Origin of the sequence: Allobosea robiniae (assembly GCF_900102525.1) — a bacterium.
In the GTDB taxonomy this organism is placed as follows: Bacteria; Pseudomonadota; Alphaproteobacteria; order Rhizobiales; family Beijerinckiaceae; genus Allobosea; species Allobosea robiniae.
This window is the reverse complement of the sequence record NZ_FNBZ01000001.1, coordinates 789,684-899,827: the sequence shown is the minus strand read 5'-3', so window position 1 is coordinate 899,827 and position 110,144 is coordinate 789,684. Positions and strand designations below refer to the sequence as shown.

Sequence of the window (110,144 nt, the reverse complement as noted above, 5' to 3'; positions counted from 1 at the left end):
GTGACGCCACCGACGGTGAACAGGAAGATGAAGCCCATCGCCCAGAGCATCGGCGCGGTGAAGCGGATCGAGCCGCCCCACATCGTCGCGATCCAGGAGAAGATCTTGATGCCTGTCGGCACCGCGATCACCATCGTCGCGAACACGAAATAGCGCTGCGTGTTGAGCGACAGACCGGCCGTGTACATGTGGTGAGCCCACACGATGAAGCCGACGACGCCGATCGCGACCATGGCGTAGGCCATGCCGAGATAGCCGAAGATCGGCTTCTTCGAGAAGGTCGAGACGATGTGGCTGACGATGCCGAAGGCCGGCAGGATCATGATGTACACTTCGGGGTGACCGAAGAACCAGAACAGATGCTGGTACAGGATCGGGTCGCCGCCGCCGGCCGGGTCGAAGAAGGTCGTGCCGAAATTGCGGTCCGTCAGCAGCATGGTGATGGCGCCCGCCAGGACCGGCAGCGACAGCAGCAGCAGGAAGGCCGTGACCAGCACGCCCCAGGCGAACAGCGGCATGCGGTGCATGGTCATGCCGGGCGCGCGCATGTTCAGGATCGTGGTGATGAAGTTGATTGCGCCGAGGATCGACGAGGCGCCGGCCAGGTGGAGCGAGAGAATGCCGAAATCGACCGACGGACCGGGGTGGCCGGTCGTGGAGAACGGCGGATAGACCGTCCAGCCCGTGCCGACACCATGCGCGCCCGGCGCGCCCTCCATGAACATCGAGATGATCATCAGGATGAAGGCGGCGACCAGCAGCCAGAACGAAACGTTGTTCATCCGCGGGAAGGCCATGTCCGGTGCGCCGATCATCAGCGGCACGAACCAGTTGCCGAAGCCGCCGATGACGGCGGGCATGACCATGAAGAAGATCATGATCAGGCCGTGGCCGGTGACGAAGACGTTGTAGCTCTGGCCGTTGGCGAAGATCTGCAGGCCGGGCTGCTGCAGCTCGATGCGCATCATGATCGAGAGGAACCCGCCAACGAGCCCCGCCATGATCGAGAAGATCAGGTAGAGCGTGCCGATGTCCTTGTGGTTGGTCGACAGGAGCCACCGGCGCCATCCGGTCGGATGGTCGTGATGGGCCTCGTCATGGCCGTGAGCGTGAGCCGCTGTTGCCATCGTTCTTCTCCTCGGCGACTTACTTGGACGCGGCAGCGAACTTGCTGCCCGCGTCTTCGGCATTTGCGAATTTCTGCTTCGCTTCCGCGAGCCAGGCGGCATAGCGCTCCTGGCTGACGACGCGGAACGCGATCGGCATATAGGCGTGGTTCTGGCCGCAGATGAACGAGCACTGGCCGTAATAGATGCCTTCGCGCTCGGCCTTGAACCAGGTTTCGTTCAGGCGGCCGGGAATGGCGTCGATCTTGATGCCGAAGGACGGAACCGTGAACTTGTGGATGACGTCGGCGCCGGTGACCTGGACGCGGACGGTCTTGCCGATCGGCACGATCGCTTCGTTGTCGACGGCGAGCAGGCGCGGGGCCTCGGCGGCGGCGATCTTGTTGCTGGCGATCGCCTCGGCGCGGGCCTTCTCGTCCAGCATCAGCGAATCGAAGCCGAAATTGCCGCCGTCCTGCACGTATTCATAGGACCAGTACCACTGCTTGCCGGTGACCTTCAGGGTCATGTCGGCCTTCGGGATTTCGAGCTGGAGCTTGAGGAGGCGGAAGGAGGGAATCGCGATGACGACGAGGATGAGGACCGGAATCACGGTCCAGCACACTTCGAGCAGGGCGTTGTGCGTCGTCTTGGACGGGACCGGGTTCGCCTTCTCGTTGAACCGGAAAACGACATAGATCATCAGCGCCAGCACGAAGAGCGTGACGATGGTGATGATGATGTTCAGCCAGTCATGGAACCAGTGGATGAATTCGGCGACGGGCGTGACCGCGCCCTGCAGGTTCATCTGCCAGTCGGTGGGCATGCCGGTGCCGGCAAGCGCCGGGACGCTCGCCAGCGCGGCGGCGGCAAGGGCCGTGACGGCCGCTGTTGCAAAGGTCCTGCTCAGAAAACGCATCGATCCCACATGCTCCTCAATCGACCTGCATGGGAGCCGACCGGCTTCGGTCCCTGTTGCGGCTCCATGCATGAAGGGGCGACCGCGAAGTCGCCTCATTCTTCGAGATTGCGATAAATCAAAGATCACGCTTGCGCCAGAGGGACAATGAAGACTGCCCCCAACGGCCGTGCGGCATAATCGCACGAGGCCTTGACCTTGGCTGCGAACCGCCATCGCGCCTTGACAGGACCGGACCTCCATGGTCCCAACGCGGTTTATGGTGAGAGACGGCAGGATTCTTTGGCGCGGTCGGCGTTTTGCCTGAATTCTGCGCTTCAGCTGCGGTTTCTGAGTCCGGTTTGGAAGGGATGGCAGGGATGATGAGGATCATCGGGGCGGCAGGCGCGCTGGCGCTGGCGCTCATGGGGACGAGCCTCGCCGCCGGCTCCGCTTTCGCGCAGGGCGCAGTGCGTTCGACACATGGCGACTGGCAGATGCGCTGCGAGGTGCCGCCGGGCGCCAAGGCCGAGCAATGCGCGCTCGTCCAGAACGTCGCGGCCGAGGACCGGCCGAATCTCACGCTCCTCGTCATCGTGCTGAAGACGGCGGATCAGAAAAGCCGGCTCCTGCGCGTCGTCGCGCCGCTCGGCGTGCTCCTGCCCTCGGGGCTTGGCCTCAAGATCGACGACAAGGATATCGGCCGCGCCGGCTTTGTGCGCTGCCTGACCACCGGTTGCGTGGCGGAGGTCGTCATGGACGATACCCTGCTCGGCCAGCTCAAGGGCGGCAAGAGCGCGACTTTCATCGTATTCCAGACGCCGGAGGAGGGGGTGGGTGTGCCCATTTCCCTCAATGGCTTCGGCCCGGGTGTGGAGGCGCTGCCGTGATCGATCAAACTCTTCGCCAGGGCCGCTGGCTCGCCCTGCCGCTGCTCTGCCTCGGCCTGGCCGGCTGCGGTTCGTCGTCGTCGGGGCAGCCGGGCGCGATGCAGACGTTCGGCAACATCGTCATGTTCCAGTCCGCGACGCGGCCGGCCCCGGACCCGCTGCCGACGGACGACAATCAGGACCAGCAACTGGTCTGCCCGGAGGTCATCGTCTCCGAAGGTGGGGCCGCGATCCGCGCCCAGTCCGGACAGGATTCGAGCGGCCTGCGCTACCAGGTCTCGATCACCAACGTCGCGCGCGAATGCAATGCGACCGGCAACGGCACCTTCCGGCTCAAGGTCGGCGTCGAGGGACGCGTGCTGCTCGGCCCGGCCGGCAGCCCGGGCAGCTACGGCGCCACGCTGACCACCACCGTGATGCGCGGGACCACCGTCCTCGGCAAGCGCAGCGCGCGTGTCGGCGGCACGGTCCCGTCCGGCCAGGGCGGCGTCGATTTCACCCATGTCGAGGAAGGCATCATGGTGCCGGCCGGCCAGGGCGACGTCGATATCTTCGTCAGCCTTGGCGGTGGCGGGCCTGCTGCGCCGTCGCGCAAGCGCCGCCGGTAAAGCCGGTTTTGCCGTGAAAGACGACGGCGCGCCGATTGACTAAGACGGCGCGTCTTGTATCTGTGCCGAAGCCGCATATCCCCGCGGGAGAGACCGGACCCGTCAGGGCCCGGCGCCGAAGGCGCAACCGCCCCGGAAACGCTCAGGCAAAAGGGCCGCTGGGGATTTGGCGCTCTGGAAAGCGGCGGACAGCGATGTCCGCCCACCGAAGGGTGTAACTCGTCCGGCTTTGCGGCCGGCGGGGAAATCTCTCAGGTCCCAAGACAGAGGGGGCGCGTCCCGGACACTATCGTCCGGGGCTTGCGCTCGATTCTGGAAGGGGCATGCTATGGCTGCCGAGGCCACTACCGATACCGCCGGCGCGGCTGCGCCGCTGAAGACCCCGCTCCATTCGCGCCATGTCGCACTGGGGGCCCGCATGGTGCCTTTCGCCGGTTACGACATGCCGGTGCAGTATCCGAGCGGCATCCTGACCGAGCATAACTGGACGCGCGAGAAGGCCGGGCTCTTCGACGTCTCGCATATGGGCCAGTGCTTCCTGATCGGCCCCGATCACGAGACGACGGCCAAGGCGCTGGAAGCGCTGATTCCCGCCGATATCGTCAATCTTGCCCCTGGCAAGCAGCGCTATTCGCAGCTCCTCAACGAGGAGGGCGGCATCCTCGACGACCTGATGGTGACGCGCTCGATCGATCCCGACGAGGACGGCGCGCTCTATGTCGTCGTCAACGCCGCCTGCAAGGATACCGACTATCCCCATATCGAGGCGCGCCTGCCGTCCAATGTGAAGCTGGTCCGTGCCGAGCATCGCGGCCTGATCGCCCTGCAGGGGCCGGGCGCGGCGGCCGCACTTGCCGCGATCGCGCCTGAAGCCGCTGAGATGGGCTTCATGACCTCGCGCACCATGAAGGTCGCCGGCATCAAGGCCAATGTCAGCCGCTCCGGCTATACCGGCGAGGACGGCTACGAGATTTCCGCCGCCGCCGACAGGATCGGCGAGATCTGGGACACGCTGCTGCTTGACGGTAACGTCAAGCCGATCGGTTTGGGCGCCCGCGATTCGCTGCGCCTCGAAGCGGGCCTGTGCCTCTATGGCCATGACATCGATACCACGACCTCGCCGATCGAGGCCGCGCTCAACTGGTCGATCCAGAAGCGCCGCCGCGAGGAGGGCGGTTTCCCCGGCGCGGCGCGCGTCCAGCGTGAATTGGCCGAGGGCGTCTCGCGCATCCGCGTCGGCCTGAAGCCTGAAGGCCGCGCGCCGGCTCGCGAGGGCACCGAGATCGCGACGCCCGAGGGCGAGGTGATCGGGGTCGTGACCTCGGGCGGCTTCGGCCCGACGCTCAACGGCCCCTGCGCCATGGGCTATGTCGCCAAGGCCCATTCGGCGCCGGGTACGCAGCTCAACCTGATCGTGCGCGGCAAGCCGCTGCCGGCCGTCGTGGCGACGATGCCCTTCGTGCCGAACGGCTACAAGCGCTGAACCTTTTCCCAGACAACTGACGCCAGGAGGAAACCATGGCCGAGACCCGTTACAGCAAGGACCACGAATATATCCGCATCGAGGGGGACGTCGGCACCGTCGGCATCTCCGACTACGCGCAAGGCCAGCTCGGCGACGTCGTCTTCGTCGAGCTCCCGACCGTGGGCAAGGCGCTGGCCAAGGGTGGCGAAGCCGCCGTGGTCGAGAGCGTCAAGGCCGCTTCCGAGGTCTACGCCCCGGTCTCCGGCGAGGTCGTCGAGGTCAATGGCGAGCTTGAAGCCGCGCCCGGCACCGTCAACGAGGATCCGGCCGGCAAGGGCTGGTTCCTCAAGATCAGGATCAAGGACGCCGGCGAGCTCGACGCCCTGATGAACGAGGCCGAGTACCAGAACTACGTCAAGACGCTCTGACGACGCGTCATCCCGCACGCGCTGCGGCACGGAAGTGCTGCTGCGCTGATGCGGGACCGTCATCCGGACAAGGCGCCTTCTCGTCGCACGGTCCCGTGTCTGCGCAGCGGCATTTCATGCCGCGGCGCGCACGGGATGACACCCCGAAACGGAATCACCCCATGCGCTATCTCCCGCTCACCGATACCGACCGCGAGGACATGCTCGCGCGGATCGGCGTCTCCGATGTCGACGCGCTGTTCAGCGACGTGCCGGCCGGCAAGCTGCTGAAGGCCCCGGTCGATCTGCCCCGCGCCAAGGGGGAGCTCGAGGTCGAGCGCATCCTCGGCAGGATGGCCGGCAAGAACACTGCCGCCTCGGCCGTGCCCTTCTTCGTCGGCGCCGGCGCCTACAAGCACCATGTCCCGGCGACGGTGGATCACCTGATCCAGCGCTCGGAATTCCTGACCAGCTACACGCCCTATCAGCCCGAGATCGCGCAGGGCACGCTGCAATATCTCTTCGAGTTCCAGACCCAGGTCGCCGCGCTGACCGGCATGGAGGTCGCCAACGCCTCGATGTATGACGGCTCGACCGGCACCGGCGAGGCCGTGCTGATGGCGCATCGCGTCACCAAGCGCCGCAAGGCCGTGCTCTCCGGCGGCCTGCACCCGCATTACACCGCGGTCGTCGAGACCCTCTCCGAGATGGCCAGTGACGAGGTCGTCGTCCTGAAGCCCGACGTTTCGGCCCAAGAGGATATCCTTTCCCAGATCGACGACAGCACCTCCTGCGTCGTCGTCCAGTCGCCGGACGTCTTCGGCAACCTGCGCGACCTCAAGCCGATCGCCGAGAAGGCCCATGCCCATGGTGCCCTGCTGATCGCGGTCTTCACCGAAGTCGTCTCGCTCGGCGCCGTCGTGCCGCCGGGCGCGCAGGACGCCGATATCGTCGTCGGCGAGGGCCAGTCGATCGGCAATGCGCTGAACTTCGGCGGCCCCTATGTCGGCCTCTTCGCCGCCAAGTCGAAATATATCCGCCAGATGCCGGGCCGGCTCTGCGGCGAGACGGTCGATTCGACCGGCCAGCGCGGCTTCGTGCTGACGCTCTCGACCCGCGAGCAGCATATTCGCCGCGACAAGGCGACCTCGAACATCTGCACCAATTCCGGCCTCTGCGTGCTGGCCTTCACCATCCACATGACGCTGCTGGGCCAGACCGGCCTTGCCCGCCTCGCCGAGGTGAACCACGCCAATGCCGTGAAGCTCGCCGACGCGCTCGCGGGCGTCGAAGGCGTGACCGTGCTCAACGACAGCTTCTTCAACGAATTCACCGTGAAGCTGAAGAAGCCCGCCGCCGAGGTCGTCGAGGTTCTCGCCGCCAAGGGCATCCTGGCCGGCGTCCCCGTCTCGCGGCTCCTGCCCAAGGCCGGGCTGGACGACCTGCTGATCATCGCCTCGACCGAGGTGAATACCGATGAAGACCGGGCGGCCCTCGTGGCAGCGCTCGTGGAGGTGCTGTGATGCTGAACCGTCAGGGACGTCCCACCCAGGCCGGCGAGGCCTCGCATGAAGAGCATCTCACCTTCACCGGCAACAAGGCTCTGCAGCAGATCGAGCCGCTGATCTTCGAGATCGGCCATCACGAGGCGACCGGCGTCGACATCGACAAGCCGGCGCCGTTCAAGTCGCGTCTCGGCAAGCATGCCCGCCAGGGCGAGATCGGCCTGCCCGGTCTCTCCGAGCCCGAGACGATGCGCCACTATGTGCGTCTCAGCCAGAAGAACTACGGTATCGATACCGGGCTCTTCCCGCTCGGCTCCTGCACGATGAAGCACAATGCCCGCCTCAACGAGAAGGTGGCGCGGCTTCCGGGCTTCTCCGACGTGCACCCGCTCCAGCCGACCTCGAGCGTGCCCGGCGCGCTCGAACTGATGCTGGAGCTCGCCCGCTACCTGATGACGCTGACCGGCATGCCGGCCGTGGCGCTGTCACCGAAGGCCGGCGCCCATGGCGAGGCCTGCGGCATGATGGCGATCAAGGCTGCCATCGCGGCGAAGGGCGAGGGCGCGACCCGCAACGTCGTGCTCGTCCCCGAATCGGCCCACGGCACCAATCCGGCGACGGCGGCCCTGATCGGCTTCTCGGTGAAGGCGGTTCCGGCCCGTCCGGACGGCACTGTCGCGGTCGAGGACGTCAAGGCCCTGCTCGGGCCGGACATCGCTGCGATCATGCTGACCAATCCGAACACCTGCGGCATCTTCGAGCCGCAGATCGTCGAGATCGCCGCGGCGATGCATGAGGCCGGTGCCTATTTCTACTGCGACGGCGCCAACTTCAACGCCATCGTCGGCAAGGCTCGGCCCGGTGATCTCGGCGTCGACGCGATGCATATCAACCTGCACAAGACCTTCTCGACGCCCCATGGCGGCGGCGGTCCCGGTGCCGGCCCGGTCGTGCTCTCCGAGCGTCTGGCGCCCTTCGCGCCGGTGCCCTTCATCCATGTCGAGAACGGCAAGCCGCATCTGGTCGAGTCGCGCGGTGAGGCGCCGGCGGGCAACAAGCCCTTCGGCCGGATGACCGCCTTCCATGGCCAAATGGGCATGTATGTCCGCGCGCTCGCCTACATGCTGAGCCACGGCTCGGACGGCATGCGCCAGGCTTCCGAGGATGCGGTGCTGAACGCGAACTATATCCGCGCCGGCCTTGCCGACCTGATGTCGCTGCCCTTCCCGGACCATCCCTCGATGCACGAGGTACTGTTCGACGACGAATGGCTGAAGGGCTCGGGCGTCTCGACGCTCGATTTCGCCAAGGCGATGATCGACGAGGGCTACCACCCGATGACGGTGTATTTCCCGCTCGTCGTCCATGGCGCCATGCTGATCGAGCCGACCGAGTCGGAATCGAAAGCGGCGCTCGACCTCTTCATCGCGACGCTGCGCGACCTCGCCATCGCGGCCAAGGGCAACGACAAGGAGCGCTTCACCAGCGCCCCGCACCACGCCCCGATCCGCCGCCTCGACGAGACCCGCGCCGCCCGCTCGCCGGTGCTGAAATGGGAAAAGCCGACTCCGGCCCAGGCGGCGGAGTAAGGCGCCTCCCGCCATGCTGACGGCATTCGTCAGCATGGTGAAGGATGCTGATCGCTTCTTAAGCATTCCTTGACCATGTCGCGGAATGATCCCCCGGTGCCGCTCTCTGCGGCCCGGGGGTTTTCATGTCTGCGCGTCCCTCCATCCTCGCTCTTGCGGCTGCGGCTCTGCTGGCCTCGACGGCGCTCGTGCGTGCCAACGAGCCAAGCTACGGCCCCAACACCTATGACCGCACGCTCGAGGCGCTGATCGCCCATGAGGACGTCGCCAATCGCGGCGGCTGGCCCAAGGTGCCGGCGAGCGTCACTGCGCTGAAGCCGGATTCGCAAGGGCCGGATGTCACTGTTCTGAAGCAGCGTCTGCTCGCCAGCGGCGATCTCGCATCCGAGGCCATCGCCGGCGATATCTATGACGCCAACGTGACCGAGGCGGTGAAGCGCTTCCAGCGTCGGCACGGCCTGTCGGATCTCGGCACGGTCGGACGCCTGACCCTGAAGGCGATGAACACGCCGGTCGAATCGCGCCTGAACCAGCTCACCGCGACGCTGGAGCGGCTCAAGGGCAACGGCTTCAATTTCGCCAGCCGCTATGTCGTGGTGAACATCCCCGGCGCTAGCGTCGAGGCGGTCGAGAACGGCACGGTCGCCCAGCGCCATCTCGCCATCGTCGGTCGCCCGGACCGGCCCTCGCCGGTCATCCAGGCCAATATCACCTCGGTGAACCTCAATCCCTACTGGACGGCGCCGATGTCGATCGTGAAGGCCGACATCATCCCGCATATGCGCAAGGATCCGGGCTTCATCGCCAAGTCGAACATGAAATTGCTCGGCGCCGAGAACAAGGAAATCGACCCGGCGAGCGTCAACTGGGCGACGCTGAAGAGCCCCTATTTCTACGTCCGGCAGGAGCCGGGGCCGACCAACTCTCTCGGCCAGCTCAAGATCGACATGCCCAACAGCGAAGCTGTCTACATGCACGACACGCCGAAGAAGACGCTGTTCCGGAACGACGTGCGCTTCAACTCCTCCGGCTGCGCCCGCATCGAGGGCGTCCGCGACCTCGCCGCCTGGCTGCTGGAAGGCTCGGAATGGAACCGCCAGTCGATCGAGGACGAGATTGCCAAGGGCGAGCGCAAGAACATTACGCTGAAGAAGTCGGTCCCGGTCGCATGGGTCTATCTCACCGGCTGGCAGGGCGCCGACGGCCAGGTCCAGTTCCGCGACGACATCTATGGATTGGATACGCCGCAAGGCATCGTCACCTCGACGATCCAGGCCCGCAAGCCGAAGCCGAAGGCGGCGGTGATCCCGCCGGCAAGGCCTGTGGCGGCGCCAATAGCAGCCTCGGGCAATCCGCCGGCAGCGACGGCGACCGCCAGCAACTGAGCGCGCTCAGGGGCGCTTCAGGATCGCCATCACCGCGTCGATCGCCGCCGCACGCGCCTTCGGGTCGCTGCCGATCGTGACCATGCCGTCTGGCCGCTGCGAATAGGCCGCCTTGCGCTCGCGCAGTTTCAGGCTCGGATGGTCGAAATCATGATAGGCGCCGGGAAAGCCGACGAAGCGCGCCCCGCCGCCGTGGGCGAGCTCCTCGCAAGGTGCGGCTGGCGTCCAGTCGTCGGCAAGACCCTGGAAGATCGCGGTATCGGTCTGCGCCTGCCAGCCGCGCTTCAGGATGATGCGGCAGCCGGGATAGAAGGCGATGACATGGCGCAGGCGCTTGGCCTCAGGCACGCCCGCGACGCGCAAAGCCGTCGAGCCGCCATTTGACCAGCCGATCAGCGCGATGGGCTGCCTGGCGGCGAAATCCTGTTTCTCCAGCCAGTCGATGGCGGCGAAGGCATCGCGCGCACGGCCTGCCGGCGTCAGCGCGCGCTCGCGGTCGTTGCATAGAGCCTTGATGCCGCGCGGCCCGAAGCTGTCGACGAGAAGCACGGCATAGCCGGCGCGGTTGAGGCGCTCCGACCAGTCGCTCTCGCGGATATTGACCTCGCCCGAGCGCCTGTAGAGCCCGGCGCAGCCATGCAGGCCGACGACGACCGGGAAAGGGCCTGCTCCCGCCGGCCGCGCCAGCCAGCCGACGAGATCGCCTGCGTCCCGCGACGGGAAGCTGACCTTCTCGAAGGCGCTCGCAGGGCCTGCTGCCGCAGCGACGGAGACGATCGCGATGAGCACACGGGCAAGGCGGCCGATCATCTCGAAACTCCTGGGGTCGCTGATGCTCGGCAGATGGCGGTGGCGGCCCGCATCCCGCATCGGGATTCGGGCAGGAGAGGGGCAAAGAAAAACGCCGCGTCCTTGCGGGCGCGGCGTCGATCGATTGAGCAATCGGCTTAAGGCTCAGTTGAGCTTGGCCTTGACCTCGGTCAGCCCTGCCGTGAAGGCGGCTTCACCAGCCTTGCCGGCCATCTGGCCGCGCAGGATGGTCTCGGCGGCCTTGGTGGCGGCCTCCGCAGCCGCGGCGCGAACCTCGGCCTCGGCCTGGCTCTCGGCCTGGGCGATCTTCTCCTCGGCCGCCTTGGTGCGGCGCGCGACGAAGTCGGCAAGCTTGGCTTCGGCTTCCGCCGCGAGACGCTTGGCCTCGCTATTGGCGGAAGAGACGATCTCGGCAGCTTCGGCCTCGGCGGCCTTGCGCTTGGCATCGTATTCGGCGAGCAGCTTCTCGGCCTCCTGACGCAGACGGCGGGCTTCCGCCAGCTCCTGCGCGACCTTCTCGCCACGCGAGTCGAGCGCCTTCACGATCGCGCCCGGCACGCCGAACTTGACCAGGATGGCAAGGAAGATGACGAGCGCGACGCCGACCCAGAAAGTATCCATTTGAACTCTCCTCAGCCGTGCGTCAGGGCCTGGTCGACAGCCGCCGACGCCTCGCTGGCGCTGGGGGCCTGACCGGTCAGCTTGGCGACGATGGCGACGGCGATGTCGCTGCCGAGATCGCGCACGTTGCCCATCGCCTTGGTCTTGGTCTTGGCGATGGTCGCCTCGGCCTGCGCCATCTTGGCGGCAAGCTCGGCCTCGGTAGCGTGACGCTGGGCGTCGCTCGCCTTGGCGCCGGCCTCGCGCGCCGTCTGGGCGATGCCCTGGGCGTTCTTGCGCGCTTCAGCGAGGGCCTTCTCATAGGCCTGCGCCATGTCCTCGGCCTTGGCCTGCATCTGCGTGGCCTGGTCGAGATCCCGGCCGATCGTCTCGGCGCGCTCTTCCAGGATGGAGCCGAGGCGCGGCAGCGCGACCTTGGACATCAGCCAGTAGAGAGCGGCGAAGGTGACGGCGAGCCAGAACAGGTTGCTGGCGAAGTGCGCGGGGTCGAAGGGCGGGAAGGAAGCCTTCTCGCCGCTCAGGCCCGGAGTGGCAGCCTGCGCCGCACCCGCCGCCAGAGTGGCGAACGAGCCGACAGCCAGAAGCCATCCTTGTCGCGCGAACCCTGAAGATCGAACCGGCATAGCGTGCCTTTCAGCGCTTAAGATACGGAACCGTCGCGCGTCGGCCGGAATGGCCCGAACGCGCGACGAGAAAGCGGTCGACGAAAGCGTCAGACCACGAAGAGCAGCACGAGCGCGACGACGAACGCGAAGATGCCCAGACCTTCGGCGAGCGCCGCGCCGATGAACGCGCGCGGGAACTGGCCGTCGGCGGCCGACGGGTTGCGCAGAGCGCCCGAGAGGAAGTTGCCGAAGATGGTGCCGACGCCGATGGCGGCGAGGCCCATGCCGAGCGAGGCGAGGCCGGCGCCGATGAACTTGGCTGCAACAGGATCCATGGTGTTTCTCCAGTGTGGAAGGTTTTGACGGGTGGGATGAACTCTCGCGAGCGCTGCCCCTGGCCTCAGTGGCCGGGGTGCAGCGCGTCGTTGAGATAGACGCAGGTCAGGATCGCGAAGACATAGGCCTGCAGGATGCCGACGATGACCTCGAGCGCCGTCAGCGCAACCGCCAGCAGCAGCGGCAGCGGCGCGATGGCGTAGTTCAGCGCAGCACCGGAGCCCAGCAGCACGACGACGAAGCCGCCGAAGACCTTGAGCGCGATATGGCCGGCGAGCATGTTGCCGAACAGACGAAGCGAGAGCGAAACCGGGCGCGACAGGAAGGAGACTGCCTCGATCAGCACCATGAAGGGCAGGAGCCAGCCGGGCACGCCCGACGGCACGAACAGGCCGAAGAAATGGCTGCCATGCTTCACGACGCCGTAGACCACCACAATCGTCATGACGAGCAGCGCCAGGGCGGCGGTGACGATGATCTGGCTGGTGACGGTGAAGGAGCCGGGCAGCAGGCCGAGCAGATTGCTCGCCAGCACGAACATGAACAGCGAGAACACGAACGGGAAGAATTTCAGGCCGTCCTTGCCCATCACGCCCGTCATCGTCGATGCGACGAATTCATAAGCCATCTCGGCGAGCGACTGCAGGCGGCCGGGGACGACCGCACGCTGGCTCGAGCCATAGATCATGATGGCGGAAACGACGGCGAGCACGATCACCATCCACAGCGAGGTGTTGGTGAAGGAGAGGTCGATGCCGAACGGCTTCAGCTCCACGATCGGAGCGATGTGGAATTGGTGGATCGGATCGATTCCGCCGCCGGCCGCCATGGTCTCGTTCCTCGTCGCGCGGCCTGGATGGCCGCCTTTCGATCAATTGTCCTTCGGACCGCCCTTCGACCCGGAGGTCGGACGCGAACCGAGCCGATAGACGGATCTGAAGCCCGCGATGGTTCCGATCACCATGAAGGCGATCAGCAGGAACGGAGAGGTTCCCAGCCACCGGTCGCCGAGGTACCCGATCAGGGCGCCTGCGATGATGCCACCTGCGAGATCCGTCGCGGCGCGAAAGCCTGAAGACATCGCGCCCGCAAGCGCCTTGTCCTCTCCAACCGGGCTCGCGCCCGGCTTTTCGTTCTCTTCCGCCCGCTTGATTGCGGTCTTCAGGGAACCCAGTCTTGCGCGCAACTCCGAGTCTGAGGCGTTTGGGTCGGGTTCGGACATGGTCTTGGCCTCCGTCTTGATCGCGTTTACGTCGCGATCCCGCGAAAAACCACTATAACCACGACCAAACCCGCGCATCGAGCCGTCGTCAGCACGGCCTCCTTTATTGGCAGCCCCCGGCGCTGTCAAGACAGGGGGATAATGTCTAACGCATTGGAATATATATAAATTCTGGCAAAGTGCGACAATCTCGCCGCATTGCGGGAGCGAATGTGGCATTTTTTCAGCGGCGTCGGCGGGTTTTCCCAAGGCGTTCGTGAGCAAAGCAGCACAACAGCCAGGCCGTCATTCTCGGGCGAAGCGGAGCGCAGCCCCGAGAATCTCGGGACGAGAGACCATAGGAGCCTCCTTCGGCCTGAGATGCTCGGGTCAGGCCCGAGCATGACGGCGCATCTCGCTTTTACCCGGCCTCGCGGATGCGCTCTGCCGTCGCGAGGTCGACCGATACCATCTGGCTCACCCCGCGTTCCGCCATGGTCACCCCGAAGAGGCGCTCCATCCGCGCCATGGTGATCGGATTGTGCGTGATCAAGATGAAGCGGGTTTCGGTATTGCGGGCCATGTCGACGAGCAGGTCGCAGTAGCGCTCGACATTGGCGTCGTCGAGCGGCGCGTCGACCTCGTCGAGCACGCAGATCGGCGAGGGATTGGTCAGGAACACCGCGAAGATCAGCGCGGTCGCGGTCAGCGCCTGCTCGCCGCCGGAGAGCAGCGTCATCACCTGCGGCTTCTTGCCGGGTGGCCGCGCGAAGATCTCCAGCCCGGCATCGAGGGGGTCTTCCGAATCCACCAGCCTGAGCTCGGCCTCGCCGCCGCCGAACAGCACGCCGAACAGCCGCTGGAAATGGCCGTTGACGATATCGAAGGCAGCGATCAATCGCTCGCGGCCTTCGCGGTTCAGCGCCCCGATCGCCTGCCGCAGGCGACGGATCGCCTCGGTCAGGTCGTCGCGCTCACCGGCAAGCCCTTCGCGCTTGACCTTCACCTCGGTCAGTTCGTCCTCGGCGCGCAGGTTGACCGCGCCGAGCCGTTCGCGCTCGCCCTTGAGATTGGCAAGCCGCCGCTCGACCGCTTCCGGCTCCGGCAGCGGATCGCCCGACTTGATGCCGGCGATCGATTGCAACCCGTCGAGACCGGTATCGAGACCATCCTCGATCTGCCTGATGATGTCGGCGACGCGCTGGCGGGTGGCCTCGAGCCGCGCTTCGGCCGAGGCCCGGCGTTCGCGGGCGCTGGACAGGCCTTCGAGCGCGATCCGTGCCTGCCGGTCGGCCTCCGCCAGCGCGGTTTCGCCGGCGGCGAGCCTGTCGGCCGCCTCCCGGCGCGCTGCCTCGGCCTGCTCGATCTCGGCGACGAGGCGTCTCCGTTCGGTCAGGAAGGTGTCGGGCGCTTCGAGAAGTGTCTTCTGCTCGGCGCTCGCGGCGTCGATTCGCCGCCGCGTCTCCTCGGCGCTTTGCAGGCTGGCGGCGGTGCGCTGTTTCCAGGCGCGAACGTCGGCCGCGATGGCCTCGCGGCGTCGGGTCCGCAAGTCCGCTTCGCGGGCCAGCGTCTGGACGCGGGCGCGAGCATCGGAGGCGGTGGCGCGGGCTTCGCCAAGCAGCACGCGAGCCTTGAGCAGGGTGTTTTCCAGTTCGGCGGAGGCGGGCAGGGCGGAAAGCCCCGTCTCCTGAGCGGCGACCTGCTGCTCGGCTTCGGACACCGCCTGGCCGAGGCGTTTAATCGCCTCAGTCAGCGTCGAGCGCTTGACCAGCGTTTCTGCCGCCTTGCGCTCGGCAGCGGTCAATTGCTCGCGGGCCTGGTCGACGCCTCGCCGTGCTTGCCGTGCCGCTTCGATCGCTGCGGTTTCGGCCTGCGCGGCCTGTCGCGCCTCTGCACTCACGGCTTCCAGCGCCTGGCGTGCGGCCTCAGCCGCTTCCCGTGCAGCCTTGGCCCCGCGTTCCAGATCGGCGAGGCGGTTCTTCTCGGAGAGCCGTCGTGCCGCGGGCGAGGGGGCGTCGGCTGCGCTGGTGAAGCCGTCCCAGCGCCAGAGATCGCCTGCCTTTGATACGAGTATCTGCCCCTGCCTCAACGCCCGCCGCAGAGCCTCGCCCTGATCGGGCGTGACGACGCCGATCTGCGCCAGCCGCCGCCACAGCGCCGCGGGCGCCTTGACATGGGCCAGCAGCGGCTCGGCACCCGCAGGCAGGGCGGGGTCGTCCTGGCCTTCACCGGTATCGTCCCAATGCGCGGGGGCGGTCGCCTCGGTCGAGGCGTCGAGATCGTCGCCAAGCGCGGCGCCGAGCGCGACCTCATAGCCCTTGGCGACGCTGACCGCTTCGAGGACCGCCGGCCAGCGATCGCCGGCCGCAGGCGCCAGCAGCTTGCGCAGCGTGCCGATCTCGGTATCGAGGCGCTGCGCTCGGCGCTCGGCCTCGGCGAGGGGGCCTCGCTGTTCAGCTTCACGCTCGCGTGTCGAGGTGACGGCGCCGCGCGCCGCAATGACATCCGCATCGGCGGATTTCAGCGCCTTTTCGGCCGCGATCAGCGCCTCGCGCAGCTTGTCGAGCAGCGTCTTCGCATCGGAGGCATCGAGGGTTTCCAGCTCGCGGCGCAGCTTGTCGCGTTCGGCCCCGGCCCGATCTTGCCGTTCACGAGCCTCGCGCAGCGATCGTTCCAGGGCGCCGCGTCGTGCGGCGAGATCGGCCAATGCGCTCTGCGCAGTAACCTGCTCGGCTTCGGCTGCAGCGAGCGCGGCCTCTGCCGCGCGTTGCGCCGCCGCTGCAGCTTCGGCGCCCGATCCGGCGTCATCGCCTTCCAGGCCGAGCGCGGCATCCTCTTCCGCCAGCCGGGCGAGACTGTCGGAAGCATCGCGGCCGATGCTCTCCTGCCGCGACAGGTCAGCCTGCAATTCGGCGAGGCGCTTGCCGAGTTCCTCAGTGCGCTGGCGGGCACGCCTGTTCTCGGCTTCGAGCTCGTCCAGCCCGCGCTTCAACCGGACCAGAGCGGCGGCGGCCGTCGCCTCGCCCTCGCGCAAGGCCGGCAATTCGTGCGCGGCGATGGCCTGTCGCTTGGCGGCCTCGGCCTGGAGCCCGGTCTGGTCGGCAACGCCGCGCACCGCTTCTTCCAGCACATGCGTGGCCTGCGCCTCCTGGGCGCGGGCGTCGTGCAGGGCGATGACGGCGAGCGTCGCCTCGGCCCGGCGGATATCGGAAGCGAGGCTGCGATAGCGCCCGGCCTGCCGTGCCTGACGCTGCAGGGCGTCGATCTGCCCGTCGATCTCGCCGAGCACGTCTTCCAGCCGGGTCAGATTGTCTTCCGCGCCGCGCAAGCGCAGCTCCGCCTCGTGGCGGCGGCTGTGCAGGCCGGCGATGCCGGCGGCGTCCTCAAGGATGCGCCGGCGCGATTGCGGCTTGGCCGAGATGATCTCGCTGATCTGGCCTTGCCGGACGAGGGCCGGCGAGCGCGCGCCGGTCGCGGCATCAGCGAAGAGGAGCTGGACGTCCTTGGCCCGCACCTCCTTGCCGTTGATGCGGTAGGTCGAGCCTTCCTCGCGCTCGATCCGGCGCGTGACTTCGAGCACATCGGCTTCGTTGAAGGCGGCCGGCGCCTTGCGGTCGCTGTTGTCGAGGGTGAGCGAGACCTCGGCCATGTTGCGGGCCGGGCGCTCGCCCGAGCCGCCGAAGATGACGTCGTCCATCCCCGAGCCGCGCATGTTCTTGAACGAGCTTTCGCCCATCACCCAGCGCAGGGCTTCGACGAGATTGGACTTGCCGCAGCCGTTCGGACCGACGACGCCGGTCAGCCCGGGCTCGATCAGGAACTCGGTCGGCTCGACGAAGGTCTTGAAACCGGCGAGCTTGAGGCGCGTCAGATGCATGGGCGCGCCGCTATTCTTCCTTCTCCCGTCGGGGGAGAAGGTGTCTGCGTAGCAGACGGATGAGGGGCGGTTCGCGCTGCCCGGCCCGTGCTTCCCTCATCCGTCAGCGCTTCGCGCTGCCACCTTCTCCCCCGAGGGGAGAAGGAATCGCGCGCGAAAACGCTCCGCTCAATTGCCGAGGAGCGGCTCCAGGATCTTGTCGAATTCGGCGATCGTGAGCGCACCGGATCGCTTCTGCCCATTGATGAAAAAGGTCGGCGTCGAATCCACGCCAGCCTTGGCCCCACCATCCTTCACCACCGTGACGGCGTCATAGATGTCCTGGCGTTTCAAGCAGGCTTCAAAGGATTCCTGTGTGAAACCGGCCTGTTTCACCAGCGATGAGAGGGCATCGACCGGCTTGTCGGTGAAAGCCCAGTTGCGCTGCTGCGCGAAGAGCAGGTCCGTCATCGGGACATACTTGTCGTTGCCGTTGCAGCGGGCGAGCATGAAACCGGCCGTCGCCAGCGGATCGAGCGGGAATTCGCGCAGCGTGAAGCGCACCTTGCCGGTGTCGATGTATTTCTTCTTCAGCTCCGGCCAGGTCGTCTCGTGGAAATGCGCGCAATGCGAGCAGGTCATCGAGGCATATTCGACGATGGTGACCTTGGCATCGGCCGGGCCGAGCCAGACGTCCCCGAGGGGGCCGGCATCGGGCAGCTTGGTCTGGGCCCGCGCGGCGTTACCACCGGCGAGCGCGGCAGCGGCGATGCCGGCTGCGCCGGTCAGGAGCTGTCGCCTGTTCGTCATCGTGAAAGATCCTCGGAAGGTCAAAGTCGCTTGGAGCTATAGTGGTCAGTGCGATTGTGGCAAGAGCGCATCCTGCCGCGCACCGCGCTGCTCACGAAGCCGTGTCATCGCCTCGCGTTTTCGCGTTGAGCGCCACCGCCCGGCCGAGCCGGGCCAGCGCCTCGCGCAGGCCCTCGTCAGCGACGCCGGCAACCTGAGCCTCGACGCGAGCAGCAGTCGCTCCGTCCAGCTTGGGCACCGGCTTCGACTTGACGGGCGCCGCGACCGGCCCCTGCTTGAGTACGAGCTTGCCGACGGCGCGCCAGCCGAGATGGGTGTTGACGCGCTCGACCAGCAACGGCCCGAGCTGCTGCATCTCCAGTGCGAAGGCGCTTTCGACCCGCACCACCATGGTCGCCGGCTCGGAAGCCTCGCCCGGTGCCGGGCGGCGGCGTGGCCAGTCGATCTTGAGCGGGCGCGAGCGCGCCGCCAGGCGCTCGCCTGCGATCTCCGGCCAGAGCGAGACGATGGCGCGTCCCGCGAAGCCCTGCGCGGCGAGCGCGGGCGCGATGCAGTCGTCGATCAGCTCTGCGAGGGGTTTGGCGGACATGGCTTTATTGTGGGCGCGGGGACGGTCGCCTGCAAGCGGTGCATGAAGCCGCTTGCGGTCACCCATGGCTGCGCTACATCCGGGTCATGACCCCCGAGGCCCGCGCCGCCGATCTTCTCACCTGGTACGACCGCCATCGCCGCGCGCTGCCCTGGCGTGCGGTTGCGGGCGAACGGCCCGATCCCTATCGCGTCTGGGCCTCCGAGATCATGCTGCAGCAGACCACGGTCACGGCGGTGAAGCCCTATTACGAGCGCTTCATGGCCCGCTTCCCGACAGTGCAGGCTCTCGCCGAGGCGCCTTCGGAAGAGGTCATGCAGGCCTGGGCCGGGCTCGGCTATTATTCGCGCGCCCGCAATCTCCATGCCTGCGCCCAGGCGGTGATGGAGAACCATCTCGGACGTTTCCCGGATACGGAGGAGGGCTTGCGCGCCCTGCCGGGCATCGGCGCCTACACGGCCGGCGCCGTCGCGGCGATCGCCTTCGACCGGCCGGCTGCCGCGGTCGACGGCAATGTCGAGCGCGTGATGACCCGTCTCTTCGCGATCGCGGACGAATTGCCCGGCGCCCGGTCCTTGATTCGCGAGAAGGTTCTGGCGTTGCTGCCGCACGATCGGCCGGGCGATTTCGCCCAGGCGCTCATGGATCTCGGCGCCACGATCTGCACGCCGCGCAGTCCGGCCTGCGGCCTCTGCCCCTGGCGCGAGCCGTGCCAAGCCAGGATTGCCGGCATGCAGGAGAGTTTCCCGCGCAAGGCGCCGAAGAAGGCCGGAGTGACGCGCTACGGCGCGGCCTTCGTGCTGGCGCGTGCGGATGGCGCGATCCTGCTGCGCACGAGACCGGCCAAGGGCCTCCTCGGCGGCATGGCCGAGGTGCCGACCAGCGAATGGCGGGCCGATTACGAACTCGACGGCGCCGCGCAGGACGCGCCATTGCCGCTGAGCTGGACCCAGGTCGTGGAACCGGTCCGCCATGTCTTCACGCATTTCCCGCTGGAGCTCACGGTCTTCACCGGCAGCGTTCCCGAGCGCACGCAGGCCCCGGCCGGGATGCGTTTCACCAAGTTGGCGAACCTCGCCGGCGAGCCGCTGCCGAGCCTGATGCTGAAGGTCGTCGAGCGCGCCGGGCTCTATAGCTCGAAGACGCGATAGGTCATCGTCGGCAGTTCGACGGACCATTTGAAATAGCCCTTCGAATAGATCTTGCCGCGGTTCGGCGGCCAGGGATCGTGGATGCGCAGCGTCGTGCCGGTGCCGTCAGGATTGCCGTCACCGCGCATGCCGACGATGACGATCATATGGCCGGGGCTGCCGCGACCGGCCGTGTACTCGTCGACACGCCAGAGCATGTCGAACATCAGCGGCCCGCGGGCCACCGCCTGCCTGAGCTGCTCGACCGACCAGGACTGCGGCGCGTTGCAGCGCAGTCCATGGATGCGGCCATAGCGCTGGCCGGTCACGATCGCCTGGTCGCTTTCGGAGGAGTTCAGCAGCCCTCCATCGGAGGCGATCATGTCCGGCGGCGTCCTGGCGATGATGATCGGCACCGTCGATTTCTTCATCATCGCGGTCGAGGTCGCCCAGCAGGTCGTGTTGGTCGGCTGCGCGATGAAGGGAACATTGTGCAGGATCGGCGCGAAGGCCTCGGTATCGTAGAGGCAGGCCTGGGTCGCCGGCCCGGCCTGGCCATCCTCGACCAGCCAGTTGTTGCGCTGGAAGGCAAGAACCGCGTTGTGGGTCATGGTGCCGAACTGGCCATCGGGCACAAGCTTCGGGATCGGCTTCAGTTTCGCGTTCAGCGCTTCCTGAAGCGTCTTGACCTCGGGTCCGCGGGACCCGTTCTTGAGGATCGTCGCCATGCTGCCGCCCTCGCTGTCCTATGTTCAGGATGCGCGCGCCGATGGCGAACGCGCATCCTTCGAACATATGACGATAGGGCAGGGGGCGCGAGGCCGGCGGTTCAGGCCGCCGCCATCTGCGCCCTGATCTCGCCGCGCAGCGCGTCGAGCACGGTCAGCCCGCCCTGGCGCTCGACATGCCAGAAGGTCCAGCCGTTGCAGGCTGGCAGGCCTTGCGCCAGCGCACCGACCTTGTGGATCGAGCCCACGGCCGGGCCGAGGATCAGCGTGCCGTCGGCGCGGATCACGGCCTTGTGGCGGCGCTTCTCGTCATGGACGGTCTCGCCGGCCTTCACCAGCCCGGCCTCGACCAGGCTGAGGAACGGCACGCGCGGCTCGCTGCGCTTGGAGGGCGCGGTCGAAAACGCTTCCGGCGCCAGCGGCGTCACCGCCGCGATGCGCTCGCGCGCTGCCTTGGCATAGACCGGGTCGCGCTCGAGGCCGATGAAATGGCGGCCCAGAGCCTTAGCGACGGCGCCGGTCGTGCCCGTGCCGAAGAACGGATCGAGGATGACGTCGCCGGGATTGGAGGCCGAGAGCAGCACGCGGGCAAGCAGCGCCTCCGGCTTCTGCGTCGGATGCACCTTGGCGCCGTTGTCGTCCTTCAGGCGCTCGTCGCCGGTGCAGAGCGGCAGATACCAGTCCGAGCGCATCTGAAGGTCGTCATTGCCGCCCTTCAGCGCCTCGTAATGGAAGGTGTATTTGGACGCTTCGCCGCGCGCCGCCCAGATCAGCGTCTCATGCGCGTTGGTGAAGCGCCGGCCGCGGAAATTCGGCATCGGATTGGCCTTGCGCCAGACGATGTCGTTCAGCATCCAGAAGCCCAGATCCTGCAACGTCGCGCCGACGCGGAAGATGTTGTGGTAGCTGCCGATCACCCACAGCGCCCCGTCCGGCTTCAGCACGCGCCGCGCGGCCGCAAGCCAGTCGCGGGTGAAACGGTCGTAATCGGAGAAGGAGGCGAACTTGTCCCAGTCGTCGTCGACGGCATCGACGAGGCTGTCGTCGGGCCGGCGCAGATCGCCGCCGAGCTGGAGGTTATAGGGGGGGTCGGCAAAGATGAGATCGACGCTTGCCGGTGGCAGTGCGTTCATCGCCGCGACGCAGTCGCCCACGAGAATCTGATCGAGCGGCAGCTCCCGCGGAGCGCCGATATGTTCGGGAAGGCCCTTGGCCTTCATCCGAGCCCCCAGTGCAGGCCGTCCGGTACGCGAAACCTGAATCCGGACGGGAGCACTGGCGGTCCCGGTACGCAAAACACCCATGACACCAAGACCGTTACGCAACTTCAACGAGGGCGATCTTGGTCGGACAGGGTAAAGGTCGGGTTTCCGCTTTGAAAAAAATGCGTCCCATTCTGGGGCTGCAATTTTTGCCTAGGCCGTTGGCAATGAAGGGTAATTCGTAAACGGCGGTTAACGTCTCAGGCTGCCGTAAGGGCAGCTTGCGAGGGCGTTCGGTGAGGTCCGGGAGCCGTGTTTCCCGTCATGGTCGGGCTTGTCCCGGCCATCCACGTCTTCCTTCAGCAAGGGCGGTGTTCAAGACGTGGATGCTCGCCACAAGGGCGAGCATGACGGAGTGAAATACGGCCGAGCTCACGGAGGTCGGACAGAGGCTTCCTCCCCACCGGGGAACGACGCGCGAGGCCGCGGCCTACCGGAACCACACGCCCTTCACCGGCGCGAAGGAATAGCGGTGTTCCGGGCAGGGGCCGTGCGCGGTGATTGCCTTGCGATGCTGCGGCGTCGCATAGCCGACATGGCTGGAGAAGCCATAAGCCGGATAGCGCTTGCACAGCCGCGCCATCATCCGGTCGCGCGTCACCTTGGCGATGATCGACGCTGCCGCGATCGAGGCGATCTGCCCGTCGCCCTGGATGATCGCCTCGCAGGAACAGGCGAATTGCGGCGGGTCGTTGCCGTCGACCAGGATATGGAGCGGTGCCAGCGGCAGGCCGGCCACGGCCCGGCGCATCGCCTGCAGCGTCGCCTGGCGGATGTTGATGGCGTCGATTTCGACGGCCGTCACGCTGGCGACGGAGACGGCCAGCGCCCGTTCCATGATTTCGCCGAAGAGTTCTTCGCGGATCGCAGCTGAGAGCTTCTTCGAATCATCGAGTCCATCAGGCACGCGCTCGGGATCGAGGATCACGGCGGCCGCGACGACCGGGCCGGCCAGCGGCCCACGTCCGACCTCGTCGATGCCGGCCAGCGGCCAGCGGCCGTTGGCAATGGCGGATGTCTCGCGGTTGAAATCGGCGGGCATGGCGGGGTTATGCAGCAGAGCACAGCGCGGGGCCAGAGCCGTCTTTTCCTCGCCTCACGCAATCGCGTTTGATCGTCATGGTCGGGCTTGTCCCGACCATCGACGTCTTCCTTCCTACAATGCGGCGTCCAAGGCGTGGATGCTCGCCACAAGGGCGAGCATGACGGCGAGAGCAGCCGCCCAACGCCTCAGAACAAACTCAACTGCGCCTTCTCCTTCTCCGGCTTCACGAAGAGGTCGGTCCGCAGTCGGCGCCGAGTCGTGTTGAAGCCGATGCGTTCGGCCGCCATCTCGAAGCGCCGTCCGATCATCCAGGCATAGGGGCCGGAGCCGACCATGCGCTGGCCCCATTGCGAATCGTAGTCCTTGCCGCCGCGCGTCGAGCGGATCAGCGACATCACATGCCGGAGCTTGTCGGGATGATGCGTCAGCAGCCATTCCTGCACGATGTCGCGCACTTCGAGCGGCAGCCTGAGCAGGACATAGCCGGCTGCCTCGGCGCCTGCCGCCTTGGCAGCGTCGAGGATGCGCTCGATCTCGTGCTCGTTGATCGCCGGGACGATCGGCGCGACCAGCACCGTGACCGGGATGCCGGCCTCGGAGAGCTTGCGGATCGTCTCCAGCCGCTTGGCTGGCGAGGCGGCGCGCGGCTCCATGCCGCGTGCGGTCTTCGGGTCGAGCGTCGTCACCGAGAGCGCGACCTTGACCAGTCCCTTCTCCGCCATCGGCGCGAGGATATCGATGTCGCGCTGGACCAGCGCCGATTTGGTGACGATGCCGACGGGGTGATTGAACTTTGCCAGCACCTCCAGGATCTGGCGCATGATCCGGAGCTTCCTTTCGATCGGCTGGTAGGCGTCGGTATTGGTGCCGATTGCGATCGTCCGCGGCTGATAGGAGGGGGAGGAGAGCTCCTTTTCCAGCAGCACCGCCGCATCGGGCTTCGCGGTCAGCTTGCTTTCGAAATCGAGCCCCGGCGACAGGCCGAGATAGGCATGGGTCGGCCGGGCGAAGCAGTAGACGCAGCCATGCTCGCAGCCGCGATAGGGATTGATCGAACGGTCGAAGGAGATATCGGGCGAGTCGTTGCGCGTGATGATGGTGCGCGCCTTCTCATAGGCGATCTCGGTCGAGAACGGCGGGAGTTCCTCCAGCGAACCCCAGCCGTCGTCCTCGGCGACGCGCTGCTCTGCCTCGCAGCGGCCGCCGGGATTGATCGTGGCACCACGCCCGCGCCGCCTGTCGGGGTCGATGCGATGGCCGACATAAGCCATCGGATCGGCGGGCGCGACGACCGGCGCCGAGACGCTCGGCTCCCGGTCCTGGCGCCGAAGGGGCTGGGCCGCCGGGAAGGGCCGTGAGGTGGGTCTGGCCTGGGGCATGGTTTTCGAACCGCGTCACGCGCCGGGAATCGACGCCTTCTGGTCGCATGTAGAGTGAACATAACAAGAACAAATATCAAGGGCGGGATTGTGACATGCTGCGTTGCGGCATAGAATTTCGCTTATGCTCACGGCCGTGATCCGCAGCGATGGTTCCCAGCAGGCGCTTGCCGCGACCCTGGCTGTCCTGATTCCAGCGGTCGCGGAGGGTTTTCTCGGCCATGCGGTGCTCGTCGACACGGTCGGCGCGCCCGAGACCGAGCGCGCTGCGGACGCCACCGGCGCCCGCTATCTCCGCGCGAGCCATGAGCAAGCCTGGCGAGAAGGCGCAGCCCATGCACGGGGAGACCGCCTCGTCCTGTTCGAATCCGGCGATGTGCCGCAGGCTCATTGGGTCCAGGCGGTGGAGCGCCATCTGCTGGTCGCGGCGGCAAAGCCGGCCCTGATTCCCCTGGAAGGGGCGTTTGCCTCCTTGCGCGAACGGCTCATGTTCTCGCTGCCCGGCCGCGGGCTCGCGGCGGGGCTTGTCATGCCCAAGGCGGTCGCGCTGACCGGTCGTCTCGACCGGGCGCCGGTGCGGCTGCCGGTCCTGCGGGAGTGGGCGGGCTAGCTGCCTAGAGGGATGTTGCGCCGCCGAAGGCGATATGCCTGAAGCGCATGGCAGAAGGAATTTCGTGTGGGAACTTGTGCGCTGCAGCATAAGTTCATATGTAGACGGTTGCCTGAAGCACCTCCCTCAGACATCGAAAGGAGAGATCCATGCTGGAACGGCACGATTCCTGTTCTGCGCTCGAAGCGGAGCGCGACGAGGACAAGCGCGAGGAACAACGGGAGGACGAAGATACGTTCTCGCCTCGCGAACATCAGGAAGGATTCTGGAGCTAGCCTCTCCACGAAAACCAAGCGGAGGGCTGGATGCAGCCCTCCGCACGGCATTCTCAGGAAGTCGCGGGCCCGTTCGGGCCCGATTTGTTTTGGATGCCCGGTCGGAACGACCAGCCAGCGGGACGAGGCGGTGGTAACCGCCCGCGACCCCGGCGTCTCCGGCGCCGTTGAGAGGCGCTACACCTGATTCCGGAACGTGTCGCAGCTCTGCATCGAGCCTGACTGGAAGCCGGTGGTGAACCACTTCATGCGCTGCGCCGAGGAGCCGTGCGTGAAGGAATCGGGCACGACCGTGCCTTGCGCCGCCTTCTGCAGCTTGTCGTCGCCGATGGCGGAGGCGGTGCGCATCGCCTGGTCGATATCGCCCTGGTCGATACGGCCCATCGCCTGGACGTTATGCGCCCAGACGCCGGCGAAGCAGTCTGCCTGCAGTTCGATTCGTACCGAGATCGCGTTCGCGTCGCGCTCGGAGGAGCGCTCGCGGATCTGGTTGGCCTTGGGCAGGATGCCGAGCAGGTTCTGGATGTGATGGCCGACCTCGTGGCCGATCACATAGGCATAGGCGAAATCGCCGCCGCCGCCGAGCTTGCGCTGCATTTCCTGGAAGAAGGAGGTGTCGAGATAGACCTTCTTGTCGACTGGGCAATAGAACGGCCCCATCGCCGATTGCGCGGTGCCGCAGCCCGAGCGGTCGACGCCGGAGAACAGGACCAGCCGTGGCGGCTGGTAGCGGGTATTGGCCTGCTGCGGCAAAAGCTTCGACCAGATGTCCTCGTTCTGCGCCAGAACGGCCGAGACGAAGCGACCCATCTGGTCCTCCGGCGGGCCGGAGGAGCGGCGCGTTTCCTGCGTCTGCTCGCGCCCGCCGATGCCGCCGATCAGTTCGGCGCCGCCGATGAGCAGGCGCGGATCAATACCGAGCGCCCAGCCGAGCAGGCCGAGCACCACCATCGTGCCGATGCCGACGCCGCCGCGCCCGCCGGGCATGCCGGCGAAGCCGCCGCCACCACTGCCGCGCCTGTCCTCGAGATTATCGGACTGGCGGTAATCTTCCCATTGCATGAAGGCATCCCCGGCGAAGTTCCCCCGCAATCTCGCCGGGAGATGCGGGGAACTCAAGTCGTCTTTGCAAACCGCTCCTGAACGCAACCTGACCGCGGGGGTTCCACTCAGTGGTAGCCGCTGTCGATCCTAACCTTGCCACGGAAGGTCCAGTATACGAAGGCGGTGTAGAACAGGATCGTCGGCAGGAGGAAGCTGACGCCGATCAGCACGAAGATATGCGAGCTCGGCGCCGCTGCCGTGTCCCAGATCGTCAGGTCGGGCGGCACCAGATAGGGATAGTTCGAGACCGCGAGCCCCAGAAAGCACAGGACGAAGATCGCGATCGTGAGGGCGAAAGGCGTGAACTCATGCGCGCCGTGCAGCCGCTTCCAGGCGAAGTAGCCGCAGATCGCGGTCAGCACCGGAAGCGGCCAGAGCAGCATCAGGTTGGACGGCGTGAACCAGCGCGCGGAGATGCGCGGATGCGCATACGGCGTCCAGAGTGAAACCAGCACCGCAAAGGCGAGCAGGCCCAGCAGCAGTGCCTTCGCCTGCCGGCGCGCCCGGTCCGCCACCGGCCCCTCCGTCTTGTAGACCAGCCAGGTCGCGCCGAGCGTGGCATAGCCGATGACGACGCCGATGCCGCACATCACCGTGAACGGCGTCAGCCAGTCGAAGGGGCCACCCGCGAACTGCTTGTCGACGACCTTCACGCCCTGGAGCAATCCGCCGAGGATCAGCCCCTGCGCGAAGGCGGCGAGCGTCGAGCCTGCCCAGAAGGCGAGGTCCCAGACCTTGTGATGGGGCTTGGCCACCCAGCGGAACTCGAAAGCGACGCCACGGAAGATCAGCGCCAGCAGCATCAGGATCACCGGGATGTAGAAGGCCGGCATGATGATGGCATAGGCATAGGGGAAGGCGACCCAGAGCCCGGCGCCGCCGAGCACCAGCCAGGTCTCGTTGCCGTCCCAGAACGGCGCGACCGAATTCATCATCTGGTCGCGCTCGCCCTCGTCCTTCGTCGTCGGGAACAGGATGGCAATGCCGAGGTCGAAGCCATCGAGGATGACGTAGAGCATTACGGCGGTGCCGATCACGCCGGCCCAGATCACGGGGAGATACCATTCCATAATAGCTCTCCTCAGTTCGCCGGCTGGATCTTGTCGTCGCCGGGATGGCCGTCGCCGAAGATCGCCGCGGCGGGCGCCTGTGCCGCCTTCAGCGTCCGCTTCGATGGCTGCTCGGGCGGGTCCTCATGGCTGATCTCGTCCGGTCCCTTGTCGATCAGGCGATTGATCAGGAGGATGCCGGCCGTGAACACCACGCAGTAGACGAAGACGAACAGCCCCAGCGAGATCGCGACCTCGAGAGTCGTGATCGGCGAGACCGCGTCCTTCGAGCGCAGGACGCCGGTGGCGAGCCAGGGCTGGCGACCGACCTCGGTGACGAACCAGCCGGAGAGGATGGCGACGAACCCGGCCGGCCAGCTGTACTGGGCGAGCCAGAGCCATCTGCGCGATTCGAAGATGGTGCCGCGCTTCCAGAGCCAGGCGCCGACCCAGCCGAACAGGATCATCAGGGTGCCGATGCCGACCATGATGCGGAAGGCAAAGAAGGGGATGAGCACCGGCGGCCGGTCCTCGACCTTGAAATCCTTCAGGCTCGGGAACAGCGCATCCATGCTGCCATGCGTCAGCAGGCTGGCGACGCCGGGGATCGAGATTTCGAACCGGTTGAGCTCGGCTTTCTCGTCGGGCCAGGCGAAGAGGACGAGCGCGCCGGGCTTGGCCGAATCCCAGTGCGCCTCGATCGCGGCGAGCTTGGCCGGCTGGTAGATCGCGGTCTGCTTGCCGTGGAAATCGCCGATCAGCGCCTGCAGCGGCGCGGTCAGTGCGATCATCAGGATCGCCATGCGCACCATCGTCTTGGCCGATTCGGTGCGGTGTCCGGCGAGGAGATGGCGCGCCCCGGTCGCCAGCACGACAAAGGCGGTGGTGAGATAGGCCGCCGTCATCATATGCGCGAAGCGCAAGGGGAAGGTCGGATTGAAGACGATCTTCATCCAGTCGACGGGGTAGGCGATGCCGTCGCGGACCTCGTGCCCGACGGGATACTGCATCCAGCTATTGGCCGAGAGGATCCAGAAGCCGGACATCGCCGTGCCACCGGCGACGATCGCCGCCGAGAGGAAATGCAGCCAGGGCGGCACCCGCTTCCAGCCGAACAGCATCACGCCGAGGAAAGAAGCCTCGAGGAAGAACGCAGTGAGTACCTCATAGCCCAGCAGCGGACCGACGATATTGCCAACCGCGACAGAGAAGCGGCTCCAGTTCGTGCCGATCTGATAGGACAGCACGATGCCGGAGACGACGCCCATCGCGAAGGAGACGGCGAATATCTTGGTCCAGAACCGGGCGAGCAGGTGGAATTTCGGGTCGCCCGTCTTCAACCACAGCCCGAGCAGTGTCGCAATATAGGCGGAAAGCCCGATCGTGAAGGCCGGGAAGACGATGTGGAACGAGATGGTGAAGGCGAACTGGATGCGCGAAAGCAGAAAAGCATCGATGACCATCGCAGAACTCCGTCTGGCCAGGTCACGCCGGTGCCGGGCCTCGCCCGTTCGGGCGTGTCTGGATGTGATCTAATGCAAGCCTGCCTCGTGCCGCGCCTGCGCGCAACGTCGCTGCGTCAATTCTTCCCGTCGAGCGCCGCCTTCAGCGCGCGCAGGTCGCGCCAGGCGAGCCGCTTCTGCAGCGGCTGCCGCAACAGATAGGCCGGGTGCAGCGTCGCGATTGCCGGGATGCGCCGCGCCCCGGTGTCGTATTCCACCCATTTGCCGCGCGAGCGCAGGATCCCGGTGAACCCGAGCAGCCCTTGCGCGGAGGGGCCGCCGACGCAGACCAGGATGTCGGGATCGGCGAGCTCGATCTGGCGCTGGATGAAGGGCAGGCAGATCGCCACTTCCTGTGGCGTCGGCGTGCGGTTGCCCGGCGGGCGCCATGGCAGCATGTTGGCGATATAGACGTCGTCCTTCCGGCTCAGCCCGATCGCGGCCAGCATGCGGTCGAGCAACTGCCCGGAGCGCCCGACGAAGGGCAGGCCGATGCGGTCCTCGTCGGCACCGGGCGCTTCGCCGACCATCATCACCCGGCCCTGCGGATTGCCGTCGGCGAAGACCAGGTTCTTGGCGGTGGCCTTCAGCACGCAGCCTTCGAAACCGGCCAGCGCGGCCTTCAGCTCATCGAGCGTGCGCGCTTCGCGAGCGAGCGCCTTGGCGCTGACCGTGGCGTCGTCCGGTGCCGTTGCCGCAGCCGCCATCGGCCGTGCCGGTGCGGCAGGGCGGCCGGGTAGCGGGCGCAGGCGCGGCTGCCCGTCGCCGCGCTCGCCGGCAGGAGCGGGGTCGGCAAAATGGTTGCGCGGCGCTTCGTCGAGCGCCTCGGTCACGCCCATCTCGGCGTACCAGCTCAAAAGCTCGTAAGGATCGGGCGCGTCGGGGCTGACTGCATCGGACAGGCTCATCGCTGCATCCTATACCTTGCAAACCCTCTCTGCGAGCCGACGCAGTTGCAAAATGGAACGCACGCTTGGATAGAGGGGTTCCAGACTGGACGAAAGCCGGCATTGAACGACCCGGTGAAATAGTTCATATATAAACTATCATGCGGCGCATGCTGCTGAGGCGGAGGGCAGGATGGATCTGAAGGAAGCGCAGAGCGAACCGCGCGAGAGCATGGACTATGACGTCGTCATCGTCGGTGCCGGCCCTGCGGGGCTGGCGGCTGCGATCCGGCTGAAGCAGCTCGATGAGTCCATCTCGGTCGTGGTGGTCGAGAAGGGCGCCGAGGTCGGCGCCCATATCCTCTCCGGTGCCGTCATCGATCCCATCGGCCTCGACCGGCTCGTGCCGGACTGGCGCGACGATCCAGAGCGCCCCCTGACCACCGAGGTCAAGGAAGACATCTTCTATTTCCTGACCGAGCCGAACGGTATCCGCCTGCCGAATTTCGGCATGCCCTCGCTGATGAACAATCACGGCAATTTCGTCGGCTCGCTCGGGCTCGTCGCGAAGTTCCTGGGCGCGCGGGCCGAGGCGCTCGGCGTCGAGATCTATCCGGGCTTCGCCGCCGCCGAGCTGCTCTTCAACGAGGATAGCTCGGTCGCCGGCATCGCCACGGGCGATATGGGCATCGCCAAGGACGGAACGGTTTCTGACCGCTTCACCCGGGGCATGGAGCTGCGCGGCCGCTACACGCTGCTGGGCGAGGGCGCGCGCGGCTCGCTCTCCAAGATCGCGATCAAGCGGTTTGCATTGGATGAAGGCCGCGAGCCCCAGAAATACGGCATCGGCCTGAAGGAGCTCTGGCAGGTCAAGCCGGAGAAGTTCCACAAGGGCCGCGTCCAGCACTCCTTCGGCTGGCCGCTCGACAACAGCACCGGCGGCGGCTCCTTCCTCTACCATTTCGACGACAATCTGGTTTCGGTCGGCTTCGTCGTCCATCTCAACTACCAGAACCCGACGCTCTCGCCCTTTGACGAGTTCCAGCGCTTCAAGACCCATCCGCTGATCCGCGACACCTTCGAGGGCGCTAAGCGCATCGCCTATGGCTCGCGCGCCATCACCGAGGGCGGCTGGCAGTCGGTGCCGAAGCTGACCTTCCCGGGCGGCGCGCTGATTGGCTGCGCGGCCGGCTTCGTCAACGTTCCCCGCATCAAGGGCAGCCACAACGCCATCCTGTCGGGCATGCTCGCGGCTGAGAAGCTGGTGCCGGCATTGCAGGCCGGGCGGCAGCATGACGAGGTCGCCGAGATCGAGACGAGCTGGCGCGACAGCGCCATCGGCAAGGACCTGAAGCGCGTCCGCAACGTCAAGCCGCTCTGGTCCAAGTTCGGCACCTTGCTCGGCATCGGGCTCGGCGGCATCGATATGTGGCTGAACCAGCTCTTCGGCTGGTCGCCCTTCGGCACGCTGAAGCACGGCAAGCCGGATTTCGCGACGCTGAAGCCGCTCGCCGAGGTCACGCCGATCAGCTATCCGAAGCCGGACGGCAAGATCTCCTTCGACAAGCTCTCCTCGGTCTTCCTCTCCTCGACCAATCACGAGGAAGACCAGCCGGCTCATCTCAAGCTGGCGGATCCATCGGTTCCGATCACGCAGAACCTGCCGCTCTATGGCGAGCCGGCCAGGCTCTATTGCCCGGCGGGCGTCTATGAGGTCGTCTACGAGAACGCCGAGACGAAGACCAATCCGCGCTTCGTGATCAACGCGCAGAACTGCGTCCACTGTAAGACCTGCGACATCAAGGACCCCGCCCAGAACATCACCTGGACGGTCCCGGAAGGCGGCGGCGGGCCGGGCTACGCGAATATGTGATCGCGGGGCGATTCGCTGTCCGATGAATCAAAAAGGGCGCGCCGGCCGGCGCGCCCTTTGTCGTAAGGCCAGGAGGCCGATCAGCCCTTGCGGACGATCTTGGCGACCGGCTTGGTCTCGTCCTTGGCGCAGCCGGCGACGAAGCCGCCGAGGAGTGCGATGGCGGCAATGCTCAGAATGATCTTCTTCATTGGAACAGTCCCAGTGGAATCGCTGCGAAAGCTGCAGACGGACAAGCTATAGGCCCGATATCCCTGCGTGATGATCGCCGTTTTCGGCTTTCGGCCGCTTGGTCAGGCAGATTTCCGGGAGTGTTGCGCGGCTGCTACGAAAGAGCCGCATTCGGGAGGGGGCCGGCTTGCCCGTCCGCCCGGAAACCGCCATCTTGGCAGCCTACGCGAAGCGATCACGGTCCGCTGGAAGAGTGCGCCCCGAGATGGTGAGGCTGCGGACCGAGGGAGAATGGCAGTCGTGACATTATTGAAGAAGGTGCGTGCCTCCGGCACGGCTGCTGCGTTGTCGCTTTTGATGTTCCTGCCAGCCGTGGCCGCTGCCCAGGGCGCAACGCAGCCGCGTACGGCTGACACGCTCGAGCCGGGCGACAGCCTGGAAGGCAACTACCTCGCCGCGATCGTCGCCGGTGCATCCCGCGATCTCGGTGCGGCCTCCGTCTATCTGCGCGAGGCGATCAAGGAAGACCCGCAGAACAACGACCTGACCGAGCGCGCCTTCGTCGCCTTCCTGGCCGACGGTGCCATGCCGGATGCCTTCCGGGCGGCCGACAAATTGATCCAGCAGGATCCGAGCAATGGCCTCGCCCAGCTCGTCATCGGCATCCGCTCGATCAAGCAGAAGAGCTACCGGACGGCGCGCAATCATCTCCAGCGCGGGGGCAGGGGGCGCGCGGCCGACATCACCGCGACGCTGCTCACAGCCTGGTCCTATCTCGGCTCCGGCAATTCCCGCCGGGCGATCGAGACGCTGGAGCGCCTGAAGGGCGAGGCGTCCTACAATCTTTTCCGCGACTATCATGCCGGGCTCATTCTCGATGCCGCCGGCCGCAAGGGCGAAGCCGAGAAGCGGCTGAAATCCGCCTATGACGCCGAGAAGACCACGCTCCGGCTGGTCGATCTCTGGGCGCGCTTCCAGGCCCGCAACGGCGATTTCAACGGTGCGGCCGAAACCTACGCCGCCTTCGACCGCCTGCTGCCGAATCATCCGATCATCCGCGAGGGCATGGCGCTCGTCGGCAAGAAGGATGCGCCGCCGCGTCAGATCACGACGCCGCAGCAGGGCGCGGCCGAGGTGCTCTATGGCCTCGCCAGCGCCGGCAACCGCCAGGGCGACGAAGCCGCCGCGCTGCTCTACCTGCGCATGGCGATCTATCTCGACCCCGGCCACGACCTCGCGATCCTGACGCTCGGCGACATTCTGGAGCGTGCGCGCCAGCCGGAGGATGCCGTCGCCGTCTACGACAAGATGCCGGCCTCCTCGCCGCTGCGTCCGAATGCCGAGATCCAGGCCGGGCTGGCGCTGGAAAACCTCGGCAAGCCCGAAGAGGCGGTGAAGCATCTCGACAAGGTCATTGCCGAGCGGCCGGACGATGTCGACGCGCTCTCGGCGCTCGGCAACATCTATCGCTCGCGCAAGAAATTCGCGGAAGCCGCGGCGGCCTATGATAAGGCCATCGACAAGCTCGCCTCGCCCGGCCGCGCCAACTGGGATCTGTTCTATTTCCGAGGCATCGCCCGCGAGCGCATCAACCGCTGGCCCGAGGCCGAGGCCGATCTGCGCAAGGCGCTCGAACTCCTGCCCGATCCGCTCGGCCGCGAGCGGGCGCTGGTGCTGAACTATCTCGGCTATTCGCTGGTCGACAAGCATCTCAAGCTCGACGAGGCGCTCGACATGCTGCGCCGCGCCGTCGAGCTCCGCCCGCGCGACGGCTACATCATCGATTCGCTCGGCTGGGCCTATTATCGCCTCGGCCGCTATGACGATGCCTCGCGCGAGATCGAGCGCGCTGCGGAACTGCGCCCGTCCGATCCGGTCATCAACGATCATCTCGGCGACGTCTACTGGCGCACCGGCCGCCAGCTCGAGGCGAAGTTCCAGTGGAACCACGCCCGCGACCTCAAGCCCGAGCCTGAGGACCTGGAGAAGATCCTGCGCAAGATCGAGCGCGGGATGGAGGATCCTTCGGCCAATGCGGTCGAGGAGACCAAGAAGGACGGCGGCTGACGCTTCCGCGTCGCCGGCCTGACGCCGTGGCCCCACCGCTGACGACGCGCGCCCGCGCCAAGGTCAATCTCGACCTGCGCGTGCTCGGCCGACGCGCCGACGGCTATCACGAGCTGGAAAGCCTCGTCGCCTTCGCCGGCGTCGGCGACACGCTGTCGCTCGATCCCGGCGCTGACCTCTCTCTGACGCTCGCAGGGCCTCGGTCTAAAGGACTCGCGGCCGATGACGGCAATCTCGTCCTGCGCGCCGCCCGCTCGCTTGCGGCGGCACGCCCCGGCCTGCGCCTGGGGCGCTTCCATCTCGTCAAGCGCCTGCCGGTCGCCTCGGGAATCGGGGGCGGCTCGGCCGATGCGGCTGCGGCGTTGCGCCTGCTCGCGCGCCTGAACGGCATCGCTCCGGGCGATCCGATCCTGCGGGAGGTCGCGACGCAGGTCGGGGCCGACGTATCGGTCTGTCTCGATTCGCGCGCGCGGCTGATGGCCGGCATCGGCGAAAAGCTCGGCCCGGTGCTCAGGCTGCCGCCGCTTTTCGGCGTGCTGGTCAATCCCGGCGTGGGGGTCGAGACGGTGGGCGTATTCCGGGCGCTTGGTCTCAAGGCGGGTGAGGTGACGTCGGAAGCGCGCGCGCAGAATCTTGCGGCCCCGGCATCGGCCGCGGATCTGCTGGGCTATCTGGCGACCACGAGCAATGATCTCGCAGCACCGGCGCAGCGGGGTGCGCCGGTGATCGGCGAGGCCCTGGACCGGCTCGCGGCGTTGCCCGGTTGCCGGCTGGCGCGCATGTCGGGCTCGGGCGCGACCTGCTTCGCGCTGTTCGACGATTGCGCATCGAGCGCTGCCGCTGCCAAGGCGTTGCAGCGCGAGCGGCCGGGCTGGTGGGTCAAGCCGACGCTGCTGAGCTAAAGCGGTGGGGCCGCTCCACCGTCATTGCGCTCCTCGCAGTGACGGTGGTGCGTCAGCTCAATGCGCCCGCGCCACGCAGAAATCGACGGCGGCGTTGAGCGCCTGCTTCATCGGCGAGGCCGGGAACAGGCCGAGGGCGTCCTTGGCCATGCGCGCATAATGCTCGGCGCGGGCGATCGTGTCGTCGAGCGCCTTGTGCCGGCGCATGATCGCCTGTGCTTCCTCCAGATCGCCGTCGCGGATCTCGCCGTCCTGTAGCGTGCGCTTCCAGAAGGCACGTTCGGCCTCGTCGCCGCGGCGGAAGGAGAGCACGACGGGCAGGGTGATCTTGCCCTCGCGGAAATCGTCGCCGGTGTTCTTGCCGAGCTTGGCGGCGACGCCGCCATAGTCGAGCGCGTCGTCGATGAGCTGGAAGGCGATGCCGAGATTGAGGCCGTAGCTGCGGCAGGCGGCGGCATCGGCCTTGGGGGAGCCGGCGATCACCGGCCCGACCTCGCAGGCGGCGGCGAAGAGCTCGGCCGTCTTGCCGCGGATCACCGCCAGATATTCGTCCTCGGTCGTTTCCGTGTTCTTGGCGACGGAGAGCTGGAGAACCTCACCCTCCGCGATCACGGAGGCGGCGGTGGAGAGAATGTCGAGCGCCCTGAGCGAGCCGACCTCGACCATCATCTTGAAGGCCTGGCCGAGCAGGAAATCGCCGACCAGAACGCTTGCCTCGTTGCCCCAGAGCATGCGGGCGGCGAGCTTGCCGCGGCGCATGTCGCTCTCGTCGACGACGTCGTCATGGAGCAGCGTGGCCGTATGCATGAACTCGACGGAGGCCGCGAGCTTGACGTGGCCATCGCCGACATAGCCGCAGAGGTCGGCCATCGCGAGCGTCAGCATCGGCCGCAGCCGTTTGCCACCCGACGAGATCAGGTGGTTGGCGACCTCCGGGATCATCGTCACGTCGGAGCCGGTGCGCGACAGGATCATCGCGTTGACGCGGGCCATGTCCTCGCGCGTCAGCGCGACCAGCGGCTCGATGCTGGCCTGATTCGATTCCCGTTCCTCAAGGGAGACGACGACACCCACTGGAGACACTCCGGAGTCAGATACCCGCGCCGGGCGGCGCGCTTGTGCCATGCCACAACCGTCGCATGGGACGCCAGCCCCTGCAAACCGGCGTGACGCCGCACCTTTGCGTGAACGGGAGCCCGAAAGCCGACGGCTCTTGCACAAACCCGGGTGCTTGGGCTCCATGGAGCCATGCACGAACTCCTGCGCACCAACGACCTTATCCTGCTCGGCGCCGTCGAGGCCCTGCTGGCATCGGCCAATCTCGACTGCCTGATCGCAGATCAGCATATCAGTTCGCTCGAGGGCATGATCGGAGCCTTCCCCCGTCGCCTGCTGGTGCGCGATGCCGATCGCAGGCGTGCGCGGGCTTTGCTGGTCGAGGCCGGCTACGGATCAGAATTGCGTGATGAGTGAGATCGAACCGGGCGCGGCACTGGGCGAGATCGTCGAGGATCGTTTGCTCGATGGCCGGCTGAGGCTGCTCCAGCCGCGCAAGGGCCACCGCGCCGGCAGCGATGCGGTCCTGCTTGCAGCGGCGCTGCCGGATCTGGGTGGCGGCGCGTTGCTGGATATCGGGGCCGGCGTCGGCACGGTCGGCCTCGCCGCGGCGCTGGCCCAGCCGGAATTGCAGGTCACGCTGCTCGAGCGCGATCCGGAGCTTGCCGCGCTGGCCGCGCGCAATGCCGGGCTCAACGAGATGGCGGGGCGCGTGACGGCCGTGGCCGGGGATGTCACGGCACGGGCCGGGATCCTCTCCGAGCTAGGTCTGGCACCCGCCTCCTTCGACGCGGTCGCGATGAACCCGCCCTTCTATCCCCCGGGCGGCAGCCGGGCCTCGCCTGTCCCGAACCGCAAGGCCGCCCATGTCGCCGAAGGAGCGCTCGCGCCCTGGCTGCGGACGGCCCGGCGCCTGCTTCGGCCGAGTGGATATCTCGCGCTTATTCATCGGGTCGAGGCGCTGCCCGAAGTTCTGGCCGGCCTCGAAACCGGTTTCGGCGCGGTCGCGGTTCGCCCGGTCCATGCCTTTGCCGACAAGCCGGCGATCCGCATCATCGTCACGGCCGTGCTGAACAGCAGAAAGCCGGCAGCGTTGCTGCCGGCTTTCGTGATCAATGGCGCTGATGGCAGGCTGACACCCTTGAGCGACGCGGTCCATCGCGGCCGTGGGCGCCTTACGCCCGATTACCAGTAATAGCGCGGCCCGTAGAATCGCCGCGGAGCATAATAGGCCGGCGGGCCATAGAAACGCGGCGGGCCGTAATAGCGCCGCGGCCCGTAATAGCGGGGGCCGTAATAGCGCGGCCGGCCGTAATAGCGGCGCGGACCGTAATAATACTGCGCCTGCTGCACCATGCCTTCGCTCGAGACCGAGGGCGCGGCCGCAATCGGGGCTGCCGCAATCGGGGCTGCCGAAGCGGGGGTAGCGGCGATGCCGGCTACGCCCAGCGCGCCAGCGGTCGCCATGGTGACGATCAGTGTCCGAAACATGAAAACCTCCATGAGATGGCGCCGGCAGTCCCTGCCGTCGGATGAAAACGCCGTCCTTGCGTTGAATGTTAGGGCCTCGAACCTGAACGGCACGGAATCGCGTCGTTCAGCTTGCCTTCAGCCAACAGCCACATTGCGGCCATTCTTGGGAGCCGCTCAGCGGCAGATGCGCACCGGGCGAACCACCCAGCGCCAGCCGTTCCAGACGCGGCGGTCGGACCAGAAGCAGCGCGGGCGCCGGTATCGGCGCAGGCCGTAATACTGGGCCTGCTCGACGAGGCTTTGCCCGGCTTGCGCCGATTGCCCGGCCGCGGCAGCGACAGGCGCGGCCGCAACCGGGGAGGCGGTGAGAGCAACTCCGCCCATAGAGCCCGCCAGCGCGGCAGCAAGAAGCGTTGTCCGGAACATCCTGGCCTCCATCGCGCCGCCGGCTCAGGCGGGGCCAACCCGTGATCCCCGAGGCGGATGGCGGGCCTTGTTGCACGGACGGCGCGAAACCGCGCCGTCCGCCCGTCTTCAGATATGTGCGCCCGCCTCAGCGGCGGCAGACGCGTACGGCCCGCCTGATCCAGCGATGGCCGTTCCAGATACGGCGGGACTCGGTCCAGCAGCGCGGACGGTAATGGCGGCGCGGCCCGTAATGCGGGCGGCCGCGATGCCAGGCCTGCTGGACGAGACCGGTTTCGGCGCCGGAAGCCAGCGCCGTGCCGGCGGAAATCGGCGCCGCCGAGGCCGGGGCGGTGCTCATGGCGGCACCGAGCAAGGTCGCAGCGCCGAAAGCGGCGGCAATGATGCGGGTTGTCAACATGGGCTTACTCCTTGGTTATGCGGCCGCCGGCCCGTCATCAAATGCTCGCCCCGAACATCGCGAGCCGTGCGGTTGGGATTGTCGATATCAGACCCGATATGAACGAAACCTGTCCGCTTTCGGTTCCGGCTCATGCTTGACCATGACTGGCCCGAACCCTAATCACCGCACCATTCCCTTGTTATCGGAAGGTTGCTGGCACTTGTCCGCCCCCGCGCCACTCTCGCACTCCACCATCCCGGCTTCTTCCCCGGCGATGGATCCGACCCGCTCCTTCCAGGGGCTGCTGCTGACGTTGCAGCGCTTCTGGGCCGAGCGAGGTTGCGTGGTGTTGCAGCCCTACGACATGGAGGTCGGTGCCGGCACCTTCCACCCGGCGACGACCTTGCGCGCGCTCGGGCCGAAGCCGTGGCGGGCGGCCTATGTCCAGCCTTCGCGCCGCCCCAAGGACGGCCGCTACGGCGAGAACCCCAACCGCCTCCAGCATTACTATCAGTTCCAGGTCATCCTGAAGCCGTCGCCGCCGGATCTTCAGCAGCTCTATCTCGACTCGCTCAAGGCCATCGGCGTCGATCTCGGCCTGCATGACGTCCGCTTCGTCGAGGACGACTGGGAGAGCCCGACCTTGGGCGCCTGGGGCCTCGGCTGGGAATGCTGGTGCGACGGCATGGAAGTCAGCCAGTTCACTTACTTTCAGCAGGTCGCGGGCGTGGAATGCGCGCCCGTCGCGGGCGAACTGACCTATGGGCTCGAACGCCTGGCGATGTATGTCCAGGGCGTCGAGAACGTCTACGATCTCAACTTCAACGGTCTCGATGGCGAGGACCGCATCTCCTATGGCGACGTCTTCCTGCAGGCCGAGCAGGAATACTCCCGGCATAATTTCGAGCATGCCAATACCGAGATGCTGTTCCGGCACTTCACCGATGCCGAGATCGAGTGCAAGGCCCTGCTCGCCGCCGGCGAACCGGCCGCTGGCGCCAACCAGCCCCGCCACGAACTCGCCCTGCCGGCTTATGACCAGTGCATCAAGGCGAGCCACATCTTCAACCTGCTCGATGCGCGCGGCGTGATCTCGGTCACCGAGCGGCAGAGCTACATCCTGCGCGTGCGCGAGCTCTCCAAGGCCTGCGGTGCGGCCTGGCTGAAGACCGCCGGCGGGGGAGCCATCTGATGCCCGATCTTCTGCTTGAACTGTTTTCGGAAGAGATTCCCGCGCGCATGCAGCGCAAGGCTGCCGATGATCTGAAGAAACTCGTCACCGATGCGCTGGTCGAGCGCGGCCTCGTCTACGAGGGCGCGAAGGCCTTCGCGACGCCGCGCCGGCTCGCGCTGCACATTGCCGGCCTCCCCGTTCGTGGCCGCGACGTGCGTGAGGAGCGCAAGGGTCCGCGCGTCGGCGCGCCCGACGCCGCCGTGCAGGGCTTCCTCAAGGCAGCGGGTCTGAATTCGCTCGACCAGGCGACGATCGTCAGCGATCCGAAGAAGGGCGACTCCTACGTCGCCATCATCGAGAAGCCCGGCCAGGAAACCGTCGCGGCCATCGCCGAGATCGTCCCTGCGGTGATCCGGTCCTTCCCCTGGCCGAAATCGATGCGCTGGGGCAAGGCCTCGGCTGCGGGGGCGAGCCTCCGCTGGGTGCGCCCGCTGCATTCGATCCTCTGCACCTTCGGCGCCGAGACCGAAGACACCGAGATCGTGCCCTTCGAAGTCGACGGCATCGTCTCCGGCAACGTGACCTATGGCCACCGCTTCCACGCGCCTGCACCTATCACGGTGAAGCGCCTGGAGGACTATGTCGCCTCGCTTGAGAAGGCGAAGGTCGTGCTCGATGCCGACCGCCGCAAGGAGATCATCCTCACAGACGCCCGCAACCTCGCCTTCGCGCAGGGTCTCGACCTCGTCGAGGACGAGGGCTTGCTGGAGGAGGTTGCCGGCCTCGTCGAATGGCCGGTCGTGCTGATGGGTTCCTTCGAGGAACGCTTCCTCGACATTCCCGGCGAGGCGATCCGCGCCACGATCCGCGCCAACCAGAAATGCTTCGTGCTGCGCGATCCGGCGACCGGCGATCTCGCCAATCGCTTCATCCTGGTCTCGAACCTCGTCGCCAGCGATGGTGGCGTGGCGATCACCGCCGGCAATGGCCGCGTCGTGCGTGCGCGCCTCTCGGACGCCGCCTATTTCTGGCAGACCGATCGCGGCTCGCTGCCGGACCTCGACACCTTCAGGGACAGCGCTGAAAAGCTCGGCCTCGATCTCGCCAAGCCGCTCGACCAGCGCATGGCCAAGCTCGACAAGCTCGGCGTCGTCTTCCACGCCAAGCTCGGCACGCAGGGCGAGCGCGTCCAGCGCATCGCGGCTCTGGCCAGGGAACTGGCCCCGATCGTCGGCGCCGACCCGGACAAGGCCGAACGTGCCGCCAGGCTCGCCAAGGCCGATCTGCCGACCGAGATGGTCGGCGAGTTCCCGGAACTGCAGGGCCTGATGGGCCGGAAATATGCCGAGCTGCAGGGCGAGGATGTTTCGGTCGCGGCCGCGGTCGAGGAGCACTACAAGCCGGTCGGCCCGTCCGATCGCGTTCCTAACGATCCGGTTTCGGTGGCCGTGGCATTGGCCGACAAGCTCGACACGCTCGTCGGCTTCTGGGCCATCGACGAGAAGCCGACCGGCAGCAAGGACCCCTATGCGCTGCGTCGCGCGGCGCTGGGTGTGATCCGGCTGGTGGTCGAGAATGGGGTGCGGCTGGGGCTGACGCAGGTCGCCAACGATGCCGACCTCCTCTCTTTCTTCCACGACCGCTTGAAGGTCATGCTCCGCGACCAGGGCGCGCGGCATGATCTCGTCGACGCCGTGCTGGGCGAAGGCGCTTCGGCCAACGACGACCTCCTCCTCATCACCCGTCGCGTCGCCGCGCTCGGCCGTTTCCTCGATACCGAGGACGGCAAAAACCTACTCGCCGGCTACAAGCGCGCCGCCAATATCCTCAAGGCCGAGGAGAAGAAGGACGGGGAGGGCGCCTTCGCCGCTGCTCCGGACCTGCATCTGATCGCCGAGGCCGGCCTGATCGAGGAGAAGGCGCTTGCCGTTGCGCTGGCGCAGGCGACGCCGAAGGCCGAGGCCGCCGTCACCGCCGAGGATTACGAGGGCGCCATGGCCGCGCTCGCCGAAATCCGCCCGGCGGTGGATGCCTTCTTCGACAAGGTCACGGTCAACGATCCCGATCCGGCCCTGCGGGCCAACCGCCTGAAGCTGCTCAACCAGCTCCGCCAGGCAACGCGCGCGGTCGCGGATTTCGACCGCATCGCCGGCTGAGCCGAGCGCAGGAACTGCGGAAAACCCCTGTCCCACCCGGGAGAGGGGTTTTCTGTTTGCGGCTCCCGCGTTCCTTCGAAAGCCCCTTTCGCCGGCAAACCCGCCTCCGGAACCAATCCCCGCCCTGCGACGTTCTCTCGCCGGGGCTGACAAGCCGCGAATGCGTCGCGGCTGGGCTCCGGGGGGCCGGCTACCGGCCGAGATAAAGGGCTGCAAGCATGTCCATTCTGATTTCGCTGCTGATCACCGTTCTCGTCATCGGCCTCGTGCTCTACCTCGTGCGGATGCTGCCGCTCGACGGGCAGATCAAGAACGTCGTGCAGATCATCGTGATCGTGATCGGCATCATCTCGCTGCTGCGCTATCTCGCTGTTTTCTAAGGCGATTGACGGCGCCACTGCGCTGGTTCAGACTTCATGAGGTCCAGAAGGCCCCGGACGATCCCGTCCCGGGGCCTTCTTCCGTTTTCAGGGCGTGACCGCGATGAATGCGCCGAACCGCAACGGCCATATCAGGCTGACCTCCCATCCCGAGCCGGGCGGGGCTGCCACGCGCTTCCCGATCAAGTGGGGCGCTCCCAACGCCGCCGAGCGTGGGCCCATCATCGCCTCGACCACCAATCTGGCCGACCGCAACGTCATCGGCGCCCATGGCGGCTCTTATTCGGTCTATCGGGCGCTGGCGATCTCGGCCCGCGCCATGAACCCTCAGCAGCGCCCGGACCTGACCAACACCTATCCGACGGCGGAAATCCTGCCCCAGCCGCAATGGGCCGACCCGAAGAGGATCGTCTCGCTCGATCCCTTCGGCCACACGGTCGCGCAGGATTTCGGCAAGCTGATCGGCGAGGGCATCGATATCCGGCCGTCGATCGCGATCACCAAGGCCAGGCTCAACCTGCCCGAGATCCTCGCCGCGATGGGCGCCCATCGCCTCGCTGCGGACGGGCATATCCTGCACGCCTCCGGCGATATCAGCGTCACCAAGATCGCGGTCGATCCGGTCTGGTACCTGCCGGGCATCGCCGAACGGTTCGGCACCACCGAGAGCGAATTGCGCCGCACACTCTTCGAGCAGACCGGCGGCATGTATCCCGAGCTTGTGACGCGGCCGGACCTCAAGGTCTTCCTGCCGCCGATCGGCTCGATCACGGCCTATGTCATGGGCGAGGCTTCGCGGCTTGCCGATCCGAAGGCGCGCATCGCCTGCCGGGTCCATGACGAGTGCAACGGCTCGGACGTCTTCGGCTCGGACATCTGCACCTGCCGGCCCTATCTCACGCATGGCATCGAGGAATGCGTGAAGGAGGCCCAGAGCGGCGGCGTCGGCCTGATCGTCTACAACCGCAAGGAGGGGCGGGCGCTCGGCGAGGTCACGAAATTCCTCGTCTACAACGCCCGCAAGCGCCAGGAGGGCGGCGATTCCGCCGCGACCTATTTCGAGCGCACCGAATGCGTCGCCGGCGTCCAGGATGCCCGCTTCCAGCAGCTCATGCCGGACGTGCTGCACTGGCTCGGCGTCACCCATATCGACCGGCTGATGTCGATGTCGAACATGAAATACGACGCCATGGTCGAGAGCGGCATCACCATCGGCGAGCGCGTCGCGATCCCGCCCGAGCTGGTCCCGCCCGATGCCTCCGTCGAGATCGAGGCCAAGAAGGCCGCGGGATACTACTCGCCCGACGGCGCGCCTGGCGACAACGCCCTGAAGTCCACGGTCGGCCGCGACCTCGACAAGTTCTGATTCCGCCACGCCAACCGAGTTGACGATGCCCGACCGCGATCCCGAGGCGTTCCGCGCCCTGTTGAAACCCGCTGCCGTGCGTGAGCGTGCGCAGGAGATGCTGGAGCTCGGCCTTGCCGGTCAGCTTCTTCATTTCAGCGTCCATCCGGATCGGCTCGAAACCTGCGCGGATTATGTGCTGGAGACGATCCGCGCGAATTATCCGACGCTCGACATCCCCTTCCATGCGCGCTGGCGCCATTTCACCGTCGATGGCGAGGATCGCTGGCAGAAGCTCGACCGGGAGGCGAACTTCGCAAACCATGCCGCGCGCGGCCGCGCCGCCTATGATCTCGCCGTCGTCAGTGTCCTGCTCGATGCCGGCGCCGGCCCGGACTGGCGCTATCGCGATGCCGCGACGGGCCGCGAGATCGGCCGCTCCGAGGGGCTGGCGCTCGCCTCGCTCGACATGTTCGCCGCAGGGCTGTTCTCCAGCGATCCAGCCGATCCCTTGCGGGCCGATGCGGCCGGGCTGAAGCGCCTCGATGCGGCCGCGCTGGCGCACGGCTTCCAGGCCGGGCCGGGCAATCCGCTGCTCGCGCTCGAAGGCCGCGCGGCGCTGCTCAACCGCCTCGGCGAGGAGTTGGAACGGCAGGGTCTGTCGCGGCCGGGCGCGTTGTTCGATCGCTTCGCCAAGGCTGCCGATACCGGGACGCTGCGAGCCCCGCATATGCTGGGCGAGGTGCTCGGCACTTTCGGCGGCATCTGGCCGTCGCGGCTGACGGTCGCTGGCGTCGCGCTCGGCGACACCTGGCGCCATCCCCTGATCGCGCCGGGAAAGCCGACGGAGGGCGTCGTGCCTTTCCACAAGCTTTCGCAATGGCTGACCTATTCGCTGATCGAGCCGCTGGAATGGGCCGGCATCGCCGTGGTCGACATCGACGAGATGACCGGCCTGCCGGAGTACCGCAATGGCGGGCTCTTCCTCGACAGCGGCGTCATCGCGCTGAAACATGAGGCGGACCGGACGAAGGCGCATGAGGTCTCGTCGCCGCTCGTGGTCGAATGGCGAGCGCTGACCGTCGCCCTGCTCGACGAGGTCGCGGCGCTGATCCGTCAGCGTCTCGGGCGCTCGCGCGAAGAACTTCCGCTCGCCAAGGTGCTCGAAGGCGGGACCTGGGCCGCCGGGCGCCGGATCGCGCGCGAAAAGCGTGTGGATGGCGGGCCGCCCTTGACCATCGTCAGCGATGGCACGGTATTTTGAGGGTAAGCCAAGGTCCGAGAGATAGAGGGGTAACCGGCGTATGACTTCGAGCCAGGACGGCGTCACCGTCGTCGACCACCCGCTGGTCCAGCACAAGCTCACGCTGATGCGCGAGAAGGATCGCTCCACCAAGAGCTTCCGCCAGCTCCTCAACGAGATCGGCATGCTGCTCTGCTACGAGGTGACGCGCGACCTGCCGACCGAACTGATCGAGATCGAGACGCCGCTGCAGAAGTCGATGCAGCCGGTCATTGCCGGCAAGAAGCTGGTCTTCGCGCCGATCCTGCGCGCCGGCGTCGGCTTCCTCGACGGCATGCTGGAGCTCGTCCCGGCTGCCCGCGTCGCCCATATCGGGCTCTATCGCGACCCCGACACGCTCCAGGCCGTCGAATATTACTTCAAGGCGCCCTCCGATATCGCCGATCGCATGATCGTGGTGATGGACCCGATGCTGGCGACGGCGAATTCCGCCGTAGCGGCGGTCGAGCGCCTGAAGGAGCGCGGCGCCCGGGATCTGCGCTTCATGTGTTTGCTGGCTGCGCCGGAGGGCATCGCGCGCCTGCGCGGCGCCCATCCCGATGTCCGGATCTGGACGGCGGCCATCGACGAGCGGCTCAACGACCACGGCTATATCGTCCCCGGTCTGGGTGATGCCGGCGACCGCATGTTCGGCACGCGCTGAGCCCGTCCCGACACGAAGCGGCCCGCCCCGTTTCCGGAGCGGGCCTGGCCTGAAGGACGGACGGCCTGGGGTTGAAACCGCCCGTCATTCGGATCGTGAGCGGTATTATTCGATGATCTGCACGATGCGGCGCGTCTGCGGCTCGACGATCACCGTGCGGTCGTTCACGACCGTGTAGCGATAGTTCGAGGCGTTCGGCGCATAGTCGGCCGGCAGCTGGTGGTAGACGACGCCCTGCTGCGGCAGCACCGTGCCGACCGCGACCGGCTCGGCATAGGTGTAGGAGGGGACGCGCTGCTCCACCACATAGGTGCGGAACTTCGGCTCGGCTGCATCACCGATGATCGCGCCGACCACGGCGCCGCCGACACCGCCGACCACCGCACCGACCGGGCCACCGACAACGGCGCCGCCGACTGCGCCGGTCGCGGCCCCGCTGGTCGCACCGCCGACCGCGCCGCCCGAGGGCTGGCTCTGGGCAAAGGCAACCGCCGGGGTGATGGTCAGGGCGGCAACAAGAGCAAGTTTCTTGAACATGGTATGTCTCCTTTCGAAGCGAACCTTCGGCGAGGACAACCGCAACGTGCTCGATCAGTTCCCGGAAAGCGGGTCACGAGATGTTAACGTTCGGAAACCGGAAGCAGAAAGAGCTTCAGGAACAGAGGCTTGCCTGGTCATGACAAAGGCGTGCTCCGGCGCCCGAGGGACGCTGCCGGGCCTGAAACGCAAACGGCGGGCCCGAAGGCCCGCCGCATGATCATTGGCGTCTCGCGTCCGTTTACTGCTTCGACGCGGCCGAGAGCGCAGGCGTCAGCTTGTCGGCGTCGCGTTTGATCAGGGCGGCGAAACCGGCCGGCGTCCGCTCCTCGGCGGTCGGCAGCACGGCGCCGAGGTCGAGCAGGCGCTTCTTGGTGCCTTCGTCGTTGAGGGCCTTGTCGAGCGCATCGACCAGCTTGTCCACGGCCTCCTTCGGCATGCCCTTCGGGCCGGCGATGCCGTTCCAGGCCTCGATCTGGTAGTCGGGCAGGCCGGCTTCCTTGGTGGTGGGCACGTCGGGCAGCGCCGGCGAGCGCTGGGCCGAGGCGATGGCATAGGCCTTGATGGTTCCGGCCTTGACCTGCTCGGAGACCGAGACGATCTGGTCGCACATGAAGTCGATCTGGCCGGAGACGAGGTCGTTCAGCGCCGGGCCGGTGCCGCGATAGGCGACGGCGTTGATCTTCGGCGTGCCGAGAATGCCCTTGAGCAGGGTGCAAGTCGTCCAGGAGACCGAGCCGAGGCCGGCATGGGCTTCGTTGAACTTGTCAGGGTTGGCCTTGACGGCGGCGACGAAGGCCTTGAGGTCGGGCGCTTCGAGATTCTTGCGCGCGACGATCAGGATCGGCGTGCCGCCGGCGAGCCCGATCGTCTGCATGCCGTTGATCGGGTCGTATTTCAGGCCGGGATAGGTGGCGGGGGCCGCTGAGAAGGTGCCCAGATGCCCCATCGCGATGGTGTAGCCGTCCGGTGCTGCGGTGACGGCGCGGGTGATGCCGGTCGTGCCGCCGGCGCCGGCGACGTTCTCGATCACGATCTGCTGGCCGAGCGTCTTCGACATGTGGTCGGCGACGACGCGGGCGATGATGTCGGTCGGGCCGCCGGCCGCGAAGGGCACGATCATGGTGATCGGCTTCGTCGGATAACCCTGCGCCTGCGCGGCGCCGGCGAAGGCCAGCGTGGCGGCGGCGGCAAGGCCGAGAGCGAGCTTCTTCATGCGTATTCCTCCCTGGAGATTGCGTGAAATGAAACTGGAGGGGGGCCGCCGGGGCGGCAACCCCGTCATTCGGTGAAGACCTCGTCGCGCTTCTTCGAGATCGCGGGCAAGAGCGCGATGGCGAGCACGATCGCGGCAACGATGAGCAGCCCCAGCGAGATCGGCCGGTTCTGATAGTCGATGAAGGTGTAGAAGGAGCCGCGCGAGATGATCAGCGCCTGCCGGAGCTTCTCCTCCATCAGCTTGCCCAGCACGAAGCCGAGCAGCATCGGTGCCGGCTCGAAGCCGAGCTTGATCAGCGCGTAGCCGAACAGGCCGAACAGCGCCGTGAAGGCGACGTCGGCCGGCTGGTTGTTCACCGAATAGATGCCGATGCAGCAGAAGATCAGGATCGCCGGGAACATCAGCCGATAGGGCACCTGCAGCAGCTTCACCCAGAGGCCGACCAGCGGCAGGTTGATGACGAGCAGCATCAGGTTGCCGATCCACATCGAGGCGATCATGCCCCAGAACAGCTCCGGGTTCTTGGTCATGACCTGCGGGCCGGGGATGATGCCGTGAATCGTCATCGCGCCGACCATCAGCGCCATCACCGCATTCGGCGGAATGCCGAGCGTGAGCAACGGGATAAAGGCGGTCTGCGCGCCGGCGTTGTTGGCCGATTCCGGCCCCGCCACGCCCTCGATCGCGCCCTTGCCGAAGCGGGACGGGTCGTCGGCGATCTTCTTTTCGACCGTGTAGCTGGCGAAGGGGCCGAGCACCGCGCCATTGCCCGGCAGGATGCCGAGGATGGCGCCGATGCCGGTGCCACGCAGCACCGGGTTGATCGATTGCTTGATGTCGCTCCAGTTCGGCAGCAGCCGGCCGATCTTGGCGCGGACGACGTCGCGCGCTTCGGGGGTTTCGAGGTTGCGCAGCACTTCCGCGAAACCGAAGACGCCCATGCCGAGCACGGCGACGTCAATGCCGTCCGAGAGCGAAGCGATGCCGAAGGTCAGGCGTTCCTGCCCGGTCTCGAGGTCGGTGCCGACCGTCGACAGGAGCAGGCCGAGCGCGATCATGCAGAAGGCCTTCAGGATCGAACCGCGTGCCAGAACCACGGCAAAGCACAGGCCCATCACCATCAGCGAGAAATATTCGGCAGGCCCGAACAGCAGCGCCAGCCGCGTCAGCGGCGCGCCGAGCGCTGCAATGACCATGGTGGCGACGGTGCCGGCGAAGAAGGAGCCGAGGGCGGCCGTGCCGAGCGCGATGCCGGCCCGGCCCTGCTTGGCCATCTGGTGGCCGTCGAGCGTGGTGACCACGGCGGTCGCTTCGCCGGGAATGTTCACGAGGATCGCCGTGGTCGATCCGCCATATTGCGCGCCGTAATAGATGCCCGCGAGCATGATCAGCGCGCCGGTCGGGTCGAGGCCGAAGGTGATCGGCAGCAGCATGGCGATGGTCGCGGTCGGGCCGACGCCGGGCAGCACCCCGATCAACGTCCCGACAAGGCAGCCGGTGAAGCAGAGCAGGATATTCTGGAACGTGAAGGCGACGCCGAAACCGACCGCCAGATGAGACATCATTTCAGCCATGGCGTCAGATTCCAAGCAGCCAGGGGGCGAGGGGAATTGGCAGTCCCAGCCCATATTTGAACAGCAGCGCGCAGCCGAACGTCATCACGGCCGCGAAGATCACCAGCTCCTTCAGGCTGCGGTCGCTCGCCGCCATGCCCGAGAACAGCACGACCAGCGGCCCGGCGATGACGAGGCCGAGCGAAGGCACATGGATCGGCCCGAGATCGAAACCGCGGATCGCCAGCGCGAAAAGGACGGTCCCGCCGAGGACGTGAACGACGGCGCGCCACGACCAGGGCGTCAGGGCCTCGCCGTGATAGCGCAGCGAGCTCAGCGCCAGAATCACGCCCAACGCGCCGCAGATCGTGGCGATGGATTTCGGCAGCATGCCCGCCCCGATCTGCCGCAGGCTGCCCATGGGCAGATCCCAGGCCATGAACACGGCCACGCAGGCGAACACGATCATGAACACCCCTGCCCACATGTCCTGCGTCGATCTTACGCGCAGACCCTGTGCCCGCTCTATCTGGTTCAAACTCATGAGGCTCCTCCGATTGGCGACCCGGTGCGGGCGGTTCGTTTCTGCGGTTTCGGTGCCACGAAGGGCAGGACGTGGCGTTCGTCGAGCAGCGTCACGCTCTCCCTGAGGATCGCGAGGAAGTCGTCGCGGGAGGGCAGCTTCTGCTGCGGACGCCAGGAGACGCCGACGAGCGCGCCCGGCGGCGGTGGATCGAGCATCGCGCCGCGCAGGCGCCGCATCGTCACGCCGGGGAAGGATAAGCGCGAGACCCAGTCCGGAGCCAGCGCCATGCCGAGCCCGGCCGCGACCGCCGACATCATCGCCGGCTTCTCGGTCGCCTCGATGGTGACGTTGGGAACCGCGCCGACGCTCTCGAAATAGGCCATGACCAGATCGTAGGCGTAAGGCCGGATGCGCTTGGACGGCACGACGAAGGGCTCGCCGACGAGATCGAGCATGGTCAGGTGCTCGCGCGCGGCAAGCGGATGGTTCTCGTTCAGCACCACGATCGGGCGCTCGACCCGCAGGATCTCGAAGGCGCAGTCGGTCGGCTTGCGGGGCGGGCGAGTGAGCGCGAGGTCGAGCTTGCCGGCCTCCAGCATCTGGACGAGCGCGGCCGTCATCGCCTCGACGAACTTGATCTCGATGCCGGGGAAGCGGGCGCGGAAGGCCATCAGCGCCTCCGGCACGAAGCTCGACGAGGCCGCGTCGATCGCGCCGACGCGCAGCACCTTGCCCGAAGCGAGCGAGGCCTCGCGCACGGCACGCGAGGCATGCTCCATCTTGACCAGGATGCCCTTGGCCTCCTCGAGCATGATCAGCCCGGCGCGGGTCATCGCGACCTGCCGGGTCGTACGCGTCAGCAGGGCGACGCCGAGTTCGTCTTCGAGGGCGCTGATCTGCCGCGACAGCGCGGGCGGCGCGACGCCGAGCCGCTCGGCTGCCCGGCCGAAGTGCAGCTCTTCCGCCACCGCGATGAAACATCGCAGCTGCCGCACATCCATGAGCCGTCCCCTGTCCCGTGTATCGCTTGCCGCGATATCTCTATCGGTGGCCGTCGCCAATAGCGGTTCCGACCAAGGTGTCGATCCTACAGAAATTCATAATCTTTTGACAACAAAGCCTTTCGGCTGAGTGCCGTCAGGGCGCTCGGCTGATGAGAGGCCCGGAAAAGATATGCGGGATCAGGCGGTTGGGGCGGGTCTGGCCTGGGCGATGCGCGCGATGCGGCCATCGATCAGGGCGAGCCCGACGAAGATCGCAGCCATGCCGGCGAAATGGCGCGGCAGCAATTCCTCTCCCAGGAGGCCGGAGCCGAGCAGGATGGCGCTGACAGGGATCAGAAAGGTGACGAGCATGACGTTGCTCGGCCCGGCCGTGCGCATGATCCGGAAGAACAGGAGATAGGCGAGCGCCGTCGAGATCAGCGCCAGTCCGACGAGGGCGAGAAGCGCCTGCTGCGACGGTACCGGCAGCGTCCAGGGCGGATGCATCACGAAGACGATCGGGATCATCATCAATGTCGAGGCCGAAAGCTGACCGGTGGCGGCGACCAGCGGCGACACGCCCCTGAAACGCCGGCCGAGCAGGCCGGAAAAGGCATAGGAGACCGCGGCGAGGATGCAGGCGAGCTGCGCCGCCAGATTGGAGCCGAGGCCGCTGAGCGCATCAGGCCCCATCAGGATGGCGACGCCGATGAGGCCGGCCAGCACGCCGCCGAGCTTCAGTCCCGTCGCCTTCTCGTTGCCGAAGCAATGCATCACCAGCACTGCGAAGATCGGCGTGGTCGCGTTCAGGATCGAGGCCAGACCACTCGCGATCTGCTGCTGGCCCCAGAGGAACAGGCTGAACGGGATCAGGTTGTTGAGGATGCCCATCCCGAAGAAGGCGAGCCAGAGTTCGCGCCCGACCGCCATCGACTGGCCTGCGATTCGCACGACCAGAAGCAGCGCCAGCGCCGCGAGGCCGACGCGCACCTGCACCACGGCGAAGGGCGGCCATTCCGCCACGGTCAGCTTGTTGAAGAAGAACGAGCCGCCCCACAGGATCGACAGGACGATCAGCAGGAACCATTCGAACGGGCCCATGCGCAGCGCGGGAGCGGAGGTCGGCGGTGTCATGGCGGAAGCTCTGCTCGCTGGCCGGGTCATCCCGCGTCAGTAGGCGGCCGGGCAAGGCCCGGCCACCCGGATTCTGCGCGCTCAGGCAGCTTCGGCGTCGCGCGCCTCCCACATCGCCTGGAAGGCCGGCCGCGCCTGGCAGGCTTCGAGCCAGGCCTTCACGCGTGGATTGGCATCGAAGAGCTGCGTCGCCGGCTTGGCGTAGCGGATCACCTCCGCAACGTTGATGTCGGCGACGGTGAAGCGGTTGCCCATCACATAACCGCCATTCTCGGCCAGCGTCTGGTCGAGCACGCCGAACGGACCGGGCAGGGCGGCGAGCGCGGCCTCGACCAGCTCAGGCTTGCGCTTCTCCGGCGGATAGGCGGCGAGGTGGAACTGCAGGTTGAGCGCATGGCTCTCGCATTCGGTCGCGGCCCAGAGCGACCACATCACGGCCAGCCCTTCCTCCTGCGCGTCCTTCGGAGCGAGCGGGCCGCCATGCTTGCGGGCGAGATAGAGGTTGATCGCCAGCGATTCGTGCAGCTTGAAGCCGTTGTCGTCGATGCTCGGGATATGGCCGTTCGGGTTGATCTTTAGGAAATCGGCGCTGCGGGTGTGCAGCGGCACGCCCGGCGCCTTCGGATCGGGCAGGCGATAGGCCTGGATCACCGGCACATGGTTGAAGGGCAGGCCGAGCTCGTTGGCGAGCCAGATGACGCGCGTCGCGCGCGAGCGGTAACAGCCATAGATGGTCAGGGACATCGGCGGAATCCAGCGAGAGAGGGCGGACGACGACGAGGCCGACTGAAAGCGCCGGTTCGTCACCTGTGACAATAGGCCGGGCAGGCCGCATCGGCCAATGCCAATGATCGGCCCGCGAGCGAGGTAAAAACCGTTTGACGCGGGCGCTTTGCGGGTGCATTGGCCTCGTGCCTCCGGCCCCTGCGGCCGGCTGCTCACAGGAAACCCCGACCCGATGCCAAGCGACAGTCCCAGCCGACAGTCGAAGCCGTCCGCCGCCGCCTCGCGCGCCTGACCGGGTCCCCCGGCTCGCCTGCGATCCGGCCACGACGGCCCGATCGCAAGGAATAGAGCCATGAACGATACCGCCGCCACGACGGACCTCCTTGCCGTGACGCTGGCCCAGACGCTGGCGCAGGAACACGTCGCCGACATCGTCGAGACGTTGAACGACCAGGACGACGCGACCATCGCGCATGTCCTGGCCGAACTGCCGTTCGAACGTGCCGTCGAGGTGCTCGACCAACCCGAGCTCACCGCCGCCGCCGAGGCGGTGGCGCTGCTGCCCGACCAGCGCGCCGGTGCGCTGCTCTCCGCCATGTCGGCGGACCGGGCGGCCGACGTCTTCCAGGAGTTCGACGAGGAGACGCGCGCGCGCGTCAGCGGGCGTCTCGATCGCCAGACCCGCTCCGATCTCAAGAAGCTGCTGGCCTATCCCGAGCACAGCGCCGGCTCGATCATGACGACCGAGTTCGTCAGCGTGCCCTCGAACTGGACGGTGCAGCAGACGCTCGACCATATCCGCCGCGTCGAGCGCTCGCGCGAGACGGTCTACGCGATCTACGTGCTCGATTCCGTGACGCGCAAGCTGGTGCGCGCGGTCTCGCTCAGGCGCCTGATCAGCGGTGATCCGGAGGCGCCGGTCGAGTCGGTCGTGCCGGCGCACAAGCCGATCTGCGTCACTCCGGAAATCGATCGCGAGGAGGTGGCGCGCCTCATCACCAAATACGACCTGCTGTCGGTGCCTGTCGTCGACGCGGAGGAGCAGCTCATCGGCATCGTCACCTTCGACGACGTCATCGACGCGATGATCGCCGAGACGACCGAGGACGTGCAGAAGCTCGGCGGCATGGAGGCGCTGGACCAGCCCTATAACGAGATCGGCTTCGTCGCGATGATCCGCAAGCGCGCCGGCTGGCTCTCGATCCTGCTGGTCGGCGAGATGCTGACCGCATCCGTCATGCAGTTCTTCGAGGGCGAGCTCGAGAAGGCGATCGTGCTGACGCTGTTCATCCCGCTGATCATGAGTTCGGGCGGCAATTCCGGCTCGCAGGCAACTTCGCTGATCATCCGGGCGCTGGCGCTGCGCGAGGTCACGCTGAAGGACTGGTGGCGGATCGCACTGCGCGAATTGCCGACCGGCCTCACGCTCGGCAGCATCCTCGGCGTGATCGGCGTCGCCCGGATCGTCGCGTGGCAATGGCTCGGCTTCTACGATTACGGGCCGCACTGGATGCTGATCGCCGCAACGGTCGGCGGCGCGCTCGTCGGCATTGTTACCTTCGGCTCGCTCGCCGGCTCGATGCTGCCTTTCGCGCTGAAGCGGCTCGGCTTCGATCCCGCCAGCGCCTCGGCGCCCTTCGTCGCGACGTTGGTCGATGTCACCGGTCTCGTGATCTATTTCGGCGTGGCGGCGCTCATCCTGACCGGGACGCTGCTTTGACCAAATGAAAAAGCCCGGGACATCGGTCCCGGGCTTTTTAGTGTCTATGTCGCCGTTCGATCAGCTCGCCAGCACGCGCTGCGGCGGGAAGGTGATCTCGACCAGCGTGCCTTCTTTCTTGACGCTGGTGATCGCCATCGCCGCGCGGTTCGCCTCGACCAGCGCCTTGGTCAGCGGCAGGCCAAGGCCCGTGCCGCCGGCACGCCGCGTCGTCGGCACCTGGCGGAAGGGTTCGAGCGCGAGGCGGAGTTCGTCGTCGTCCATGCCGATGCCGGTGTCGCGGACCCTGAGGATCGCTTCGCCCTGGTCGCCGAGCGCGGTCGAGATGATGACCTGCCCGCCGGCATCGGTGAACTTCACCGCGTTCGAGAGCAGGTTGATCGCGATCTGCCGGATCGAGCGCTCGTCGGCGACGACCGGCGGCAGCTTCGGTGACAGCCCCGAGCGCAGCACGACGCGGCCGCGTTGCGCCTCCGGCTGAAGCAGCGACACCGTCGACAGGGCGATCTCGTTCAGGTTGACGCTGACGAAGTCGAGATCGAGCTTGCCGGCTTCGATCTTGGCGAGGTCGAGCAGGTCGTTGACCAGGCTGATGACGTAGCCGCCTGACTGGTGGATGTCGCGCAGATATTCCTTGTAGCGCTCGTTGGCGATCGGCCCGAAGCGCTCTTCCGCCATCACCTCGGCGAAGCCGATGATGGCATTGAGCGGCGTGCGGATCTCGTGGCTGATCTTGGCGAGCACGTCGGATTTCTGCGCGCTCGCCATCTCCGCCGCCTTGCGGGCCTCGACCAGCTCGCCCTCGGTCTTCTTCCAGGCGGTGATGTCGCGCAGCACGGCGCAGAAGCGGGGCTCATTGCCATGGGCGATCTGGCCCATCGTCATGAACAGCGGGATCTTGCCGCCCTGGCGCACGCGGCCCTGCACCTCGCGCCCGTCATTCAAGACGGACGCGACGCCGCCGCCCTTGAGCCCTTCGAGATAGTCGAGGGCGGGAGCATGGCTCTCGCTGGCGAAGAGCAGGGTGAACAATTCGCCGGTGACCTCGCGCTGGTCGTAACCGAACAGCGCCTCGGCCGCCTTGTTCAGCGACAGGATGCGGCCGCGATCGTCGACGGTGACGACGCCGTCGGTCGCGGTGTCGAGCATGGCGGTGAGCTCGCCGATGCGGGCATCGCGCGCATCGGCATCGAGCCGGAGCGCCTCGACCCGGGCCGCCGATTCGGCTTCCTCCGCCGCGAATTCGGCCGCAAGCTCGGCTTCCTCCGCTTCTTCCGGCGTCAGGACCGGCACGTCGCTGCCATCGCCGTTGGGATGGCGGAAGGCCATCAGCGTGGCGGGCTCGTCCTGCCAGCTCACGCTCGACAGCACGGCGTCGACGCTGACGAGATGGCCGAGCCGGTCGAGCAGCGTCATCGTGCCGCCATCGGCGCGGGCGGCTTCCTTGATCAGGCGGCTGACCTTGCCGCCGGCCTTCAGGTCGGCGAGATCGGCATAATCCAGCAGCTCGAGCAGCGTGCGGTTGGCATAGAGCGCCTCGTCGCCGCGATTGACGAGAACGGCGATCGGCAGCCGGTCGAGCACGTCGGCGTGGGAATTGCGGTGGCGCGCCGGGGCGGAAGCCGCTTCGGCCTCCGCGGCCGGTTTCGCCGCCGGGGTCTCTTCCTTGTCCTTGACCTGCAATGGCGCGACCGGGGGCAGGCGCGGCGTGCTCGGCTCGTCATCGCCGGCCAGTCGCGCGCCCAGTGCCTTGGCGATCTCGCGGAAGGCGTTGCGCTCGGCCGAGCTCAGATGCGCCTTCGACGGTTCGAGCACCGGTCTGATCGCGGTCAGATGCCCGTTGCGCAGCGGCACGATCTTGCCGGGCAGACGCTCGGGCTCTGGTGCAGCGGGCGCTTCGGAAGCAGGCTCTGCCGCAGCATCGTCCTGCGGCTGGTCCAAATCGATCGAGGCGGCGGCTTCGTCTGCCTCCTCCTCGCGGTCGTCCTCTGGCAGATTCGAAAGATCGTCCGCCTCGGACATGCTGACCGCCGGGACTTCCTCGCCGGCCGAAGTGGCCGCGATCAAGTCGTCGGTGACAGGCAATGCGGCTGGAGCATCCTCCATTGCGGCAAGGTCGGCCGCAGGTTGCGCATCGTCGTCCTGAATGGCTTCGGCGGTCGCGCCATCCTGTTCCGCCTCGACCTGTGCGTCCGCTGCCGCGGTATTCGCCGCGGGGATCGGGAACGGGCAGCGCTCGTTGAGCCGGGCGATGCCGAAGCCGCGGAAGCCCGCGAGCTGGCGCCCGGCATCGAGCACCGGCACGCCCGAGAGCTCGACCGGCGCGGCCTCGCCAGGCGAATCGGTGCGCCACAGCAGGCCATGGCCGCTCCAGGTCGCGGGATTGGCGAAACGTTCGATCAGGCCGCCATCGCTGTCGGCGAAGACGGAGCCGAGCAGGTCATGCCAGCGCTGGCCGATCAGCCTGGCCGCAGCCGCCTGCCCGGTCAGAGTGGCGATATTGTCGGAGAGCTTGGTCAGCCTGCCGTCGCGATCACTCTGCCAGAGGAAGCGGACCATGGCCGGCCTGGCGGGCGCAGGGGCCTCGCCCTGAGGTGCAGCCGGGGCGGGGGCGGCGACCGGCGCAGCTTCGGCGGGGGCGGCCTGCGGAACGGCGACGCCGAGTCGGCGCAGCTCGGAGGCTTGCACGGCGATGGCCAGAACGGAGCGCCCGTCGGGTAGCGAAACCAGCTTGCTGCCGCAGGTGACGGGAACTGCGGCGAAGCTTGCGGTCAGGCGCAGGCGCTCTAGCCGGATGCCATTGGCGGAGGCCATGCCGCCGGCCAGCAGGTTCAGGCGCTGCCGGGTCGGTGCCGGCAGGCTCGTCTGCCCGCCGAGCAGCGCTTGTGCAGCAGCGTTGGCGAAATGCGGCTTCTCGGCAGCCGGATCCCACAGCAGCAGGGCGCCGCCGGCTGCAAAGGCTGCAAGGGCTGCGTCTTCAGCCGCTGCCATGCTCCACCTCGCCCAGTCCTCTCCGGCCTCGCTCATGCCTGCCTGCTCGTTCGATCCGCGCCCGTTATGCCTAACAAAGCCTTAATAGACCCCAAACGGCGGCAAATCCATGGAACCGAAGATCGCTCTCCCGCTTCTCATGGAAACAGCGTTAACATGGCGGCCGTCACCAATTGTCACGCTGTTGTCATTGCGGCGCAACAATGATATTGCAGTGCACAATGATCTAGGGATGGATCACCACACGACAGGAGGATTCGATGAACGGCAAGCTGCCTTATGAAGTGCCCACAGAAATGCGCGAGTTCGCCGAGCGCAGCGTCGAGCAGGCCCGCAAGGCGTTTGACGGCTTCATGGGCGCTGCCCACAAGGCTGTGGACAATGCCCATGGCTCAGCCGAGAACGCCCGCGCCAACACGCAGGACGCGACCCGCAAGGCCATCGCCTATGCAGAGAACAATGTCGCGGCCGCGTTCGATTTCGCCCAGAAGCTGGTGAAGTCGAAGGATCTCACCGAGGTGATGCAGCACCAGTCGGACTTCCTGAAGTCGCAGGTCGCCGCCTTCCAGAACCAGATCAAGGATCTCGGCACCGCCGCGCAGGATGCCGCGACCAAGGCCGCCGAGACCGTCAGCAAGGCGACCAAGGGCCGCTGAGGCCTGCTGATTCGGCGCCGGATGGCGCCGATACCGCTTTTCGGCCGGACCGCGTGGGTCCGGCCTTCGCCGTTTGCCGCTGAAGGAGAGCCGCCATGGTCAAGCCTGCTCCGACCCGGACCAAGTCCAAGGTCCCGGTCAGCCTGTCCCCGGTGAAGGCGCTGACGCCTGCACCGGCCGCGACGCCGCCCGCTGCCGCGCAGGCCGAGAGGCCGAAGGTTGCCACTCCCGCGCAACCTGCCGTCACCGCTGCTCCGGCCAAGCCCGAGCCCGTCAAGGTCACCGCTCCCGCGCCGTCGCCGGTCGCAGCGGCCAAGCCTGCTCCCGTGGCCAAGCCGGCTCCTCTGGCCAAGCCCGCCGTCGCGAGTGCCCTGAAGAAAGCGGCGCCGGTCAAGATTCGCGTCGAGAAGCCTGTCGCGAAGGTCGCGGGGCCGAAGGTTGCCGCGAAGGCCATCAAGCCTGCCGCAGCGGTGTCCAAGGCTGTAGCTGCCGAAGTGAAGCCGGCGCTCGTCAAGCCAGCAGTCGCTGAGACGGCATCCGCCAAGCCCATCGTCGCCAAGTCGGCGCCTGTCGCGGTCGCCCCTGTCGCCCCGGTCGCAAAGCCGGCGGAGCCCGCTCCCGCGCCGGCTGCCAAGGCGCCGCCGCAGCCCGCTTCGCTGCCCTTGCCGCGCCCGCCCGAAGCGGCTGCCGTCGTCACCGCGACTGCGATGAGCCAGGCCTTGACCATGGCACGCGCCTTCGGAGCCCTGCAGGCCCGCATGCTCGACCATGCCTGCGCCGAGCTGGAGGCGACGCTGGGCGACGCACAGACGCTGGCGCGCAGCAACAGCGCCTCGGAGGCGATCGCGTTACAGGCCAAGGCGGTGCGCCGCAGCTACGAATCCTATGCCGAGCACCTGAAGGAGCTCGCCCGGACCGCCAACGCGGCCCTGCGCAAGGATTGATCCAGCGGCCGGATTCGGCGCGCGCCATCGCTGCGCCGAATTTCCGGAGCCGGAGTTGAATTACGCGGTTGCAAAAGCCGAGACTCGGCACTAGGGTCCGCGCCGCTGACGACCCCGCCGCGGCGGCCGGTCGCGAAGCCCTCGGTACGGGCAGCCATAGCTCAGTTGGTTAGAGCGCTAGATTGTGGATCTAGAGGTCCCCCGTTCAAGCCGGGGTGGCTGTACCATTCTCCTTCCGGACATCGTCGGAATTCCGCCTCGCCTGACGGGTTGCCGGCTACCGGCCGCTCCTCTTGAAGCGGCCTCTGCTCTTCGCCATATCTTGTTCAAGCGGAAGGGTTCGCCTTTCGCCCGCGGGGTGCTGCCGGCGGCGGGTCCCGATGTCTGTGAGGCGCCTTTCGAGGGCCTGGAGCGATGACGCGTACGCCTAGCCTGTCTCACCCGTTCCTGCTCGGCTTCGACGATATCGAGCGTGCGCTCGATCGCGTCGCCAAGGGCGCGAGCGAGGGGTACCCGCCCTACAATATTGAGCGGCTGACCCGGACGGAGGACGAGCCCGATCGCCTGCGCATCACGCTGGCCGTCGCGGGCTTCGCCCGGGAGCAGCTCGAGATCACGCTGGAGGAGAACCAGCTCACGATCCGTGGCCGCCAGGGCGACGACAAGAATCGCCAGTTTCTGCACCGCGGCATCGCCGCCCGTCAGTTCCAGCGCAGCTTCCTGCTGGCCGACGGCATGCAGGTTCTCGGCGCCGATCTGTCGAACGGCCTGCTGGCGATTGATCTCGTCAGACCGGAACCGGAACGGCTCATCCGGCGTATCGATATCATGAGCCGGGAGTAGAGGACGGAGACCCGTCCAGCTTTTGAAGGATGCGTCAGCGGTTTTCGCATCTGTTCATAATTGAAGGCGCAGTATCAGAACCGCATTCGCACTGCTCTGAAGGAGGGCGCGATGAAACAGGACAGCAATCTTATCCAGACCAACCCGCTGACCCCCGCGGAATTCGCCGCGCTCGGTGCTGGCGAGGTCGCCTATATCAAGTCGATGAGCTCGGACGAGCTGATGCGGATTTTCCCGCAGGCGCCGAAGATCGAATCCGGCTTGCAGCTCTTCACCCTGCTCTCGGCCGACGGTGCTCCGATCCTCGTCACGGATTCGCGCGAGGCCGCCACGGCCAATGCCTGGGAGCACGATCTGAGGATGGTCAGCGTCCACTGACGCCGGTCATTCCGATCTTCAGGGCGCGGTCGCCATCCCGGCGACCGCCGACTGCAATCTCACGATATCGTCCGGCGTGGACAGGCGGTGATCGCCATCCTTGATCAGCGTCAGCACGACCGGGTCGCCGCTGAGATGCTCGACCAGCTTCAGCGCCTGGCGCCAGGGCACGTCGGGATCGCGCATGCCCTGCAGGATATGCACGGGGCAGCCGGCCTTGATCTCGCCGCCGAACATTAGGTGCCGGCGCCCGTCCTCGATCAGGGCGCGGGTGATCGGCGTCGGATCGGGGGAGTATTCCGAAGGCCGCAGCCAGACGCCCTCGTCGAGGATCGTCCGGCGGATGGAATCGGGCATCTGCGCCCACATCAGGTCCTCGGAGAAATCCACCGCAGGTGCGATCAGGACGAGCCCGGAAGGCTGCAGGGGTGTGCCGAACAGGCGGCGTGCCGCGAGCAGCGCGATCCAGCCGCCCATCGACGAGCCCACCAGGATCGGGCGCTGACGACACTGGCTTTCGATCGCGGCAACCGCATCGTCGAGCCAGTCCGACAGGGTGAAGCTGCCGAAATCGCCATCGCTCTCGCCGTGGCCGCCATAGTCGAAGCGCAGGCAGGCCCGGCCGTTGGTGCGGGCCCACTCCGCCAGAGCCTCGGCCTTGGTCGCACGCATGTCGGAGCGGAAGCCGCCGAGCCAGACGATCGGGGCGCCGGTTCCCTCCTGCAGGAGATAGGCGAGGCGGCGCTTTGTGGGGTCGTCTCCGACCTCGAGCCATTGCGGCGGCTGGCGCTCCAAGGCAAATCTCCTGTGACGAATCATCCGGCCGCGGCGATTAAAGGCTGCGGCTAGCAATCGATAGGGGCATATTCGCCCTCGTTTACGAAAGTCCAGACCGAGAGCGAATGTCCTTCAAGCCGGGTGCCCACCTTTCACTGCCTTCGACCGAAACGCATCCACTGGCGGGGCGGACGATCCTGCAGATCATTCCCGAGCTGGAAGCGGGCGGGGCCGAGCGCACCGCCGTCGATATCGCCAAGGGGCTGACAGATGCCGGCGCACGTGCGCTGGTCGCGACCGAAGGCGGGCGCCTCGTGGCCGAGTTGCAGGCCAAGGGCGGGGTCTGGCTGCCGTTCCCGGCGGCCTCGAAGAACCCGGTCGCGATGCTCCTCAACATCCGCAAGCTCGCACTGCTCTGCAAGCAGGAAGGGGTGGAGCTGATCCACGCCCGCTCCCGCGCCCCGGCCTGGGTCGCGTTGGGTGCGGCGAGGTTGCTGAAACTGCCCTTCGTCACCACCTATCACGGCTCCTACAACAGCCGCTCGGCGGTGAAGACGCTCTATAATTCGGTGATGGCGCGCGGCGACGTGGTCATCGCCAACTCCGCCTATACGGCCGGCCTGATCTTGGCGAAGCATCCGGTGGCCGGCGACCGCGTCAGGGTCGTCAATCGCGGTACCAATTTCTCCGCCTTCGCGCCGGCCGCGGTCGGGGCGGAACGGGTCCAGGCGCTGCGCAACGCCTGGGGCGTCGAACCGCATCAGCGCATCGTGCTGCTGCCCGGTCGCCTCACCAACTGGAAGGGCCAGCGCGTCCTGATCGAGGCCGCGCGCCTGATGCGCGACGGCGGGGACACCGATACGGCCTTCATCCTCGCCGGCGATGCGCAGGGGAGGGACGGCTACGTCAAGGAACTCGATGCGCTGATCGCCAAGGCCGGTCTCGAGGGCCGTGTGAAGCGTGTCGGCCACTGCAGCGACATGCCAGCGGCGATGCTCTCGGCGGCGGTCGTCGCGGTGCCCTCGACGGACCCCGAAGCCTTCGGTCGCGTTGCGGTCGAAGCGCAGGCGATGGGCACACCCGTCGTGGTCTCAGATCTCGGCGCGGTGCCCGAGACGGTTCTGGCACCGCCGCAGGCTCAGCCTGGCGAACGAACCGGCTGGCGCGTGCCTCCGGGTGATGCTCCGGCTCTCGCGGCCGGCCTGAAAGAGGCGCTGGCGCTCCGGCCATCCGCCAGGGATGCGCTGGCGCGACGCGCGCGGGTGCATGTCGAGCGGCATTTCTCGCTGGAGGCGATGGTCTCCGAGACGCTCGACGTCTACTGCGCGCTGCTCGGGGGCTAAGCCGGCGGGAATGCCCGCCATCGCGGTGTCATGCATTGACAACGCGCATCATTGTGCAATGTGTCTGCAACAACGGCGCGAAGCGCGCCAGATACAGGAGAATACCCCATTCGTCGTCCGTACCGCGCTGCCCCGACCCCGACCAAGGAAGGTCCCCGCTCGAACCGCGACATTCGCGGAGTGCGTGATGTTCAGCTCATCGACGATACCGGCGCCAACCGTGGCGTGGTCTCGTTCTTCGATGCGCTGAAGCTCGCCGAGGATGCCGGTCTCGACCTTGTCGAGATCGCCCCGAACTCCGTTCCGCCGGTCTGCAAGATCCTCGATTACGGTCGCTTCCGCTTTCTCGAGCAGAAGAAGGCCTCGGAGGCGCGCAAGAAGCAGCGCACCATCGAGATCAAGGAAATCAAGCTGCGTCCCGGCATCGACACGCATGACTACGACGTCAAGATGAAGGCCATGCACGGCTTCTTCGAGGAAGGCGACAAGGTGAAGGTCACCCTGCGCTTCCGCGGCCGCGAGATGGCGCATCAGGATCTCGGCGTGAAGGTGCTCGAGCGCGTCAAGGTCGATACTGCCGAGGTTGCCAAGGTCGAGAGCGACTGGCAGCTCGAAGGCCGCCAGATGGTGATGGTGCTCGCGCCGCGCTGAGGCGCAAGCGATCGCTTCTCAGGCGAGATGCAGAAAAAGGGCGCCTCGGGCGCCCTTTTTCATGTCGGCTTGCTCAGAAGGCCGTCGAGCATCGCGTCGAAGGCGTCGGTCGCGCTTTTCAGGGCCGCCTCCGGCTCCGGCGCATGCGCGATCCACTGCGCCGCATGCTGGGTCGCACCGAAGATCAGGCGCGCCACGGCCTCGGGATCGAGCGGCGCCAGTACGCCCTCGGTGACGAGCTCGTCCAGACCCCGGGTCATCATCCGGATGCAGTCGTTCTGGATCGGCCAGCTCCAGGGGTCGCCGAGCACGGCCGGGCCGTCGCGCAACGTGATACGCTGGATTTCCGGCTCCAGCGCCATGGCGAGATAGGCGGCGCATTCGTCGCGGAAGCCGGTCCAGCGATCCTCGGCCCTGGCCGAGACCGCGCGCAGCCTGACCGTCATCTCCGCATCGATCTGGTCGAGCACGGCGGCGAACAGGCCCTTCTTGTCGCCGAAATGGTGATAGAGCGCGCCGCGTGTCAGCCCGGCTGCCGCCGTCAGCTCATCCATCGAGGCTGCCGCATAGCCGATCGTGCCGAACGCCTCGCGCCCGGCGGCGATCAGGCTGGCGCGGGTTTCCGCGATCATGTCGGCACGAAGTCTGCGGGCCATCATATCCTCTTCACATACGCCCCGTATGTTAATTGACATACGGGGCGTATGCAATTACCCACTGACATACGCGGCGTATGTCCGCCTTATCCGGTCCGAGCCATGCCTAATCCCTATCGCGAGATCTTCCAGGCGCCCGGCGCCTTCGCCTTTTCCTCCGCCGGCTTCATCGCCCGCCTGCCGGCCTCGATGGTCGGGCTGGGCATCGTCACCATGCTGTCGGAGCGGCGCGGGGAATATGCGATCGCCGGCGCGGTGGCCGCGACTTTCGCGCTCGCCAGCGCGCTGATCACGCCGCAGGTCTCGCGTCTGGTCGACCGCTACGGCCAGCGCCGCGTGCTGATGCCCGCCGCCGCGGCCGGGGCGTTGGCGCTCGGCGGGCTGATGGTCGCGACCTGGGCGGGCGCGCCGAGCTGGCTGCTCTTCGTCTTTGCATTGCTCGCCGGCCTGATGCCGAGCATCGGCGCGATGGTCCGGGCGCGCTGGACCGAATTCTATCGCGACACACCGCAATTGCGCACGGCCTTCGCCTTCGAATCTGTGGTCGACGAGGTCATCTTCATCGTCGGGCCGATCGTTGCGATCGGGCTCAGCGTCGGCGTGTTTCCTGAAGCAGGGCCGCTCGCCGCCCTGATCTTCCTGGTCGTCGGCGTGCCCTTGCTCTGCGCCCAGCGGCGCACCGAGCCCCCGGTTCGCGCCGATACCGCAGGACTGGATACCTCGGTCATCCGGCTCGGCGGCGTCCAGGTCGTCGTGCTCGCCATGATCGCGATCGGCGCGATCTTCGGCACGGCCGAGATCACCGCGGTCGCCTTCGCGGAAGCGCAGGGCCAGAAGGCGGCGGCAAGCCTCGTCCTCGCCGTTTACGCAGCAGGTTCGCTGATCGTCGGCCTCGTCTTCGGGGCGCTCAGGCTCAGGGCCTCGCTCGCCACGCAATTCCTCGCGGCGGTCGCGCTCGCGGCAGCGACGACCTTGCCGCTGCTCGCCGTGACCGGGCTCGCCTCGCTGGCGCTGGTCTTCTTCATGGCGGGCGCGGCGGTCTCGCCGACGATCATCATCGCCATGGGCCTGATCGAGCGTCTGGTGCCGCCGCGCCAGCTCACCGAGGGCATGACCTGGGGCATCACCGGGATCGGCATCGGCATGGCCGCGGGCGCTTCGGCCGCCGGCGTGCTGATCGATGCCTTCGGCGCCCCTAGCGGCTTCTGGATCTCGGTGGGGGCGGGGGCTGCGGCGCTGTTTGTGGTCCTTGCAGGCTACAGCCGCCTGCTCGGCCTACGCGCCGAAACCCTGGTCTGCGAAGCCGCCTGAGAGCCGCCGGCGACAAGGGCCGCTCCCCAAAAGGAGCGGCCCGATTTCAGTCGGTCCGTCCTCAGCGGATCGGCGGGGCGTATTGCAGGCCGCCCTGGGTCCAGAGCTTGTTGACGCCTCGCGGCAGCGAGGTGCGGGTATTGGCGCCGAAATGCCGCTCGAAGCTCTCGCCGTAATTGCCGACGGCCTTGATGATCCGCACGACCCAGTCATTGCTGAGGCCGAGGGATTCGCCGAACTTGCCCTCGCTGCCGAGCATGCGGCGGATTTCCGGGTTCTGCGAGGACTTCGCCATCTCCTCGACATTGGCCTGGGTCACGCCGAGCTCCTCGGCATTGATCAGGGCGAAGACCGTCCAGCGCACGAGGTCGAACCAGGCCGCGTCGTTCTTGCGCACCCAGGGGCCGAGGGGCTCCTTGGAGATGACCTGCTGCAGCAGGATGTGCTCCTCGGGGTCCTTGAGCCGGCTGCGGGTCCCGGAGAGCGCCGAGAGATCGGTGGTATAGGCGTCGCAGCGGCCGGCCTCGTAGGCCTGGACGGTGTCGTCGAGCGTGGCGAAGGCGACGGTCTCGAACTTGATGCCGTTGGTGCGCCCGTAATCGGCGAGGTTGAGCTCCGTCGTGGTGCCCTGCGCCACGCAGACCGAGGCGCCGTTGAGATCCTTGACGTTGGTCACGCCGAGCTTCTTGCGCACGATGAAGCCCTGCCCGTCATAGTAGTTGACGGCGGTGAAGGTGAGGCCCTGGCCGATGTCGCGGCCGAGCGTCCAGGTCGTGGTGCGGGCGAGCACGTCGATCTCGCCGCTCTGCAGCGCGACGAGCCGGTTCTTGCTCGACAGCGAGAGATAGCTCGCCTTGTTCGGGTCGTTGAAGATCGCCGCCGCCAGAGCGCGGCAGAAATCGGTGTCGAAGCCCTTCCAGACCCCGCCATTGTCCTGCAGCGAAAAGCCGGGCACGCCCTCGCTGGTCCCGCAGATGATGTTGCCGCGCGCCTTGATCTTGTCGAGCGTCGACTGGGCAAGCGCGGGAGCGGAGGCGGCGGCCGTCAGGGCAAGGCCTGCGGCGAGATTGAGCAGAAGCTTCTTCACGGAACTGTCTCCAGATGCGGAACACGCCTGTTGACCTTACGGCGTGACGATCGTTTGAAGAAGGCAGACGAAGGGCTGCTGCTTTTCCGGGCAGCCTCACCGGTTATTGCCGGCTTCGCACTTGCAATAGCGGTCATTTTCTGCGATAGGCCCGGCCTTCGATCGCCCGGCTGATAAGGGCTGCCGTGGCGATCGTGCTTTGCTTCCTGAAAGCAAGACATTGGCAACGCGTTCAAAAGACGCGCAGCCACGACCATTGAGGAGCTCAAATGCCCAAGATCAAGACGAAGTCGAGCGCTAAAAAGCGCTTCAAGATCACCGGAACCGGCAAGGTGATGTACGCCCAGGCCGGCAAGCGTCACGGGATGATCAAGCGGACCAACAAGCAGCTCCGCAATCACCGCGGCACCACCGTCCTGTTCGAGGGCGATGCGGCCAACGTGAAGAAGTTCTTTCTTCCCAACGGCTGACGCCACCTGACATTCCGGAGATCATGACATGGCTCGCGTGAAACGGGGCGTAACAGCCCACGCCAAGCACAAGAAGACGTTCAAGGCCGCCAAGGGCTTCTATGGCCGCCGCAAGAATACGATCCGCGCCGCCAAGGCGGCCGTCGATCGCTCGATGCAGTACGCCTATCGCGACCGCAAGAACAAGAAGCGCACCTTCCGTGCGCTCTGGATCCAGCGTCTCAACGCTGCGGTGCGCGAGCACGGCCTGACCTATTCGGCCTTCATCGGTGGCCTGATCAAGTCGGGCATCGAACTCGACCGCAAGACCCTGTCGGCCATGGCCATCGACGATGCAGCCTCGTTCGCTGCCGTGGTCGAGACGGTCAAGGGCGTGCTGGGCGCCGAAGCCAAGGCCGCCTGAGCAGCCTTGCATCGCTGAATTGGAAAAGGCTGGCGGTGACGCCGGCCTTTTTCGTTGTCGCTTTATGTCTGCACGCTGCCGTTCTTCGGCGGGTTCCAGCCTTCGCCGGCGCCTTCGACGATCCGATCGTAAGCCTCCTCGGGCGAATCCGCGTAGCTGAACAGCTTGAGGTCATCGGGCCGGATGAAGCCGGCCGCGGCCATCGCATCGAGGTTCAGCAGGCCTTTCCAGTAGCCGGAATCGTAGAGCACGATTGGCACCCGCCCCATCTTGCCGGTCTGGACCAGCGTCATGATCTCGAACAGTTCGTCGAGCGTGCCGAAGCCGCCGGGAAACACCACCAGCGCCGCGGCCCGCATCGCCAGATGCATCTTCCGCATCGCGAAATAGTGGAACAGGAAGGTCAGGTCCGGCGTCGACCAGGCATTCGGCTCCTGCTCGTGCGGCAGGGTGATGTTGAAGCCGATCGAGATCGCGCCGGCTTCGGTTGCGCCGCGGTTCGCGGCTTCCATGATGCCGGGGCCGCCGCCGGTGGCGATGACGTGATGGCGGCCGGCCTCGCCATTCCGCAGTGCGCCGCCGCGTTCGGAGGCGATGTGGCCGAACTGCCTGGCGGCCTCGTACCAGGGATTGCCCTCGCGCACCCGCGCCGAGCCGAAGACGACGATGGTCGAGACGACGCCGCGCGCCCTCAAGCTGTCCTCCGCCTTCTGGTACTCCAGCATGAAGCGGGCGCCGCGGGTCGAATCGCCCAGGATGAAATCGGGGTCGAGCGCGGCCAGCCGATAGGACGGCGAATCCTTCTGGGCGGTATTGTCGGTCAAGGCATCCTCCTCAAGTCGTCGCTTCGCTCTGGCATAAGCCGGCCGTTCCCGCTAGAACGCGCCCGTTCCCACGCCTTCAAACGCTTGCGACTTAAATTCATGACCGATATCGCCATTCTGGAACGCGACGTCCTCGCCGCGATCGATACTGCCGCCGACGAAGCCGCCGTCGAGGATCTGCGCATCGCTGCGCTCGGCAAATCCGGCTCGATCTCGGCGCTGCTCAAGACGCTTGGCGCGATGACGCCGGACGAGCGCAAGGAGAAGGGCCCGCAGATCAACGGCCTGCGCGATCGGGTTCAGGGCGCCATCGCGGCCCGCAAGGAAGCGCTGGGCGAGGCCGCTCTGGAAGCCCGGCTCGCCTCCGAGCGCGTCGACGTGTCGCTGCCGGTGCAGGAGGGTCCGGAAGCGCGCGGCCGCATCCATCCGATCAGCCAGGTCATCGACGAGATCACCGCGATCTTCGGCGATATGGGCTTCGCCATCGCCGAAGGGCCGGATGTCGAGACCGATGACCTCAACTTCACCAAGCTGAATTTCCCGGTCGGCCATCCCGCCCGCGAGATGCACGACACCTTCTTCTTCGCGCCGGATTCGAATGGCGAGCGCAAGCTGCTGCGCACCCACACCTCGCCGGTGCAGGTCCGCACCATGCTGGCGCAGGAGCCGCCGATCCGCGTGGTTTGTCCGGGCCGGACCTATCGCAACGATTCCGACCAGACCCACACCCCGATGTTCCATCAGGTCGAGGGGCTCGTCATCGACAAGTCGGCCAATCTCGGCCACCTGAAATGGGTTCTGGAAGAGTTCTGCAAGGCGTTCTTCGAGATCGACGACGTGAAGATGCGCTTCCGCCCGTCCTTCTTCCCCTTCACCGAGCCCTCGATGGAGGTCGACATCCAGTGCTCGCGCAAGGGCGGCGAGATCCGCTTCGGCGAGGGCGACGACTGGCTGGAGATCCTCGGCTGCGGCATGGTCCACCCGAATGTGCTGAAGAATTGCGGGCTCGACCCGGAGGTCTATCAGGGCTTCGCCTGGGGCATGGGCATCGACCGCATCGCCATGCTGAAATACGGCATGGCGGACCTGCGCCCCTTCTTCGAGGCCGACGTGCGCTGGCTTGCGCATTACGGCTTCCGTCCGCTCGACCTGCCGACGCTGACGGGCGGCCTCTCCTCGTGACGGCACGGGCCGGACAGGGGAGGGCGCGATGACGCCTGCGGGCTGGGCGGCGGCGATTGCCGTGCTGCTGGTCGCGATGAACCTGGTCAGCCAGGCCATTGCGCTCTGGCGGCTGCGCCGGCCCCTGCAAGGCTCGGCCCTGCTCGATACCTTGCCGCCGGTCACCATCGTCCGTCCGGTGCGCGGCATCGAGGCCTTCAGCCGCGAGACGGCCGTCTCCGGTCTCGAACTCGACTATCCCCGCTACAGCACGATCTTCTGCGTCGCCGACGCGCATGACCCGATCATCCCGCTGATCGAGGAATTGATCGGCATCCACGGCGCGGAGAAGATCCGCCTGATCGTTGGCGACGTACCCGTCAGCGCCAACCCCAAGCTCAACAACTGCGTGCGCGGCTGGGAGGCAGCAACGACCGACTGGGTCATCCTCGCGGATTCCAACGTGCTGATGCCGAAGGACTATATCCAGCGCATGCTGGCCGCCTGGCAGCCGACGACCGGTCTGGTCTGCTCGACGCCGGCCGGTTCCCGGCCGGCATGCTTCGGCGCCGAAGTCGAATGCGCCTTCCTCAACGCCTTCCAGGCGCGCTGGCAATATGTCGGCGAGGCGCTGGGCCTCGGCTTCGCGCAGGGCAAGTCGATGCTCTGGAACAAGCCCTTCCTCGACGCGAACGGCGGCATCGCCGCGCTCGGCGCCGAGATCGCCGAGGACGCGGCCTCGACCAAGCTGGTGCGCAATACCGGCCGGCAGGTCCATCTCGTCGGCCAGCCCTTCGAGCAGCCGCTTGGCCGGCGCCGATTGAGGGACGCCGTGCAGCGCCAGTTCCGCTGGGCGCGGCTCCGTCGCGTGACCTTCCTGCCCTTCTTTGCGCTGGAAATTCTGGCCACGCCCTTCCTGGCGGCTCTGCTGGCCGTTTTCGGGGCTTCCGCTCTCGGCCTGCCGGTCTGGCTGGCGCCGTTGCTCGTGCTGCTGGTCTGGTATGCCGGAGATATCGTGCTCTCGGCCAGCGTTGGCTGGTTCCTGAACTGGCGTTCGCCCTTCGCCATGCTGGCGCGCGACATCACCTTTCCCGGCATCTGGGTTTATGCCTTCGTCGGGGGCGAGGTGAGCTGGCGCGGCAACGCGATGAAGATCCGCACCGACGGCGCCAACAAGCTCAACGATGCGGTGCCGGCTGCACCGGCACAGGCAGGGCGCGATGGCCACTGACCTGATCGCGTCCCTGCCGGAGCGCTATCGCGGCTGCCCGAGCTTTTCCTTCGGCGACAGTCCGGAGCTGGCGACCGAACTCGCGGCGCTGGTCGTCAGCGGCCGCAAGATCGCGACGGTGAACACGCTCGATGCGCCCGATTGCCCGAAGCTGAACGAGCTTTGGGTCGTGCTCGACGGCACCGGACGGGCCGTCTGCGTCATCGAGACGCTCGAACTCATCGAGCGGCGCTTCGACGAAGTTGACGAGGCCTTCGCCTTCGACGAAGGGGAGGGCGACCGCTCCCTGGCCTTCTGGCGGGACGCCCACGAAACCTATTTTCGGCGCATCGGTGTCTTCAGCCCCGACATGCCCTTGCTTTGCGAACGCTTCCGTCTGGTGGAAGTGCTCGCCCCGATGGACGTAGACGCATGAAGTTCACGATTTCCTGGCTCAAAGAGCATCTCGATACCGACGCCTCCGTTACGGAGATCACGGATGCCCTGACCCGCGTCGGCCTCGAGGTCGAGGCGATCGAGGATCGCGCCGCCGCGCTTTCGGCCTTCACCATCGCCTATGTCATCGAGGCGAAGCAGCATCCGAATGCCGATCGCCTACGCGTCTGCATGGTCGATACCGGCGCGGGCGAACCCGTTCAGGTCGTCTGCGGCGCGCCGAATGCCCGCACCGGCATGAAGGGCGTGTTTTCCCCCCCGGGCAGCTATATCCCCGGCAAGAAGGTCACGCTCGGCAAGGGCGTGATCCGCGGCATCGAATCGAACGGCATGCTGGTCTCGGAAGCCGAGCTCGAGCTCTCCGATGATCACGACGGCATCATCGATTTGCCAGCCGATGCGCCGGTCGGCCAGCCCTACGCTCCCTATGCCGGGCTCGACGATGCCGTGATCGAGATCGCGGTGACGCCGAACCGCGCCGATGCGCTCGGCGTCGCGGGCATTGCCCGCGACCTTGCTGCCGCCGGTATCGGCAAGCTCAAGTCGCAGGTCATCCAGCCGGTGCGCGGCTCCTTCCCATGCCCGGTCAAGGTCACCCTCGACTTCGCCGAGGAAGACCGGAAGCTCTGCCCGGCCTTCGCGCTGCGCCTGGTGCGGGGCGTCAGGAACGGCCCCTCGCCGGACTGGCTGCAGGCGCGCCTGCGCGCCGTGGGCTTACGCCCCATCAACGCGCTGGTCGACATCACCAATTTCATGACGCTCGACCGCAACCGGCCGCTGCATGTCTTCGACGCCGCCAAGGTGAAGGGCAACCTCACGGTGCGCCGCGCGAAGCCCGGCGAGACCATCCTCGCCCTCGATGGCAAGACCTATACGCTGACCGACGAGCAGGTCGTCATCGCCGACGAGCATGGCGTTGAATCGCTTGCCGGCATCATGGGCGGCGAAGCCTCGGGCAGCAGCGAGGCGACCACCGACGTGCTGATCGAGAGCGCGCTCTGGGACACGCTGAACACCGCCCGCTCCGGCCGCGCGCTCGGCATCAATTCGGATGCGCGCTATCGCTTCGAGCGCGGCGTCGATCCCGATTTCACACGCCCCGGCCTCGACCTCGCGACCGCGCTGGTGATCGAGCTCTGCGGCGGCGAAGCGTCCGAGATGGAGTTCGTCGGCGACCTGCCGGATAGCCCCGGCGCGATCGACTTCCCCTGGTCCGAGGTCAAGCGCCTGACGGGGCTGGAGCTGCCGCAGGCGGAAATGAAACTGGCGCTGACCTCGCTCGGCTTCCATGTCTCGGGCGCTGGCGACCGCGTCAAGGTGGCGCCGCCGTCCTGGCGTGCCGATGTCGGCGGCAAGGCCGATCTCGTCGAGGAGATCGTGCGTATCGCCGGCCTCGATCGCGTCGCCTCGACGCCGCTGCCGCGCATCAAGGGCGAGGTGATCAAGCCGGTGCTCACCGTGCTGCAGAAGCGCACGCGCATCGCCAAGCGCACGCTTGCGGCGCGCGGCCTCGTCGAGGCCGTGACCTGGTCCTTCATCTCGCATGATCAGGCCAAGCTCTTCGGCGGTGGTTCGCCCAGGCTCGCGCTCGCCAACCCGATCGCAGCCGATCTCTCGGACATGCGCCCCTCGCTGCTGCCGGGCCTGATCCGCGGCGCACAGAGCAACGCCGATCGCGGCTATCCCGATGTCGCGCTGTTCGAGGTCGGCCAGATCTTCAAGAGCGACGAGCCGGAAGGCCAGCTCATCGCGGCGGCTGGCCTGCGCCGCGGCAGTGCCCGTCTCGACGGCGTCGGCCGCCGCTGGGATGGTGGCGCCAAGCCCGTCGACCTGTTCGATGCCAAGGCGGACGTGCTCGGCCTGCTCTCGGGGCTCGGCATTCCGACCGGCGGTCTCCAGATTGTCGCCGGCGGTCCGGCCTGGGCCCATCCCGGCCGCTCGGCCACGCTCCAGTTCGGCCCCAAGGGCGTCATCGGTGCCTTCGGCGAGGTTCATCCCAAGATCCTCAAGGCGCTCGACGTGAAGGGGCCGCTGGTCGCCTTCGAGATTCATCTCGACGTGCTGCCGCTGCCCAAGGCCAAGCCGACCAAGGTCAAGCCGAAGCTCGCGCTGTCCGACTTCCAGCCGGTGACGCGCGACTTCGCCTTCATCGTCGACAAGGCGGTGGCGGCCGGCGACATGGTCAAGACGGCGCAGGGCACCGACCGCGCGCTGATCGCCAATGTCGGTGTCTTCGATCTATATGAAGGCGCGGGCGTCGAGGCCGGCAAGAAGTCGGTCGCGCTGGCGGTCACGCTGCAGCCGACCGAGAAGACGCTGACCGAGGCCGAGATCGAAGCCGTCGGCAGCAAGATCGTCGCCGAGATCGGCAAGCGCTACGGCGCGACGCTGCGGGGCTGACAGCGTCATCCAATAACGCGCGTCATGCTCGGGCCTGACCCGAGCATCCCGTGCCGGATGAGGCTCCCGCGCTCGTTTCGGCCGGAGATTCTCGGGTTACTGCTTCGCGGCGCCCGAGAATGACGCGGCGCGGGGCGCCCTTCCCACCATTGATCAGGATTGTGTAATAATCCGTGCGCGAAATCCCTGCGCTTTCGGGGTAAGCGCTGACGCATTCTTGCATCTTCGCGGTCCTATGGTTCTCACCGAACGTCCCGCCACGGACAATCTGTTCTCCGGTTTTCGCCTGCTCGACGTTCAGACGTCGGGCGCGCGGATTCGCGTGCGGGCGGGCGGGGAGGGGCCGCCGCTGCTGCTGCTGCACGGCTATCCGCAGACGCACATCATGTGGCGCCGGGTCGCCCCGCTGCTGGCCGAGCGTTACACCCTGATCTGCCCCGACCTGCGCGGCTACGGCGATTCCGACAAGCCGCCGACCGCCCCCGATCACGCGCCCTATTCGAAGCGCGCCATGGCGCAGGACATGTCAGAGGTCATGAGCGCGCTGGGGCATGAGCGCTTCTTCGTCGGCTCGCATGACCGCGGCGCCCGCGTCGCGCATCGTCTGGCGCTCGACCATGGCGAGCGCGTGCTGAAGCTTGCGACCCTCGACATCGCGCCGACGCGCGAGATGTATCGCAACACCACCGATGCCTTCGCCCGCGGCTACTGGCACTGGTTCTTCCTGATCCAGCCCGCGCCGATGCCGGAGCGCATGATCGAGAGCGATCCGGATTTCTACTGGACGAGCCGGCGCGCCTCGGACATGCGTCTGTTCGAGCCGGAGGCGCTTGCCGAATATCTGCGCTGCTTCCGCGATCCTGCGATGATCCATGCGAGCTGCGAGGATTATCGCGCGGCGGCGACGATCGACATCGCCCATGACGATGCCGATGGCGGCAGAAAGCTCGCCTGTCCGCTGCTGGCGCTGTGGGGCGAGCGCGGCATCATCGGGAAATGCTTCGACCCTCTGGCCTTGTGGCGCGAGCGTGCGCAGGATGTGCACGGCCATGCCTTGCCGGGTGGTCACTATCTCGCGGAGGAGGTCCCCGATCTCGTCGCCGCGGAGTTCAAGGCCTTCTTCGGAGAAACCGCATGACCGGGACCAACCGCGTTTACCGCATCGCCGTGATCCCCGGCGATGGCATCGGCAAGGAGGTCATGCCCGAGGGCCTGCGGGTGCTCGAGGCCGCTTCGAAGAAATACGGCTTCGAGCTGCGCCTCGACCAGTTCGATTTCTCCTCCTGCGACTACTACGCCAAGCATGGCAAGATGCTGCCCGACGACTGGAAAGAGAAGATCGGCGGCCATGACGCGATCTATTTCGGCGCCGTCGGCATGCCCCAGCAGGTGCCGGACCATGTCTCGCTCTGGGGCTCGCTGCTGCTGTTCCGGCGCGAGTTCGACCAGTACGTCAACCTGCGCCCCGTCCGCCTGATGCCGGGCGTTCCCGGCCCGCTCGCCAATCGCAAGCCCGGTGATATCGACTTCTTCGTCGTGCGCGAGAACACCGAGGGCGAGTATTCCTCGGTCGGCGGGCGCATGTATGCCGGCACCGAGCGCGAGATCGTCATCCAGGAGACGGTGATGAGCCGCGTCGGCGTCGACCGCGTGCTGAAATACGCTTTCGAGCTGGCGCAGCGCCGCCCGCGCAAGAAGCTGACTTCGGCCACCAAGTCGAACGGCATCTCGATCACCATGCCCTACTGGGACGAACGGGTGAAGGAGATGGCGAAGAGCTATCCGAATATCGCCGTCGACCAGTACCATATCGATATCCTGACCGCGCATTTCGTGCTCAATCCGGACCGCTTCGACGTCGTCGTCGCCTCCAACCTCTTCGGCGATATCCTCTCCGATCTCGGCCCGGCCTGCACCGGCACGATCGGCATCGCGCCCTCCGGCAACATCAATCCAACCGGCGATCATCCCTCGCTGTTCGAGCCCGTCCATGGCTCGGCGCCCGATATTGCCGGGCAGGGCATCGCCAATCCCGTCGGCATGATCTGGTCGGGTGCGATGATGCTCGACCATCTCGGCGAGCACGAGGCGGCGAAGGGCATCGAGGCCGCGATCGAGCGCGCGCTCGGCGATGCCCGGACCCGCACGCGGGATCTTGGCGGCACGCTGGGTACCGAAGCCGCCGGCAAGGCGGTCGAGCAGGCGCTTTGAGCAGGAATTTGAACTTAAAGGTTTGAAGACATGGATTTGTCGTCGGTTTCCATTGTCGACCCGCTTGTCTGGGGCAAGCTGGCCGAGATCATCCTGCTGAATATCGTGCTCTCGGGCGACAACGCCGTCGTCATCGCGCTCGCCTGCCGGGCGCTGGCGCCGGCGCAGCGCACCAAGGGCATCGCGCTCGGCGCTGGCGTCGCAGTGGTCTTGCGCGTCCTCTTCACGGTGCTGATCGCCTCGCTGCTCAACACGCCCTTCCTGCGCATCGTCGGCGCCGGCCTGCTGATCTGGATCGCGGTGAAGCTCATCGTCGAGGACGAAGGTCAGGACGAGGATTCGATCACCGCCAGCAGCAAGCTCTGGAAGGCGGTGCAGACGGTCGCCATCGCCGACATCGTCATGAGCCTCGACAACGTGCTGGCGATTGCCGCCGTCGCCAAGGATTCGATTCCCTTGCTGATCGCCGGTCTCGTCATCTCGATCCCGCTGATCGTGCTCGGCGCCTCGCTGATCACGAACCTGCTGACGCGTTTCCCGATCCTGGTCTGGGCCGGTGCGGCGCTGCTGGGCTGGGTCGCGGGCGAGATGTTCGAGAGCGACCCCTGGCTGATCGCCCGCTTCGGCGAGGAACTGCTCCACAAGCTGGAATACCCGGCCGCGATCCTGGGCGCCCTGCTCGTGGTCGGCCTCGGCTACCTCATCAAATCGCGCCGGCCCGATCCGGCCCACTGACCATCCGGCAAAAGGGCAAGAACAACGATGGATTTTTCCTCCTCCACCTTCTGGGTATCGCTGCTGCAGATCATCTGGATCGACCTGCTGCTCTCGGGCGACAACGCGATCGTCATCGCGCTCGCCTGCCGCTCGCTGCCGGAGAACCGCAGGAAGGTCGGCATCTGGCTCGGTGCCAGTGCGGCGGTCGGCCTGCGCATCCTCTTCGCGCTGGTCGTGACCTATCTGCTCGGCGTGCCCTATCTGAAGGTGATCGGCGGCATCCTGCTGTTCTGGATCGCGATCAAGCTCGCCGTCGGCGAGGAGGAGGCGCATGGTAACATCGAGGCGAGCGAAAGCCTCTGGAAGGCCGTGCGGACCATCGCCATCGCCGACGCGGTGATGAGCCTGGACAATGTCATCGCCATTGCCGCCGCCTCGCGTGGACATGTCGAGCTCTTCGTTTTCGGCCTGCTGCTCTCGATCCCGCTGATCATCATGGGCGCCCAGCTCCTGACCTCGATCATCGAGCGCTTCCCGATCCTGGTCTGGCTCGGCGCGGCGCTGCTCGGCTGGATCGCGGCCGAGATGATCCTCGGCGACATCGCGGTGCTGCGCTGGCTGCAGGCGAACTGGTCGACCTGGGTGGTGCCGGTTCCAACCGACGTCAGCCCGCTCGGCATCGGCCCGGCGAATGTGCCGCACTACGCGGCGGCGGTGATCGGCGCGGTCTTCGTCTGCATCGTCGGCTATGTCCTGAAGAAGAAGCCGGCCGACCAGCCGGGCTGAGCCTCAGGCTCAATCGAGAACGATCGCAGCGGCGGCCAGGACATCCTGGCCGCCGTTTTTCATGAGACGGAGCTCACCCTGGTGATCCGTCCCCGACAGCGGATCGAAGACGTTGAAGCGCGTCTCTGACGGCAGCGAGACGCAAAAGCTCTCGGGTGGCCGGACGAAGCCAGTGCCGATTGCCTTCACATAGGCTTCCTTCGCGGCCCAGAGGCGGGCGAAGGCGAGGGGGCGAATGGAGGGGGCGGTCGCCTCGAGAAACCGTCGCTCGTCCGGATGCAGCAGGTCGAGCGGCGCAATGGCCCTGGCCTCGACGCTTTCAACGTCCACCCCAAGCGGATGCTGTGCCAGACCGATGGCGACCCCTCCGGCTCGCGTCGCCAGCGAAACGTGAAGGCCTGGCGTTTCAGGAAGGGCAAGGAGCGGCCGGCCGGCCTTGTCGTGATCGATGACGACATCGTCTTCCCGGCAACCCAGCTGGCGCGCCAGCACCTGCCGCGCGGTGCCGCGCCGCAGCGCCGCGCGTTCGGTCAGGTTGCGCGGATTGACGCCCGTCCGGACGAGCCAGATCGCGGGCAGGGCAGGGGCGATGGCATCGGCGTTGTCGAACCAGTGCATGGCCCATCTGTAGTGCTCCCGCCGCATGCTGTCGCGTCCTGCGCGGAATTCATGCAGCCGCGCTGTTCATGCGCGTTGACGTTCAAGCGGGCTTTCCGCTTCTGGAGAGTGATGTCAGCCGAACCAAACACGCCGCCGGCCGCCGGGGAAGCGCCGATCACCGCAGCCGGGATGATGCTCGGGCTGCGCAAGGTCTCCGTGCTGATGCCGGGCATCGTCGTCTTCGCCGTCGCCTTCGGCGCGGCCGCGGCTGCGAAGGGGCTCTCCCTGTTCGAGACCTTGCTGATGAGCGGCTTCGTCTATGCCGGCGTCGCGCAGCTGGTTTCGTTGGAGCTGTGGCGTCCCGAATGGACATGGGGCGCCATTGCCGGCATCGCGGTGGTCACCGCGACCGTCAATGCGCGCATGGTGCTGCAGGGCGCCTCGCTGCAGCCCTGGTTCGCGAAGTACTCGAAGACGCTCAACGCCTTCCATCTCTTCTTCTTCACCGATGCCAACTGGCTGATCGGCACGCGCTACCGGGCCGAGGGCGGGCGCGATCTCGGCGTGCTGGTCGGCGCGGGACTGGCGCTCTGGCTGGTCTGGGTGATCGCGACCGGTGGCGGCTACATGCTCGGCGCGCTGGTCAGCGACCCGCGCCGCTACGGCATCGACCTGGTCATGCCGATCTTCTTCGCCGCGATGATCGTGCCGCTCTGGCGCGGCAAGCGCGGCATGGTGCCCTGGGTCGTCGCCGGCCTCGTCGCGCTGGTCACGGCCCGGCTGGTCGATGGCTACGCCTTCATCATCGTCGGCTCGCTTGCCGGCGCGATTACGGGGGCGTTCCGCGATGACGCTGCCTGACCTCGGCACCTGGGGGCCGCTCATCGCCATCACCGCGATGGCGGCGGCGACCTATCTCTGCCGCATCTCCGGCGTAGCCTTGATGAGCATCATCCCGCTGACGCCCCATGTCCGGCGCGGGCTCGCGGCTCTGCCGGGTTCGATCGTGGTGGCGACGGTGCTGCCGCTCATCGAGCGGCTGGGCTGGGCTGCGGCGCTTGCGCTTCTCGCGGCGGTCGGCACCATGATCCTGCGGCGCAGCGAGCTTCTGGCGCTGCTCGTCGGCATGGCCGCGATCTCCGGCCTGCGCGCGCTCGGCTACTGATCCATCACCCCTTCCGATTGCTTCCATCACATCACGTCATCCCGGTATGCATCGCCACCGGTTGACGACGAAGGGCGGGGGGAGGACGGTGCGTCACAGCAAAACTGGCTAAAACGGAGCGCCGTCATGGCATGGTATTCTCAGACGTGGACCTGGTTCGATGGCTCTTGGCATGAGGGCAATCCCGGCATCGTCGGTCCGCGCAGCCATGTGCTCTGGCAGGCTTCCTCGGTCTTCGATGGCGGCCGCTATTTCGACGGCGTCGCACCGGACATCGACCTGCACGCCGCCCGCGTGAACCGCTCGGCCACCGCGCTCGGCCTGAAGCCGACCGTTGAGGCGGACTTCATCGTCGACAAGATGTTCGAGGGCGTCAAGAAATTCGCCCCCGGCACGGCGATCTACGTCAAGCCGATGTACTGGGGCGAGGCCGATGGCCCGTCCACCATCATGGCCGATCCGGAATCGACCCAGTTCGCGCTCTGCCTGTTCGAGGCGGCGATGCCGCAGCCGACGGCCGGCTTCTCGGTGACCAAGGGCGCCTTCCGCCGCCCGAGCTACGAGACCGCCCCGACCGACGCCAAGGCCGGCTGCCTCTACCCGAACAATGCCCGCGTGCTGAAGGTGGCGAAGGCCGCCGGCTTCGACAACGCGCTGGTGCTCGACATGCAGGGCAATGTCGCGGAGACCGCGACCTCGAACATCTTCCTCGCCAAGGACGGCGTCGTGAAGACCCCGGTTCCGAACGGCACCTTCCTGAACGGCATCACCCGCCAGCGCGTCATCAAGCTCATGCGCGAGAGCGGCATCCCGGTCGAGGAATGCAGCCTGCGCTACGAGGATTTCGAGCAGGCCGACGAGATCTTCATGTCCGGCAACTATTCCAAGTGCATGCCGGTGACCCGCATCGACAACCGCACGCTCCAGCCGGGCCCGCTCTTCCGCCGCGCCCGCGAGCTCTACATGGACTACGCGCATAGCAAGCCGAAGGCCGCCTGAGCCGAAAGGCCTCACACATGGCGCGCCTCGCCACGCGACTGACCGAACGTCTCGGCATCGCCCACCCCATCCTGTCGGCGCCGATGGCGCTGGCAGGCGGCGGGGCGCTCGCCGCGGCGGTCACGCGTGCCGGCGGCCTCGGCCTCATTGGCGGGGGCTATGGCGACGCCGGCTGGATCGCACAGGAATTCGCTGCCGCCGGCAATACGCAGGTCGGCTGCGGCTTCATCACCTGGTCGATGGCCAGGAAGCCTGAGCTGCTGACGCAGGCGCTGGCTCACAAGCCGGCTGCCCTGATGCTCTCCTTCGGCGATCCGCGCCCCTTCTCTGCGGAGATCGCAGCGGCGGGCGTGCCCCTGATCTGCCAGTGCCAGACGCTTGCCCACGTCCGGCAGGCGATCGAGGCTGGTGCCGCCATCATCGTCGCGCAGGGTTCCGAAGCAGGCGGGCATGGTGCCAGCCGCGCGACGCTGCCCTTCGTGCCCGAGGTGGCTGACCTCATCGCTCGTGAAAGCCCCGATACGCTGCTGGTTGCTGCCGGCGGCATCGCCGACGGGCGAGGGCTCGCCGCTGCGCTGATGCTCGGCGCGGATGGCGTGCTCGCCGGCACGCGCTTCTGGGCGAGCCGCGAAGCGATGGTGCATGAGCGCCATCACGCCGCGGCGATCGCCGCGACAGGCGACCAGACGGTGCGCTCCTCATTGCCGGACATCGCCCGTCAGCTTGATTGGCCGAAGCCCTTCGACATCCGCGTCTCCGCCAACGCCTTCATCGCCAACTGGGCCGGCCGCGACGCCGTGCTCAAGGACGCCATCGCCACCGAGGGGCCCGCTTATCGCGAGGCCTTCATGGCCGGCGATCCCGACAAGGCCGCCGTCATCTTCGGCGAGGCTGCCGGGTTGATCACGGATATCCCGAGCGCCGGTGAGATCGTCGAGCGCATGGTGGCGGAAGCTGCCGCGTTGCTCGGCGGGGCGCAGCGCTTCCTCGCCTGATCAGCGCAGCAGCCTGAGCAGGCCCGTCGCCTTCAGCAACCCGCCGGCAAGCACGGCGTAGACAATTGCCGCGACGCCGGACACCAGCAGCACCGTCATCAGCAGCGGCTCGAAGGGCAGGGTGGCGGTGAGCTGGAGCGCCAGCGGCTTTCCCCACCACGCCAGCAGACCGCAGATCGCCGCCGCAGCGCAGACGATCGCCGCGAAGCCCGGCAGGCGCCGGTCCGGCTCGGTCCAGCCACGCCGCCTTGCCAGCACGAACAGCGTCAGCAGATTGACCCAGGCGCCGGCCGCGGTCGCGTGCGCCAGCCCCGGTGCGCCCCAGTCGCGCCAGAGCAGGAGCTTCAGCGCGAGGTTGCAGGCGATCGCCGCCAGCGCGATCAGCATCGGGGTCGTCGTGTCGCCGCGCGCCTGGAAGGCCGAGACCTGCGCACGGATCATCACGATTGCCGGCAGGCCGAGCGCATAGGCGAAGAGCACGGCACCCGCCGCCGCGCTCGCCTGCGCATCGAAGGCGCCGCGCTGGAACAGGCCTGCGACCATCAATTCCGGTACGGCGACGAAAGCCGCGACGAAGGGCGCGCTGGCGACGAGCGAGATCGCGATGGCGCGGTTCTGTGCGCGGTTGGCGGCCGCATCGTCGCCCTTGGCGATGGCACGGCTCATCGCCGAAAGCGCGACGGTGCCGACCGCGATGGCGATCAGCCCGAGCGGCAATTGATAGAGCCGCTCGGCATAGTAGAGCGCCGCATAGCCGCCGCGCGGCAATAGCGAGGCGATGATCGTATCGGCGAAGATCGAAATCTGCACGCCGGCCGAGCCGATCACGGCCGGCCCGAACATCTTGAGGAAGCGCCGGACCCCGGCATCCGCCCGCGGCCGCACCAGCTTGCTGGACACGCCGGCCCGCCTGGCGGCGACATAGAGCACGATCCATTGCGCCACGCCGGAGATCGCGACGCCCCAGGCGGCGGCATGGGCCGCGCTCGGAAACAGGAAGGGGACGGCCAGCGCGGCGACGATGAAGACATTGAGCAGGATCGGCGCAGCGGCGAAGGCGGCATAGCGCTCGACGGCATTGAGGGTCGCGCCGAGGAACGTGACCATGGTCACGAACAGCAGATAGGGGAAGGTGATCCGGGTCAGCGCGACCGCGAGCTCGAACACCGCCGGATCCGCGCTGAAGCCCGGTGCCAGCAGCCTCACCAGCCAGGGCATCAGGGGCAGGGCCAGCGCCAGCAGCACGACCTGCACGATCAACTGGACGGTGAAGAGCCGGTCGGCGAAGAGGCTGGCCGCTTCCGGCCCCTCCTTCTCGGCGATCTGGGCATAGGTCGGCACATAGGCCTGGTTGACGGCGCCTTCGCCGAAGATCGCCCGGAAATGATTGGGCAGCCGCAGCGCGACGGAAAAGGCGTCCATCGTCGCGCCCGCGCCCAGCACGGCCGCGAGCGCGATGTCGCGCACGAAGCCGGTGATGCGCGAGATCAGCGTGTAGCCGCCGACCGACAGGATGTTTCTGAGCATGAAGGCCTAGCGGATCAGCGGCGGCAGGGCGTCGCCGCGCGGGTGGTCGACGGTGCGGGCGTCGAAGCCGACGCGCTCGCCGATCAGATAGAGCGGCCGGCGCTTCACCTCCGCGAAGATGCGCCCGACATATTCCCCGATCATGCCGAGCGAGACGAGCTGGATGCCCGAGAAGAACATGATCGAGACGATCAGCGAGGGGAAGCCGGGCAGGTCGGTGCCGAAGAGCAGCGTCCGCAGCATGAAATAGACTGCCGACAGCGTTGCGATCACCGCGATGATCGCGCCTGACCAGGTCGCGATCTTCAGGGGTACGGTCGAGAAGGAGGACAAGCCGTCGAAAGCGAAGGAGAACAGCTTGCGGTATTTGAATTTGGACTGGCCGTGCTCGCGCTCGGCGACATGGAAGGGCACGCCGGCCGAGCGGAAACCGACCCAGGCATAGAGCCCTTTCGAGAAGCGCGCGCGCTCCGGCAGGGCCCGCAGGGCATCGACGGCCTTGCGGTCCAGCAGGCGGAAATCGCCGGCGCCTTCCGGCAGAGGGGTTTCGCCGAAATAGCCGAAGATGCGGTAGAACAGCTTGGCGAAGCCGCGCTTCATCCGGGTCTCGCCTTCGCGGTCGGTGCGCTGGCCGTAGACGTTGAGATAGCCCTCGCGCCATTTGGCGAGGAAGGCGGGAATGGTCTCCGGCGGATGCTGCAGGTCGGCGTCCATGATGATGACGGCATCGCCGAGCGCATGGTCGAGCCCGGCTGCGATCGCGATCTCCTTGCCGAAATTACGGCTGAACGAGACGGCGCTGATGCGCGGGTCGGCCGCATTTAGGTCGCGGATCACGGCAAGGGTCTCATCGCGGCTGCCATCGTCGACGAAGACGATTTCCCAGGACGCGACCTCCCCGGTGAGCGCCGTGCGCAGGCGCTCGACGAGCAGGGCGAGGTTATCGGCCTCGTTGTGCACGGGCACGACGATCGAGAGTTCGGGCCAGCGGGAGGCCCGAGGCGCACGTTGAACCGGCTGAGACCCGATATCCGTCACGAACGACCTTTCAAACTGCGGGTGCATACGCCTCTCCGGCGAGGCGCGACGCACAGAACCGCAAAGCTTGCCGGGCGACAAGTCCGGCACGGTAAAACTGCCCTGGTAAAACGCGCGACTTTATGGCGGCGCGTTCCCATCGGGAAGGCATCGCGCTATAGCGCGAGCCCGGTCAACGAGGGACGATACGCGCGATGGCGAAGGGCTTCATCCTGTGCGCCGATGATTTCGCCCTGACGGACGGCGTCAGCCGCGCCATCCTCGACCTTCTCGAACGCGGTAAGCTCACCGCGACCGGGGCGATGACCAATCGCCCGCATTGGCGTCGGCTGGCGCCCGAGCTCGCCGTCTTCGCGGGCGAGGCCGATCTCGGCCTGCATCTCAACCTCACCTGCGCGGCGCCGCTGTCAACGATGCCACGGCTGGCGCCTGGCGGTGCCCTGCCGAAGCTGAAGGAGGTTGCGCGCGCAGCCTCGATGTCACCGGCGGCGCGGGCCGAGATCGCGACCGAGATCGCGTGCCAGCTCGATGCCTTCGAGGACGCGCTCGGCCGGCGGCCGGATTTCGTCGACGGTCACCAGCATGTGCATGTTCTGCCTGGCGTGCGGCGGGCGCTGCTCGATGCCCTGGCACGGCGCTATCCGGCGGGGGCGCTCTATGTGCGCGATCCGGCGGATCGTCTGGCCGCAATTCGCGCGCGCGGCGTCGCGGTCGGCAAGGCGCTCGTCATCGCCGGTCTCGCCGCCGGCTTCCGCAGCGCGGCGCTGAAGCGGGGTCTGCGCGTCAATCGCGGCTTTTCCGGCGTGGCGCCCTTCGATCCGCAACGGGATTTCGCTGCGGATCTGGCCCGTTTCCTGATCGAGCCGGGGCCGCGCCATCTCGTCATGTGTCATCCAGGCTTCGTCGATGACGAGCTTGCCACGCTCGATCCGGTGGTCGCGTCACGGCCTGTCGAGCACGCCGCCATCGCTGCCTTCGTGTCGCCGCCCGGCTTGCCGCTGCGCCGCTTCGCCACCTTGGAGGACTGATAGCGAGACGGCGCGCCGCAAGCGATTTGTTTACCGGAACCGGCCATTGTGGCGTCGGGTTGGAGGCGCCGCTCTTCGCAGCAGTTTGCGCCGGTTCTGGAGATGGTCGGCTCGATGAAGGTGTTCAGGCGCGCAGCCGGCGCGGGAGAGCCGGCGCAGCCGGGCAGGCAGGCCCTTGGCTCACTCAGCCGGCAGATCGCAACCGCAGCCGTGGCGATCGTCGCTGTCGCCATCGTCTTCGTGGTGCTGGCGATCGCCCGCTATAACGATGCCCGCACCCGCGCCGATCTCGATCAGAAGGTCATGGCGCTGACCTTGATGGTGGTCAATGCTGCGCCGTCCCTGATCCTGTCGCGGGACAACAACACGCTCGGGTCCATTCTCGCCTCGTTGCAGCGCGACCCCGATTTCGATGCCGGCATCGTCGCCGACGATGTCGCCGGGCTGGCGTCCGCGGGACGCACTGTCGAAGCGCGGCTGTCGCTGACGCCGCGCTGGCTCGCCGAACAGATCGGCGAAGAGCCTTGGAAGGCTCTGCAGACGCGCAACGAGATCGATATCGAGGACAATGTCTATGTGACGAAGATCCACGCGGTCCGCGTCGGTAGCCAGCAGAAGCAGATCGGCTATGTCGCCTTGCGCTTCGACAAGACGCGCCTCGTGGCGCGTGCCGCCTGGGAGCAATTCGTGACGATCGGGCTCGGCCTGCTGATCCTGCTGGTGCTCGGCCCGCTGCTCTGGCTCTCGCTGTCGCGGGCGATGCGGCCGCTGCGCAGCATGACGAAGGCGATCGTCAGCATTTCCGACGGCAATCTCTCGACGCCGATCGACGCGCTGGGCCGGCGCGACGAGATCGGCGCGATCGCGCGTGCGCTCGGCGTCCTCAAGATTCGTCTCGCCGAGCGGGCAACGCTCGAGCAGCAGCAGAGCGTGGCCGAGGTCGAACGGCGCTCGCGCCAGCAGGGCGTCGACCATGCGATCACCTCTTTCCGCAGCGAGGTCGGCCTGGCGCTCGAAGCGTTCAAGAGCAATGCCGAGCGGATGCGCGAGGCTTCCGACGGGCTTGCCCGCGTCGCCGCCGAATCGTCCGGCCGCGCCGCCCGCGCCGCCGACAATGCCCATGGTGCCTCGGGCAATGTCGAGAGTGCCGCGCAGGCTGCCGAAGAGATGGGCGCGGCCATCCGCGAGGTCGAGTTCCAGGTGCGCCGTGTCCGCACCGAGATCGTCGAGGCGGCCTCCGTCTCGCGCGATACCGCAGGCTCCGTGCAGGCGCTCGACGAGACTGCCCGCGCCATCGGCGAGGTGGTCAACCTGATCCGCGACATCGCTGCCCAGACCAACCTGCTCGCTCTCAATGCCACGATCGAGGCGGCGCGTGCCGGCGAGGCGGGCCGCGGCTTTGCCGTGGTGGCCTCCGAGGTCAAGTCGCTGGCGGCGCAGACCGCGGATGCGACCGACCGCATCGTGGCGCAGGTCGCCGCGATCCAGGGGGCGACCGGACAGGTCGTCGGCGCGATCCAGAACATCGCCGAGCGCATGAACGCCATCGAGAAATTCGCGAATTCGGTCGCGACCTCGATCGAGCAGCAGGCCATCGCGACCGGCGAGATCGCCAGCGGCGTCGCCATGGCCAGCACCTCGGCCCTCTCGGTCTCGAGCGATCTCAGCGTGCTCGCCGACAGCGTCGAGGAGACCGGGCGCTCGGCCGAGCAGGTGCGCGGCGCGGCCGGTGAGGTCGCCGACCAGGCCCAGCGTCTCGACTCGACCGTGGACCAGTTCCTGCGCAACGTCGCCGCCTGAGATGGCAGCCTCGCATCTGCGCAGCGGCACTTCGCGCCGCAGCGCGTGCGCGAAGACATCCGCGAACAAAAAAACGGGGCCGCGAGGCCCCGTTTTCGTATCCGGAAGACCGCCGAATTACTTCGCGGCGTCGAAGCGCTCGGCGACGTAGTCCCAGTTCACCAGGCTCTCCAGGAAGGCCTTGAGATAGTCGGGGCGACGGTTGCGGTAGTCGATGTAGTAGGAGTGCTCCCAGACGTCGACGCCGAGGACCGGGGTCGCACCGTGGACGAGCGGGCTCTCGCCGTTCGGGGTCTTGCTGACGGCGAGCTTGCCGCCCTTGACCTCGAGCCAGGCCCAGCCCGAGCCGAACTGGCCGACGCCGGCGGCGACGAAGTCTTCCTTGAACTTGTCGACCGAGCCGAACGAGTCGACGATCGCCTTCTCCAGCGCGCCCGGGATCTTGCCGCCGCCATTCGGCTTCATCCACTTCCAGAAATGGAGATGGTTGTAGTGCTGGCCGGCATTGTTGAAGATCGCGGGGTTCTTGCCATAGGAGCCCTTGACGATCTCCTCCAGCGACTTGCCCTCGAACTCGGTGCCCTTGATGGCATTGTTGCCGTTGGTCACATAGGCGAGGTGGTGCTTGTCGTGATGGTACTCGAGCGTCTCCTTCGACATGAAGGGCTGGAGCGCATCATGGGCGTAGGGAAGATCGGGAAGGGTAAAGGACATGAGGCCTCTCCTTGGGCTGTGAAATCGCTTGAAATGAGAATGGCCTGTACGGGACAGGCGGAGCCGCGGAGGCCCTGTCATTCCCTGCGATAGTTAAGCGCCTCCGCGCCGGTCGACAACCGCTGCCATCGCGAAAAGCATATGTCTTCTCGACAGGCCGCCACATTCGCGCCAGATTTCTCCCTCTAAGCGGTCCGGATTGGAAACTCTCTCTTATTCAATACGTTAGATAGTGACGCAAAGGCCGGCTCTGGTCCGGCCCTGCCAAGGATATCGATTTGATCGCGATTTTTACCATTCTGGGTCTGCTCCTGTTCGGTGGTGGCGCCTATGCCATCTATGACGGCTGGCCCTATCTGGTGCTGGAACGCGGCTTCACCGAAGTCATCATGGGCTCGATCGCGAGCAGCGCTGGCCTGATCATGCTCTCGCTCGCCTGGATCCTCAGGGAAGTCAGGGCGACCCGGCGCGCGTTGGTCGAGGCGATCGAGCTTCGTTCCGCCATGCCGTCACCTGCGGCCTCGGCGGTGGAAGCCCCGCCCGTGTCGCTCCCGCGCGACGACGCCACCGCATTCGCGCGCTCCGTCGCCCCGGCTGCGATCGGCGCGGTCGCCGGTGCTGCGGCGACGAGCGCCGTGGCGCAGGCCCTGACCGGGCCCGAAGACGAAAACGCATCGGCTCCCGCCGAGGTGCCTGCTTCATCCGGGGACCGGGACCTGTTCGGCGCGCCCGTCGCGCATGACTTGCAGGAGCCGGAACCGGCTGCGGAGAGCGAGCCCGAGGCGGCATCTGAATCGGCACAGACCCAGGCTGAGGAAGCCGAGCCGCTGCCCGACATGTTCGAGGAGGCGCTGCCGACCGCATCTCCTCAGCCGGTCGCCTTTGAAGCGGAAGAGCATGAGCTGGCAGAGCCCGCTGCGGCCGATGCCCAGCCGTTAGCCGATGAGGAAGCCTTCGCCGTGCATGACGCGCCGGTTCCCTTCGGCGACCGGCCTTCGGTCGAGCCGCCGGCCGATGAGCCCGCGGCGGATCCTGCCGAGGCGGGGGGGGCCATCGCGGCAGCCGGCGATGAAGCCGAGCGTGACGAGTTCAGCGCCCTGCGCGAGAGCCTGGCGGGCCACCTGAACGAGCCGGAGCCCGCAACCGGGCGGGTCGAGCCGTCCTTCTCGCAGGAGCCCGACCCCTTCGCCGAGGCAGAGACCTGGATGGACCGCGCTTCGCCGCGCCGGGAGCCCTGGCTCGATACGTCTCCCGCCGCCGCCGAAGAGGTGCCCACCGAAACGGGGGCTCCGCTCTGGCCGCCGCGGACGGAGCCTCACGCCTTCGATGCACCGGCCGAGCCTGCGGCTGACGATGCCGAAACCGAGGCTGTTTCCGATGCCGTCGATCCGCCGCTTCAGGATGACGAATCCGACGCGGGGAACGTCGAGCCGGAATCGGCGTCCGAGCCCGTCAAGGCGGCCGAGCCGCAGGCCGAGGCGGCTCCGGCCGCGACCGACAGCCGTCCGGCCTCCGACGAGGGTATCGTCGGCGCCTATCAGGTCGGCGATGCGCATTTCACCATCTTCGCCGATGGCTCGATCCGGGCACGGACCCCCGATGGCGAATACAGCTTCGCCTCGATGGACGAGCTGAAGGTCTATCTCGCCAGCGAGAAGAGCCGGCTGGGCGTCTGATCAGACGCCCTTTGCCGCGTCCCAGCCTTCGCCCACCGTATGGATGGCGAAGGCATAGGCCAGGGCGGTCTCCTTCAGCGAGTCGAAGCGCCCGGCCGACCCGGCATGGCCGGCTTCCATGTTGGTGTGCAGCAGGACCGGCCCACCGCCGGTCATGGTGGCGCGCAGGCGCGCAACCCATTTCGCCGGCTCCCAATAGGTCACCCGCGGATCGGTCAGCCCGGCCATGGCGAGGATCGGCGGATAGGCCTGTGCCGTGACATTGTCATAAGGCGAATAGCTGCGGATGGTCTCGAAGGCCTTCACGTCGCGGATCGGGTCGCCCCATTCCGGCCATTCCGGCGGCGTCAGCGGCAGGGTGTCGTCCAGAATCGTGTTGAGCACATCGACGAAGGGCACCTCCGCGACGATGCCGGCGAAGAGTTCGGGGGCCATGTTGGCGACCGCGCCCATCAGCATCCCGCCGGCGCTGCCGCCTTCGGCGACGATGCGGCCGCGCTGGGTGAAACCGGCATCGGCCAGCGCCCCGGCGGCGGCGATGAAATCGGTGAAGGTGTTGCGCTTGTTCTCGCGCTTGCCGTCGAGATACCAGCGCCAGCCCTTGTCGGTGCCGCCCCGCACATGCGCAATCGCATAGACGAAGCCGCGATCGACCAGGCTGAGCGGCCGCGTCCGGAACGAGGCCGACATCGCCGAGCCGTAGGAACCGTAGCCGTAGAGCAGGCAGGGGGCGCTGCCGTCGAGCTTAAGATCGGCCCGGTGCAGGATCGAGATCGGCACGCGCGCGCCGTCCGAGGCGGTGGCGAAGATCCGGCGCACCTTATAGCGGTCCGGATCATGGCCTGACGGCACCTCCTGCCGCTTCAGCAAGGTCCGCGCGCCGGTGGCAAGGTCGTAGTCATAGGTTTCGGCCGGCCGCGCCATCGAGGCATAGATGAAGCGCAGCGTATCGGTCTCGAACTCGTAGCCCGCATCCATGCCCAGCCCATAGGCTTCCTCGTCGAAGGCGATGCTGCGCTCTGTACCATCGGCGAAATCGCGGATGACGATGCGCGGCAGTCCGTCCTCGCGCTCCAGCCGGATCAGCCGCCCCTTCAGGCAGACATGATCGAGGATGAGACGGCCCGGCTTGTGCGCGATCAGGTCGCGCCAGTTCGCTGGAGCGGGCGCGTCGACGGGGGCCGTGACGATCTTGAAGTCCTCGGCGCCACGGGCATTGGTCAGGATCGCGAAGACGTCGCCGTGGTGCTCCAGGCTGTACTGGCGCCCCGGCTCGCGCTCCGCGACGAGGACGGGCTTCGCCTCCGGCCGGTCCAGGTCGAGGATGCGCGTCTCCGAGGTCTCGTGATCGCCAACCGTGATCAGCAGGAAACGCCCGGATTGGGTCTTGTCGATATCGACGAACATGCCGGCATCCGCTTCGTCATGCAGCAACGCGTCCAGCTCGGCCGGCTCGCCGAGCCGGTGGCGCTTCACCCGCGACGGGCGGTGATCGTCATCGAGCGCGACATAGAAGAACGAGCGGGAATCGCTGGCCCAGATGATCTCGCCGGTCGTATCCTTGACGAGGTCCGGCAGATCGTCCCCGCTCTCCAGATCCTTGACGTGGATCGTATGCAGTTCCGAGCCGGCCTCGTCGGCGCTCCAGGCGAGCAGGCGATGATCCGGGCTATGTGCGGCGTCGCCGAGATCGAAGAAATCCTTGTCTTCAGCAAGGGCATCGGCATCGAGCATGATCTGCTCGCCCGCCCGGCCGGTCTTTCCCGCCATGCTGCGCGGTTTGCGGCAGATCAACGGATGCTCGGCTCCCTTGCGGTAGCGAGAATAGTATAGGAACGGCCCGTCCGGCTGCGGGACGCTCGCATCGTCCTCCTTGATCCGGCCGCGCATCTCCTTGACCAGTTCCTTCTGCAGTGCGCGCGTTGGCGCCATCAAGGCCTTGCAAAAAGTGTTCTCGGCTTCGAGATAGCTGCGGATATCGGCCGGCAGGACGTCGGGTTCCCGCAGCACATCCTTCCAGTTGCCCGCGCGCAGCCAGCCATAGTCGTCGCGCAAGGTGACGCCGTGGACCTGCGTTTCCGCGGTCCGGATCTCGGCGCGCGGCGGCGGGGGTATCCGGCGGGACCTGCGTGGCGCGGCGCTTGGGGAGTGGCGATCCTGATCCAGGCGCATGACGATCTCCGATCTGGGGCGCTGACACGTAGAGGCGGCGGGATCAGCTTGCAAGACATCGAGGCCATCTGCGGCTTTGATTTTCGCATTCAGTGCAACGCAGCATCCGGATGGCGAAATATTGACGTTTCAATACATTAATTGTTGGAATTTGCTGACTTGCGTAACTAAACAGCATGGAATAAACGCATATCTCGATCAGTCCGCGTTGTCTGATTCTGGGCCGATGGTGCTTGACCCACTATTGGTAATATTCATCAGGCTATCGGGCGCAAGGCGGTGGACGGTCAGCGCATAACGCCAGCAAGAACGATAAGGAGAAACATCGCCATGGCCGAGAACGACGGAGCGGACTTCATTGAGCTGACGGCGGATATCGTTTCCGCCTATGTCTCCAACAATTCCGTGCCTGCCTCGGATTTGCCGGCACTGATCAGCGAAGTGCATTCGGCGCTGAGCCGGGTCATTGGTGGCGCCGCGCCTGTGGTGCAGGCCGAGGCTCCCAAGCCCGCCATCCCCGTGAAGAAGTCGATCACGGCCGATTACCTGATCTGCTTGGAAGACGGGAAGAAGTTCAAGTCGCTGAAGCGGCATCTGCGTACGCAGTACAACATGTCGCCCGAGCAGTACCGCGAGAAGTGGGGCTTGCCGCCGGACTATCCGATGGTCGCGCCGAACTATGCCGAGGCGCGCTCGCAGCTTGCGAAGAAGATGGGCCTCGGCCAGCAGCGCCGCAAGCGCCGCTGAGCCGCGTGCGATAGAGCATTTTCGAGCGACGTGAACTTCGGTTTGCGGGAAGAAGATGCTCTGGCTACACCGACCCCGGAAAAAGCCGCCGATGATCTCGGCGGCTTTTTTCATGCGTCTCGTCGGGAGGGGCGGGGATAAAGCCGGCTCCGGGGTTGCCAGTCGGAATATAAGAATATAATCCTATGTCGGTCACGCCTCGCGGGGAGGGGCGGCTGACTCTGAATAGGAACATATCATGAACAAAGAGCGCGACCAATCCCAAACTGCCCTGCGTGCCAGCGCCGTTGCGCGCCTGGCGGAAGTGGCCATCGCAGCCGCGACCCGGATTCCGCTGGCCGGCCTGCGGGCCGCGCATCGAGGCCGGAAGTCGATTGCGGTGGCTCGCCAGACGGCGATGTATCTCGCCCATGTCGCCTTTGGCCTGAGCCTCACCCGTGTCGGCATCTGCTTCGGCCGGGACCGAACCACCGTTCGCCATGCCTGTGCCCTGATCGAGGATCGCCGCGACGACCCGGGGCTGGAGTTCGGGTTGACCGCCCTGGAAGCCGCACTTCTGGCCACGATGACGAGGCTGGTCGACCAACCGGCGGAGGCCCGCCGATGAGCGCTGAAATCGAACGCAAGGAACGCGGCCGACTCCTGAAGCATCTCGCCGCGCCCGGATGCTACGGCCTGGTTTCCCCGCTGGGATGTGGGCGCATCGCGCTCTACCGGACGGTGAACGGCACAAGCCTGGGTGCCGGCTATGTCGCGTCGGAAACCGTGCAGGCCTTGGCGGGGGAGGGGCTCGTCGCCTGGTCGAAAGATGCCAAAGCGGCCCGCCTCGGCCTCGCTCCATCGGTGCCGGACGCGCCGGCCGTGGAAAAGGCCCGACCCCAGCCGGGCGAGCCGCCTGCTCCCGCGATGGACGATCGCGAAAGTCCACTGCTCTGGCTCTATCGCCGTCCGGGCAAGGACGGCAGGCCCCAGATCGGCGACGAGGAATTCGCGGCCGGCGAGCGCTTCCGCGCCGATATCACCCTGGCCGGGATGCTGCCGCGCGTGACGATGAACTGGGATGCGGCGCTCACCCCGGAGCAGGCGGGGGCGGGCCCGCGCGACGTCGCCGGCTCGTCCGACACGGCGCTCGCCGCGCGTCAGCGCGTCAGGCTCGCCTGTGACCGGCTGGGGCCGGAGCTGTCAGGCCTCGCGATCGATATCTGCGGCTTTCTCAAGGGGCTCGATCTCGTCGAGAAGGAGCGCCGCTGGCCGCCGCGCTCGGCAAAGGTCGTGCTGCGTGTCGCGCTGGCGACCTTGGCGACGCATTACGGCTTGGACCGCCGCACACGGCAGAGCGGGGTGCGCAGTTGGCAGGCAGCCGATGCCCGGCCGAGCGAATTCCCGGCCGCCGGCTGAAGCGGCTCAGGTTGCGGCGGCAGCCTGGGCGTCGCGCTTGATCCGGTCGATCATGGCGCGCACGCCGTTCGAGCGCTGCGGCGTGAGATGGGCGGCAAGGCCAAGGCGCTCATAGATGGCGAAGGCGTCGGTCGCGAGGATCTCCGCCGCTTCCCGCCCGGAGAAGATCGCCAGCGCCAGCGCGACGAGCCCGCGCACGATATGGGCGTCGCTGTCGCCGACGAAGCGAAGCCGCGTCTGCGGGCCGCTGCCGCCATCGCGATGGGCAACGAGCCAGACCTGGCTCGCGCAGCCGCGCACCTTGTTGGCGTCGACATGCGCCTCCTCGGGCAGGGGCTCCAGGCCCTTGCCGAGTTCGATGAGATAGCGATAGCGATCGTCCCACTCGTCGAGCAGTTCGAAATTCGCGACGATGTCGTCGAGGCTTGTCGTCATGACCGGCGTCTTCCCGCGATTGCGGGGGAGCGTCAAGCGCTCAGCGCTGCGGCGCCTGCTTCCCGATCACCGTCGTCGCCGCGGCATGCAGGATGCGCTCGCGGAGGGCCGGGTCCATTCCCGCGAGGATCTCGGCCGCTTCGCGCGCGGCGGTCAGGCTGCCTGCGACCGTGCGCGTCTCGGTCCGGACCGTTTCGGCCGCCTGCCACATGGCCTGCGGCAATGCGGCGTCGGCCGGCTTGCCGCTATGCACGGGCGAGTTCACGGCGATCAGGCCGATGATCGCGATCTTGCGCAGCAGGTAGGCCATGTCGGTCTCCATCGTCGACGCCTCTCTTGCGCCGCGAGAACAACCTAGACCGGGATCTCGAAAAATCGCGTCATTCCAAACGCTCAAATGCGAGTCGAATGCCGCAAGTGATCTTCAGCTTCCGTTCACCTTGCCGCGAACATCGGCTCGTGCCGAGAAAACGCGATGATTTTATCTAACTGCATGAAAAGTCGACAGAAAAAATCGCTTTCCGCCGCTGGCCCGGGCTTTCGCCGCGCTTCGCCTTAAGCCCCGCTTAAACCGGCCATGGCGAGATTGGGCCAAGCGGATCGGGTATCCGCGAAAGCAAGGCGTTGCGTTCCGTATGGCGATGACAGCATTGAGGACACAGGCGGCAGCACTGGTGCATGCATCGGTGCAGTCGGACCCGGCGAAAAGGCGGCGTCACGAACGTTTCGTTCTGTCGCGCCTGCTCGTCGGTGGCGGCATGCTCGGCCTTGCTCCGGCCTATCTCGCCTGGCGCGGCGCGCCTGGCGCCTTCGAGGCGGCCATGATCGTCGCTGCCGCGCTCGCTGTTCTCTCCGTGGCGCTGGTTTCCCGCACGGGCCGTCTCGATCGGGCGCATGCGCTGTCCTCCGCCGCGCTGTCCCTCTTCATCGTGGCGCTTGCGGGCGCGACCGGCGGTCTGTCCTCCCCCTTGCTGCTCTGGCTGGCGGTCGTGCCGGTCGAGGCGGCCTTCTTCGGTTCGCGCGGCTTCATGCTGCGGGCCGGCTGGATCGCGGTCGGCGCGCTGTTCGCCGCCATCGGGCTGCAATGGCTCGGCCTTTTCTCCGAAACGATGGTGTGGACCGGCGAGGCGATGCCGCTTCTGGCGATGTCCGCGCTGGCCCAGGCCCTGGTCGTGACGGCGGTCCTGCTGCGCCGGCGCCATGCCGAGGAGCGTGAGCAGCGCGTCTCGGATGCGCGTTCTCAGCTTCTGCTCGATCATGTCGGCGATCTCGTCACCTGGCATGACGCCAACGGCGCGGTCGTCTTCGCCAATGCCGCGGCGCGGGCGCTGGCTGGTGCTGATCCGCGCGAACTGCTCGGGCGCGGCCTGTTCGAGCGCGTCCACATTGCCGACCGGCCGCTTTTCCTGAAGGCGCTGAGCGATGCCGCTCATGGCGGGGAGGGCGTCACCGCCTGCTTCCGGACGCTCTTCGTGCCGCGCGAAGGTGCGGGCGAGGCCAGGTTGCCGGTCTCGCTCTGGCTGGAGATGCAGGCCTGCCGCGTTGCCGGCGCCGCTGCCGCCGATGGCGCGGCCGTGGTCTGCGTGATGCGCGACGTGACCGAGCGCCGGGCCGCCGAGGAAACCCGCGAGCGCGGCCATGCCGAGGCGCTGCGCGCGAACGACATCAAGGGCCAGTTCCTGGCGACGGTGAGCCACGAGCTGCGCACGCCGCTGAACGCGATCATCGGCTTCTCCGAGATGCTGAGCGCCGAGGACAATGGCTGGCTCGATGCGCAGAAGCGTCTCGAATATGCCCGCATCATCCACGCCTCCGGCCATCACCTGCTCGATGTCGTGAACACGCTGCTCGACATCTCCAAGATCGAGAGCGGCGCGATGACGATCGAACGCGAGCCGCTCGACCTCGCCGCGATGGTGCAGGATTGCTGCGCGCTGATGGCGCTGCGGGCCGAGGCTAGCGGCATCGCGCTGGAGCGCGTGACCGGGCCGGCTCTGCCTGCGATGGAAGGCGACCGTCGCGCGCTGAAGCAGGTCGTGCTCAACCTCCTGTCGAACGCGATCAAGTTCACGCCGGCCGGTGGCCGCGTGACGCTTGCCGTCGTGCGCGACGGCGACACGATCGATCTCTCGGTATCCGACACCGGCATCGGCATCGCCGCTGCCGACCTGCCCCGGCTGGGCGATCCCTTCTTCCAGGCCAAGGGCGCCTATGATCGCAGCCATGAGGGCACCGGCCTCGGGCTGTCCGTCGTGCGCGGGCTCGTCGGCCTGCATGGCGGCCGCCTGACGGTCGAGAGCGCGCCGGACATCGGCACGCGCGTCTCGGTCCGGCTGCCGGTCGGCGGCATCGAGGGCGTCGAACAGCCGGCCAAGATCGTGACTTTCGCTCGGGCTCCGCGCCGGGGCATCGATACCAAAGAACCTCTCCGCCTGACCGCCTGAAGACGAGCTGACCGATGTCCGTGACCATGGCCGCCCGCGCCCATTCCGGCGCTTCCCTGTCCGCCCCGGTGCGCCGTGCCCAACCGGCGCGACGCAAGACATCCTGGCTTGGCCGGGTCGCCCGCACCGCCGGGCAGCGGCCGGGCAGGGCGCTCGTCCTGCTGACCTTCGGTATCGTCTCGATCGCCATCGTCGCCAATGCGCTGCTGTTCCAGAAGGCGCGCCATCCGGCCCCGATCCTCTCTTCGTCAGCGCCGGCCTCGCAGCCGCGGGCGACGAGCGAGCGCCGCGCCGATCATCCGGCGCCTGCTCCCGCCGTCGAGGCTCCCGCAGCGCAGCCGATCCGCCCGCCGGCGCGACCGAACGATCTCTCCCAGGCGCAAGCCACGCGCGAGGCGCAACCTCGGCCGCCGGCGCCGGTTCAGGCCGCGCCGCGGGCCGCTGCACCTGCGCCGCGCGCTGCGGCGGCTCCCGCGCGCGATCCGATCGCCGACCTGATCAACGGCGACCTGCGCCCGCCTGCGGATGTCAGAGCGGCCAGCCGTTCAGCCACAGCCCCGCGCACCTGATCGGCGGCGCCTGACATGGCGCGGCTGACCAGCGATTTCTGGGTTTCCGCCTATCTGCGGCAGGCGGCCTTCGATGGCCTCGTCGCCGTGCTGCGCCGCCGTGGCGCGCGTGAGGCCGGCGCCATCTTCGTCAAGCTCGACCGGCTGGACGGCACCGCCGCGCTCTACGCCCCGGCGCCGCAGGCGCTGGCCGAGGAGGATGGCGAGCGCCGCTTCCAGCTTCTGCTCGATTCCGATCCGCTGGCGATCGAGGATCGTGTCGCGCGGGAACTGCGCTTCGACAGCGATCTCTGGCTGGTCGAGATCGAGAACCGGACCGGCGATCCGCGGCTCGCACTCGTGAGCGGCTGATACCGCTCCAGCGAGGCGGGGTGGCTCAGCCGCGCTCGCGCCTGGCGCCGATCTTTCCGAGTACGTCCGATGTCGCCGGTTGCGCTTCCGGCCGGGCATGACCGGCGCGCGACGGCGTCCCGCTCGGGTCCATGGACGGCTGGTGCTGGCCGCGCCGCTGCGGTGCCGCGACGATCGTGCCGGCGATATGCATGGCCAGGCGGAAGGCGATGGCAGGCCTGACCGAGCGCATCAGCGCGACCAGAGCGAAGATGCGCTCGACCGAATGAGCCGTATCGTCGCCGAGCCGGATCAGGAAGCGCGTCGCTTCCTCGACCGTCGTGCCGCTCGCCGTGAGGACGAGCGCCGCCAGATCCCGCGACGCGTCGGCCGCTATGGTGCCGGCCAGCGCCGCACCACCGCCGAGATGGTCGGCGATGGCGGTGAAGGCGATGTCCCGATCCTCGGCCGCGAGGTCGAGCCAGCCGGCGAACGTCGCAGCGGACAGGGCGGGGCGCCTCTCGCTGGGATGCAGGGCTTCGCGCGCCATCAGCGATTCGAGGATCGCGAGGCGCCGTTCCGGCCCGGCATGAAGGAAAAGCGGCGCGAGTTCGAGGTTGGACAAGTCGGGGCGGGCGAGCAGACCGGGCCGATAGGTCGGCTCGGTCCGGGCCCGCGCGATCATGGTGTCGACGGCGGCGCGCGGCATCGGGGCGCTGTGATTGGCGATCAGGGTAAGGTCGAGCGCGCGATTCGCACCCGATACCAGCATGATCACGGCCTGGGCGGTGAGGTCGCTGCGGACGGCCAGGGCCGCGCGCATCGCCTCGTCGCCGGTTTCGACCAAACCTTCGAGCTCGGCCTCCGATACCGGCATGCCATGGCGAAGCAGCTCCGCCAGTACGGCGCCGCCCTTCGCGGCAAGCCCGGCGAGGACCGGCGCGGGCGTATGCGGCCAGCCGGCAAGCTTGCGCGCCAGGATGAGCGCCGTCGCCTCGTCGATGCCCGGCAGAAGCGCCTCGGCCATCTCGTTGAAAGCGGCGAGATCGTCCAAAGAGGGATGCGACGTCGAGAGCAGCAGGTCCGCTTTGACGCGCAGCGAGATCGGGCTGAGGTCGAGCCCGCCCTCGCGCGCCAGGCGAGCGAGATCGGCGAGTTCCTTGGAGACGGATGCAGGCATGACGGACTCGGGGGGGACCGGGAAACTGATAATGAATCAGCATTAATCCCCGACCGTTAAGGCTGCGTTAACCATGTCCGGGCCTGATGGGCTTGCGGGGCCTGCGACTCGGTGCTGCCCGCACCTCGCCGCCCCTCGCGTTGCAACTCTGGCGCTGGATAAGGAGGCGCATCATGGCCATCGTCATCCCCTTTGCGCCGCAGCGGCGCCTGCAGCAGGCCTCGGCCTGTTCCCTTCCGCCACGGACGGCGGACATCCTGTTCTTCACGGGCGTGCGCTACGAGCGCCCGCCCGAAGCCCGGCTGCCGGGCGCAAAATCATCCGCCAATGCCCGGCCCCGGAAGGTCGCTGCGCGGAAAAGTGCCCGCAGGCAGCCTGCGTGACACGAAGCCCGGCCAAGCTGCTGCTCGCCACGCTGGCGGCTGTGTCCGTTTCCGCCTGCACCGCCACCACGGGCGATCTCGGCCGGCCGCGCCCGACGGTCTGGTCGCAGCTCATCGCCCCCGAAACGGGCTTCTGGTCCGCGACCGCCCGCGGCGAGCAGAGTTCCTATTTCCGCCTGACCGACGACGAGGAACAGATGCGCGACCGCGCCTGGCGCTTCGTCATGCCGGCAAGCCCGAACAGCGTCTTCCAGGGCGAGGTCTCCAACCTCGCCCATACGCGCATCCTGCCGGTCGCGGCCCAGTCGACCGATGTCGGCGACTATTTCCACGGGCTGACCTCGATATCCTTCGCCTCCCAGGCCTCGCGCTACAACCGGCTGGCGGAAGATGCCAATGCCGATCGCCTGCTGATCGGCCCGTTCCGTGCCAATGCGGCACGGGTGGTGAGCATGGACCGGGTGCGGATGCGCACCGTCGAGGCCTCTCCCGATGTGCCCGTCGACAAGCAGGAACCGGCCTATGCGCGCGTCGTCGAAAACGAGGGGCTGGTCTTCTGGGTCTGCGAACGCCTCGATTTCCGCCTCCGCAGCTACCGTCACGCGCTGGTCAACCTGGTCGTCGAGATGCCCTCGCGCGAAGCCGTGAAGGCCGAGCGTGCAATCATGGCGCTGGAGATGGAAGCAAGGCCCCTCTGCCAGATGCCGCTCATCGGTACCTTCGGCGAAGGCGGCAAGCGGCCGGTCGTCTACAAGGGCTAACTCAATTCGCCAGCCCGCAGGCGACGCCCGTCGCGAGGCCCTCCGCGTCGGCCCGGTCGGAGGGCAGGCGCATCAGCACGCGCGCCACGATCAGCCCCTGTTCGGTATCGGAGACGATGCGCAGTTCCCGGCTGGTCTCGCCCTCCTCGTCGGCCGCGATGCGTTCGTCGCGCTGGGTCTCGGTCATCACCAGGAATTCGAGCGTGCCGCGGATCGCCGCCCGGTCGGTGATGGCATAGAGCACGCCGCCGCCCTGCCGGTGCAGCGTCAGGCCGAGCGGCAATGTGCCCGTGCGGGCGACCACCCGCATCGGGCCGGCGGAGAGATCGTAGCTGCAGATCGCGGTGACGACATTGGGATCGGCCTCGCGCAGGGCGGGCAGGCCGCGGGCATTGCCGGGAGAGGGGATCGGCTCGGCATGCCCTTCGATGCCAAGCTCGCGATAGGCATGAGCAGCGTCGCGCAGCGAGAGCGCCGGGATCGCCAGGATCGTGACGATATGAACGATTCCCGCGAGGATCAGCCCGGCCAGTGTCGTGATCGCGAAGCGCGCGAAGCCGGCGCGCAGGCGCGGCCGCCAGCCGGCGAAGGGCGCGCTGCGCTTTTCCGTCGGATGGTGGCTGAGGGCGCTCATCGGCAATCGAGGCGCGTGACGCGCGGCAGGTTGGCGACCCGTGTCTCGCCGGTCTGGCTCGAGATCGGCGTATCGTAGAGCCGCAGGCGAAACTGGAAGCGCCCGCTCGCCGGCAAGGGCAGCCAGTTGCCGGCTTCAGGGGTGGCTGCGGCGATGATGGCGAGCCCGCCGTCCTCGGGGCGGACGATCTCCGAATCGGTGAAGCCGGTACGCTCCAGGGGCAGGCGGAACGGCAGGCCGTCGCCATCGGTGATGCCGATGGTCCAGCCGCGCGTCGGTGGCGTCGCGCCGGACAGCCGGTAGCGGCAACGCCCGTCCAGCGCCTGTCCCGCATCGTCTCGCTCGGCGATCAGCTCGAGTCCTTCGCCGGAGCCGAATGGCAGATGGACGCCGCGGGCGAGATAGGCGCGCATATAGGGATCGACCTCGCGGCTGCCGCTGCGTGGCCAGGCCGTCCAGGCGCCGACCTCGACCCGGCCGATAGCCGGGCGCCCGGCCACCGCCCAATGGGCCGAGCCCAGCCCGAGGCCGGCGCCGAGGGCGAGGATATAGGCGAGGTCGAGAATCCGCACGCTGCCCTTCCGCCTGAGACCGCTGATTGTCTACAGAAACACACCGTCATCCCGGGCTTGACCCGGGATCCATTCCAGAGCGCTTCCGGTCAAGGTTCAGGCATGGATCCCGGATCTCCGCTTCGCTGCGTCCGGGATGACCCGCGCTTCCATGACGAAGGAGAGTTGACCGTCCGCACTCATTATCGTCAATCGCCTGCCTCTCAGCGCAGCCGTGGTTCGCTGCCCGAGATCTCGCGGATGCCGACCTGGACGGGGCGGCCGGCGCTGCGCCGCGGCTCGACGGCTTTGAACATCGAGCCGACGGCCGAGAGCACCTCGAAGGACTGGCGCGGCATATGGCCGGCCGTCGCGCCGGCCGGCCTCGTGGCGCTGCCGGCCCTGGCCACCGCCGCACCCTTCGGATCGGCTACGGGCACGCCCGGAATCGGCTTCAGCTCCAGGCCCTGATGGGCGAACTGCATGATCTCCTTCCACGTCATCGCAGGCAGCGAGCCGCCGGTCATGTTCGCGGTCTCGGTGGAATTGTCGTTGCCGAACCAGACGGCGCCGACGAGATTGCCGGAATAGCCGACATACCAGGCGTCCTTGTAGCCGTTGGTGGTGCCGGTCTTGCCGGCGGTGACGACGCCGTCGAGCGCGGCGCGCCGGCCGGTGCCCTCGGTCGGCACCTTCGAGAGCATGAAGTTCATGTCCTGCGCGACCTGGGAGCTTAGCACCTGCTTCGGCTCCGGCTCGTCGCGGTCATGGCGATAGATCACCTCGCCCTGCGAATTGGCGATCTCGATCGCCGCATAGGGCTTCGCCCGGCGCCCGCCATTGGCGAGCACGGAATAGCCCGCCGCCATGTCGATGACCGTGACCTCGGCGGCACCGATCGGCAGCGAGACCGTGTCGGTCAGCGGCGTCGTCAGGCCCATGGCGCGGGCCGTCTCGACGATCTTCCGGCGCCCGATCGCGGCCGCGCGCGCCTCATGGGTCTCCCCGGTCGCGCGGCCGATGGCGATCGACATCTGCACCGGGATCGTGTTGATCGACTTCGCCAGCGCGACGGTGAGCGGCATCGAGCCGGCATACGAGCGCCCGTAATTGTTCGGGCACCAGTTGCCGATGCAGACCGGCCGGTCGGTGACGATCGTATTCGGCTTGTAGAGCCCGGCCGAGAGCGCGGCGGCATAGACGAATGGCTTGAACGAGGAGCCGGGCTGGCGCAGGCCCGCGGTCGCGCGGTTGAACTGGCTCGCACCATAGTCCCGGCCGCCGACGATGGCGCGCACGGCCCCGTCCGGGTCCATGACCACGGTCGCTGCCTGCTTCACCCGATAGGCCGGGCCGTGCTGGCGCAGGATCGACTCGATCGCCTCGTCGGCGCGTTCCTGGATCGCGGTGTCATGCGGCGTCTTCACCGTCAGCACGCGGTCGGCGCCGAGCTTCCCTTCGGAGGCGAGCTCCTTCACCGCGTCGAAGGCCCAGTCGAGATAGTAGTCGGGGCTGGAATCGCGCTTGCGGTCGACCGGCGTTGCCGGATTGCGCTTGGCGCTGTCGACCTGGCCGGCGGTCATGAAGCCGGCATCGACCATGGCGTTGAGCACGTCGTTGGCCCGCGCCCGCGCGGCCGGCAGGTTGACATGCGGGGCGTATTTCGTCGGTGCCTTGAACAGGCCGGCGAGCATCGCGGCCTCGGCCAGCGAGACGTCCTTCACCGACTTGCCGAAGTAATACTCGGCCGCGGCGGCCGCGCCGAAGGTGCCGCCGCCCATATAGGCGCGGTCGAGATAAAGCTTGAGGATCTCGTTCTTGCTGAGCCTTGCCTCGAGCCACAGCGCCAGGAAGGCTTCCTTGATCTTGCGGTCGAGCGAGCGCTCGTTATTGAGGAAGAGGTTCTTGGCGAGCTGCTGGGTCAGCGAGGAGCCGCCCTGGACGACGCCCGAGGCCCGCGTGTTGACCAGCAGCGCCCGCGAGGTGCCGATCACATCGATGCCGAAATGGTCGTAGAAGCGGCGATCCTCGGTCGCGAGCACCGCCTTGAGCAGATGGTCCGGCATCTCCTCCAGCTTCAGGGAATCGTCGTGCCGGGCACCGCGATGGCCGATCGGCATGCCGTAGCGGTCGAGGAAGGTGACGGCGAAGACCTGGTTCCTGAGCGCGTCGTCATTGCCGATCCGAAAGGCCGGCAGGGCCAGCATCAGCAGGATCAGCGCGCCGACGATGCCGATATTCAGCCCCTCGCTGGCGAATTCGGCGGCGATGCGCTTGCCGCCGGTGACAGTCAGGCGGTCGGCGGTGCTGCGGATGCGTTCATGGATTTCACCGGCGCGGCGCCCGGCGCCCCACAGGCCGGCATCGAGCCATGAGTCTGCGGCGAGCGCGAAGCGCTTCAGCCGCGTCCTCCAGCCTGCCTTCCTGAACTCCATGGCCTTATCCAGGCTTCCTGAATGGCCCCCGGCTTAGTCCTGCCGCGTGCTTGCCATCTTGGCAACAGAAGAGCGCCGGGGAATGGACACATAAGGACGTCTCGCTGCCGGATAAGAGGCGAGACGGTAAATTTCATGGAGAAGGCAGGACGTCCGCCATAAAGGCTGTGCCGGCCCGAGACATGAACGGGCGGCAGGCAACGGCCTTCCATCTTGTCGCCTGCGGGCGCATAAGCCTGCCATGACGCAAACCCCGCCGAAACAGCAGCCGTTCTGGCTGACGACGCCGCTGGAGGCGATGTCGACGGAGCAATGGGAATCGCTCTGCGACGGCTGCGGTCGCTGCTGCCTCGTCAAGCTCGAGGACGAGGATACCGGGCGCATCTTCGCGACCGATGTCGGCTGCCGCCTGTTCGAGGCGGGCACCTGCCGCTGCCGCGATTATCCGAACCGCTCGGTGAAAGTGCCGGATTGCGTGACGCTGACGCCCGAGGATGTGCGCACGCTGCCCTGGCTGCCGCCGACCTGCGCCTATCGCCTCGTCGCCGAGGGCAAGGACCTGCCCTGGTGGCATCCGCTGGTCTCCGGCGACCCCGAGACGGTGGTCGCGGCCGGTGTCTCCGTGCGCGGCCGTGTCTTCGCCAATGAGGACGAGGTGCCTGAGGAGGAGGTCGCCGAGCGCATCGTCAATTGGCCGCTGCGCTGGCCGCGGGCTGCGCGCGGGAAGGGAGCCTGACGCAACCCGGCCGTGCTATTGCGCTGCATCAGTCGATGCTGCACACGCTCATTGATCGTTCATGTCGGTTTGGGCATGAGCGCCTCATCCCCGCTGCCGGTGACCAATGGCCATCGACGGCACGCACACGAAACTTTCAAGCCGGCGCGGCGTTTGCCCTGTCCGGTTGAACAGAAGAGGCTATGTGATGGCAGGTGGGAAGTGGGTCTATACCTTCGGCGACGGCAAGGCCGAGGGTGAGGCAGGCATGAAGAACCTGCTCGGCGGCAAGGGCGCGAACCTCGCCGAGATGAGCAATCTGGGCCTGCCCGTTCCGCCCGGCTTCACCATCACCACCGAGGTCTGCACCGCCTATTACGACAACGGCAAGAGCTTCCCGGCCGAGCTCGACGGGCAGGTCAGGACTGCGCTCGCCGGCATGGGCAAGCTTACGGGCAAGACCTTCGGCGACGCCGCCAACCCGCTCCTCGTCTCGGTCCGCTCGGGCGCGCGCGCCTCGATGCCGGGCATGATGGACACCGTCCTCAATCTCGGCCTCAACGACGAGACGGTCGAGGCTGTCGCGAAGGCCTCGGGCGACGAGCGCTTCGCCTGGGACAGCTATCGCCGCTTCATCACGATGTATTCCAACGTCGTGCTCGATATCGATCACGGCCTCTTCGAGGAGGCGCTGGAGGACTACAAGGAGCGCAAGGGCCTGCATCTCGACACCGATCTCTCGGCCGCCGACTGGAAGCTGCTGGTCGGGAAATACAAGGAGATCGTCAGGAAGGAGCTCGGCTCCGACTTCCCGCAGGACCCCGAGAAGCAGCTCTGGGGTGCGGTGGGCGCCGTCTTCTCCTCCTGGATGAACGCCCGCGCCATCAAGTATCGCGAGTTGAACAGCATCCCGGCGAGCTGGGGCACGGCGGTCAACGTCCAGTCGATGGTGTTCGGCAACATGGGCGACACCTCCGCGACCGGCGTCGCCTTCACCCGCAATCCCTCGACCGGCGAGAATGCGCTCTATGGCGAGTTCCTGATCAACGCCCAGGGCGAGGACGTCGTCGCCGGCATCCGCACGCCGCAGGACATCACCGAGGCCGCCAAGAAGGAGGCCGGCTCCGACAAGCCCTCGATGGAAGCGGAGATGCCGCAGGCCTATGCCGAGCTTTGCCGAATCTACGGCATCCTCGAGAAGCACTATCGCGACATGCAGGACATGGAGTTCACCATCCAGGAGGGCAAGCTCTGGATGCTGCAGACCCGGTCCGGCAAGCGCACCGCCAAGGCGGCTTTGCGCATCGCGGTCGAGCTCGCGACCGAGGGCCTGATCACGCAGGAAGAGGCCGTCGGCCGCGTCGAGCCCGGCGCGCTCGACCAGCTCCTGCACCCGACCATCGACCCCAAGGCCGAGCGCCGCGTGCTGACCACCGGCCTGCCGGCCTCGCCCGGCGCCGCCGCCGGCGAGATCGTGTTCAATTCCGACGATGCCGAGGCGGCGAAGAAGGCGGGCCGCAAGGTCATCCTCGTCCGCGTCGAGACGAGCCCTGAGGACATCCACGGCATGCATGCCGCCGAGGGCATCCTGACCTCGCGGGGCGGCATGACCTCGCATGCGGCGGTCGTCGCGCGCGGCATGGGCAAGCCCTGCGTTTCCGGCGCCGGCCAGCTCCGCATCGACTATGCCAAGGGCACGCTCTCGGTCGGCCCGAACACGCTGAAGGCCGGCGATTTCGTCACCATCGACGGCGGCACCGGCCAGGTCCTGCTCGGCGAGATCAAGATGCAGAAGCCGGAGCTCTCCGGCGAGTTCGCGACGCTGATGGGCTGGGCCGACAAGGTCCGCCGCCTCAAGGTCCGCGCCAATGCCGAGACGCCGGAGGACGCCAGGACTGCGCGTGAATTCGGCGCCGAGGGCATCGGTCTTTGCCGGACCGAGCACATGTTCTTCGAAGGGGATCGCATCCAGGCGGTGCGCGAGATGATCCTCGCGCAGGACGACAAGGGCAGGCGGGCTGCGCTCGCCAAGCTCCTGCCGGTGCAGCGCCAGGACTTCGTCCAGCTCTTCAGCATCATGAGCGGCCTGCCGGTGACGATCCGCCTGCTCGATCCGCCGCTGCACGAATTCCTGCCGCATGGCGAGAAGGAGATCGGCGAGGTCGCAGCCGCGCTTGGCGTCACGCCCGAGGCGCTGAAGCACCGCGCCGCCGAACTGCACGAGTTCAACCCGATGCTCGGCTTCCGCGGCTGCCGCTTGGCGGTGGCCTTCCCCGAGATCGCCGAGATGCAGGCCCGTGCCATCTTCGAGGCGGCGGTCATCGCCGCCAAGGAGACCGGCAAGCCGGTGATCCCCGAGGTGATGGTGCCGCTCGTCATGGGCAAGCCCGAGCTCGACCTGGTCAAGGCTCGTATCGACGCCATGGCCAAAGCGGTGATCGAGGAGAGCGGTACGAAGATCGACTATCAGGTCGGCACGATGATCGAACTGCCGCGCGCGGCGCTACGCGCCGCCGAGATCGCCGAGAGCGCCGAGTTCTTCTCTTTCGGCACCAACGACCTGACCCAGACGACGCTCGGCATCAGCCGCGACGACGCCTCCTCCTTCCTCGGTTCCTACACCGCCAAGGGCCTGCTCGACGCCGATCCCTTCGTCACCATCGATCAGGACGGCGTCGGCGAACTGGTGAAGCTCGCCGCCGAGCGCGGCCGCAAGACCCGTTCGGGCATCAAGCTCGGCATCTGCGGCGAGCATGGCGGCGATCCGGCCTCGATCGGCTTCTGCGAGAGCGTCGGGCTCGATTACGTCTCCTGCTCGCCCTTCCGCGTGCCGATCGCCCGCCTTGCCGCTGCGCAGGCGGCGCTGGGCGCGATCAAGCCGAAGGACGGCTGAGCCGTGGCGGGCGGGCGGCTCATCGGCTTCGGCGGGCTGCTGCTCGCTTTGAGCTGTGGCTTTGCTGTCCCGTCTCTGGCGCAGGCGCCGGATCTCTGCAGCGGGCAGCCTGCCGCGATGCAGAAGTCTTGCCGCGAAGCGTTGGAGCTGCTTGTCCAGGGCGGCAGGCCGGAGCCGGAACCGGCGCGCCGCATTCTGGCGACCGGTACTCCGGAAGGCTGGCGCTATGACTATCTTCAGCCGGGCGGAGTGGGCTCCGACGATGAGTGTGTCGTCAGCGGAGCGCTGGTGCTTCCGGCCGACACGGCCGTGCGTCTCTCGGTGACGGCGAGCGATATCATCCGTCCGTGGCGGCTGCCGCAGTTCAATCTGGACCTGACCGGGATCCCCGGCCGGATCGAGGACAAGATCATCAAGCTGCCGCCGGGTGAGGTCGGCGACCAGGCCGCGGCACCCGCGGGCGATGAGAAGCCGGTGGCGGTTCGGGTGCTGCCGCCCGATGCCTATGCCGAATGGGAGGGGCAAACACTCCCTCCGTCCTGCTTTGCCTCCGGCTGAGGGGACGCGAGCGATGTCGCGCCTGACCACCATCGGCTTCGACGCCGACGACACGCTCTGGCAGAACGAGCAGTTCTTCCGGATGACGGAGGATCGCTTCGTCGCGCTGCTCGGCGAGCACGGTGAGGCGGCCGAGATTTCCGGGCGCCTTCTGGAAGCCGAGAAGCGCAATCTCGGGTTCTACGGTTTCGGCATCAAGGGCTTCGTGCTCTCGATGGTCGAAACGGCGATCGAGGTCACGCGGGGGCAGGTTTCCGCTGCCGTCATCGGCGAGATCCTCGCCGCCGGCCGCGAGATGGCGGCCCATCCGGTCGAGACCTTGCCGCATGTCCATGAGACGCTGGCGGCGCTCTCCGGCGATTACCGGTTGGTCCTGATCACCAAGGGCGACCTCTTCGACCAGGAGCGCAAGCTCGCCCAGTCCGGCCTCGGCGATTTCTTCCACGCGGTCGAGATCGTCAGCGACAAGAAGCCGGATACCTACGATCGCATCTTCGCTCGCCATGGCGATGGGGCGGGGCAGGCGATGATGGTCGGCAATTCGCTGAAGTCCGATATCCTGCCGGCGCTGGAGGCCGGGTCATGGGCGGTGCATGTGCCGCATGAACTGACCTGGGTGTTGGAACATGCCGCGGAGCCCGTGGGACATGGCCGCTACCGCGCGATCCCGGATCTCTGCCCGCTGCGCAGTCTCATCGAACAGCTCGTTCGCTAATCTGTTCGTAGCAAGCTACCTCCGCGGGCCGCGGGATCAATCGACCCACAGGCCGCGTTTGCGGTGCCAGTCCTCGATCGATTCCTCGGGATACTCGTCGAAGCTCTGGTCGTTCGGCCCGATCGCCGGCTCGACCCAGCCGGCCTTGAAGCGCAGCATCAGGTGGGTCTTTTCGGGTGCGCGCGGCAGATGGCTGTCGATTGCGGAAGCGAAGGGGTGGAGCAGCTCCGGCCAGCGCGGGTCGAACAGCCAGAGAGCGGTGCCGCAGCTGGTGCAGAAGCGGCGCTCCGCCTGCGAGCGCTCGCAAGCCCCGTCATCGCTCTCGATCTCCGCGCTGAAGCTGCCGATCTTGTCCTCGCCTTCGACCTTCAGCGTCGCGGCGTCGGCCGAGAGGTTGATCGCGAAGCCGCCGCCGCCCGCCGTCTTGCGGCAGATCGAGCAGTAGCAGAGCTGGTAGGGGACCGGGGCATGGCTTTCGACCGAGAAATGCACGGCTCCGCAGCGGCAGGAGCCCTTGAGCGTGATCGGCATGATGTGGCCTCCTTTTCCTGCCAACCATCTGCCTGCCGGCTCGGTTCCAAGCGGCGATGGCCCCCTTGCTGGACGGTTCTTGCATTTCGTGCTACCCATGCCGATGTATGACGAGATGCGGCCGGGTTCTGGCCAATCCTCCGCGCGGGCAATCCGGTCGGCGGGCACGATTCAGATCCACCACACATCGCTACAAGACCATTGCAAGGCGTCCGCGCGTCGAGCTCTGGGTCGCAACGATACGCGGATCTGAAACGTAAGGATTCTACGCCATGGAAAAAGGCACCGTGAAGTGGTTCAACGCCACCAAGGGCTACGGCTTCATCACCCCTGAGAACGGCGGCCAGGACGTGTTCGTCCACATCTCCGCCGTCGAGCGCGCCGGCCTGCGCGAGCTGCATGACGGCCAGGTCGTCTCCTTCGAACTCGTTGCCGATCGCAAGACCGGCAAGACCTCGGCCGGCAACCTCGTCGTCGCCTGAGCCAATACCTGATCGACCGGGCGGGCCTTGAGCCATCCCGGTCCACGACAAGCCTGCCGGCGCTGTGGCTAGCGGTTCGCCGGCAGGTCCGACTATCTTTGAATTCAGGCCGGATGCGGGCCTGCGGCGCAGCCGATTCCACATGCGCCCCCCGCGATCACGGCGCCCAGAAAGCCCTTTCTTGACCAAGTTTACCGATCTCGGCCTTGCCGAGCCCCTTCTCAAGGCGCTCGCAGCCGAAGGTTATGAGACGCCCACGCCCATCCAGGCGCAGGCCATCCCCCCCATTCTCCAGGGCCGCGACCTGCTCGGCGCCGCCCAGACCGGCACCGGCAAGACCGCTGCCTTCTCGCTGCCGATGCTGCATCGGCTGCTCGGCAAGCCGCGCCAGATGCCGGCCCGCGCCGTGCGGGCGCTCATCCTGTCGCCGACGCGTGAACTCGCCGCCCAGATCGAGGCGAGCATCCGCACCTACGGCCAGTTCACCACGCTGCGCTCGACGGTGATCTTCGGCGGCGTGCCCGTCGGCAAGCAGATCCGTGCGCTCGGCGACAAGGTCGATATCCTCGTCGCCACGCCCGGCCGCCTGCTCGACCTTGTCGACCAGCGTGCCGTCTCGCTGCGCGAGATCGAGTTCCTCGTCCTCGACGAGGCCGACCAGATGCTCGATCTCGGCTTCATCCACGCGCTGCGCCGTATCGCGACCCTGATTCCGAAGGAGCGCCACACGCTGCTCTTCTCGGCGACCATGCCGAAGCCGATCCGCGAGATCGCCTCCGCCTATCTCACCGACCCGGTCGAGGTCGCGGTGGCGCCGGTCGCGACCACCGCCGAGAAGATCGACCAGCGCGTCATCTTCACGGAAGCCCACGACAAGCCGGCACTGCTGGCGAAGACGCTGAACGTGCCCGAACTCGAGCGCGCCATCGTCTTCACCCGCACCAAACACGGTGCCGACAAGGTCGTGCGCCAGCTCGGTGCGTCCGGTATCGAGGCGGCCGCGATCCACGGCAACAAGAGCCAGAGCCAGCGCGAGCGGGCGCTCGGCGCCTTCCGCGACGGTAGCTTGCGCATCCTGGTCGCCACCGACATCGCCGCCCGCGGCATCGATGTCGACGGCATCAGCCATGTCGTGAATTTCGACCTGCCGAACGTGTCGGAGACCTATGTCCACCGGATCGGCCGCACCGCGCGTGCCGGTGCGGCGGGCATCGCCATCGCCTTCTGCACCCCGGAAGAGCGCGGCGATCTCGCCGCGATTGAGAAGCTGACCAAGGTCGCGATCACCCCGATCGGCGAGGTTCCCTACTGGGACGGCCGTACGCCGAAGAAGCCGCCGCAGAACCAGCGCGGTGGCGGGCGCGGCCAGCAGCAGAACGGCGGCGGACGTGGCGGTCCAGGCCGCCCGCAGGGCCAGCAAGGTGCCCGCCCGCAGGGCCAGCAGCAGGCTCGTCCGCAAGGACAGCAGCCGCGCGGCGGCAAGCCCGGTGAGGGCGGCCAGCGTAGCCAGCCTGCTAATGGCGGTCCGCGCCAGGAGCGTCACGAACGCCCGCGTCATCCCGAGCGTGCGCCGCGCCCTGAGCAGGCCGCACAGCGAAAAGACGGCGTTTCGGCAAAAGAAGGGCTTGGCGGCGTCGCGTTCTTGCAGCAAAGAACACAGCAACCACGCACCAACGGCGCCCGGCGGCGCGCGCGCTGACGCGCGATCGGCCAGAACAGGGCGAGCCTCTTTGACGACGGCTCGCCCACGCGCCCTAGGGCTCACGAAGGACGACAGATGGCGAAAGAAGAACTGCTTGAATTCGACGGCACCGTGGTCGAGGTGCTTCCGGACGGCAACTATCGGGTGAAGCTCGATAACGAGCACATCATCCTGGCCTATGCAGCCGGCAAGATGAAGAAGAACCGCATCCGCACCATCGCGGGTGACCGCGTCATCGTCGAGATGTCGCCTTATGACCTCGATCGCGGCCGCATCAATTTCCGTCAGAAGACGGCTGGTCCCGCTCCGGGCGGCCCGCCGCGCCAGAACTTCCGCCGGCGCTGACACCATGCGCCCGTCGCGAAACGAGCTGCTGTTCGTCGCGCTGGGCGCTGCCCTCGGCGCCGTGGTCGCCTATGGGGTCAAGGCCGGCTTCGTTGCACCCGACGGAGCCTTGCCGCCCTTCGCCATCGTGCTGCTCGGGCTGGGCTTCGTCGAGTTGCTCGTCGGCTATGCAACGGGCCGTTCGCCCGGAACGCTGGTCGGCATGCCCGCCCGCTTCCTTGCCTTCGTCGTCGGCGTCTGCGTCGTCCTGCTCGGCGGCAAGTTCGCCTGAGCGGGCAGGGCGCGAGGCGTTCCTTGCGTCATGCTCGGGCTTCACCCGAGCATCTCTGGCCAAAAGGCCCCCGATCCTGCAAGAGATTCTCGGGTCTGCGCTTCGCTCCGCCCGAGAATGTCGGCCCCTTCCCCGCAAAACTGCCCAAGAAAAAACCCCGGCGCGAGGGCCGGGGTGAAAGTGGTCGTTCCGTGGTAAAAAAGGGTCTGCGTGAAACTCTGTCCCGATCCGCTCAGTAGCGGGAGCGGGACCAATACTGCGAGCCGGGGCTGACCATCACCTGGCGCTGCCTCGTCTCGTAGACGGCGGGGATCTCTTCCCGCACGACCTGGGTCGGACGCACCATCACCTGGCGCTGACGTTGCGTATAGACGGCGGGGACCGTCTCGTAATCGATGGTGGCCGGCGATACCTCGACGCGGCGGCTCTGGTAGCCGTAGCGGGCGGGTACATCGACCCAGCAGCCGACTGTATTGCCATAGGCGTCGCGGGTCACTTCCCAGCGGCGGCCGGCAGCCGAGATCAGCACCTTCTCCGTCACGGTCTCGTAGACGGCGGCGCGGTGATGCGGGATGCGACGCTCGGGAGCGATCATCACATTGTCGGTCACGGTCTCGTATTCGGCCGGGACGACGCGGCGCTGCACCTGTGCCGGGCGAACCTGGTAGGTCTCGT

Annotated in this window: 109 protein-coding genes, 1 tRNA gene, 1 pseudogene and 1 riboswitch (2 of these 112 cut by a window edge); of the genes and pseudogenes, 63 read left to right on the top strand and 48 right to left on the bottom strand. The window is 67.1% G+C overall.

Going from position 1 to position 110,144, the window contains the following annotated elements:
* Together ctaD and coxB are read right to left on the bottom strand one after the other, a co-directional pair.
* Window positions 1-1,127, bottom strand: the 5' portion of a protein-coding gene (gene ctaD / locus BLQ70_RS04115) for a cytochrome c oxidase subunit I (RefSeq protein ID WP_091855893.1). Its footprint begins 496 nt before the window's first position; the window shows 1,127 of its 1,623 coding nt (coding positions 1-1,127); it begins with the start codon at window positions 1,125-1,127; its stop codon lies off the left edge, out of view.
* A 19-nt stretch (window positions 1,128-1,146) separates the two neighbouring features.
* A complete protein-coding gene (coxB, locus tag BLQ70_RS04110) occupies window positions 1,147-2,025 on the bottom strand; it encodes a cytochrome c oxidase subunit II (protein WP_091855892.1) in 879 nt (292 codons plus the stop codon).
* Between the two features lie 359 nt (window positions 2,026-2,384).
* Between coxB and BLQ70_RS04105 the strand changes: the two genes are divergently transcribed.
* The 7 genes from BLQ70_RS04105 to BLQ70_RS04075 all read left to right on the top strand — a co-directional run bounded on the left by BLQ70_RS04105 (window position 2,385) and on the right by BLQ70_RS04075 (window position 9,853).
* Window positions 2,385-2,894, top strand: a complete 510-nt coding sequence (locus BLQ70_RS04105) for an invasion associated locus B family protein (RefSeq protein ID WP_082617072.1) — start codon at window positions 2,385-2,387, stop codon at window positions 2,892-2,894.
* Window positions 2,891-3,502 carry a hypothetical protein gene (locus BLQ70_RS04100; RefSeq protein WP_091855891.1) on the top strand — a complete coding sequence of 204 codons (612 nt, stop codon included), beginning with the start codon at window positions 2,891-2,893 and terminating at the stop codon, window positions 3,500-3,502. Before BLQ70_RS04105 ends, BLQ70_RS04100 begins: the two co-directional genes overlap by 4 nt.
* A 74-nt stretch (window positions 3,503-3,576) precedes the next feature.
* A riboswitch (glycine riboswitch) is annotated at window positions 3,577-3,670 on the top strand.
* A gap of 160 nt (window positions 3,671-3,830) precedes the next feature.
* Complete coding sequence (gene gcvT, locus BLQ70_RS04095) at window positions 3,831-4,985, top strand: glycine cleavage system aminomethyltransferase GcvT (protein ID WP_091855890.1); 1,155 nt, start codon at window positions 3,831-3,833, stop codon at window positions 4,983-4,985.
* A 35-nt stretch (window positions 4,986-5,020) separates the two neighbouring features.
* Entirely contained in the window at window positions 5,021-5,395 is a 375-nt protein-coding gene (gene gcvH, locus BLQ70_RS04090; RefSeq protein WP_061964856.1) for a glycine cleavage system protein GcvH, read from the top strand.
* 161 nt (window positions 5,396-5,556) lie between these two features.
* Entirely contained in the window at window positions 5,557-6,897 is a 1,341-nt protein-coding gene (gene gcvPA / locus BLQ70_RS04085) for an aminomethyl-transferring glycine dehydrogenase subunit GcvPA (RefSeq protein ID WP_091855889.1), read from the top strand.
* Entirely contained in the window at window positions 6,897-8,468 is a 1,572-nt protein-coding gene (gene gcvPB, locus BLQ70_RS04080; RefSeq protein WP_091855888.1) for an aminomethyl-transferring glycine dehydrogenase subunit GcvPB, read from the top strand. Before gcvPA ends, gcvPB begins: the two co-directional genes overlap by 1 nt.
* Before the next feature lie 125 nt (window positions 8,469-8,593).
* Complete coding sequence (locus BLQ70_RS04075) at window positions 8,594-9,853, top strand: L,D-transpeptidase family protein (RefSeq protein ID WP_091855887.1); 1,260 nt, start codon at window positions 8,594-8,596, stop codon at window positions 9,851-9,853.
* A 6-nt stretch (window positions 9,854-9,859) separates the two neighbouring features.
* On the opposite strand, the gene BLQ70_RS04070 is transcribed toward BLQ70_RS04075, so the two are convergent.
* The 9 genes from BLQ70_RS04070 to BLQ70_RS04030 form a co-directional block, all read right to left on the bottom strand.
* Window positions 9,860-10,663 carry a dienelactone hydrolase family protein gene (locus BLQ70_RS04070; RefSeq protein ID WP_170843301.1) on the bottom strand — a complete coding sequence of 268 codons (804 nt, stop codon included), beginning with the start codon at window positions 10,661-10,663 and terminating at the stop codon, window positions 9,860-9,862.
* Window positions 10,664-10,807: 144 nt separating this feature from the next.
* Complete coding sequence (locus tag BLQ70_RS04065) at window positions 10,808-11,284, bottom strand: F0F1 ATP synthase subunit B family protein (RefSeq protein WP_091855885.1); 477 nt, start codon at window positions 11,282-11,284, stop codon at window positions 10,808-10,810.
* 11 nt (window positions 11,285-11,295) lie between these two features.
* Window positions 11,296-11,907 (bottom strand): F0F1 ATP synthase subunit B family protein, encoded by a 612-nt coding sequence (locus BLQ70_RS04060; protein WP_082617070.1) that lies wholly within the window; start codon window positions 11,905-11,907, stop codon window positions 11,296-11,298.
* Window positions 11,908-11,996: 89 nt separating this feature from the next.
* Entirely contained in the window at window positions 11,997-12,224 is a 228-nt protein-coding gene (locus tag BLQ70_RS04055; RefSeq protein WP_038360954.1) for a F0F1 ATP synthase subunit C, read from the bottom strand.
* A gap of 65 nt (window positions 12,225-12,289) precedes the next feature.
* Window positions 12,290-13,054 (bottom strand): F0F1 ATP synthase subunit A, encoded by a 765-nt coding sequence (locus BLQ70_RS04050; protein WP_061964843.1) that lies wholly within the window; start codon window positions 13,052-13,054, stop codon window positions 12,290-12,292.
* 42 nt (window positions 13,055-13,096) lie between these two features.
* Window positions 13,097-13,447 (bottom strand): AtpZ/AtpI family protein, encoded by a 351-nt coding sequence (locus BLQ70_RS25540; protein ID WP_170843300.1) that lies wholly within the window; start codon window positions 13,445-13,447, stop codon window positions 13,097-13,099.
* Window positions 13,448-13,847: 400 nt separating this feature from the next.
* Complete coding sequence (locus BLQ70_RS04040; protein ID WP_091855884.1) at window positions 13,848-17,303, bottom strand: chromosome segregation SMC family protein; 3,456 nt, start codon at window positions 17,301-17,303, stop codon at window positions 13,848-13,850.
* Between the two features lie 168 nt (window positions 17,304-17,471).
* Window positions 17,472-18,092, bottom strand: a complete 621-nt coding sequence (locus tag BLQ70_RS04035) for a DsbA family protein (protein ID WP_061964837.1) — start codon at window positions 18,090-18,092, stop codon at window positions 17,472-17,474.
* Between the two features lie 91 nt (window positions 18,093-18,183).
* Window positions 18,184-18,681 carry a DUF721 domain-containing protein gene (locus BLQ70_RS04030; protein WP_061965600.1) on the bottom strand — a complete coding sequence of 166 codons (498 nt, stop codon included), beginning with the start codon at window positions 18,679-18,681 and terminating at the stop codon, window positions 18,184-18,186.
* Window positions 18,682-18,767: 86 nt separating this feature from the next.
* Between BLQ70_RS04030 and mutY the strand changes: the two are divergent.
* Window positions 18,768-19,805, top strand: a pseudogene (gene mutY / locus BLQ70_RS04025) (A/G-specific adenine glycosylase); the annotation flags it as partial.
* 5 nt (window positions 19,806-19,810) lie between these two features.
* Here the strand turns inward: mutY and BLQ70_RS25535 are convergent.
* The 4 genes from BLQ70_RS25535 to BLQ70_RS04005 all read right to left on the bottom strand — a co-directional run bounded on the left by BLQ70_RS25535 (window position 19,811) and on the right by BLQ70_RS04005 (window position 24,117).
* Complete coding sequence (locus BLQ70_RS25535; RefSeq protein ID WP_170843299.1) at window positions 19,811-20,539, bottom strand: peptidoglycan-binding protein; 729 nt, start codon at window positions 20,537-20,539, stop codon at window positions 19,811-19,813.
* 101 nt (window positions 20,540-20,640) lie between these two features.
* Window positions 20,641-21,843 carry a site-specific DNA-methyltransferase gene (locus BLQ70_RS04015; protein WP_091855882.1) on the bottom strand — a complete coding sequence of 401 codons (1,203 nt, stop codon included), beginning with the start codon at window positions 21,841-21,843 and terminating at the stop codon, window positions 20,641-20,643.
* Between the two features lie 388 nt (window positions 21,844-22,231).
* On the bottom strand, window positions 22,232-22,843 hold the full coding sequence (locus BLQ70_RS04010) for a ribonuclease HII (RefSeq protein ID WP_091855881.1): 612 nt from the start codon (window positions 22,841-22,843) through the stop codon (window positions 22,232-22,234).
* 188 nt (window positions 22,844-23,031) lie between these two features.
* A complete protein-coding gene (locus BLQ70_RS04005; RefSeq protein WP_139163492.1) occupies window positions 23,032-24,117 on the bottom strand; it encodes a PA0069 family radical SAM protein in 1,086 nt (361 codons plus the stop codon).
* Between the two features lie 232 nt (window positions 24,118-24,349).
* Between BLQ70_RS04005 and BLQ70_RS04000 the strand changes: the two genes are divergently transcribed.
* Entirely contained in the window at window positions 24,350-24,835 is a 486-nt protein-coding gene (locus BLQ70_RS04000) for a hypothetical protein (protein WP_091855879.1), read from the top strand.
* 149 nt (window positions 24,836-24,984) lie between these two features.
* The gene (locus BLQ70_RS26105; RefSeq protein ID WP_274532843.1) at window positions 24,985-25,110 is read left to right on the top strand and encodes a hypothetical protein; all 126 of its coding nucleotides are present in this window, start codon (window positions 24,985-24,987) and stop codon (window positions 25,108-25,110) included.
* Between the two features lie 177 nt (window positions 25,111-25,287).
* Here BLQ70_RS26105 and ypfJ read toward each other — a convergent pair whose 3' ends face one another.
* From ypfJ to BLQ70_RS03980, 4 genes are all read right to left on the bottom strand, one after another.
* Entirely contained in the window at window positions 25,288-26,172 is an 885-nt protein-coding gene (gene ypfJ / locus BLQ70_RS03995; RefSeq protein ID WP_061964825.1) for a KPN_02809 family neutral zinc metallopeptidase, read from the bottom strand.
* 107 nt (window positions 26,173-26,279) lie between these two features.
* Window positions 26,280-27,284 (bottom strand): cytochrome d ubiquinol oxidase subunit II, encoded by a 1,005-nt coding sequence (cydB, locus tag BLQ70_RS03990; RefSeq protein WP_091855878.1) that lies wholly within the window; start codon window positions 27,282-27,284, stop codon window positions 26,280-26,282.
* Between the two features lie 11 nt (window positions 27,285-27,295).
* Window positions 27,296-28,726 (bottom strand): cytochrome ubiquinol oxidase subunit I, encoded by a 1,431-nt coding sequence (locus tag BLQ70_RS03985; RefSeq protein ID WP_091855877.1) that lies wholly within the window; start codon window positions 28,724-28,726, stop codon window positions 27,296-27,298.
* Between the two features lie 116 nt (window positions 28,727-28,842).
* A complete protein-coding gene (locus BLQ70_RS03980; RefSeq protein ID WP_061964819.1) occupies window positions 28,843-29,673 on the bottom strand; it encodes a uracil-DNA glycosylase in 831 nt (276 codons plus the stop codon).
* Between the two features lie 172 nt (window positions 29,674-29,845).
* On the opposite strand from BLQ70_RS03980, the gene BLQ70_RS03975 reads away from it, so the two are divergent.
* From BLQ70_RS03975 to BLQ70_RS03965, 3 genes are all read left to right on the top strand, one after another.
* Window positions 29,846-31,525, top strand: coding sequence for an electron transfer flavoprotein-ubiquinone oxidoreductase (locus BLQ70_RS03975; RefSeq protein ID WP_244511889.1), 1,680 nt, complete (start codon window positions 29,846-29,848; stop codon window positions 31,523-31,525).
* A 471-nt stretch (window positions 31,526-31,996) separates the two neighbouring features.
* Complete coding sequence (locus tag BLQ70_RS03970; RefSeq protein WP_244511888.1) at window positions 31,997-33,763, top strand: tetratricopeptide repeat protein; 1,767 nt, start codon at window positions 31,997-31,999, stop codon at window positions 33,761-33,763.
* Between the two features lie 26 nt (window positions 33,764-33,789).
* On the top strand, window positions 33,790-34,665 hold the full coding sequence (locus BLQ70_RS03965; protein ID WP_091855876.1) for a 4-(cytidine 5'-diphospho)-2-C-methyl-D-erythritol kinase: 876 nt from the start codon (window positions 33,790-33,792) through the stop codon (window positions 34,663-34,665).
* A gap of 57 nt (window positions 34,666-34,722) precedes the next feature.
* Here BLQ70_RS03965 and BLQ70_RS03960 read toward each other — a convergent pair whose 3' ends face one another.
* Window positions 34,723-35,658, bottom strand: a complete 936-nt coding sequence (locus BLQ70_RS03960) for a polyprenyl synthetase family protein (RefSeq protein ID WP_244511916.1) — start codon at window positions 35,656-35,658, stop codon at window positions 34,723-34,725.
* Window positions 35,659-35,913: 255 nt separating this feature from the next.
* Between BLQ70_RS03960 and BLQ70_RS03955 the strand changes: the two genes are divergently transcribed.
* Complete coding sequence (locus BLQ70_RS03955) at window positions 35,914-36,138, top strand: putative signal transducing protein (protein WP_091855874.1); 225 nt, start codon at window positions 35,914-35,916, stop codon at window positions 36,136-36,138.
* Complete coding sequence (locus BLQ70_RS03950) at window positions 36,131-36,916, top strand: tRNA1(Val) (adenine(37)-N6)-methyltransferase (RefSeq protein WP_091855873.1); 786 nt, start codon at window positions 36,131-36,133, stop codon at window positions 36,914-36,916. Before BLQ70_RS03955 ends, BLQ70_RS03950 begins: the two co-directional genes overlap by 8 nt.
* On the opposite strand, the gene BLQ70_RS03945 is transcribed toward BLQ70_RS03950, so the two are convergent.
* From BLQ70_RS03945 to BLQ70_RS03935, 3 genes are all read right to left on the bottom strand, one after another.
* Window positions 36,907-37,212: a hypothetical protein gene (locus tag BLQ70_RS03945; RefSeq protein ID WP_082617199.1), complete on the bottom strand. Its 306-nt coding sequence runs from the start codon at window positions 37,210-37,212 to the stop codon at window positions 36,907-36,909. The genes BLQ70_RS03950 and BLQ70_RS03945 overlap by 10 nt on opposite strands.
* Before the next feature lie 156 nt (window positions 37,213-37,368).
* The gene (locus BLQ70_RS03940; RefSeq protein WP_139163482.1) at window positions 37,369-37,620 is read right to left on the bottom strand and encodes a hypothetical protein; all 252 of its coding nucleotides are present in this window, start codon (window positions 37,618-37,620) and stop codon (window positions 37,369-37,371) included.
* Window positions 37,621-37,747: 127 nt separating this feature from the next.
* Window positions 37,748-38,020, bottom strand: a complete 273-nt coding sequence (locus BLQ70_RS03935; protein ID WP_061964807.1) for a hypothetical protein — start codon at window positions 38,018-38,020, stop codon at window positions 37,748-37,750.
* A 256-nt stretch (window positions 38,021-38,276) separates the two neighbouring features.
* Here BLQ70_RS03935 and BLQ70_RS03930 point away from each other — a divergent pair, with 256 nt between their 5' ends.
* From BLQ70_RS03930 to upp, 6 genes are all read left to right on the top strand, one after another.
* Window positions 38,277-39,194 (top strand): glycine--tRNA ligase subunit alpha, encoded by a 918-nt coding sequence (locus BLQ70_RS03930; protein WP_091855871.1) that lies wholly within the window; start codon window positions 38,277-38,279, stop codon window positions 39,192-39,194.
* The gene (glyS, locus tag BLQ70_RS03925) at window positions 39,194-41,332 is read left to right on the top strand and encodes a glycine--tRNA ligase subunit beta (RefSeq protein ID WP_091855870.1); all 2,139 of its coding nucleotides are present in this window, start codon (window positions 39,194-39,196) and stop codon (window positions 41,330-41,332) included. Before BLQ70_RS03930 ends, glyS begins: the two co-directional genes overlap by 1 nt.
* 218 nt (window positions 41,333-41,550) lie before the next feature.
* Window positions 41,551-41,712 carry a Thivi_2564 family membrane protein gene (locus BLQ70_RS25530; protein ID WP_091855869.1) on the top strand — a complete coding sequence of 54 codons (162 nt, stop codon included), beginning with the start codon at window positions 41,551-41,553 and terminating at the stop codon, window positions 41,710-41,712.
* Between the two features lie 103 nt (window positions 41,713-41,815).
* A complete protein-coding gene (locus BLQ70_RS03915; RefSeq protein WP_091855868.1) occupies window positions 41,816-43,078 on the top strand; it encodes a GTP cyclohydrolase II in 1,263 nt (420 codons plus the stop codon).
* Between the two features lie 25 nt (window positions 43,079-43,103).
* Window positions 43,104-44,321, top strand: coding sequence for a URC4/urg3 family protein (locus BLQ70_RS03910; protein WP_091855867.1), 1,218 nt, complete (start codon window positions 43,104-43,106; stop codon window positions 44,319-44,321).
* A gap of 40 nt (window positions 44,322-44,361) precedes the next feature.
* A complete protein-coding gene (gene upp, locus BLQ70_RS03905; protein WP_061964799.1) occupies window positions 44,362-45,003 on the top strand; it encodes a uracil phosphoribosyltransferase in 642 nt (213 codons plus the stop codon).
* A 105-nt stretch (window positions 45,004-45,108) separates the two neighbouring features.
* On the opposite strand, the gene BLQ70_RS03900 is transcribed toward upp, so the two are convergent.
* The 7 genes from BLQ70_RS03900 to BLQ70_RS03870 all read right to left on the bottom strand — a co-directional run bounded on the left by BLQ70_RS03900 (window position 45,109) and on the right by BLQ70_RS03870 (window position 51,699).
* Window positions 45,109-45,540 carry a DUF1236 domain-containing protein gene (locus tag BLQ70_RS03900; protein ID WP_061964797.1) on the bottom strand — a complete coding sequence of 144 codons (432 nt, stop codon included), beginning with the start codon at window positions 45,538-45,540 and terminating at the stop codon, window positions 45,109-45,111.
* A gap of 241 nt (window positions 45,541-45,781) precedes the next feature.
* Window positions 45,782-46,756: a tripartite tricarboxylate transporter substrate-binding protein gene (locus BLQ70_RS03895; protein WP_091855866.1), complete on the bottom strand. Its 975-nt coding sequence runs from the start codon at window positions 46,754-46,756 to the stop codon at window positions 45,782-45,784.
* A 65-nt stretch (window positions 46,757-46,821) separates the two neighbouring features.
* A complete protein-coding gene (locus BLQ70_RS03890; RefSeq protein WP_061964793.1) occupies window positions 46,822-48,333 on the bottom strand; it encodes a tripartite tricarboxylate transporter permease in 1,512 nt (503 codons plus the stop codon).
* A 4-nt stretch (window positions 48,334-48,337) separates the two neighbouring features.
* Window positions 48,338-48,856 (bottom strand): tripartite tricarboxylate transporter TctB family protein, encoded by a 519-nt coding sequence (locus BLQ70_RS03885; protein ID WP_091855865.1) that lies wholly within the window; start codon window positions 48,854-48,856, stop codon window positions 48,338-48,340.
* The gene (locus BLQ70_RS03880; RefSeq protein WP_091855864.1) at window positions 48,853-49,839 is read right to left on the bottom strand and encodes a LysR family transcriptional regulator; all 987 of its coding nucleotides are present in this window, start codon (window positions 49,837-49,839) and stop codon (window positions 48,853-48,855) included. The genes BLQ70_RS03885 and BLQ70_RS03880 overlap by 4 nt, the downstream gene beginning before the upstream one ends.
* 180 nt (window positions 49,840-50,019) lie before the next feature.
* Entirely contained in the window at window positions 50,020-50,955 is a 936-nt protein-coding gene (locus tag BLQ70_RS03875) for a DMT family transporter (RefSeq protein ID WP_244511887.1), read from the bottom strand.
* Window positions 50,956-51,036: 81 nt separating this feature from the next.
* Window positions 51,037-51,699 carry a glutathione S-transferase family protein gene (locus BLQ70_RS03870; RefSeq protein ID WP_091855863.1) on the bottom strand — a complete coding sequence of 221 codons (663 nt, stop codon included), beginning with the start codon at window positions 51,697-51,699 and terminating at the stop codon, window positions 51,037-51,039.
* A gap of 334 nt (window positions 51,700-52,033) precedes the next feature.
* Between BLQ70_RS03870 and mgtE the strand changes: the two genes are divergently transcribed.
* Complete coding sequence (mgtE, locus tag BLQ70_RS03865) at window positions 52,034-53,401, top strand: magnesium transporter (RefSeq protein WP_061964785.1); 1,368 nt, start codon at window positions 52,034-52,036, stop codon at window positions 53,399-53,401.
* Window positions 53,402-53,461: 60 nt separating this feature from the next.
* Here mgtE and BLQ70_RS03860 read toward each other — a convergent pair whose 3' ends face one another.
* Window positions 53,462-56,428 (bottom strand): sensor histidine kinase, encoded by a 2,967-nt coding sequence (locus BLQ70_RS03860; RefSeq protein WP_139163481.1) that lies wholly within the window; start codon window positions 56,426-56,428, stop codon window positions 53,462-53,464.
* A 224-nt stretch (window positions 56,429-56,652) separates the two neighbouring features.
* Between BLQ70_RS03860 and BLQ70_RS03855 the strand changes: the two genes are divergently transcribed.
* The 5 genes from BLQ70_RS03855 to BLQ70_RS03835 all read left to right on the top strand — a co-directional run bounded on the left by BLQ70_RS03855 (window position 56,653) and on the right by BLQ70_RS03835 (window position 59,213).
* Window positions 56,653-57,048 (top strand): phasin, encoded by a 396-nt coding sequence (locus BLQ70_RS03855; RefSeq protein ID WP_091855862.1) that lies wholly within the window; start codon window positions 56,653-56,655, stop codon window positions 57,046-57,048.
* A 95-nt stretch (window positions 57,049-57,143) separates the two neighbouring features.
* A complete protein-coding gene (locus BLQ70_RS03850; protein ID WP_091855861.1) occupies window positions 57,144-57,992 on the top strand; it encodes a phasin family protein in 849 nt (282 codons plus the stop codon).
* A 150-nt stretch (window positions 57,993-58,142) separates the two neighbouring features.
* Window positions 58,143-58,219, top strand: a tRNA-His gene (locus BLQ70_RS03845).
* A 187-nt stretch (window positions 58,220-58,406) separates the two neighbouring features.
* On the top strand, window positions 58,407-58,835 hold the full coding sequence (locus BLQ70_RS03840; RefSeq protein ID WP_061964777.1) for an Hsp20 family protein: 429 nt from the start codon (window positions 58,407-58,409) through the stop codon (window positions 58,833-58,835).
* A gap of 111 nt (window positions 58,836-58,946) precedes the next feature.
* Window positions 58,947-59,213 carry a BQ00720 family protein gene (locus BLQ70_RS03835; protein WP_061965588.1) on the top strand — a complete coding sequence of 89 codons (267 nt, stop codon included), beginning with the start codon at window positions 58,947-58,949 and terminating at the stop codon, window positions 59,211-59,213.
* Between the two features lie 18 nt (window positions 59,214-59,231).
* Here BLQ70_RS03835 and BLQ70_RS03830 read toward each other — a convergent pair whose 3' ends face one another.
* A complete protein-coding gene (locus BLQ70_RS03830; RefSeq protein ID WP_244511886.1) occupies window positions 59,232-60,008 on the bottom strand; it encodes an alpha/beta hydrolase in 777 nt (258 codons plus the stop codon).
* 107 nt (window positions 60,009-60,115) lie between these two features.
* On the opposite strand from BLQ70_RS03830, the gene BLQ70_RS03825 reads away from it, so the two are divergent.
* Window positions 60,116-61,333: a glycosyltransferase family 4 protein gene (locus tag BLQ70_RS03825; RefSeq protein ID WP_091855859.1), complete on the top strand. Its 1,218-nt coding sequence runs from the start codon at window positions 60,116-60,118 to the stop codon at window positions 61,331-61,333.
* A gap of 108 nt (window positions 61,334-61,441) precedes the next feature.
* Window positions 61,442-61,984, top strand: coding sequence for a translation initiation factor IF-3 (gene infC / locus BLQ70_RS03820; RefSeq protein ID WP_061965586.1), 543 nt, complete (start codon window positions 61,442-61,444; stop codon window positions 61,982-61,984).
* 59 nt (window positions 61,985-62,043) lie between these two features.
* Here the strand turns inward: infC and BLQ70_RS03815 are convergent, their stop codons facing one another.
* Window positions 62,044-62,640, bottom strand: a complete 597-nt coding sequence (locus BLQ70_RS03815; RefSeq protein ID WP_061965584.1) for a TetR/AcrR family transcriptional regulator — start codon at window positions 62,638-62,640, stop codon at window positions 62,044-62,046.
* Window positions 62,641-62,742: 102 nt separating this feature from the next.
* On the opposite strand from BLQ70_RS03815, the gene BLQ70_RS03810 reads away from it, so the two are divergent.
* Window positions 62,743-63,951 (top strand): MFS transporter, encoded by a 1,209-nt coding sequence (locus BLQ70_RS03810; RefSeq protein ID WP_091855858.1) that lies wholly within the window; start codon window positions 62,743-62,745, stop codon window positions 63,949-63,951.
* A 61-nt stretch (window positions 63,952-64,012) separates the two neighbouring features.
* Here the strand turns inward: BLQ70_RS03810 and BLQ70_RS03805 are convergent, their stop codons facing one another.
* Entirely contained in the window at window positions 64,013-65,038 is a 1,026-nt protein-coding gene (locus BLQ70_RS03805) for an amino acid ABC transporter substrate-binding protein (RefSeq protein ID WP_061964769.1), read from the bottom strand.
* Between the two features lie 269 nt (window positions 65,039-65,307).
* Between BLQ70_RS03805 and rpmI the strand changes: the two genes are divergently transcribed.
* Complete coding sequence (rpmI, locus tag BLQ70_RS03800; RefSeq protein ID WP_061964767.1) at window positions 65,308-65,508, top strand: 50S ribosomal protein L35; 201 nt, start codon at window positions 65,308-65,310, stop codon at window positions 65,506-65,508.
* 28 nt (window positions 65,509-65,536) lie between these two features.
* Window positions 65,537-65,911, top strand: a complete 375-nt coding sequence (gene rplT, locus BLQ70_RS03795; RefSeq protein WP_061964765.1) for a 50S ribosomal protein L20 — start codon at window positions 65,537-65,539, stop codon at window positions 65,909-65,911.
* 62 nt (window positions 65,912-65,973) lie between these two features.
* On the opposite strand, the gene BLQ70_RS03790 is transcribed toward rplT, so the two are convergent.
* Complete coding sequence (locus BLQ70_RS03790; RefSeq protein ID WP_091855857.1) at window positions 65,974-66,735, bottom strand: LOG family protein; 762 nt, start codon at window positions 66,733-66,735, stop codon at window positions 65,974-65,976.
* A 99-nt stretch (window positions 66,736-66,834) separates the two neighbouring features.
* Between BLQ70_RS03790 and pheS the strand changes: the two genes are divergently transcribed.
* From pheS to BLQ70_RS03750, 8 genes are all read left to right on the top strand, one after another.
* The gene (gene pheS, locus BLQ70_RS03785) at window positions 66,835-67,917 is read left to right on the top strand and encodes a phenylalanine--tRNA ligase subunit alpha (RefSeq protein ID WP_061964761.1); all 1,083 of its coding nucleotides are present in this window, start codon (window positions 66,835-66,837) and stop codon (window positions 67,915-67,917) included.
* Window positions 67,918-67,945: 28 nt separating this feature from the next.
* A complete protein-coding gene (locus BLQ70_RS03780) occupies window positions 67,946-69,127 on the top strand; it encodes a ceramide glucosyltransferase (RefSeq protein ID WP_091855856.1) in 1,182 nt (393 codons plus the stop codon).
* Window positions 69,117-69,542: an ASCH domain-containing protein gene (locus BLQ70_RS03775; RefSeq protein ID WP_170843298.1), complete on the top strand. Its 426-nt coding sequence runs from the start codon at window positions 69,117-69,119 to the stop codon at window positions 69,540-69,542. The genes BLQ70_RS03780 and BLQ70_RS03775 overlap by 11 nt, the downstream gene beginning before the upstream one ends.
* Entirely contained in the window at window positions 69,539-71,962 is a 2,424-nt protein-coding gene (gene pheT, locus BLQ70_RS03770) for a phenylalanine--tRNA ligase subunit beta (protein WP_091855855.1), read from the top strand. The genes BLQ70_RS03775 and pheT overlap by 4 nt, the downstream gene beginning before the upstream one ends.
* 235 nt (window positions 71,963-72,197) lie before the next feature.
* Window positions 72,198-73,100, top strand: coding sequence for an alpha/beta fold hydrolase (locus BLQ70_RS03765; RefSeq protein ID WP_091855854.1), 903 nt, complete (start codon window positions 72,198-72,200; stop codon window positions 73,098-73,100).
* Window positions 73,097-74,173, top strand: coding sequence for a tartrate dehydrogenase (locus tag BLQ70_RS03760; RefSeq protein ID WP_091855853.1), 1,077 nt, complete (start codon window positions 73,097-73,099; stop codon window positions 74,171-74,173). Before BLQ70_RS03765 ends, BLQ70_RS03760 begins: the two co-directional genes overlap by 4 nt.
* 30 nt (window positions 74,174-74,203) lie before the next feature.
* On the top strand, window positions 74,204-74,908 hold the full coding sequence (locus BLQ70_RS03755; protein ID WP_061964749.1) for a TerC family protein: 705 nt from the start codon (window positions 74,204-74,206) through the stop codon (window positions 74,906-74,908).
* Between the two features lie 27 nt (window positions 74,909-74,935).
* Window positions 74,936-75,676 carry a TerC family protein gene (locus tag BLQ70_RS03750; RefSeq protein ID WP_061964747.1) on the top strand — a complete coding sequence of 247 codons (741 nt, stop codon included), beginning with the start codon at window positions 74,936-74,938 and terminating at the stop codon, window positions 75,674-75,676.
* A 9-nt stretch (window positions 75,677-75,685) separates the two neighbouring features.
* On the opposite strand, the gene BLQ70_RS03745 is transcribed toward BLQ70_RS03750, so the two are convergent.
* On the bottom strand, window positions 75,686-76,294 hold the full coding sequence (locus BLQ70_RS03745) for a 4'-phosphopantetheinyl transferase family protein (protein ID WP_170843297.1): 609 nt from the start codon (window positions 76,292-76,294) through the stop codon (window positions 75,686-75,688).
* Window positions 76,295-76,405: 111 nt separating this feature from the next.
* Between BLQ70_RS03745 and BLQ70_RS03740 the strand changes: the two genes are divergently transcribed.
* The 4 genes from BLQ70_RS03740 to BLQ70_RS03725 all read left to right on the top strand — a co-directional run bounded on the left by BLQ70_RS03740 (window position 76,406) and on the right by BLQ70_RS03725 (window position 79,435).
* Window positions 76,406-77,137, top strand: a complete 732-nt coding sequence (locus BLQ70_RS03740; RefSeq protein ID WP_091855851.1) for an AzlC family ABC transporter permease — start codon at window positions 76,406-76,408, stop codon at window positions 77,135-77,137.
* Complete coding sequence (locus BLQ70_RS03735; RefSeq protein ID WP_091855850.1) at window positions 77,124-77,441, top strand: AzlD family protein; 318 nt, start codon at window positions 77,124-77,126, stop codon at window positions 77,439-77,441. The genes BLQ70_RS03740 and BLQ70_RS03735 overlap by 14 nt, the downstream gene beginning before the upstream one ends.
* Before the next feature lie 126 nt (window positions 77,442-77,567).
* Window positions 77,568-78,440 carry a branched-chain amino acid aminotransferase gene (locus BLQ70_RS03730; protein WP_091855849.1) on the top strand — a complete coding sequence of 291 codons (873 nt, stop codon included), beginning with the start codon at window positions 77,568-77,570 and terminating at the stop codon, window positions 78,438-78,440.
* A 17-nt stretch (window positions 78,441-78,457) separates the two neighbouring features.
* Window positions 78,458-79,435: an NAD(P)H-dependent flavin oxidoreductase gene (locus tag BLQ70_RS03725; protein ID WP_091855848.1), complete on the top strand. Its 978-nt coding sequence runs from the start codon at window positions 78,458-78,460 to the stop codon at window positions 79,433-79,435.
* On the opposite strand, the gene murJ is transcribed toward BLQ70_RS03725, so the two are convergent.
* Both murJ and BLQ70_RS03715 read right to left on the bottom strand, forming a co-directional pair.
* Complete coding sequence (murJ, locus tag BLQ70_RS03720; protein WP_091855847.1) at window positions 79,436-80,962, bottom strand: murein biosynthesis integral membrane protein MurJ; 1,527 nt, start codon at window positions 80,960-80,962, stop codon at window positions 79,436-79,438.
* A gap of 6 nt (window positions 80,963-80,968) precedes the next feature.
* Window positions 80,969-81,928 carry a glycosyltransferase family 2 protein gene (locus BLQ70_RS03715; RefSeq protein ID WP_244511885.1) on the bottom strand — a complete coding sequence of 320 codons (960 nt, stop codon included), beginning with the start codon at window positions 81,926-81,928 and terminating at the stop codon, window positions 80,969-80,971.
* A 266-nt stretch (window positions 81,929-82,194) separates the two neighbouring features.
* On the opposite strand from BLQ70_RS03715, the gene BLQ70_RS03710 reads away from it, so the two are divergent.
* Both BLQ70_RS03710 and BLQ70_RS03705 read left to right on the top strand, forming a co-directional pair.
* Window positions 82,195-83,028 carry a ChbG/HpnK family deacetylase gene (locus BLQ70_RS03710; RefSeq protein WP_091855845.1) on the top strand — a complete coding sequence of 278 codons (834 nt, stop codon included), beginning with the start codon at window positions 82,195-82,197 and terminating at the stop codon, window positions 83,026-83,028.
* Between the two features lie 114 nt (window positions 83,029-83,142).
* Window positions 83,143-84,828, top strand: a complete 1,686-nt coding sequence (locus tag BLQ70_RS03705; protein ID WP_170843296.1) for a methyl-accepting chemotaxis protein — start codon at window positions 83,143-83,145, stop codon at window positions 84,826-84,828.
* A gap of 117 nt (window positions 84,829-84,945) precedes the next feature.
* Here the strand turns inward: BLQ70_RS03705 and BLQ70_RS03700 are convergent, their stop codons facing one another.
* The gene (locus tag BLQ70_RS03700) at window positions 84,946-85,542 is read right to left on the bottom strand and encodes a superoxide dismutase (RefSeq protein ID WP_091855843.1); all 597 of its coding nucleotides are present in this window, start codon (window positions 85,540-85,542) and stop codon (window positions 84,946-84,948) included.
* Between the two features lie 278 nt (window positions 85,543-85,820).
* Here BLQ70_RS03700 and BLQ70_RS03695 point away from each other — a divergent pair, with 278 nt between their 5' ends.
* Entirely contained in the window at window positions 85,821-87,218 is a 1,398-nt protein-coding gene (locus tag BLQ70_RS03695; RefSeq protein WP_091855842.1) for a hypothetical protein, read from the top strand.
* Here BLQ70_RS03695 and BLQ70_RS03690 read toward each other — a convergent pair whose 3' ends face one another.
* Window positions 87,219-89,390: a S9 family peptidase gene (locus tag BLQ70_RS03690; RefSeq protein WP_091855841.1), complete on the bottom strand. Its 2,172-nt coding sequence runs from the start codon at window positions 89,388-89,390 to the stop codon at window positions 87,219-87,221.
* A gap of 330 nt (window positions 89,391-89,720) precedes the next feature.
* Between BLQ70_RS03690 and BLQ70_RS03685 the strand changes: the two genes are divergently transcribed.
* The 3 genes from BLQ70_RS03685 to BLQ70_RS03675 all read left to right on the top strand — a co-directional run bounded on the left by BLQ70_RS03685 (window position 89,721) and on the right by BLQ70_RS03675 (window position 91,535).
* Window positions 89,721-90,137, top strand: coding sequence for a Ros/MucR family transcriptional regulator (locus tag BLQ70_RS03685; protein ID WP_061964725.1), 417 nt, complete (start codon window positions 89,721-89,723; stop codon window positions 90,135-90,137).
* Between the two features lie 238 nt (window positions 90,138-90,375).
* Window positions 90,376-90,744 carry a helix-turn-helix domain-containing protein gene (locus tag BLQ70_RS03680; protein WP_061964723.1) on the top strand — a complete coding sequence of 123 codons (369 nt, stop codon included), beginning with the start codon at window positions 90,376-90,378 and terminating at the stop codon, window positions 90,742-90,744.
* A complete protein-coding gene (locus tag BLQ70_RS03675; protein WP_091855840.1) occupies window positions 90,741-91,535 on the top strand; it encodes a DUF6456 domain-containing protein in 795 nt (264 codons plus the stop codon). The genes BLQ70_RS03680 and BLQ70_RS03675 overlap by 4 nt, the downstream gene beginning before the upstream one ends.
* Before the next feature lie 6 nt (window positions 91,536-91,541).
* Here the strand turns inward: BLQ70_RS03675 and BLQ70_RS03670 are convergent, their stop codons facing one another.
* Both BLQ70_RS03670 and BLQ70_RS03665 read right to left on the bottom strand, forming a co-directional pair.
* Window positions 91,542-91,970 carry a SufE family protein gene (locus BLQ70_RS03670; RefSeq protein ID WP_061965578.1) on the bottom strand — a complete coding sequence of 143 codons (429 nt, stop codon included), beginning with the start codon at window positions 91,968-91,970 and terminating at the stop codon, window positions 91,542-91,544.
* A 40-nt stretch (window positions 91,971-92,010) separates the two neighbouring features.
* The gene (locus BLQ70_RS03665; protein ID WP_139163480.1) at window positions 92,011-92,280 is read right to left on the bottom strand and encodes a hypothetical protein; all 270 of its coding nucleotides are present in this window, start codon (window positions 92,278-92,280) and stop codon (window positions 92,011-92,013) included.
* Between the two features lie 325 nt (window positions 92,281-92,605).
* Between BLQ70_RS03665 and BLQ70_RS03660 the strand changes: the two genes are divergently transcribed.
* The 3 genes from BLQ70_RS03660 to BLQ70_RS03650 are packed head-to-tail and all read left to right on the top strand — an operon-like array spanning window position 92,606 to window position 95,334.
* Complete coding sequence (locus BLQ70_RS03660; RefSeq protein ID WP_091855838.1) at window positions 92,606-94,414, top strand: PAS domain-containing sensor histidine kinase; 1,809 nt, start codon at window positions 92,606-92,608, stop codon at window positions 94,412-94,414.
* Window positions 94,415-94,428: 14 nt separating this feature from the next.
* Window positions 94,429-94,983, top strand: coding sequence for a hypothetical protein (locus tag BLQ70_RS03655; protein ID WP_091855837.1), 555 nt, complete (start codon window positions 94,429-94,431; stop codon window positions 94,981-94,983).
* 15 nt (window positions 94,984-94,998) lie between these two features.
* Complete coding sequence (locus BLQ70_RS03650; protein ID WP_091855836.1) at window positions 94,999-95,334, top strand: DUF1491 family protein; 336 nt, start codon at window positions 94,999-95,001, stop codon at window positions 95,332-95,334.
* 25 nt (window positions 95,335-95,359) lie between these two features.
* Here BLQ70_RS03650 and BLQ70_RS03645 read toward each other — a convergent pair whose 3' ends face one another.
* Window positions 95,360-96,493 carry a DUF2336 domain-containing protein gene (locus BLQ70_RS03645; RefSeq protein WP_091855835.1) on the bottom strand — a complete coding sequence of 378 codons (1,134 nt, stop codon included), beginning with the start codon at window positions 96,491-96,493 and terminating at the stop codon, window positions 95,360-95,362.
* Window positions 96,494-96,666: 173 nt separating this feature from the next.
* On the opposite strand from BLQ70_RS03645, the gene BLQ70_RS03640 reads away from it, so the two are divergent.
* Both BLQ70_RS03640 and BLQ70_RS03635 read left to right on the top strand, forming a co-directional pair.
* On the top strand, window positions 96,667-96,876 hold the full coding sequence (locus tag BLQ70_RS03640; RefSeq protein ID WP_091855834.1) for a hypothetical protein: 210 nt from the start codon (window positions 96,667-96,669) through the stop codon (window positions 96,874-96,876).
* Window positions 96,873-97,637 (top strand): hypothetical protein, encoded by a 765-nt coding sequence (locus BLQ70_RS03635; protein WP_091855833.1) that lies wholly within the window; start codon window positions 96,873-96,875, stop codon window positions 97,635-97,637. The genes BLQ70_RS03640 and BLQ70_RS03635 overlap by 4 nt, the downstream gene beginning before the upstream one ends.
* A 1-nt stretch (window position 97,638) precedes the next feature.
* On the opposite strand, the gene BLQ70_RS03630 is transcribed toward BLQ70_RS03635, so the two are convergent.
* The 3 genes from BLQ70_RS03630 to BLQ70_RS03620 all read right to left on the bottom strand — a co-directional run bounded on the left by BLQ70_RS03630 (window position 97,639) and on the right by BLQ70_RS03620 (window position 101,257).
* Complete coding sequence (locus BLQ70_RS03630) at window positions 97,639-98,271, bottom strand: DUF1254 domain-containing protein (protein WP_091855832.1); 633 nt, start codon at window positions 98,269-98,271, stop codon at window positions 97,639-97,641.
* Window positions 98,268-98,843, bottom strand: a complete 576-nt coding sequence (locus BLQ70_RS03625; protein WP_061964704.1) for a DUF1214 domain-containing protein — start codon at window positions 98,841-98,843, stop codon at window positions 98,268-98,270. Before BLQ70_RS03625 ends, BLQ70_RS03630 begins: the two co-directional genes overlap by 4 nt.
* Window positions 98,844-99,046: 203 nt before the next feature.
* Complete coding sequence (locus tag BLQ70_RS03620) at window positions 99,047-101,257, bottom strand: transglycosylase domain-containing protein (protein WP_091855831.1); 2,211 nt, start codon at window positions 101,255-101,257, stop codon at window positions 99,047-99,049.
* Window positions 101,258-101,498: 241 nt separating this feature from the next.
* Between BLQ70_RS03620 and BLQ70_RS03615 the strand changes: the two genes are divergently transcribed.
* From BLQ70_RS03615 to BLQ70_RS03600, 4 genes are all read left to right on the top strand, one after another.
* Window positions 101,499-101,993 carry a YcgN family cysteine cluster protein gene (locus BLQ70_RS03615; protein ID WP_061964701.1) on the top strand — a complete coding sequence of 165 codons (495 nt, stop codon included), beginning with the start codon at window positions 101,499-101,501 and terminating at the stop codon, window positions 101,991-101,993.
* 187 nt (window positions 101,994-102,180) lie between these two features.
* The gene (ppdK, locus tag BLQ70_RS03610) at window positions 102,181-104,865 is read left to right on the top strand and encodes a pyruvate, phosphate dikinase (RefSeq protein WP_091855830.1); all 2,685 of its coding nucleotides are present in this window, start codon (window positions 102,181-102,183) and stop codon (window positions 104,863-104,865) included.
* 3 nt (window positions 104,866-104,868) lie between these two features.
* A complete protein-coding gene (locus tag BLQ70_RS03605) occupies window positions 104,869-105,423 on the top strand; it encodes a cupredoxin domain-containing protein (protein ID WP_091855829.1) in 555 nt (184 codons plus the stop codon).
* Window positions 105,424-105,436: 13 nt separating this feature from the next.
* Complete coding sequence (locus BLQ70_RS03600) at window positions 105,437-106,138, top strand: HAD family hydrolase (RefSeq protein WP_091855828.1); 702 nt, start codon at window positions 105,437-105,439, stop codon at window positions 106,136-106,138.
* A gap of 36 nt (window positions 106,139-106,174) precedes the next feature.
* Here BLQ70_RS03600 and BLQ70_RS03595 read toward each other — a convergent pair whose 3' ends face one another.
* Complete coding sequence (locus BLQ70_RS03595; protein ID WP_061964694.1) at window positions 106,175-106,669, bottom strand: GFA family protein; 495 nt, start codon at window positions 106,667-106,669, stop codon at window positions 106,175-106,177.
* Between the two features lie 272 nt (window positions 106,670-106,941).
* Here BLQ70_RS03595 and BLQ70_RS03590 point away from each other — a divergent pair, with 272 nt between their 5' ends.
* From BLQ70_RS03590 to BLQ70_RS03575, 4 genes are all read left to right on the top strand, one after another.
* Window positions 106,942-107,151 (top strand): cold-shock protein, encoded by a 210-nt coding sequence (locus BLQ70_RS03590; RefSeq protein ID WP_061964689.1) that lies wholly within the window; start codon window positions 106,942-106,944, stop codon window positions 107,149-107,151.
* 181 nt (window positions 107,152-107,332) lie between these two features.
* Window positions 107,333-108,850 (top strand): DEAD/DEAH box helicase, encoded by a 1,518-nt coding sequence (locus BLQ70_RS03585; protein ID WP_082617058.1) that lies wholly within the window; start codon window positions 107,333-107,335, stop codon window positions 108,848-108,850.
* A gap of 78 nt (window positions 108,851-108,928) precedes the next feature.
* Complete coding sequence (gene infA / locus BLQ70_RS03580) at window positions 108,929-109,198, top strand: translation initiation factor IF-1 (protein ID WP_061964687.1); 270 nt, start codon at window positions 108,929-108,931, stop codon at window positions 109,196-109,198.
* Between the two features lie 4 nt (window positions 109,199-109,202).
* A complete protein-coding gene (locus BLQ70_RS03575; RefSeq protein ID WP_091855827.1) occupies window positions 109,203-109,469 on the top strand; it encodes a hypothetical protein in 267 nt (88 codons plus the stop codon).
* 232 nt (window positions 109,470-109,701) lie between these two features.
* Here the strand turns inward: BLQ70_RS03575 and BLQ70_RS03570 are convergent, their stop codons facing one another.
* A protein-coding gene (locus tag BLQ70_RS03570) for a hypothetical protein (protein WP_091855826.1) crosses the window boundary here: on the bottom strand, window positions 109,702-110,144 show its 3' portion. The gene runs 151 nt beyond the window's last position; the window shows 443 of its 594 coding nt (coding positions 152-594); its start codon lies beyond the right edge, outside the window — the gene reads right to left on this strand; the stop codon is at window positions 109,702-109,704.

Excerpts from the sequence above, each read along its gene's own strand:
- BLQ70_RS03895 (WP_091855866.1), bottom strand. The coding sequence starts at position 46,756 with ATGAAGAAGCTCGCTCTCGGCCTTGCCGCCGCCGCCACGCTGGCCTTC.
- BLQ70_RS03750 (WP_061964747.1), top strand. The coding sequence starts at position 74,936 with ATGGATTTTTCCTCCTCCACCTTCTGGGTATCGCTGCTGCAGATCATC.
- BLQ70_RS03755 (WP_061964749.1), top strand. The coding sequence starts at position 74,204 with ATGGATTTGTCGTCGGTTTCCATTGTCGACCCGCTTGTCTGGGGCAAG.
- BLQ70_RS03810 (WP_091855858.1), top strand. The coding sequence starts at position 62,743 with ATGCCTAATCCCTATCGCGAGATCTTCCAGGCGCCCGGCGCCTTCGCC.
- BLQ70_RS03775 (WP_170843298.1), top strand. The coding sequence starts at position 69,117 with ATGGCCACTGACCTGATCGCGTCCCTGCCGGAGCGCTATCGCGGCTGC.
- BLQ70_RS03710 (WP_091855845.1), top strand. The coding sequence starts at position 82,195 with ATGGCGAAGGGCTTCATCCTGTGCGCCGATGATTTCGCCCTGACGGAC.
- BLQ70_RS03825 (WP_091855859.1), top strand. The coding sequence starts at position 60,116 with ATGTCCTTCAAGCCGGGTGCCCACCTTTCACTGCCTTCGACCGAAACG.
- BLQ70_RS03675 (WP_091855840.1), top strand. The coding sequence starts at position 90,741 with ATGAGCGCTGAAATCGAACGCAAGGAACGCGGCCGACTCCTGAAGCAT.
- BLQ70_RS03780 (WP_091855856.1), top strand. The coding sequence starts at position 67,946 with ATGACGCCTGCGGGCTGGGCGGCGGCGATTGCCGTGCTGCTGGTCGCG.
- BLQ70_RS04060 (WP_082617070.1), bottom strand. The coding sequence starts at position 11,907 with ATGCCGGTTCGATCTTCAGGGTTCGCGCGACAAGGATGGCTTCTGGCT.
- upp (WP_061964799.1), top strand. The coding sequence starts at position 44,362 with ATGACTTCGAGCCAGGACGGCGTCACCGTCGTCGACCACCCGCTGGTC.
- BLQ70_RS03705 (WP_170843296.1), top strand. The coding sequence starts at position 83,143 with ATGAAGGTGTTCAGGCGCGCAGCCGGCGCGGGAGAGCCGGCGCAGCCG.
- BLQ70_RS03740 (WP_091855851.1), top strand. The coding sequence starts at position 76,406 with ATGTCAGCCGAACCAAACACGCCGCCGGCCGCCGGGGAAGCGCCGATC.
- BLQ70_RS04050 (WP_061964843.1), bottom strand. The coding sequence starts at position 13,054 with ATGGCGGCCGGCGGCGGAATCGATCCGATCCACCAATTCCACATCGCT.
- BLQ70_RS03595 (WP_061964694.1), bottom strand. The coding sequence starts at position 106,669 with ATGCCGATCACGCTCAAGGGCTCCTGCCGCTGCGGAGCCGTGCATTTC.
- BLQ70_RS04000 (WP_091855879.1), top strand. The coding sequence starts at position 24,350 with ATGCTCACGGCCGTGATCCGCAGCGATGGTTCCCAGCAGGCGCTTGCC.
- BLQ70_RS04030 (WP_061965600.1), bottom strand. The coding sequence starts at position 18,681 with ATGTCCGCCAAACCCCTCGCAGAGCTGATCGACGACTGCATCGCGCCC.
- BLQ70_RS03985 (WP_091855877.1), bottom strand. The coding sequence starts at position 28,726 with ATGGTCATCGATGCTTTTCTGCTTTCGCGCATCCAGTTCGCCTTCACC.
- BLQ70_RS03680 (WP_061964723.1), top strand. The coding sequence starts at position 90,376 with ATGAACAAAGAGCGCGACCAATCCCAAACTGCCCTGCGTGCCAGCGCC.
- BLQ70_RS26105 (WP_274532843.1), top strand. The coding sequence starts at position 24,985 with ATGCTGGAACGGCACGATTCCTGTTCTGCGCTCGAAGCGGAGCGCGAC.
- rpmI (WP_061964767.1), top strand. The coding sequence starts at position 65,308 with ATGCCCAAGATCAAGACGAAGTCGAGCGCTAAAAAGCGCTTCAAGATC.
- rplT (WP_061964765.1), top strand. The coding sequence starts at position 65,537 with ATGGCTCGCGTGAAACGGGGCGTAACAGCCCACGCCAAGCACAAGAAG.
- BLQ70_RS25540 (WP_170843300.1), bottom strand. The coding sequence starts at position 13,447 with ATGTCCGAACCCGACCCAAACGCCTCAGACTCGGAGTTGCGCGCAAGA.
- BLQ70_RS03855 (WP_091855862.1), top strand. The coding sequence starts at position 56,653 with ATGAACGGCAAGCTGCCTTATGAAGTGCCCACAGAAATGCGCGAGTTC.
- BLQ70_RS04065 (WP_091855885.1), bottom strand. The coding sequence starts at position 11,284 with ATGGATACTTTCTGGGTCGGCGTCGCGCTCGTCATCTTCCTTGCCATC.
- BLQ70_RS03730 (WP_091855849.1), top strand. The coding sequence starts at position 77,568 with ATGGCATGGTATTCTCAGACGTGGACCTGGTTCGATGGCTCTTGGCAT.
- BLQ70_RS03960 (WP_244511916.1), bottom strand. The coding sequence starts at position 35,658 with ATGGCCCGCGTCAACGCGATGATCCTGTCGCGCACCGGCTCCGACGTG.
- BLQ70_RS25535 (WP_170843299.1), bottom strand. The coding sequence starts at position 20,539 with ATGGCGACGATCCTCAAGAACGGGTCCCGCGGACCCGAGGTCAAGACG.
- BLQ70_RS03620 (WP_091855831.1), bottom strand. The coding sequence starts at position 101,257 with ATGGAGTTCAGGAAGGCAGGCTGGAGGACGCGGCTGAAGCGCTTCGCG.
- BLQ70_RS25530 (WP_091855869.1), top strand. The coding sequence starts at position 41,551 with ATGTCCATTCTGATTTCGCTGCTGATCACCGTTCTCGTCATCGGCCTC.
- BLQ70_RS04040 (WP_091855884.1), bottom strand. The coding sequence starts at position 17,303 with ATGCATCTGACGCGCCTCAAGCTCGCCGGTTTCAAGACCTTCGTCGAG.
- BLQ70_RS04055 (WP_038360954.1), bottom strand. The coding sequence starts at position 12,224 with ATGGATCCTGTTGCAGCCAAGTTCATCGGCGCCGGCCTCGCCTCGCTC.
- BLQ70_RS04075 (WP_091855887.1), top strand. The coding sequence starts at position 8,594 with ATGTCTGCGCGTCCCTCCATCCTCGCTCTTGCGGCTGCGGCTCTGCTG.
- ppdK (WP_091855830.1), top strand. The coding sequence starts at position 102,181 with ATGGCAGGTGGGAAGTGGGTCTATACCTTCGGCGACGGCAAGGCCGAG.
- pheT (WP_091855855.1), top strand. The coding sequence starts at position 69,539 with ATGAAGTTCACGATTTCCTGGCTCAAAGAGCATCTCGATACCGACGCC.
- BLQ70_RS03915 (WP_091855868.1), top strand. The coding sequence starts at position 41,816 with ATGAATGCGCCGAACCGCAACGGCCATATCAGGCTGACCTCCCATCCC.
- BLQ70_RS03650 (WP_091855836.1), top strand. The coding sequence starts at position 94,999 with ATGGCGCGGCTGACCAGCGATTTCTGGGTTTCCGCCTATCTGCGGCAG.
- BLQ70_RS03875 (WP_244511887.1), bottom strand. The coding sequence starts at position 50,955 with ATGACACCGCCGACCTCCGCTCCCGCGCTGCGCATGGGCCCGTTCGAA.
- infA (WP_061964687.1), top strand. The coding sequence starts at position 108,929 with ATGGCGAAAGAAGAACTGCTTGAATTCGACGGCACCGTGGTCGAGGTG.
- BLQ70_RS03600 (WP_091855828.1), top strand. The coding sequence starts at position 105,437 with ATGTCGCGCCTGACCACCATCGGCTTCGACGCCGACGACACGCTCTGG.
- BLQ70_RS03840 (WP_061964777.1), top strand. The coding sequence starts at position 58,407 with ATGACGCGTACGCCTAGCCTGTCTCACCCGTTCCTGCTCGGCTTCGAC.
- BLQ70_RS03950 (WP_091855873.1), top strand. The coding sequence starts at position 36,131 with ATGAGTGAGATCGAACCGGGCGCGGCACTGGGCGAGATCGTCGAGGAT.
- BLQ70_RS03935 (WP_061964807.1), bottom strand. The coding sequence starts at position 38,020 with ATGTTGACAACCCGCATCATTGCCGCCGCTTTCGGCGCTGCGACCTTG.
- BLQ70_RS03700 (WP_091855843.1), bottom strand. The coding sequence starts at position 85,542 with ATGTCCTTTACCCTTCCCGATCTTCCCTACGCCCATGATGCGCTCCAG.
- BLQ70_RS03670 (WP_061965578.1), bottom strand. The coding sequence starts at position 91,970 with ATGACGACAAGCCTCGACGACATCGTCGCGAATTTCGAACTGCTCGAC.
- BLQ70_RS03760 (WP_091855853.1), top strand. The coding sequence starts at position 73,097 with ATGACCGGGACCAACCGCGTTTACCGCATCGCCGTGATCCCCGGCGAT.
- BLQ70_RS03615 (WP_061964701.1), top strand. The coding sequence starts at position 101,499 with ATGACGCAAACCCCGCCGAAACAGCAGCCGTTCTGGCTGACGACGCCG.
- BLQ70_RS04015 (WP_091855882.1), bottom strand. The coding sequence starts at position 21,843 with ATGGGTGTTTTGCGTACCGGGACCGCCAGTGCTCCCGTCCGGATTCAG.
- BLQ70_RS03930 (WP_091855871.1), top strand. The coding sequence starts at position 38,277 with ATGGATCCGACCCGCTCCTTCCAGGGGCTGCTGCTGACGTTGCAGCGC.
- BLQ70_RS03945 (WP_082617199.1), bottom strand. The coding sequence starts at position 37,212 with ATGTTTCGGACACTGATCGTCACCATGGCGACCGCTGGCGCGCTGGGC.
- BLQ70_RS03940 (WP_139163482.1), bottom strand. The coding sequence starts at position 37,620 with ATGTTCCGGACAACGCTTCTTGCTGCCGCGCTGGCGGGCTCTATGGGC.
- BLQ70_RS03690 (WP_091855841.1), bottom strand. The coding sequence starts at position 89,390 with ATGCGCCTGGATCAGGATCGCCACTCCCCAAGCGCCGCGCCACGCAGG.
- BLQ70_RS03685 (WP_061964725.1), top strand. The coding sequence starts at position 89,721 with ATGGCCGAGAACGACGGAGCGGACTTCATTGAGCTGACGGCGGATATC.
- BLQ70_RS03630 (WP_091855832.1), bottom strand. The coding sequence starts at position 98,271 with ATGAGCGCCCTCAGCCACCATCCGACGGAAAAGCGCAGCGCGCCCTTC.
- BLQ70_RS03910 (WP_091855867.1), top strand. The coding sequence starts at position 43,104 with ATGCCCGACCGCGATCCCGAGGCGTTCCGCGCCCTGTTGAAACCCGCT.
- BLQ70_RS03870 (WP_091855863.1), bottom strand. The coding sequence starts at position 51,699 with ATGTCCCTGACCATCTATGGCTGTTACCGCTCGCGCGCGACGCGCGTC.
- BLQ70_RS03900 (WP_061964797.1), bottom strand. The coding sequence starts at position 45,540 with ATGTTCAAGAAACTTGCTCTTGTTGCCGCCCTGACCATCACCCCGGCG.
- BLQ70_RS03955 (WP_091855874.1), top strand. The coding sequence starts at position 35,914 with ATGCACGAACTCCTGCGCACCAACGACCTTATCCTGCTCGGCGCCGTC.
- BLQ70_RS03835 (WP_061965588.1), top strand. The coding sequence starts at position 58,947 with ATGAAACAGGACAGCAATCTTATCCAGACCAACCCGCTGACCCCCGCG.
- coxB (WP_091855892.1), bottom strand. The coding sequence starts at position 2,025 with ATGCGTTTTCTGAGCAGGACCTTTGCAACAGCGGCCGTCACGGCCCTT.
- BLQ70_RS03860 (WP_139163481.1), bottom strand. The coding sequence starts at position 56,428 with ATGAGCGAGGCCGGAGAGGACTGGGCGAGGTGGAGCATGGCAGCGGCT.
- BLQ70_RS03640 (WP_091855834.1), top strand. The coding sequence starts at position 96,667 with ATGGCCATCGTCATCCCCTTTGCGCCGCAGCGGCGCCTGCAGCAGGCC.
- gcvT (WP_091855890.1), top strand. The coding sequence starts at position 3,831 with ATGGCTGCCGAGGCCACTACCGATACCGCCGGCGCGGCTGCGCCGCTG.
- BLQ70_RS03815 (WP_061965584.1), bottom strand. The coding sequence starts at position 62,640 with ATGGCCCGCAGACTTCGTGCCGACATGATCGCGGAAACCCGCGCCAGC.
- murJ (WP_091855847.1), bottom strand. The coding sequence starts at position 80,962 with ATGCTCAGAAACATCCTGTCGGTCGGCGGCTACACGCTGATCTCGCGC.
- BLQ70_RS03885 (WP_091855865.1), bottom strand. The coding sequence starts at position 48,856 with ATGAGTTTGAACCAGATAGAGCGGGCACAGGGTCTGCGCGTAAGATCG.
- cydB (WP_091855878.1), bottom strand. The coding sequence starts at position 27,284 with ATGGAATGGTATCTCCCCGTGATCTGGGCCGGCGTGATCGGCACCGCC.
- BLQ70_RS04105 (WP_082617072.1), top strand. The coding sequence starts at position 2,385 with ATGATGAGGATCATCGGGGCGGCAGGCGCGCTGGCGCTGGCGCTCATG.
- BLQ70_RS04010 (WP_091855881.1), bottom strand. The coding sequence starts at position 22,843 with ATGCCCGCCGATTTCAACCGCGAGACATCCGCCATTGCCAACGGCCGC.
- BLQ70_RS03665 (WP_139163480.1), bottom strand. The coding sequence starts at position 92,280 with ATGGCCTACCTGCTGCGCAAGATCGCGATCATCGGCCTGATCGCCGTG.
- gcvPA (WP_091855889.1), top strand. The coding sequence starts at position 5,557 with ATGCGCTATCTCCCGCTCACCGATACCGACCGCGAGGACATGCTCGCG.
- BLQ70_RS03980 (WP_061964819.1), bottom strand. The coding sequence starts at position 29,673 with ATGAGCCTGTCCGATGCAGTCAGCCCCGACGCGCCCGATCCTTACGAG.
- glyS (WP_091855870.1), top strand. The coding sequence starts at position 39,194 with ATGCCCGATCTTCTGCTTGAACTGTTTTCGGAAGAGATTCCCGCGCGC.
- BLQ70_RS03655 (WP_091855837.1), top strand. The coding sequence starts at position 94,429 with ATGTCCGTGACCATGGCCGCCCGCGCCCATTCCGGCGCTTCCCTGTCC.
- BLQ70_RS04005 (WP_139163492.1), bottom strand. The coding sequence starts at position 24,117 with ATGGCTTATGTCGGCCATCGCATCGACCCCGACAGGCGGCGCGGGCGT.
- BLQ70_RS03660 (WP_091855838.1), top strand. The coding sequence starts at position 92,606 with ATGGCGATGACAGCATTGAGGACACAGGCGGCAGCACTGGTGCATGCA.
- BLQ70_RS03590 (WP_061964689.1), top strand. The coding sequence starts at position 106,942 with ATGGAAAAAGGCACCGTGAAGTGGTTCAACGCCACCAAGGGCTACGGC.
- BLQ70_RS03645 (WP_091855835.1), bottom strand. The coding sequence starts at position 96,493 with ATGCCTGCATCCGTCTCCAAGGAACTCGCCGATCTCGCTCGCCTGGCG.
- BLQ70_RS03850 (WP_091855861.1), top strand. The coding sequence starts at position 57,144 with ATGGTCAAGCCTGCTCCGACCCGGACCAAGTCCAAGGTCCCGGTCAGC.
- BLQ70_RS03575 (WP_091855827.1), top strand. The coding sequence starts at position 109,203 with ATGCGCCCGTCGCGAAACGAGCTGCTGTTCGTCGCGCTGGGCGCTGCC.
- pheS (WP_061964761.1), top strand. The coding sequence starts at position 66,835 with ATGACCGATATCGCCATTCTGGAACGCGACGTCCTCGCCGCGATCGAT.
- ypfJ (WP_061964825.1), bottom strand. The coding sequence starts at position 26,172 with ATGCAATGGGAAGATTACCGCCAGTCCGATAATCTCGAGGACAGGCGC.
- BLQ70_RS03725 (WP_091855848.1), top strand. The coding sequence starts at position 78,458 with ATGGCGCGCCTCGCCACGCGACTGACCGAACGTCTCGGCATCGCCCAC.
- BLQ70_RS03735 (WP_091855850.1), top strand. The coding sequence starts at position 77,124 with ATGACGCTGCCTGACCTCGGCACCTGGGGGCCGCTCATCGCCATCACC.
- BLQ70_RS03975 (WP_244511889.1), top strand. The coding sequence starts at position 29,846 with ATGGATCTGAAGGAAGCGCAGAGCGAACCGCGCGAGAGCATGGACTAT.
- BLQ70_RS04035 (WP_061964837.1), bottom strand. The coding sequence starts at position 18,092 with ATGACGAACAGGCGACAGCTCCTGACCGGCGCAGCCGGCATCGCCGCT.
- BLQ70_RS03880 (WP_091855864.1), bottom strand. The coding sequence starts at position 49,839 with ATGGATGTGCGGCAGCTGCGATGTTTCATCGCGGTGGCGGAAGAGCTG.
- BLQ70_RS03890 (WP_061964793.1), bottom strand. The coding sequence starts at position 48,333 with ATGGCTGAAATGATGTCTCATCTGGCGGTCGGTTTCGGCGTCGCCTTC.
- BLQ70_RS04070 (WP_170843301.1), bottom strand. The coding sequence starts at position 10,663 with ATGATCGGCCGCCTTGCCCGTGTGCTCATCGCGATCGTCTCCGTCGCT.
- mgtE (WP_061964785.1), top strand. The coding sequence starts at position 52,034 with ATGAACGATACCGCCGCCACGACGGACCTCCTTGCCGTGACGCTGGCC.
- gcvH (WP_061964856.1), top strand. The coding sequence starts at position 5,021 with ATGGCCGAGACCCGTTACAGCAAGGACCACGAATATATCCGCATCGAG.
- BLQ70_RS03765 (WP_091855854.1), top strand. The coding sequence starts at position 72,198 with ATGGTTCTCACCGAACGTCCCGCCACGGACAATCTGTTCTCCGGTTTT.
- BLQ70_RS03745 (WP_170843297.1), bottom strand. The coding sequence starts at position 76,294 with ATGCACTGGTTCGACAACGCCGATGCCATCGCCCCTGCCCTGCCCGCG.
- gcvPB (WP_091855888.1), top strand. The coding sequence starts at position 6,897 with ATGCTGAACCGTCAGGGACGTCCCACCCAGGCCGGCGAGGCCTCGCAT.